Below are 110123 nucleotides of genomic sequence, written 5' to 3'. Positions count from 1 at the left end.
GGTCGCCCAGTCGTTGGCGATGCCGCGCGACAGGTCGCTGACGGTGAAGTTCATGCACGACATCATCAAGCGGGCGGACGCCGACAAGGCCTGCTACCTCGCGATGATGGAGCTGCGGCTCGAGGCCACCAGGAGGCCGGAGATCCGGCAGGCGCTCACGCGGACGATCGCCGAGAACATCGAGGCCAACGTCGCGTTCAACGAGGAGTCGAAGCTGCCGGGCGACCGGATGACCGTCGTCTCGCTGTACTTCGCGATGACGGGGCTGATCTACGAACGGCTGACGCTGCCGGACGTGGTGGCCACCATGGACCTCGACGAGCTGGTCGAGGTCATGGTGGACCGAGCTATCGGCTGAGCGGGCCGCCGGTGATCGTCAGGGCGACGGCGATCACCACGATGCCCAGCGTCGAGTACAGGAACGCGTCCATGCCACGGCCGCGGATCTTGATCAGACCCGCCTGCTCGTCGGTCACGAGGATCCGCAGCACGGCCGCGACCAGCAACGACACGCCGAGCAACACGGCGCCCTGCCGCCAGTGGTACTGGAAGATCCGCACCAGCCCGAGCGCACCGACCCCGAGCACCAGCGCGAACGGCAGGTGCTTCGCGGGGCCCGAGCGCCAGCGCTGTTCCGGCATGAGCGCTTCCGCGTCAGACCGCTGCATGGGCGCGCTCGGCGGCTTCGACGGTGTTGGTGAGCAGCATCGCGACGGTCATCGGGCCGGAGCCACCGGGGATCGGGGCGAGCCAGCCGGCGACCTCGCGGACCTCGGGGGCCACGTCGCCGACGAGACCGGCCTCGGTGCGGGTGATGCCGACGTCGACCACGGCCGCGCCGGGCTTGACCATGTCCGCGGTGATCAGGCCAGGGCTGCCGGCACCGGCGATCACGATGTCCGCGCGACGCACCTCGGCCGCCAGGTCCTTGGTGCCGGTGTGGCACAGCGTCACGGTGGCGTTCTCGGAACGGCGGGTCAGCAGCAGGCCGATCGGGCGGCCCACGGTGACGCCACGGCCGACGACGGTGACGTTCGCGCCTGCGATCGGCACGTCGTAGCGGCGCAGCAGCTCCACGATGCCGCGCGGCGTCGCGGGCAGCGCCGCGTCCTCGCCGAGCACGAGCTTGCCGAGGTTGACCGGGTGCAGGCCGTCGCCGTCCTTGGCCGGGTCGACGCGCTCCAGGATCGCGTTGGCGTTGAGGTGCTTCGGCAGCGGTAGCTGGACGATGTACGCGGTGACCTCGGGGTTCGCGTTCAGCTCGTCGATGACGGCTTCCAGCTCCTCCTGCGTGATCGACTCGGGCAGGTCGCGCCGGATCGACTTGATGCCGACCTTCTCGCACGCCCGGTGCTTGCCCTTGACGTACGAGTGCGAGCCGGGGTCGTCGCCGACCAGCACGGTGGCGAGACCGACCGGGCCGGGCAGCGCGGCGACCCGCGCCTTGAGGTCCTCGAACAGCGCGTTCCGGGTTTCGTTGCCGTTGAGCAGCGTCGCAGTCACGTCCTCATCCTCCCATTGGGCAGGGCCGCGACGCCCACCGACACCAGCGTCAGCGCCACGCCGACGACCGTCGGCAACGCCAGGCGCCCGCTCACCGCGTCGAGCAGCACGGCCCCGATGAGCTGCCCGCACACGCCGCACAACCCGACCATCAGCACGCCGATGAACCGCACCGACGTGATCGCGCCGCCCACGCCCACGATGCCCAGCAACCCGCCGAGGTACAGCCACCACTGCGAGGGGAACGCGCCGGGCACGCCACTCCACGTCACGGCGTTGACCAGCGCCAACGCCGCCGTGCCCACGCTGAAGTTCACCAGGATCGTCGCCACCGAGCTGACCGCGGCCTCGCGCACCAGCCCGTTCACCGCCTGCTGCCAGCCCATCAGCAGTCCCGCGACCAGCGGCAGCACCGCGAGCCACAGCCCGCCGGGCGACGTGAACCGGTCCGACACCGCGATCGTGACGGCGATAACACCGACGGCCGCTCCGACGACACGTGTCTTTGTAATCGGCTTCGACTCGCCGGGACCGACCCCGAGGTTGTCCATGACCATGCTGCTCACGACCTGCCCGATCACCACCGCGACCGTGAACACCGCCACACCGATGGTCGCGACCGCGAGGCCCTGCGAGCCGACGAGCACGGCGCCGCTGATGCCGCCGACGCACTCCCACCACCGGATGCGCCGGTGCCGCAGCGCGTCCCGCAGCCGCAGCAGCCCGTCCCGTCCGGACTGCCGGGACAGCACCACCGCGAGCAGCACGAACCACCCGCCGCCGAAGGAGATCAACGCCGCCAGCAGACCGTTGCCCAGCGACTGCGCGAGCGACCCGTTGACCCGCGCCTGGACCGCGATGGCCACTCCGCCCGCCGCCGCCAGCAGACCACCGGTCACCTGCGAGGACCGCGTCACATGCCCTCCAGACCGGACGAAAGTGTTCTTGATCAGCTTTAACCACGCACGTCCACCGCGTTATGGTCGGGTCTCCACCGTTCGGCGCATTGGCGGGGGACGTGTGCGATCCGGCGAGTTGCGGGGGAAGATGTTGGCGTGTCCGAGCCGAAGCCGTTGAACCCTACCGAGCAGGACGCTCTGGTTAAGCAGATCGGCCTGACTCTGATGCGGGCCGCACCAGAGGACTGGCGCAGTGTCACCGCGCAGTACCGCGCCACCGGCCGGTACTTCGAACTGGAGGCCGAACTCAAGCTGCAGGACGGCTCGAAGCGCGCCTGGGCGGTGCCGCAGGACGCGGCCTCGCTGTTCGCGCGCCTGCGGGCCGGAATGCACCGCGAGGGCCGGGGCAGCTGGACCAATGCCCGATACCAGCTCGACCACCCCTCCAGCTACAACCTCGACTTCGACCGCGCGGAGCCGAGCTGGCAGACGCCGCCTCCGCAGCAGGCGTACTTCGACGAGATGCGGTTCTTCCCGCGTACCGAGGAGAACGTCCCGGAGTGGCTGCGCCGCAGGCTGAACCCGCCGACGCCGGTGTTCCGGACCGTCCGCGTGTTCGACGGCGCCGGACCGAACGGTCGTCCGTCGGTCAACCGGCCGCCGGTGCCGGAGCCCGAGGTCGCGCCGCTGCTCGCGTACCTGTCGAACGCGCCGGTCGCCGTGGCCGGTCGCGGCTTCGACAACGACGTGCTGCACCCCGACGCGCCGCCGGTCGTGCCGTCGGGGTTCCAGACGGACGGTGCGTGGATCTGGCCCGCCGGAGTCGCGTACTACCTGCGCAAGTACGGCGTGCCGCCCGAGCCCGAGCTGGTCGAACGCGCGCGTGCCGCCGGTTTCAGCCTGCCTGAGGTGAGTGAGGAGTCCAGGCTCGCCGCCGCGGCGAACCTGGGCGCTCCCGCCGCGCCTCCCGGCACCGTGGTGCCGACACCGGTCGAGCCCGAACCGGAGCCCGAACCCGCGGTGGACGCGACGCAGTTCGTCACGCCCCCCAAGTTCGAGGCCACGAAGTTCGAGGCCCCCGAGGCGGAGGCAGCGGACGACGCGGAGGAGGAGTACGACTTCGAGCCGTTCTACCCCGAACCGCCCGTCGTCGAGGAGCCGCAGCGCAAGCCCGAGCCCGTCGACGACCTCGGCGAGACCCTCGCGGTGGCCGTACCGCCGCTGCCCGGCGACGGCCCTCCCTACCGGGTCGTCTTCGACTCGGACGGCATGCCCGGCACCGTGGACGACCGGACCCTGCGCGACACGTACGGCGCGGGCATGGACCTGTTCGCCCCGCACCCGAGCGAGGTCGCGGAGGTCGCGGCGCCGGAGCCCGTCCGGGAACCCGCTCCGGAACCGGTCGCGGATTTCGTCGCCGAGAAGCCGAACGAAACCGACCTCCGGGACGAACACGTAGACGTGGACGTCCCCGAGGAACCCGAGATCCCCACCGCAGGGCCGGACGAGCCCGAGCTCCTCACGCATCACCGCGAAGAGGAGCTCACGGACCACCTGGTTGCGGAGACCGAGGAACGTCCGCGCGACGTCATGCAGGACACGATGGCGTGGAGCCCGGTCCTCGACGAGCCGCTGGAGAGCCCGGCCGAGGTCACCGAGGAGCACCCGGTCGTAGCGGTGACCGAGGACGAGCCCGACCTCGCCGAGGAGGAGATCGAGTCCACGACCTCCTTCGAGGCGACCGCGTTCGAGCCGGAGTTCGAGGACCGCTTCGAGGCGCAGCTCGACTCGCACTTCGAACCGGAACCGGAGCCCGTCGCCGAGGTTCTGCCGGTCGTGCCCGTGGTTCCCGTGTCCCCGCCGGCGCCGACGCGCTCCGAGGAGACCACCCAGTTCGACGCGGCGCTGTTCAACGAGCCGGAGCCCGAACCGGAGCCGGAGCCGGTCAAGCCGCCGCGGCAGGTCACGCAGGAGGAGGACCGCGAGCTGGCGGGCACCCGCCGCGCGCTCGACGACCTCAACGTGCCGCACGGCGTGTTCCGGATCGGCGGCGAGCCCGCCGACCGCACCTGGACGCTGCGCCTCGACGGTGACAGCTGGGAGGTGTGCTGGTTCGACCACGGCCCGAAGAACCCCGTGCGGTTCGACAAGGTCGAGGACGCGTCGGCGTACCTGGTCGGCAGGCTGGTGCTGGGCAACTTCCGCACGATTCCGCGGACGCCCCCGCCCCCTCAGCCGAGGCCGATCACCAACGGCTTCCGCGAGGAGCCGCGCCGGCCCGTGCCGCCGCAGCGCCCGCCGATGCCTCAGGCACAGCCCCAGGCACAGGCGCCGACGCAGGTGCAGCAGGCGCCGCTGCCCCCGGCCGCGGCCCCGACGAAGGTGCAGCCGGTTCCGCCACCCGCACCGCAGCAGGCCCCGGCACCCTCGCCGGTCGCCGCCGCCGTGGCGCAGGAGGAACCGTCGAAGCGGAAGTTCCCGATCTCACCGCTGGCAGGTGAGCCGCCGCTGACGTTGTTCCGCCACAAGCAGATGTTCGAACTGCCGGCGGGCACCGAGATCGACCGCTACGGCGACCAGAGCGGCAACCTCGTCTACGTGGCGGGCACGCCGTTCCCGGAACGCAGCCTCGTGCCGTCGTGGATCAACCGCCCGTACCGCGTGTACCGGTTGCGCCGCCCGCTCGAGGTGCTGACGGGCGTGGCCGTGCCGTGGTTCGAGCAGCCCGGCGGCGGCACCGCCTACCTGCTGCCGAAGGCGGTCGAGGAGATGGTCGCGGACGGCGTTCTCGTGGAGATCACGGGATCAGCCGACCACTGACCGCTTGGCTTCGAGTGGCCGGGATTCGCACGGATCCCGGCCACAGCCATGTCAGCGGCGGTTCGTTTTGGAGACGATGATGCAGGTGCCGTCCGACGCCGAGATCCTCGACGCGTTCGGGGTCACCCCCGAAACCGAGGACGAGCCGTGGATCAAGGTCGTCCGGGTCGAGGACGTGGTGCTCTCGTTCGACGAGCACGCCGCTTCCGTTCGGTTGCGGTGGTTCCAGGGCGGCGAACCCGTGGTCGACCTCTATCGCGAGGGCGCGAGCCGGTTGCTCGTGCGTTCGGGCCGGGGTGAGTCGTACGCCGTCGTGGAGTTCACGGACGGGGAACTGGCCGTGCGCATCCACCCGTCCGTGCGCATCACTTCACGACACGACTAGGCCGTAGGCGGCCGCGAACGCGATCGCCTGGTCGATGTCGATCAGGGCGCCGGCGAGCTTGGCCTGCCGGAGCCCGTTCGCGTCCACCATGGCCCCGCGCAGGTCGGCGCCCTCCAGCCTGGTGTCGAGCAGCCGCGCGCCCATCAGATCCGCCTTGCTCAGGTCGGTGTTGCGCAGGTCCGCCTCGACGAGGTTCGTCTCGCGGAACCGCTGACCGCCGAGCTTCAGGTCGTACAGCGGCGCCTTCACGAGCGACGCCAGCGTGAAGTCCACCTCGGTGAAGGTGACGGGCCGCAGCACGCAGTCGACGAAGTTCGAGCCCATGAGGCTGCACGAGTCGAACGACGACCGGGTCAGCACGGTGCGGTCGAAGGTGCACTGACGGAACGCCGTCGCCTGGTGCTTCGACTCGCCGAGATCCGTCCGGGTGAAGTCGCACCGGGTGAACGTGCACCCCGTCGTGACGAGCTCGCGGAGGTCGGCCTCGGTGAAGTCGCAGTCGGTGAAAGACCGCTTCTCCCAGTGCTGACCGGGCATGACGGCGTCGGCGTAGTCCTCGCCGATCTCTTCGTCGGGGATGTCCACTCTCACACTCTGCCATCGGCCACGTGTTGGTAACGTGCGGGTCGCCGGGCGACCTGCCCGACGTCAACGAGGACCGTCATTCGGGAAGGCTCATGACCCGCACGCCCGTGAACGTCACTGTCACCGGTGCAGCCGGCCAGATCGGCTACGCACTGCTCTTCCGCATCGCTTCCGGCCACCTGCTCGGCCCGGACACCCCGGTCAACCTGCGGCTGCTGGAGATCACCCCCGCGCTGAAGGCCGCCGAGGGCACCGCGATGGAGCTGGACGACTGCGCCTTCCCGCTGCTCAAGGGCATCACGATCACCGACGACGCGAAGACCGCGTTCGACGGCGTGAACGTGGCCCTGCTCGTCGGCGCCCGCCCCCGCACCAAGGGCATGGAGCGCGGCGACCTCCTCGAGGCCAACGGTGGCATCTTCAAGCCGCAGGGCGAGGCGATCAACGCCGGTGCCGCTGACGACGTGAAGGTCCTCGTGGTTGGCAACCCGGCCAACACCAACGCCCTCATCGCCCAGCAGCACGCGCCGGACGTCCCGCGCGAGCGCTTCACCGCGATGACGCGTCTGGACCACAACCGCGCCCTGTCGCAGCTCGCCAAGAAGCTGGGCGTCGCGGTCACCGACATCCAGAACATGACGATCTGGGGCAACCACTCGGCCACCCAGTACCCGGACCTGTTCCACGCCAAGGTCGGCGACAAGACCGCCGCCGAGGCCGTGAACGACCAGGCGTGGCTGGAGAACGACTTCATCCCGACCGTCGCCAAGCGCGGCGCGGCGATCATCGAGGCCCGTGGCGCTTCGTCGGCTGCCTCTGCTGCCAACGCCGCCATCGACCACATCTACGACTGGGTCAACGGCACCGAGTGGACCTCGATGGCCATCCCGTCGGACGGTTCGTACGGCGTGCCCGAGGGCATCATCTCGTCGTTCCCGGTCCGCACCTCGGGTGGTTCCTACGAGATCATTCAGGGCCTGGAGATCGACGAGTTCTCCCGCGCCCGCATCGACGCCTCGGTCGCCGAGCTCGTCGAGGAGCGCGACGCGGTCAAGGGCCTCGGCCTGATCTGAGTTTTTCGTGGCAGTGTGGGGAACGTGCTGATCCCGTGGGACGTTCCCCAGCCACAGCTCTCCGATGACGTGCACCCTGCGCTCGCTGATGCCGCCCGCGCGGCGTCGGCGGCGTACGGGCGTGCCCGATCTCTGCACACGCGCCTCGAACTCCGCGAAGAAGTGGCGGACGGTGCCGACGGAACACCGACGATGCTCGTCGACCGCATCGTCGAGGACGCGATCCTGGAGTCCATCCACCGCAGTCGCGTGAACCTGCTCTCCGAGGAAGCCGGGTTCGTCGACAACGGTTCCTCGATCACTCTCGTCATCGACCCGGTCGACGGGTCCGCGAACGCCGCGTTCGGCGTCCCTCTCTCTTGCTTCGCCGGTGCGCTCGTCGAAGACGGCACGGCAAAAGAAGCTCTCACGACGTGGTTCGACACGGGCCGTGCGTGGCATGCGCGCGCAGGAGTGCCGACGTCGTTCCGCACCACCGGACGCACGACGCTGGACGGCGCGTCGCTGTGCATCATGCGTCCCAAGAAAGGCACTCAGGACGCGTGGCTGCGCATCGCGAACCGCGCTGACCGCATCCGTGTGCTGTGCACGACGTGCCTGGAGACCATGCTGGTTGCGGAGGGCACGGTCGACGCGTTCATCGATCCTGGCAGCGACACGCACCGGATCATGGACCTCGCGACGGCACTGGTCACCGTCCCCGCGGCGGGCGGGGTGCTGGTCGACCTGCGCGGGCGGCCGTTCACGTTCGAACCCGACCTGACCCACCGGTGGTCAGGCGTGGCGGCAGCGACTCCTCAGCTGGCCGAGGAGCTCATCGCGACCGTGCTGGGTCAGATCGTGCCCCGCGACTCGACGACGCAGTCGGGGCCGGGGAACACCAGGCCCTCGTGACCGTCGTTGAAGCGGACGAGGTACGGCGGATGCCCGTCGCTCCCGCGCACTTCGAGGATCTCGCCGAGGCGCTCCTCGAGGCCGATGGAGCGGCTGTGGACGTGGAGCCTGTCACCCACTGTTGCTTGCATGGTGCTGCAACACCTCCGGTGTGCGGCCGAGGCTTGGCGCGTCGAACGCGTTAAAGCCTAAGCCGACACCGGAGGCGCGCAACAGGGCTCAAGTGCTCATCCGCCGCAAGCCGAGGAGACCTTCGCGGCGAGGTCGGCCTTCTGGGCCACCCAGTCCGCCGCGGAGTTCACGTTCTGCATGCCGTTCGCGGCCTCTTCGAGAGCCTTCTTCACGTTCTCGTCCGGCGAGGAGTTCGCGAGGGTCTCGAGCTCCTTCGCCTTGGCCTGGGTGTCCTCCAGAGCCTTCTGCGGGTCGCTCATGTCCGGCGAGAAGCCCAGGAGCGAGATCGCGTCGGCGCACAACTTCACCTTGTCCGCGGTGTCGCTGACGCCCTGGATCGTGTCGCACGCCGTCAAGCTGCCCAACGCGATGACAGCAGCGGCAAGCGGTCCAACTAGGCGCATTCGCTCTCCTTGTGCCCGATGTGTCCGGATTCGTTGCTTATGACTCTACCGACGTACGTCTTGATCGAGTTGCCGTTGGTAGAGCTTGCGGATGACGTCGTCGATTTCCGGCTCCACGACGGCGAGGTCGTGGACCTCCACCTGCCGCACCACCTGGGTGATCAACTGCGCCGCCGTCGTCTCCGCTCTCCTGAACGTGAGGTGGTGTCGCAATCCGTTGGCCTCGCTGCGCACCGCCGTCACTCCAGGGACGTCCGGTGCCGGACCGGGTTCCCTGAGGTCGATGACGAGCTCGCGGTCAGGGGTGACCTCGGCGCGCAGCTCGTCCAGCGGTCCGTCGGCGAGCACCCGGCCGTGGTCGATCACCATCAGCCGCGGGCACAGCCGTTCGATGTCGTCGAGGTCGTGCGTGGTGAGCAGAAGCGTTGTGCCACGGCGGGTGTTGATGTCCGCGAGGAACTCCCTGAGGCGTTCCTTCGACTCCAGGTCCAGGCCGATCGTCGGCTCGTCCAGCACCAGGAGCTCCGGGGCGTGCAACAGGGCGGCGGTGATCTCGCCACGCATCCGTTGCCCCAGCGAGAGCTGCCTCACCGGCGTGATCAGAAGCTCTTGCAGGCCAAGGAGTTCGACGCACTCGTCGAGCCGCTTCCGGTAGTCCTCGGCTGACACGCGGTAGATGGACCGGAGCAGGTCGAAGCTGTCCTGGAGCGGCAGGTCCCACCAGAGCTGGCTGCGCTGGCCGAACACGACACCGATGCGCTTCGCGAGATCGCGCCGCTGCTTCGACGGGTCCACGCCGTTCACCCTGATGTGGCCACTGGTCGGCACCAGGATCCCGGTCAGCATCTTGATCGTCGTGGACTTGCCGGCGCCGTTCGGCCCGACGTACCCGACGGCCTCCCCGGCCTTCACGTCGAACGTGACGCCGTCCACCGCCGTGACGGTCTTGTAGTTGCGCCGCAGGCCTTTCGACGTGGCGACCTTGAACTCCCTGCGGAGCTCCCTGACCTCGATCATGATCCCGTTCCCCGGTAGTGCCTGACCGCGAACCGCCACACGAACCCGGCGACGACCGCCGCCAGCCCCGCGACGAGCGGTGATGTCCAGCCGACCCAGCCAGGAAGGCCGAGCGGATCCTGCTTCCCGAGCAGCGCGAGGCTCGGGTAGTACGCGACGAACGCCCCCGGCACGATGAACGCCATCAGCCAGCGCAGCGGGGCGGCGTAGACGTTGACCGGGTACGAGGTGAAGGCGTTGCTGCCGTAGGTGAAGGCGTTGGCGAACTCACGGCCCTCCACGATCCAGAAGCACACCGAGCACGTAACGACCCAGATCGCGCTGAAGATGACCGCGCCCGCCAGCGGCGTGGCGATCGTCAGCGCGACCTTCGCGGGTGTCCAGGCGATGCCGCTGTGCGTCAGCGCGTAGACCATCACGGCGATCGCGCCGATGATGCGCCCGACCCTGCGCAGGCGAACATCCGACACCATGATCTGCGGAAGCGTGCCGAGCGGTCGCATCAGCAGCACGTCGAAGGTGCCGCTGCGGATGTACGTCGGCAGGTTGTCGAGCTGTCCCGCGAAGAGGTCGGCGATGCCGAACGCGATACCCGCGAACGCGTACATCAGCAGCACTTCGTTCTTGGTGAACCCGCCGAGCGCGCTGACGTGACCGAACAGCACGAGGATGACGACCAGCTCGATCCACTGCGCCAGCACCTGCGTGACGAGGTCGAGCGCGAATGACGCGCGGTAGGACATCTGGCTTCTCAGCCGTGCGCCGATGAGCCTGGGATAGATGGTGTCAGCCACCCTGCACCACCACCTTGCGGACCGCGCGCTGGAGGAGCAGGTGACCTGCCACGAGCAGCGTCACGGCCCAGAACACCTGGACGAGCATGGTTCGCACCGGGTCGCCGTGCCCGAGGAACACGTCGATCGGCGCCTGCATCAACGCGGGGAACGGGGTCATCCACAGCACGTCTCGAGCCCACTCGGGGAAGAACGCGATCGGCACGGTGAGCCCGCACAGCAAGCCGGACGTGACGTTCCAGAATCCGTACAGCCCTCGGTTGTCGACCAGCCAGAACGAGCTGACGTCGATCAGGAACCGGCACGCGAAGCTGATGACCAGCGCGATGACCGCACTGACCAGGAACAGCGGCCATCGCACCGGACTGGCCGGAAACTGGAACGGGAACAGCAGCATGCCGAACGCCATCGGCGGCGCGAGCCTGGTCAGGAACGCGAACCCGCCGCGGCCGACGTCCTGCGCGAGCAGAGCGCTCTGCAGGTGCCACGGCCGGTACAGGTCTACGACGACGTCACCGGATCGCACGCGCTCGGCGAGCTCGTTGGTTCCCCACAACAGGATGAACCCGAGCAGCCCCTGCCCGATCCAGACGTACGTGTTGGTGGCAGCGACGCCGTAGTCGGCGATCTCGCCGTTCGCCGCCCTGAGAGCGGCGACGAGAACGGCGACTCGCAGCAGGCCGAAGACCACGTTCGCGGTCATTCCGGCCAGCATCGCTTGTCGGTAGGTCGAGTACCTTCGGAATCCAGCAATGATCAAATCGGCGTGAACACGCACGTCGGTCTACGTTACTGACCGTCGCAAGTGGATTTTCTAGTTGATCCGCACGGAGGACTCGCCGTCAGGTCCGGGGATGTTCCAGCGCGAGCCGCCCCTCGGCCGGTCACCGGGGTAGGTGTCGGTCTCCCCGAAACCGGCGGGGCAGTAGCCGAGCCCCGGCACCGGTTCCCAGTTCCCGCCCGCCGAGAAGCGGGTGGCACTGACCCAGCCCCAGTACCCGTTGTCTCCCAGGGTGTAGGCGAACCAGTCGTTCTTGATCGACCCGTATTCCAGCTTGACCACCGTCTTGCGCTGGCAGATGAACCAGCTGTTGCCCGCGTTGAGAACGCCGGTGATGTTGTCCAGGCCGTGGAAGTTCCCCGAGCCGTACATCGCCCAAAGGTGGTTGCTGCGCCAGATGCCGCACGTGTAGGTCGTTCCGTATCCGGCCTGCGGACCGGACTGGTAGCAACTTCCGGCGGCCTGCACCGCCGGTGCGGTCACGATCAGAGCGCCTGCGACGGCAAGGCACGCGACAAGAGCACGAATCTTCTTCATGATCCCCCCCAGGACGTTTGTCGGGGAATCATAGTCAGCTACCGAACGCGCTGGTCACGACTTCGCCGGCACCGTCTTCCGAGCCGAGGCACAGGAAGTAGTTGCGGGAGCCGTCCGCGTATCCGACCGCGGCCATGTTCCAACCGGTGGTGTCGACGCTCGGTCGTGTGTTCGCCTTCATCAAGGCGGGCGTGCAGACGTTCTTCACCTCGGCGGAGCCCAGAAGCTCCTCTGAGGAGACAGCTGGGATCTCACCGGAGAGCCAGCCTCCTCCAAAGGCCTCCCAGTAGTGCTCGTCCGCACAGCTGCCGACCTTTCGCGCCGTGGCCGGCTGGCCCCCGAAGTCGTTGATGCCGCGGAAGCAGGTCGACTTGTCGACGCAGAACCCGCCGCCGCATTTCTTGAGGAACGGCGGAACGTCCTCGGCGCCGCCCTGCTGCGTCGTCGCCGGTCCGGGCCCCTGGGCAGTCGCCTTGTCCTTGTCGAAGAGGTTCCACACGAGCACGCCCGCCACGATCGCGACGACCAGCCCGGCCGCGGCGGCGACCAACGGCCACGTCTTGCGCTTCGGCTGTGGCGGAACCGGCACGGTCGGCATCCGCATCGGGTCGACCAGCTCGTCCCGCAGCTGCGCGGCACCGGGCGTGCGCAGGTTCGCGTCCGGGTGCAACGCCCTAGCCAGAGCCTCGTGCAACGCGGCCGGCACCCCCGGCACCGCGGGCACGGGCCTGCGCAGGATCTCGCCGAGCTGGTCGAACGACGTGATCGGCCACGGCACCGGACGCGGCGGCTTGCCCGCGAGCAACGTGTAGAGCGTCGCGGCGAGGCTGTACACGTCGGCCTGCGGCGTCGGCTCGGCCATCGCGAACGCCTCGGGCGGCGCATAGCTGGGACTCAGGGCGTCACGCGTGACCGTGCTGCCGCCCTGCGCGTCGAGCAGCGCCGCGAGCCCGAAGTCGGCCAGCTTCGGCGTGCCGTAGCGGTCGACGAGGATGTTGCCGGGCTTGATGTCCCGGTGCAGCACGCCGGCCTGATGCGCGGCGGCCAGTGCGTCGGCGAGCTTGATGCCGAGATCCCGCACCTGGTCGGGGTGCAACCGCCCCTGCCGATCCAGCTGGTCGGCGAGCGACCCGCCCGTGCACAGCTCCATCACGATGTAGGGCGTGCCCTGGCCGGTGATGTTCGCGTCGTGCACCCCGACGACGTGCGGATGGCCAGACAACTTGGCCGCCGCCTGTGCCTCGCGCAGGAACCGCCTCCGGTCGCGCTCGTCGACGAGCACCCGGTTGTCGATCTTGACGGCGACGTCACGACCGAGCTGTGCCTGGTGGGCGGTGTAGACGGTGGCGAACCCGCCCGCGCCCAACGGTCTCAGGTCGGTCAGGCCGGGGATGTGGGGTGCGGTCACGCGCGGGAGCATAGTTCCGCACCCCGACAATCCTCTTCTAGACCGTGCAGTTCAGCGAACCGCTCCTGAGCGCGTGACTGCTCGTGTTGTCGTCGTCCGACCACAGCACGACCTTCTTGCCACTCACACAGTTCGGCGAGATCGCGAAGCCCTCGAGGTTCACGTTCGGCAGCTTCGACGGCCGGTCGTACGTCGCCGTCACCTTGAACTTGCCGTCACTGATCGCGAGCGTCGTCGCCCGCCCGCTGCAGTTGCTGTCGCAGGTGGCCCAGAGCCTGTTGTTCTCCCACTCCAGGTCCATCACCTGCGTCTGCCCGCTCGCGAACTTCGAGACCAGCTTCGCCCCGCCGTCCTGCAGCGCGTACAGGAAGATCCCGCCCGTGGCCTCCAGCCCGACCGCGAACAACCCGGTCCCGTGCGCGGGGTAGTCGGCGGGGTTGTAGAGCTTGCCGGTGTCGTCCTTGAACTGCTGCGCGGTCAGGAACGAGTCCGGAATCCACGAGATCGCCTCGGGCCCGTCGTTGGGGTCGACCGACGGCATCCCTGGCAGCTTCCACTCAGCGGCCGCGTTGCTACCACTGCCGAACTTCAACACCATCGGCGAACTGACGTCACCGTTGTCGTTGTCCCGCTCGATGACGACGAACAGCCCGTCCGGCGTGCTCACCACACCCTCGGCGTCCGGGTCGCCCTTCCCGTTCTTGAACTTCAGCGACCTCTTCGAGTCGACCTTCCACGTGCTGCCGCTCGGCACGAGCCGGTAGAGCGTGGAAGGCCCGTTCTTCACCGCCCACACAACGCCGGCACTCTCGAACGACAACCCGCTCAAGTTCTTGCCGAACACGTTCGTGCCGTCAGCCGTCCTGGTCGCCGAGTCGCCGGGCCACGTGGTGGCAGCGTCAGCCGCCGCAGTGCCCAGACCGAGCGCCACGACCGTGAAAACGCCAATCGCCTTGATGCGCAACGCAACCGCCCCTTCTCTCACGAGGCAGCAAGATCGCACCTCGTTCGGGCTGGCGGCGGACGTCCAGTGCACCAGACGATGAACAGTCCGTGCTACTTCTTGGCGGCGGCCTTGGCGGCCTTCTTGAAGTCGCGAACCTCGAGCAACGACTTCTGATCGCGCACGTCAGCGACGCTACGTCGGCTTCCTTCGTCCCCGTAGTGCCCGGCGGCCTCACGCCACCCCGCGGGCCTGACGTCGAACTGTTTGCCCAAAAGTGCCAGGAAGATCTTGGCCTTCTGATCCCCGAACCCGGGCAACGCCCTGAGCCGCTTGAACACCGCGGCCCCGTCCCCGTCGGCCCAGATCCGCGTCACGTCACCGTCGTAGGTCTCGACGACGAACTGCGACAGCGCCTGCACCCGCTTGGCCATGGAACCGGGGAACCGGTGCACGGCGGGCGGCGTGGCCATGACGGTGGCGAAGGCCTCCGGGTCGGCCTCGGCGATGCGGTGCACGTCCAGGCCGCCCATGCGGTCGGCGAGGACCTTGGGGCCGGAGAAGGCCTTCTCCATCGGAATCTGCTGGTCCAGCAACATTCCGGTTAGCAGGGCGAACATGTCCGACGCGAGGAGTGCGTCCGCGTCCGGGTTCTGCGCGAGGCACAACGTGCGGGTCATGGCGGCAATGCTCGCATGCAGTACGGCGTTGTGCCTCGTCGAGCTGTGAAAGCCGACGCCGCGGTCTATGTGTCGAGCTTGTGTTGGTCGGCGAGGCGCGGTCCGCTTGGTGCAGGGGTGGCGGGGGGAGCCGCAAGGCTGGCCATCGCAGCCTCATATTGTTTTGACGTCATGCTGTTCAAGCCGTCGTAGAGCTCGTCGAGCGGGATCTCATGATCTTCTGTGGTGACTGGCCAATAGCTGGTGTGCGTGTAGTAACCGGGGGTCAGATGACCGTCGTGCTGGTCGTTGTGGGACGGGTTGCTGGTGCGGAACTTGAACAGGCGTGAGAAGAGTGGCTGTTCTCCTCTCCGAGCTGAGCCGCCTGTCTCGCTCTGATCATCTCCGACCGACCCTGGCATTGTCGCTCCCAACCAAGCTGTCATCGCAACCTCCGCAGGTTATCAGGTAGGGCAATATCTTGACTTGATTCAGACTTTGCGAGCCATTAGCGTTGTGTATTCCCACGTCAGAGTGAAACATCTAAAGCTGATGAACGCGGCGTTGATTACGGACAGTGCGCCCACCATGGCCCAGCCTGGATCGGTGACGCCGAGGAAGACGAGCTGGTCCGGCAGAGTTCCCCAGTCATAGTTGGGTACAGTCTTGTGCGCCATGTACAAGCCGGCGCTTGTGACGGACAAGACTGCGGTCACCAATAGGCAGACCCGTGCGGACATTGTTCCCTCAAGAAGCCTCTGTGTCGGTGAGCCGAAACCGAGCCACGTGGCAGCTAGTGCCGGAAAAGTGAGCAGGAATGCCGGTGCATCTGTGCCAGGGTCAGGAAAACGTGAGTTGACAAAGCCTACGAGAAGGATGATGGCAGCCGATGCTGCGGCTGTGACAAGTGCGCGAAGCGTTGACCCAGGAGGTACTTCGAAGTACTTGAACCTCAGCGAAGGACGTTCGTGTGGTCTGGGCGTAGGCATGTAGCGGGAGTAGAAATGTGCGTGAGCTTGTCCAAGTCTGCGCCGGAATCGACAGTGCGGCTTGGTTGGTGCGTTAGCTGCTAGTCGCTGAAGCATTGTGCCCATGCCGTTTGCTTCCTGACGCGCCAGATAGAGGCCTTCTGGTCCGTGCACGTGCAGGTGGTAGCTCTGGCAGCTACTTGCGTTGGTGATGTCGATGTTGAGGTCCACCGGGCGGGCGCCCAGGCAGAGGCGCGCCGCTGAGGTCGCCGACCAGCGCCGTCGCGAGCCTTCCTTGGTCAACTTGAGTTCTGGGATCAGGATCTGTTCGTGTCGGTACTGCAAGCGTCGGTCGGGTCTCATCGGTGTGGCGATCACGATTGCGTAGTTCGCGATGAGCTTCCGCACCAGCTCAGCTGCAATCTTGAGGACATGCTTGTTCGGCACGTCCAACGCGGCGATCTTGTCTGCGGTGCTCGTGTCGACGGGGTCGGTCGGGTCGAGGCGCCGCTGCATCATCGCTTCCAGGGCCAGGAGTTCAAGATCGGCGACGTGCTCGGGGAGCCTGTCTACGCCGCACGCGGAGACCAGTAGAAGGCGCAACACGCTTGCGAGCAGCACGAGCTGTTGCCGGTACGAGTACGAGTTGATCGCTTCGCCGGACATGTCGAAGATCTTGAGGTCGTCGTGCAATTCGCCCTTTGAAGGCACGAGCGCCGGCAACAACAGGGTGGTTGTCTCCTCTGTGCCGTTCGGTGGGCGGAGCCGGTAGGGAATCTGCACGTCGACGGTGACGGACTGCTTGATGCACCGTCGTTCCGGGATGTAGTCCTCTACTACTCGCTGCCTGATCTGAGCCGGCTCAATCACGGCGAGAGCGAACACCTTGGCCTGAAACAGAGTTATTATTCGTCGTCGACCCGCCAGCATCTGCAGTTCGAGAGCACGGTCCGCAGGTACTAGATGCCGAGGGAACTTCGGTCTCTTTTGGTGAATTCGGCGCAGGTGGTAGAACCAGGAATACACGGACCAGCTGGCGGCGCAGGCGGCCAGAATCCATGCGTTCTCAGCCCAGTTCGCCAGCAGAAGTCGGGGCGAGCTCAGTTTGGTGCAGAAGAATAGGAACAGGGTGCAGTTGGTCAGGATCCAAGCGGTTCTGATGGACGCGTGCATAGTTCCTCACCCCTGTACTCCTGAATTCTCTGACTCGTGTGAGGCTCATCGGAGCTTGGACACAAGGAGTTACCTCGGGGTCAGGCGTTCACTCGAAGGTTGCAGTGGGCCATATCGCCTGGAATTCGATCAGGCTGATCGTCGATGCTGCTGTCGATCGCGACACGCCCGCTGCGAAAGTTGGTCGGCTAGTCGCCGAGTTCGAACTCGAGCTGCTGTAGGTCGAACTCGTCTCTGCGGGAAATTTATTGACCGCCCGAAAACGATCACGACGCTTCGAATCTTCGGAAGCGTCGTGATCCACTTGGGCCTGGCGCCTGTGACGAAGCCGGACGGCGAAGACTGCGGAGGCTGAGGGCGGGCAGCCCAGGCCCAAGCTTGAGCGGCAGGCAAACGCGACCTGCGAGGTTCAGGCCCTCGAAGTCGCTCGTCACACCCGGTCTGGCGGCTCGATGAGCTAGCCGTACATCAGACAGTGTGTTGGTCCAGCAACATTCCTGTGAGCAGGGCGAACATGTCCGACGCGAGGAGTGCGTCCGCGTCCGGGTTCTGCGCGAGGCACAACGTGCGGGTCATGGCGGCAATCCTGACACGAACTGCTCCGTTCGGCCTCACGCCGGTCGGTCGTCCGGGTGCGGTCAGGCGCCGGCCACGCGGACTTCGGAGATCACCTGGCGCACCAGGGCGCGCAGGGCCTCGCGGTCGACGGTGGCCGGGTCGTCGGCCAGCCAGTCGCCGATCTCGCTGACGAACTGCTCCGGGGTCATCGGCGGCACCTCGAAGTCGAGGTCGTCGTCGCAGGTGACCTCGCCGGCGCGGCTCGGGTAGACGATCAGGGCGCCGCGGATCTCCAGCCACGGCAGGAGTTCGGCGAAGCGCTCCACGCCGTCGAGCAGTTGGGAGCCGCCGCCGCGGAACGGGTGGCCGTTGCGCCAGAGTTCGCCGTCCTCGTCGCAGTAGTAGTGGCCGGGCAGCCACGACTTCGACTCGATCAGGACCAGGCGGCGGCCGCAGAGCAGGGCGTGGTCGATGTCGGTGAAGACCGAGCCCGGCCAGGCGAGGCCGTGGAAGATGCGCACGCCCGGTAGCTGCGTCATGTACTCCGTGAGCAGTCCGGCGGTCAGCCGTTCGCGTCTGTTTTCACCCGGACGGCCGAAAATGGTGTTGCCGTCGTACTCGCCGGCGAACGCCCGTTCGGCCCGCGCGACCGTCATGTAGCGGCGCACCAGTCGGAACGCCCCGTAACCGGCGCCTGCCACGAGCGGCAGCCAGACGGCCAGGAGCAGCGGGGACAGCGGCATCGCCAACGGGAGGAGCAGGACGAACCACCCACCGATCGCGGCCGCCGCGGGGGCGTGGCCGAGGCCGGTCGCGGGGACGTAGCGGACGCGCGCGCCGAGGTCGATGCGGTGCCACCACTCCATCGAGCCGAGGTCCACGCGGGGGCGTGGCGCCGCGTAGTTCGGGTCGTCGCCGAAGTCGCGCAGACGACCTGTGTGGCCTGTTCGGCGAGGTCGCGGGCGTGTCGGCGGGCGGACGACCGTGGGCGCCGGCCTGGCCGGTCGGTCGTAGTCGGCGCGCCGGACCGGGTCCTTCAGCGTCTCGTAGGCCTCCTGGAGCAGCCGGAAGCCGCCAGACGTCCCACCCGCGTCGGGGTGCATGACCTTGGCGAGAGAGCGGTAGGCCGACTTGATCTCCGAGGCACTGGCGCCCCGGTTGACACCGAGCAACTCGTAGTAGTCGATCCCGGGCACGACACCGTCCAGTTCGGGGTTGGTCCGTGAACCTTATTGGGTCCAACACTTTCGCAGGGCATACGGCCCGCCAATCGCCGACTAGTGTGAAGGGAGCGGTGGCGAAGGGGCCTGTAGCGCAGTGGTTGACGCGCCCTCCGGAACGGAGGGAGAACGCCGGTTCGAATCCGGCCGGTCCCGCTCGGAACGTTCACTGGCTCCCGCCTTTCCTCTTCCTCGTACGGCTCTGTCGTGTCGCCGGTTCAGCTGTTGACGGCAGTGGTCTAGTCCACCTAGCTTGAGAGCAGCGCCGCCGCGCAGTCACCCATCGAGGAGACCGCTATGTTCAGGCGCAGAATCATCGCGGCGGCGACAGCCCTCTTGACGGCAGCGAGCCTCGCGGCACCCCCGGCGCAAGCCGCGCCACAGCAGGAGATCGGCGCGCAGGCGATCGCGAAACGCGTCGTCGGCTACTTCGTGCAGTGGGGCGTCTACCAGCGCAATTACCACGTGAAGAACATCCGCTCGTCCGGCTCGGACAGCAAGCTCACGCACATCAACTACGCGTTCGGCAACGTGAGCGGCGGCCGTTGCGTGCTTGGCGACACCTACGCGGACTACGACAAGTTCTACGACGCGGCGTCCTCTGTGGACGGTAAGGCGGACACGTGGGACGCGGGTGCGTTGCGCGGCAACTTCAACCAGCTGCGCAAGCTCAAGAAGCTCAACCCCGGCCTCAAGGTCCTGTTCTCCTTCGGCGGCTGGACCTGGTCCGGCGGCTTCCCGGCGGCGGCGAGCAGCCCGAGCGCGGCGGCGGCGTTCGCGGACTCCTGCTACAAGCTCGTCGAGGACCCGCGGTGGGCGGACGTGTTCGACGGCATCGACATCGACTGGGAGTACCCCAACGCGTGCGGACTCACGTGTGACACCAGCGGTTTCAACTCGTTCAAGACGCTGATGCAGGCCGTCAGGAGCCGCTTCGGCAGCGGCAACCTCGTGACCGCCGCGATCACCGCGGACGCGTCGACCGGCGGCAAGATCGACAAGGCCGACTACGCCGGCGCCGCGCAGTACGTGGACTGGTACAACCCGATGACGTACGACTTCTTCGGTGCCTGGGCGGCACAGGGCCCGACGGCTCCGCACTCGCCGCTCACGTCGTACTCCGGCATCCCGACGGCGGGTTTCAACACCGACGCGGCGATCCAGAAGCTCAAGAGCAAGGGCGTTCCGGCGAGCAAGATGTTGCTGGGCCTCGGTTTCTACGGCCGCGGCTGGACCGGCGTCACCCAGGCGGCACCCGGCGGCACGGCGACCGGCGCCGCTCCAGGCACGTACGAGGCGGGCATCGAGGACTACAAGGTGCTCAAGACCCGTTGTCCCGCCAACGGAACCGTCGCCGGCACCGCGTACGCCAAGTGCGGTAGCCAGTGGTGGAGCTACGACACCCCGGCCACCGTCCGCAGCAAGATCTCGTGGGCGAGCGGCCAGAACATGGGCGGCGTGTTCTTCTGGGAACTCTCCGGTGACACGGCCAACGGTGAGCTGATCAGCGCGATTCGCTCCGGCACGGGCTGAGCCTGAACCCGTGGCCGGGCACCGTGCCCGGCCACGGGTTCTACGAGATCAGCATCCGCTCGACTTGATGATCACTTCCCACGCGACGTCGGCGTCCCAGTCCGCGTATCCGATCGAGCAGTTGCTCCCCGGCGAGTAGACCATGTTGCCGTAGTGACGGCCGGCGGTCGGCGCGGCGTCGTAGCGGACGATCTTGTTCCGCCCGCCGTCCCACACCGACAGTTCCAGGCTGGGCGGCCCACCCGCGTAGCTCGGCACCTCGATCCAGTTCGTCCTGCACGCGCTGGAGTAGTAGAGGATGAACGTGCCCCTGGCGGTCGCCTTCTCGCCCGCCTTGCTCCTGCTCGCCCCGCAGCCGTAGTCGTAGGGGTCCTTGTGGTCGCAGCCGGCTCCGCTGCACGTGGCCGCGGCCGAGATCGGCGCCTCGGCCGGTGCGGCGCTCGCCGCCGTGACACCGCCGAGCATCGCGATGGACAGGCCGACAACCGCGGCCGCGCCTGCCAGCAACTTCTTCGCCATTGAACAGCTCCCCCGTGAAGTGTTGACGTCCCCCGCGACGAGAGTTCCGTCGCCGTGAGAATGCTGGTGGCGCTGCCTTGCAGCGTTGTTGCCGAAAGCTTGAATCCCCGAACTGACCTGCGTGGACGGGTGAGATGACGCAGGATGCCCGGGTGGACGCGCTCGAACGCCTGCGCCGCCTCTGTCTCGCGTTGCCAGAGGTGACCGAACGCCTCAGTCACGGCGAACCCACCTGGTTCGTCCGCGGCAAGAAGACCTTCGTGACCTCGGCCGACCACCACCACGACGACCGCAGCGCGTTCTGGTGCGCGGCAGGCCCCGGCGTCCAGGAGACCCTCGTCGCCCAGGCCCCCGAGAACTACTTCCGCCCGCCCTACGTCGGCCACCGCGGCTGGCTCGGCGTGTACCTGGACGTGCCGGTCGACTGGGGCGTCGTCGCGGATCTCGTCGAGGACGCCTATCGGGTGATTGCCCCGAAGACGCTGGTCGCGCGGCTCGACGTTCGAGTTGCCGACCCGGCTGACCTGCCGCAGTCTTCCGCGCATGGCGACCTGTGACGTCTGTGGCAACGAGTACTGGATGGCCTTCGAGGTGCGCACCGTCGGCGGCGGCGTGCACACGTTCGACAGCTTCGAGTGCGCGATCCAACGGCTGGCGCCGCGCTGCGAGCACTGCGACTGCCGCGTGATCGGGCACGGTGTGGAGGTGGAGGGCAAGTTCTTCTGCTGCGCCCACTGCGCGCGGATGGGCTCCGCCGACCTCGGCGCGATGATCCGTGACACCGTCGGCGCCCACCCCGGCTAACGGAGCACGAGGTCCAGGCTGAGCGGCACGGGCGGCGGCAGCACGTCCGTGCCGCTCCGGAACGACTCCAGCAGGTGTCGTGGTCGTCATGGTGCTCCCGGTAGGTTGTGGTTCGTGCGAACGGCGTACAGGTGCCGGGCTTACCCGGCCCCTGAGCAGGCTGCGGTGTTGAACCGCACGTTCGGGTGTGTGCGTCTGGTGTGGAACAAGACCTTGAGCGAGCGGAACCACCGCTACCGCGCCGAGGGTGTGCGCACGTCGTACCGGCAGACCGATGCGGCGCTGACCGGGTGGAAACGCACCGGGGAACTGGCGTTTCTGTCGGAGGTGTCGTGTGTGCCGTTGCAGCAGACGCTGCGCCATCAGCACACCGCGTTCGGCAACTTCTTCGCCGGGCGGGCTCGCTTTCCCAGGTTCAAGTCCCGTGCCGGGCGGCAGAGCGCGCACTACACGCGCTCGGCGTTCCGGATGCGCGAGGGTGTGTTGATGCTGGCCAAGACCAGCGCACCGCTGCGGTTCGTCTGGTCCTTCGGCGACGTGGACCTGGCCGCGCTGGACCCGACGATGGTGGTGGTGTCGCGCGAGCCGGACGGCCGCTGGTACGTGACGTTCGCCGTGGACACTGCCGAGCCCGCCCAGGCCGAGCCCGCCGGGCACGCGATCGGCGTCGACCTCGGTCTCACAGACCTCGTGGTGACCAGTGACGGTGAGCGGATCGCGAACCCGCGGCACCTGGCCCGCAAGGCCCGCAACCTGGCTCGCTACCAACGACGGATGTCCCGCTGCCAGCGCGGCAGCGGCAACCGCCGCAAGGCCAGGGCCAAGGTCGCCCGCGCGCATCGCAAGGTCCGAACGGCCCGGCAGGACTTTCTGCACCGCACCACCACTGCTCTGGTGCGCTCGGCTGACGTGATCGCGATCGAGGACCTGTCGGTCAGGACCATGGTGCGTAACCGCCACCTCTCCCGCGCCATCTCCGACGCGGGCTGGGGTGAGTTGCGCAGGCAGCTGGAGTACAAGTGCGACCGGGCCGGCCGCACGCTGGTCGTGATCGACCGCTGGTTTCCCTCGAGCAAGACGTGTTCGGTCTGCGGGCACGTGCTCGCCGAGCTTGCTCTGTCCGCCCGGCACTGGACGTGTCCGGGCTGCCGCACCCGGCACGACCGGGACCTCAACGCAGCGAAGAACATCCTTGCGGCTGGTCGAGCCGTAACCCGAAACGATTCGGGTGATGCCTGCGGAGCTGATGTCAGCCGGCAAGGGTCCTCCCTTCCGCGATCGGCAGTGAAACAGGAACCCCGCGCCGCGAGGCACAGCGCGTAAGCGCTACCCGCCGCACAGCGGGTGGGAATCCCTGTCCTTCAGGGCAGGGAGAAGTCAATTCTTCTCACTTCGCCTCAAGTGGACGGGGGTCTCCACTTAGCAGGCTACGTTGGAAGACATGAGAGTTCAGGGACCGATGGTGCGCACGGTCAACAAGTGGATCGTCGGACTGCGGCACGCTCCGCTCGTCGGCAAGATCGTGCGCAAGGGGCTCACGGTCGTGACCTACACGGGCAGGCGATCCGGCCGGACGATCAGCACACCTGTTGGCTACCAACGCAAAGGCGATGTCGTCGAGATCCGCGTGATGATGCCGGACGCGAAGGTGTGGTGGCGCAACTTCGACGGCGATGGCGGTCCGTTGACGCTCGAACTCGATGGCACGGAGAAGACCGGACACGCGACATCGCACCGTGACGACAAAGGTCGTGTCACGGTGCGAGTGCAGCTGTAAAAGCCTTACGCGGCAAGGCGACGACGCTCCAGGAACGCCGCCAGCAGGTAGGCGCCGCCGCCCAGCACGGCCAGCGTGCCGAAGAAACCGGCTCCCGGGACGAACAGCGTCGCGGCGGCGACCAGCATGAGCCAGGTGCCCAGGTTGTAGTGCAGGGCGTTGCCGCGGAGGGCGCCTTCGGCGATGTAGATCAGGCCGACGACGATGGTCGAGCCGGCGGGCCAGAGCACGGTCTGCAGCTCTGGCTCGTCGAACACCGTGCTCAGGCCGGTGACCGCTAACGCCAGCGCCGTGAAACCGGTCATCCAGGCCATGCCGACCAGTTTCTCGGCTCGTCGCCGCGCTTCTGAAGCTGCTCGCTGAGCACGCAGCGACGCGGTCATGGCGAAGACCGAGCCGGCGAGCAGGCCCGTGGCGAGCAGCCCGATGGGCAGCCACGAGGGCATCAGGACCGCGCCGGACTTCGAGAGCATCGCGGCGCCGTGGCCGAAGACGTAGGCGAACGCGAAACCCAGGTAGGCGGCGCGGTTGTCGACCTCGGTGGACGCGACGGTGGTGACGCGAAGTGCGGTGGCGTTCATGGTGGGGACTCCCGGAAAGTCGGATCAGACGAGTGACCTGATCAGGCGCGGTGCGATGACGAGGAACTGAGGCGAGCGGCGGATCGAGGCGCGCTGGTCGGCGAGGCCGTGCAGGCCCAGCCAGAACGTCATGGCGCGGTCGGAGTCGGCGAGGACTCGGGTGAACAGCCGCAGCGCCGGCTCGGAGAGGTCGGCCGCACCGAACATCACGCGGTAGCGGCGGGGGTGCAGGACGGCGAAGTCCAGGTAGGCGAGGCCTGCCGCGTAGGCGTCGGGTGCGGCGAGAACGACGGCTTCCAGCTCGCGGAAGGCCTCGTGACACACGGCCAGCAAGATCGTCGGCACATCGGGGAACTGCTGGTAGATCGCGGAGGTGGGGACGTCCGCCTGACGGGACACCGCCCGCAGCGTCACGGCGTCGTCCCGGTCGACCAGGGCGGTCGCCGCCGCCACGATCGACTGGCGGCGGCCCTGCCCGCTCACGGCTCCGGGACGATGACGACCTTGCCCAGCACCGTGCGCGACTCGGCCAGCGCCAGCGCGGCGGCCGCCTCCGACAACGGGATGCGCGCGGCGACCTGCGGCGTCAGCACCCCCGCCTCGACCAGGCTGAGCACCTGCGTGAGGTCCTCGCGGAGGCGGGCGCGGAACGCGGCGAGGCGGAAGCGCTTGCCCGCCCAGAAGTTGTAGAAGCCCGCGCGCTTGCCGTTGGGGAGCACGTTCCACACCATCAGCTGTCCGAAGAGCTTGAGCACCGCCGCCGTCCCGCTGCCCGGCTCGTCCTTCGTCGCGGCCGAGCCGTAGTTGACCAGAGCGCCACCGCGGCGCAGCAGCCGCCAGGAGTCGTGCAGCGCGGGACCGCCGACGTGGTCGAACACCGCGTCGACACCGTCCGGCGCGATCTCGCGGATCCGGTCGTACATGTTCGGGTCGCGGTAGTCGACGGGGATCGCGCCGAGCTCGCGGACCGCGTCGTGGTGGCGGGCGGAAGCCGTGCCGATCACCCTGATGCCGGCGTGGCGGGCGAGCTGCACCAACGTCGAGCCGACGCCGCCGTTCGCGCCCAGCACGACGATCGTGTCACCCCGCTTGACCTTCGCGGTGCGGTACATCATCTGCCAGGCCGTGACGCCGTTGACCACGACGGTCTCGGCGTCGGCCGCGTCCACGCCGTCGGGCACCGGCACCAGGTCGGCGGCCTCGACGATCAGGTGACTTGCCCACCCGCCGACCTTGGTGACCACGGCGAACCTGTGCCCCCGCAGGTCGCGGTCGACGTCGGGACCTGCGGCGACGACCGTGCCGACCACGTCGTAACCGGGCACGAACGGGAACGCGGGCTGGTCGTAGTACTTGCCCAGGCGCATCTGCTGCTCGGCGAACGAGACGCCGGTCGCGTCCATCCGCAGGACGACCTGGCCCTGACCCGGCGCGGGCAGGTCGCGGACCCGGACGTGCAGGCCGTCAGGCTCGACCACGCCGGGCAGAACGATCTCGGTGGCGCGGGTGGTGGCGGTCGTGGCGTTCATCGTGGCTCCTCGGTCTCGGCTGTGCTTACGGACATAAACTAACGCCCGTAAGTCTAGAAGCGCAAGGCCTAACACCCATAAACTTTCAGGTGTATGGTTACGGCCGTGACGAACACGGAACCGCGCAGGCGCAACCGCAGGGGCGAGGGCGGGAAGCTGCGCGAAGAGATCATCGCCGCGGCCCTCGCGCTGCTGGACGAAGGCGGCGACGAGCGCGCGGTCACGTTGCGCTCGGTCGCCCGCAAGGCGGGGATCGCGGCACCGTCGATCTACCCGCACTTCGCGGACCAGCCGTCGATCATGCTGGCCGTGGTGCAGCAGGAGATGGACGCGCTCGCCGCCACCCTGCGCGAGGCCGACGACCAGGCGGACCGGGACGGGCGCTCGCGGCTCTTCGCGGTGTGCAACGCCTACCTGGACTTCGCGCAGGTGCACCCGCAGCGCTACCGGATCATGTTCGGCGGCCTGTGGACGCCGTCGGTCGAGGACACCTCGATCACCGACGCCGACCTCGACTCACTCGGCGTGAAGGCGTTCACGCTGCTCGTCGAAGTGCTCGGCGCGTGCGTCGAGGAGGGGATCGCGCACGGCAGCGACGATCTCTACGGCGACGCGGTGGCGTTGTGGCTGGGACTGCACGGCCTCGCGCACCAACGGGCCGTGGTGCGCAAGATGCCCGGACCGGCCGACGTCGGGGACCGGCTGATCAGGGCACTCGCGCACCTCAAGTAGGTCAGGGAGCCTCGAACAGCGTCGACACCGACTCGCCGACGTTGATCCGCCGCATCGCCTCGGCCATCGCCGGCGCGATCGACAACACCTTCAACTTCGGCACGGACTTCTCCGCCGGGATCGGCACGGTGTTCGTGGCGACGATCTCCAGCACGTCCTCGAACGCCTGCAGCCGGTCCAACGCACCCGCGGAGAACAGCCCGTGCGTGCAGGCCACCCGGATCGGCCCGGCGCCGCGCTCCCGCAGCTTGTCGATCAGCTCGACCACGGTCGAGCCCTTGGCGATCTCGTCGTCGAGCACGATCACGTCGCGTCCGGCGACCTCGCCGATCACGGTCTGGATCTGCACCTTGTCGTCGGCGAAGCGCTGCTTGGCGCCTGCGGCGACCGGCAGGCCCAGGATCCGGGCGAAGTGCGCGGCCTCCTTGGCGTTGCCGAGGTCCGGCGACACCACGACGGTGTTCGACAGGTCGTACTGGGAGAAGTGCGCGGCCAGTTCGCGCAGCGCGTGCAGGTGGTCGACGGGCACCGAGAAGAACCCGTGCACCTGCGGTGAGTGCAACGTCATTGCCAGCACCCTGGACGCGCCCGCGGCGACCATCAGATCGGCGACCAGACGGCCGCCGATCGAGATCCGGGGCGCGTCCTTCTTGTCCGAACGTGCGTAGGCGTAGTGCGGCAGAACGACGGTCGTGCGCGCGGCGGAGGCGCCACGGGCAGCGTCCAGCATCAGCAGGAGTTCGACGAGGTGTTCCTGCACCGGAGGCACCAGCGGCTGGATCAGGAACACGTCCCGCTCCCGGCAGTTCGCCTGCAACTGCACTTCCAGGCAGTCGTTGGCGAACCGCGTCAGGCGGCTGGGGGAGAGCTCGACACCGAGTTGGCCACAGATCTCCGCGGCGAGTGAGGGATGGGCAGAACCACTGAAGACAGCGATGTCACGCACACCCCGAAACCTAGTCGATGACCAGCACCAACTTGCCGTCCTGGAAGAACGGCGTCAGGTTCCCGCGCGTGTCGACGGTGTGGGTACCGCGCGGTAAAACGACCTCTATGGCCGTGAACGCGAGGATGTCCGACACACCATGACGGCCGCGCAACGACCGTTGGCCTTGGTAGCGCAGAGCGCGCCCCTCGCGGCGGTACTGGTGGGCCTCAGCAGCAGCGGAGGCGCCTACTCGAAGCGCCTCCGGGCCTACCTGACGTGCTGATGACGAACCACGTACAGAGACGCCGAAACCCTGCGCGACCAGTGAGTTCACCACTGCGTCGGACGGGGGCACCGGCAGGAGGAAGGACATCGCGTAGTGGCTGTCGACCTCGTGCACCACAACCGTTCGGGCCGTGGTCAGCACTGTGTCGTGCAGCTCCAATGCGATCTTCTCCGCTTCCCAGCGGTTTTCATAGCCGGCGTCGATGCCGACGAAGGTGCTGGTCACCTGACCTCCACGAAGATCGGGTTGGTGTAGCACCACAGGTCCTCCCACGGGTTCGCGGCTCCCGGTGTGTCCGCCTGCGGTTCGAACGCGCCGCGGTTGCCGTCGGTTCCGCGCAATCGGAGGTAAAAAGGCTCTCTGACGTTGCGGAACGTGTGCGTGAAGACCGCATAGTGCCAGCGCGGCTCGTAGGATCGCTCGACCTTCACATGTGGCGTGGCCAACGTTTCAGATGATGATCGTCCGGTTACCGCGCCCTTGATGAGGTCCAAACGGTTCAATCGTGGCACGAAACCGGCGCTGTTGGGGCGAGTTGCCAGACGTGCCTTGACCAGCACGCTCACGTCAGAGCCGCGGCGCACCCGCAGGCGGCCGCCCATCGTCTCGGTTCCGCCGGATGCGCAAACGTGGAATTGAAGATCATCGACCAGCCCGCCGTGCGACACCCACGCTCGACCGGCTCTCAAGCCCTCCATCACGGCGCCGCGCGTCCGCCGGGTGGCGCCGACGACGGTCCGGGAGAACTCGCCGGGAAAGAAGTCGACGTAGGGCGGCAGCACCTGGGGCACCCCGCCCTCGATCGCGTCGAGGTGCTTGCCGGTCAGGTCGAACTGGTCGCCGGGTTCCGGCACCCGGACGATCGTGTCGCGCGAGTTGAAGTGCGAGTCGGAGTTCGACGTGATCCACCAGCCGAGGCCCTCGGCGAGCAGCGAGTCCCAGACACCGCCGACCTTCGCCGTCATCCAGTCGAAGCCGCCGTAGGTCTTGTAGGCCTCGGGCGGGTAGGGCGCGTAGGAGTTCGAGCCGGGGCTGTTCGAGTAGCCGCCGCGATGGCCACCGGGACCGCGCAACGGGTCGCCGTCGCCCTGCGCTCCGGGCGCGCCCTCCATGCCGACAACGATGTCGGGGGCCAGGTCACGCATCGCGCGGAGTTCGTGAGGCGCCACGCGGCCGTTGCGCATCGGGTGGTTCACGAACACCAGCGCGGACTTCATCGTGCCGTTGCGGATCTTGGTCTGGAGCCACCGGACCGCGTCGAGCGCCTTCTTCTCGTTCGCCGGGGTCGAGGCTTCCTGACCGTTCAGCCGCCAGTCGAACTGCCGCTCGAAGTCGCGCAGCACCCCGGCCTCGTCCCGGCAGTCCTCGAAGAACAGCGTCGCGTGCTCGGCACCGGGGACGTTCCACTCCATCCCGTGCCACAGCAGCAGTTGCGGGAACTTCCGCCTGGCGCGCTGAAGATCCGCCGCCGTCGCCTCGACGGAGTGCGCCTCGTGCGACGCGTGGCCGTGGTCGGTGATCACGAGCCAGTCCGTGCCGTGCCGCAACGCACTGCGGATCTGCTGCTCGACGCTGTACATGCCGTCGTACGAGTACTGCGTGTGCGTGTGGTGATCGCCGGAAAGCCACTGGTAGCGCGACGTCGCCGAAGCGCTCCCGGTGCCCAGCGCACCTGCCACACCGAGCACGCCGGCTCCCTGCAGGAAGCGTCTGCGGGCTACTTCGGACATGGCTGAACCTCCACGCGACGGGCCGGGGTGCGTGGAGGCTAGAGCGAATGGGTGAGCCGCAGGTGGACGCTGGATGAACTCCAAGCGGGAGTGTCACAGCGGAAGCAGGTCCACCCAGTCCAGGAACGGCAGCGCGCCCGTCCCCTGCAACGCCGCGAGCCCCAGCCAGATCGACAGGATCGTCACGATCGGCCCGACGATCGCCATCTCGACGACGCCACCGGTCTTCATCCGCATGATCTTCGGCGGCGCGACCGGGAACCACGTCTTGCCCATGATCGGGATCGGCCACAGGATCGGGCAGCCCTGTTCGGTGATCGCGTCGCCGATGTAGTGCGCGAAGCACCCGATGCCGACCGCGATCCCGCACGCCGCAGCCGACGCGTCCGTCTGCGAGGTCCAGGCGATCATCGCCCACGTGATCCCCGCCGACACCACGGTGATCAGCAACGCGTCCTGCTTGGGGCACCAGTCGTTCATGATGCCGCGCACCGCCAGTCCGGCGAACACGAACATCAGCACGGGCAGCGCCCACTTCTGGCTGTTCTGGATGACCGCGGCGGTGAAGACGGCGGCGAACAACGCGAAGACGAGCGTGTGCGTGAGACCGCGATGTCCGCCGTCGCGCTTGGAATCTCTCTTCAGCCGCGTCGTCCGGTACACGAAGCTGCTCAACGCGTTGATGCCCGCGGACAACCCGCTGCTCAACGCTCCGAACGTGCGCGAGATGGTCGATCCGGGGTGGTCCAGGTCGGGCAGAAGTGCCGCGCCAGTGGCGAGAACCGCGCCCACGGCCCAGCTCTGCGGCGAAAGCTGGCCGATCGGGTGCGTCGACGCGATCGCGGTGACGGCGCTCCAGGCGAGCAGCCCGCTCATCGCATGTGTTGGCCCAGTTGACACTTACGCCCCTTCTAGTGATCACCCGACCGTGCTGACAGTAGTCGTGGCTTGAACGCTGCCGGGGCCAAACTCGTTCAACGGCGAAGAAGATCGACTCCTGCCTGGTGGGGCCCTCTCTCGTGGTGACCAGTGCGCGAGAGGACTACGGTTCACACCAATGGCGCAGTGCTGGGCGCCAGTTGAATCGATGTAACCAGGGTCGCAGGCACAGGACGGCGGTTTACCAGTACGCTTGTCCTGCTTGCATCGTCGCGAGAGGAGCGCCCAGGATTATGGGCAAGATCAAGGTTCAGGGCACCGTCGTCGAACTCGACGGCGACGAGATGACCCGGATCATCTGGCAGTTCATCAAGGACAAGCTGATCCACCCGTACCTGGACGTCACTCTGGAGTACTACGACCTGGGCATCGAGCACCGGGACGCCACCGACGACCAGGTCACGATCGACGCCGCGAACGCCATCAAGAAGCACGGCGTCGGCGTCAAGTGCGCCACGATCACGCCGGACGAGGCGCGCGTCGAGGAGTTCGGCCTCAAGAAGATGTGGGTCTCGCCCAACGGCACGATCCGCAACATCCTCGGCGGTGTCGTCTTCCGCGAGCCGATCATCATCTCGAACGTCCCGCGGCTGGTCCCCGGCTGGACGAAGCCGATCATCATCGGCCGTCACGCCCACGGTGACCAGTACAAGGCCACCAACTTCAAGGTGCCCGGCGCCGGCAAGCTCACGATCAAGTTCCAGCCGGAGGACGGCTCGGACCCGATCGAGCACGTCGTCACCGAGTTCCCGGCGGAGGGCGGTGTGGCGATGGGCATGTACAACTACAACAAGTCCATCGAGGACTTCGCCCGCGCCTCGTTCTCCTACGGCCTGCAGCGGGGCTACCCCGTCTACATGTCGACGAAGAACACGATCCTGAAGGCCTACGACGGCGCCTTCAAGGACATCTTCGAGCGCGTGTTCAACGAGGAGTTCAAGGCGGAGTTCGACGCCAAGGGCCTCACCTACGAGCACCGCCTCATCGACGACATGGTCGCAGCGGCCATGAAGTGGGAGGGCGGCTACGTCTGGGCGTGCAAGAACTACGACGGTGACGTCCAGTCCGACACGGTCGCGCAGGGCTTCGGCTCGCTCGGCCTCATGACGTCGGTCCTGATGACGCCGGACGGCAAGACGGTCGAGGCCGAGGCCGCGCACGGCACCGTGACGCGTCACTTCCGCCAGCACCAGGCCGGCAAGCCGACCTCCACGAACCCCATCGCGTCGATCTACGCGTGGACCCGTGGCCTCATGCACCGCGGCAAGCTGGACAACACCCCCGAGGTGATCCGCTTCGCCGAGGCGCTCGAGGAGGTCGTGATCGAGACCGTCGAGGCCGGTCAGATGACCAAGGACCTGGCCCTGCTGATCAGCAAGGACCAGGCGTGGCTGACGACCGAGGACTTCCTCGGCGCGCTCGACGAGAACCTCAAGAAGAAGATGGCGTCGTTCTGACGGTCGCCTGATTCGAGCACGTGAGAAGGCCACCCCGGTCACACCGGGGTGGCCTTTCGCTTTGTGCGTCACCCGGTCGGTTCCTCTTGCGGGTGGTTGCCGCGCCGCGCCGTCCACACAGGTCCTCCAGCCGCTATATCTGCTGTTCCAGGGCTTGTGTTGGGCGGAGGCGTCGCGATGCTGGGTGTTCCGGTTCGGGGAATGATCGTCATTGGTGTGCTGGGGGTCGCCGGCGTCATGTACGCGGTGAACGGCGGCAAACCGATGGGCAGTGACAAGGGGTCGGAGATCTGCAAGATCACGGTGACCGCGGACATCCTCAACGTCCGGTCGGGGCCCGGTGACATGCAGCCGATCGTCTCGACCATGCCGCGCGACGCGGTGACCGACGCGCAGGGCCGTGTCGAGAACGGCTACCGGATGCTGAGCGACCGGCGCTGGGTGAGCCAGTCGTTCGTCGCGCTGACCAGCGACTCGACCTGCAGGTGACTCCGGCCGGGCGGTCGTTTCCCGCTGCTCTGGCAAACTTGCGGGCATGTTGCGGAACATGTTTCGGTGGGGCAGGGCCAAGGGCGTCACGCAGTGCTCCTGCGACCCCGAGTGGCAGGGCCTGTACACCGAGATCGACGGCCAGCGCCAGCTCGCCCTGCCCCGCGACGAGATGGCCACCCTCGTCGGCTACCTCGACCTGACCGCGCACTGCGCCGGCTGCGGTGCCGAGTACCCGAAGCCCTGGGGCCTGGCCTCCCAGTAGGCTCCTCCGTCGTGCTCACGGTCTCCACGGTCAACGTCAACGGTCTGCGCGCCGCCGCGAAGAAGGGCTACCTCTCGTGGCTCGCTTCGAGTTCCGCGGATGTGGTGTGCCTGCAGGAAGTCCGCGCCGAACCCGCCGAGTTGGCTGCCGACGTCCACTCACCTGAGGGCTGGTTCGGCGTGTACGCGCCGTCCTCCTTGAAGGGCCGCGCAGGCGTGGCCATCCTCTCGCGCGTAGAGCCCACCTCAGTCCGTGTCGGCTTCGGCACCGCCGAGTTCGAGGCGAGCGGCCGCTACGTGGAGATCGAACTGCCCGGAGTCGTCGTCGCGTCGCTCTACCTGCCGTCCGGCGACGTCGGCACCGAGAAGCAGGACGAGAAGGACCGCTTCATGGCGGCCTTCCTGCCGTACCTGGTGTCGCTGCGGGAGAAGGCGGCCGTATCGGGCCGTGAGGTGCTCGTGTGCGGTGACTGGAACATCGCGCACCAGCAGGCAGATCTGAAGAACTGGAAGACGAACCAGAAGGAGTCCGGCTTCCTGCCGTACGAGCGGGAGTGGCTGACGTCCGTGTTCGCGTCTGGGTACAACGACGTGATGCGCGCGCTGCACCCTGATGTCGTTGGGCCGTACTCGTGGTGGTCGTACCGCGGCAAGGCCTTCGACAACGACTCCGGGTGGAGGATCGACTACGTGGTGGCGACCGACGGGATCGCCAGTTCGGCGACAAGTGCGGTCGTTGAGCGGGCGGCCACGTACCAGGAACGCTGGTCTGATCATGCTCCCGTGACGTGCACGTTCGACTGGCCCAAGTCCTAGCCTGCTGACATGGCTCCTGTGTGGTCGGCCCTCATCGGTGCTTCAGCCGCTCTGATCAGCGTGTGGGTGACTCAGTGGCTCACCAACCGGCGCGAGTTCCGTCGTGATCAGCTCAAGTGGGCGCAGGAGCGTCAGCAGCGACAGTTCGATCTACAGAAGGCGGCGTTCATCGAGGCGCTGACGGTGTTGAACGAGTGGCACCGCACCTTGCGCGGTGTCGTGATGTGGGTGACGTTCCCTGAGGAACCAAGGCCAAGCGTGATTGCGTACTCGGAACACATGGCGCACGCAAACAGTGCCCTGACAACCGTTGAGTTGGTGTGCTCAGATGCTGCTGACGATGTGACCAAAAAGGCCTTGGTCACTCTGACTCACTTCCACTATCGGGCGTGGGAGGCAGCCCGCGAAACCGAGATGACCCGAGCGATAGAGCCCGGTTGGTGTCCCGATCCTCCTGTCGACGTCACTCAAGTTCAAACCGCAATGGCTCAACTTCGCGATGTCTACCGCACCGAACTAGCTGGGCTCGCGGCTGAACCTGTTGCGCTGCCTATGAAATCTCGTGAGCGGCTCCGCCTGCCTTGGCGGAAGTCCGCTTAGGCCTGCTGGTCAACGATCCGCCTGGGTTGTGCAAACCCTAGACATCGGGTGGAGGATCGACTACCAGGTCGCCACCGACGGGCTGGCGGCTCGGGCTCGGACCGCGGTGGTGGAGCGGGCGGCGACGTACGCCGAGCGCTGGTCGGACCACGCCCCGGTCACCGTCGTCTACTCGGACTGACCGCGTCGCTTCCACATCGTCCACAGGGCCGCCCACACGTGCTGGAGCCCCAGCCCGGCCCCGAGCAGGCCTGCCAGCCCCGCGATGATCGGCAACGCGGACGGGTAACCGTTCTGCCCCTCGTTCGAGAACACCTCGTTCGGGGTGCCGATGTCGAACGCACGGATGGTGTCGCCCTGCTTCAGCCCGCGTGGCATGCCGTTGCGGACGTGCACGCCGGACCGCGTGATCTTGCCGTCGTCGCTGGTGAACGTTCCAGCGCGGGAGTAGCAGCGGAACGAGCACTCAGGCACGTCGCCGACCACGTACACGCCCGGTGCGCCGAGGTCGAAGGCGATCTTGAAGGCCTTCGGGACCGTGGGCGCGCTTAGGGCCAGCAGAATCACGCCGACCACCAGGGCAACGGCCGCGATCGCGTTGTTGCGCTCGGACTCAGTCATCGCACTCCCCCTGTGCTGGGCAACCACGCTTCAACGCCGGGCGCCGGTCATCTGTTGCGCTGCTCCGACTGACCCAGCCCGAACAGCCTTTATCGCTCTTGTCGCCCACCTGACGGCTCGATTCCACCCACCCGTTCCCCGAATATGAACACGATTCACCAACGATGAATCGGGGGCGGCTCATGACAGGCTTCAACCGGCGTTCGTTCCTCCTGGCGATGGGCGTGGGTGCCGCAGGCGTCCCGCTTCTGGACCGCCAAGCGTTTGCGTCCACGGCGGGCACCACGCTCGACGTCACGGCCGCGCCGATCGGCACCAGCGGCTACCGCAGGCTCCAAGCGGGTCCGGGCTGGCCGACGGTCGTGCGCAGCGACCTCGTCGCCGCGAAACCCAACCGGGAAGCCAGGCGCCAGGCGCTGGCCAGCTTCGTGCAGTTCAGCGACATGCACATCTGCGACGCCCAGAGCCCGCTCCGGTTCGAGTACCTGCACCCGATCATGGGCTCCAGCGCGCACCGGCCGCAGGAAGCGCTCACCACGCAGGGCTCCACGTCGCTCGTGAAGCGCGTCAACGCCGTCAAGCACGGTCCGTTGACCGGCAGGCCGTTCGACTTCCTCATGACGACCGGCGACAACACCGACAACCACGAGAACGTCGAACTCGACTGGTTCCTCACGATCCTCAACGGCGGCCGCATCACCCCGAACACCGGTGACACCCGCTACGAAGGCGTGCAGAACGCGGGCATCAGCACGTTCTGGCAGCCGGACCTCAGCGGCGGCGACGACTACAAGGCAGCAGGTTTCCCGCAGCTCAACGGGTTGCTTGACGCGGCGGTCCGCGAGTTCACCAGCCCCGGCCTGACCATCCCCTGGTACTCCACGATCGGCAACCACGACGACAGCGTGGTCGGCGCGCTGCCGGACGGGCTGCTCGACAGCTGGTACACCGGCCGCAAGAAGATCGTCGGGTTCGGCGACCCCGTGCAGAACGCCAAGGTCGCGCAGGCGTTCAACGACCCCAAGGCGATTCCGGAAGCCATGGCCATCCTCGCGAGTGGCGGCGTCGTCCGGACCGTGACGCCGGACAGTCGGCGCAGGCTGTTCAGCACTGGTGAGTTCGTGCGCAAGCATCTGCCGTCGGGCGGGCACGGCTACACGGACGCCAATGCGGACGGTGTGGACGTCTTCTACACGTTCCGGATGGCGCCCGGTGTCACGGGCATCAGCATGGACACCACGAACCTCGCAGGGTTCTCCACGGGCTCTATCGGGCTGCATCAGCTGAACTGGATCGAGAAGACCCTCAGGCGCAACAGCTCGCTCTACTACGACTGGCTGGGCTTGCCGCAACGGCAGAACGTCACCGACGAGCTGTTCGTGCTCTTCAGTCACCACACGAGCACGACGATGGGCAACGTTCTGCCGGACAAGCGCCGGCCGCTCGACCCGCGGATGAACGGCGACGCGCTCGTGAACCTCCTGCACCGCTTTCCGAACGTGCTGGCGTGGGTCAACGGCCACACGCACCGCAACGTGATCACCCCGCATCGGCACGCCACGCCGGGCAGGAGCTTCTGGGAGATCAACACCGCGGCGCACGTCGACTACCCGCAGCACGCCCGCGTGATCGAGGTCGCGGACAACGGTGACGGCACGTTGTCGCTGTTCACGACGTTGCTCGAAGCGGACGCGCCCTACCAGGTCGACTACGACGACCGCAGCGACAGCGGGCTCGCCAGCCTGTGCCGGGAGTTCACCTACAACGACATCCACTCGCGGACGAACCCGCTGGGCACGCCGCTCGACCGCAACACGGAACTGCTCGTCGCCGTCCGCTGAGTGGGATGTCCCACAGCCAGTCACACCTGATCAGGAATTTCGGCGGCCTAAGGTCGTTGACGTGGCAGTGGACATCTCGCTAACCCCACCGCAGTCCCGTCCGAGCGCTGCGGCCATGCGGCGTGCTCTGCGCCGGGCCGCCGACGGTGCGGTGCTCGACGCGACAGAAGCCTCCGTGTTGCTCCACGCGCGTGAGGACGACCTGGACGCGTTGCTGACAGCGGCGGGCAAGGTGCGGGACGCGCACCTGCTCGCCGAGGGGCGGGCCGGGATCGTCACGTACAGCCGGTCGGTGTTCATCCCGCTGACCAGGCTGTGCCGCGACCGGTGCCACTACTGCACGTTCGCGACCGTGCCGCACAAGGTGCCCGCGGCGTTCCTCGAACGCGACGAGGTGCTGGCGATCGCGCGGGCCGGGGCCGCCCAGGGCTGCAAGGAAGCCCTCTTCACGCTCGGCGACCGGCCGGAGGACCGCTGGCCCGCCGCGAAGGAGTGGCTGGAGGCGCGCGGGTTCGAGTCCACTTTGGACTACGTGCGGGCCAGTGCCATCGCGGTGCTGGAGGAGACCGGGCTGCTGCCCCACCTCAACCCCGGCGTGCTGAGCTGGGAGGAACTGACGCGGCTGCGGCCCGTCGCGTCCAGCATGGGCATGATGCTGGAGACCACGGCCGAGCGCCTGTGGAGCGAGAAGGGCGGCCCGCACTACGGCAGCCCCGACAAGGATCCCGCCGTTCGGCTGCGCGTCCTCACCGACGCCGGCCGCGTGAACGTCCCGTTCACCACCGGAATCCTGATCGGCATCGGCGAGACCATCGCCGAGCGCGCCGAGTCGCTACTCGCGATGCGCCAGATCGCCAAGCAGTACGGGCACATCCAGGAAGTCATCATCCAGAACTTCCGCGCCAAGCCGGACACGGCGATGCGCGGCATGCCCGACGCCGACCTCACCGAGCTCGCGGCCACGATCGCCGTCGCACGCCTGGTGATGCCGTCGACCGTGAGCGTGCAGGCGCCGCCGAACCTGGTCGGTGGCGAGTTCGGCCTGATGCTCCGCGCGGGCGTCGACGACTGGGGCGGCGTCTCGCCGATCACACCGGACCACGTGAACCCCGAGAAGCCGTGGCCCCAGGTCGACCAGCTCGCGGAGATCACCGAGCATGCCGGTTTCTCCTTGCGGGAACGGCTGAACGTCTACCCGCGCTTCGTCCGCGCGACGGTCGGGCAGTGGATCGACACCCGGCTCACCGCGCACGTTTCCGCGCTGGCACTGGAGAACGGCCTCGCGAACCCGGACGCCGAGGTCGTCGGGCGTGAGTGGCAGGAACCCGACGGCGGGATCGACACCTACGGACGCGCGGACCTCAACACCGCGATCGACACCGAAGGCCGCACGAACGACCGCCGCGGCGACTTCGACGAGGTCTACGGTGACTGGGACGAGCTGAAGATTCCCGTTGCCCCGCAACGGCTTCCCGACGACGTCCAACGTGGACTGAAGATCGCCGAGAACGATCCGGCCGCGTTGCTCGACGACACCGAGGCCGCCATGGCGCTGCTGACGGCCGACGGCGAAGCGCTCGAAGTGATGACCCGCCTCGCCGACGACCTGAGGCGACATGTGGTCGGCGACGACGTCACGTACGTCGTCAACCGGAACATCAACTTCTCCAACGTCTGCTACGTCGGATGCCGCTTCTGCGCCTTCGCCCAGCGCGAGCGCGACGCCGACGCGTTCCGGCTGTCCGCGGAGGAGGTCGCCGACCGCGCGCAGGAGGCGTGGGACGACGGCGCCACCGAGGTGTGCATGCAGGGCGGCATCGACCCCAAGCTGCCGGTGACCTACTACGCCGACGTCGTGCGCGCGATCAAGAAGCGTCTGCCCGGGATGCACGTCCACGCGTTCAGCCCCATGGAGATCGTGTCCGCCGCGGCGAAGGCCGGCGTGAGCGTGCGCGAGTGGCTGACCGAGCTCAAGGAAGCCGGTCTCGACACGATCCCCGGCACGGCGGCCGAGATCCTCGACGACGACGTGCGGTGGGTGCTCACCAAGGGCAAGTTGCCGACCGCGACCTGGCTCGACGTTGTCGGAACGGCCCATGAGCTGGGCATTCGTTCGTCCAGCACGATGATGTACGGCCACGTGGACCACCCCGGCCACTGGCTCACGCACTTCCGCGTGCTCGCGAAGCTCCAGGACCGCACCGGCGGCCTCACCGAGTTCGTCGCGCTGCCGTTCGTGCACCGCAACGCCCCGATCTACCTGGCGGGAGTCGCCCGCCCCGGTCCCACTCGCCGCGACAACCGCGCCGTGCACGCGTTCGCACGGTTGGCGCTGCACGGGCGCGTCGACAACATCCAGTGCTCGTGGGTGAAGCTCGGCGACGAGGGCACCGCGGAGATCCTCAACGGCGGCGCGAACGACATCGGCGGCACGTTGATGGAGGAGACCATCAGCCGCATGGCCGGATCCGAACACGGCTCGGCGCGTACTGTGCGTGAGCTTGAATCCCTGGCTTCGCTCGCAGGGCGTAACGCGCGTCAGCGGACTACGACATATGGGCGAGTGCTATCTGATCACGAGTGACCGATAGTCTGATTCGGCGCATCGACGCTACCGGCGTTCGGTAGCTTGGCGGCCAATCAGTCAGCAAGGTTCACCCGTTCCGGGGTGGATCTGTGCCTTGGGGAGGCTCGGCAAGTGCACGGCATGAGTCTGGTTCTGAGCGCTGCGGTCGAAAGCAGCATGACCGGCACCGCTGCCGGTCCCGTGGGTCTGATCGCGGTGACGGCGGGCGTCGGTGGCCTGGTGTACGGCCTGGTGAAGCGGCGCAAGCCTGCCCCGGTCGTCGCCGCGAACCAGCGGATCGACCTGGTCCAGCAGGACTCCGCGCAGAGCTGATCGCGCTGGTCTGAGAAGATTTCGTTCGTGTCCACGGAGAACGCGCCTGTAGAGGCTGTCAAGCGCCCCCGCGTCCTGTCCGGCATCCAGCCGACGGCCGGGTCGTTCCACCTCGGCAACTACCTGGGTGCGGTGCGGCAGTGGGTGGCGTTGCAGGAAGCGCACGACGCGTTCTACTGCGTCGTCGACCTGCACGCGATCACCGTGGAGCAGAACCCGAAGGAACTGCGCCAGAACACGCGCGTCTCGGCCGCGCAGCTGCTCGCGCTGGGCATCGACCCGGATCGGGCGACCCTGTTCGTGCAGTCGCACGTCCCCGAGCACGCCCAGCTCGGCTGGGTCATGCAGTGCATGACCGGCTTCGGCGAGGCGTCGCGGATGACGCAGTTCAAGGACAAGTCCGCACGCCAGGAGCAGTCCGTCGGCGTGGGCCTGTTCACGTACCCGATCCTGCAGGCCGCGGACATCCTGCTGTACCAGGCGCACTACGTGCCGGTCGGCGAGGACCAGCGCCAGCATCTGGAACTGACCCGCGACCTCGCGACGCGCTTCAACTCGCGTTACGGCAAGACGTTCCGCCTGCCTGAGGCCTACATCGTCAAGGACACGGCCAAGATCTTCGACCTGCAGGACCCGACGGCGAAGATGAGCAAGTCGGTGCCCGGCGGTGTCGTCGAGCTGCTGGAAGACCCGAAGCGCTCGGCCAAGAAGATCCGGTCCGCCGTGACCGACACGGGCCGCGAGGTCCTCTTCGACGTCGAGAACAAGCCGGGCGTCTCGAACCTGCTGACGATCTACTCGGCCCTGACCGGCCGGACGGTCGAGTCCCTGGTCACCGACTACGACGGCAAGGGCTACGGCGATCTGAAGAAGGACCTGGGCGAGGTCTTCACCGAGTGGGTCACGCCGGTGCAGGAACGCGTGAAGATGTACCTCGACGACGTGGCGTCGCTGGACAAGATTCTGGCCGCCGGTGCCGAACGCGCCCGTGAGGTCGCCTCCGGCACGTTGCGCCGCACGTACGAGAAGATCGGCTTTGTTCTGCCTGAGTAGTGCAAGTGCACTAGCGTCTTGCGCGTGGACAAGTGGCGGCGGAAGTACGCGTGGCTCGACCACATCATGCTGGCCTATGAGCGCTTCACCGAGAGATATGGCACGCACTACGCCGCCGCGGTGACGTACTTCAGCGTGCTGTCGCTGGTGCCCATTCTGATGATCGGCTTCGCCATCGCCGGTTTCGTGCTGCAGTCGCAGCCGGACCTGCTCGCTGAGCTGCGCGGAGCCATCACCGAAGCGGTGCCGGACCCGAACCTGAGCAAGCAGATCAACGACGCCGTCACCACCGCCCTGGACTCCAAGGGCACGGTCGGCATCATCGGTCTGCTCGGCGCCGCCTACTCCGGTCTCGGCTGGATGGGCAACCTCCGCGACGCCCTGACCGCGCAGTGGGGCCACGCGAAGGAGAACCTGCCGTTCCTCGGCACGTTGTGGCGCGACCTGCTGGCGTTGCTCGGTCTGGGGCTCGCGATCGTGCTGTCGTTCGGCATCACGGCGGTGGGAACCGGGTTCGCGGAGCTGATCCTGAGGTGGATGGGCCTGGAGAACGCCGGCTGGGCGCACGTCCTGCTGCGGATCGGCACGATCATCCTGTCGCTGCTCGCGAACTGGCTCGTGTTCCTGTGGGTGCTCTCGCGGCTGCCGCGCAAGCCCGTCGGGTGGCGCAGCGCGATCCGCGGGGCCTTCGCCGGAGCGGTTGGGTTCGAGATCCTGAAGCAGACGGCGACGATCTTCCTGTCGTTCACGACCAAGTCGCCGACCTCGGCCGCGTTCGGGTCCGTCATCGGTGTGCTGGTGTTCGCGAACCTGGTGGCGCAGTTCGTCCTGTTCATCACGGCCTGGACGGCCACCGCGAAGGAGAACCGCGAGCCCGAGGTCGTGAAGGCGCCGCCGCCCGCTGTGATTCAGCCCGTGGTCTCCGTGCGGTCCGGGCCTTCGCCGTCGTTGATGCTCGGCGCTGGCGCGGTGGCAGGCGCGCTGCTCGGCCTCCGGTGGCGCCGCAAATAGCGTGCAGAACGAGAACGGCCCCAGCGCGAGTGCGCTGGGGCCGTCTTCTTTGCTGTCTCAGACGCCCTGTGCCGCCTGCGCGGCCTGGCGGCGTGCCCTGGCCGCCTTGGCGCGCTTGCTGCGGATGAAGAGCACCAGACCGGCCAGCAGGCCGAGGACCGCGACGGCCGTGATGGGCAGGCCGACGGTGCCGAACGCGGTCGGCGTCGGGCGGCCGGTGCGCGGGTCGGTGACCGCCACGTCCTGGGCGTCCGCGCTGTCCTGGGTCGGGACGACGTTCGCCTTCGGCTGCGGGGCTCCGTCGACGAGCTTGCCGACGCCGCCGGGGCCCATCGCGAAGCCGTAGTCGAGCAGCTTCGAGGCCTGGGCGTCGATGCGCGTGGGCGTCTGCTGGCCGCGCAGCAGGACGACGACGAGACGGCGGCCGTTGCGTTCGGCTGCGCCCACGTACGTGTGCTGGGAGTCGTCGGTGAAGCCGGTCTTGCCGCCGAGCGCGCCCTCGTAGTTCGTGAGCAGGCGGTTGTCGTTCTGCAGCATGATCGTGCCGCCGTTGCGGCCGGGGAACTGCGACTGCTGCAGCTTGATGGCCGAGGAGAACTCCTCGTACTTCATCGCGCCGCGGAAGATCAGGCCGACGTCGTACGCCGAGGTGCTGGTGCCGGGGGCGTCGAGGCCTGACGGCGTCACGGCGCGGGTGTCGAGGGCGCCGAGCTCCTTGGCCATGGCGTTCATCTTGCGCAGGGCGTTCGGCACGCCGCCGAGCTGACGGGCCAGCGTGTGCGCCACGTCGTTGCCCGAGGTGAGCAGCAGGCCGTGCAGCAGCTGGCGGACCGTGTACTGGCCGCCGTCCTTCAGACCCACGCAGGTGCATTCCTGCTGCGTGTCCTCAGCGCTGGCGGTGACGACGAGGTCGCCCCGCAGTTCCTTGGCGACGACCATCGCGAGCAGCACCTTGATGACGCTGGCGGGACGCTGACGGCCGTGCGGGTCGTACGCGGCGATGACGGCGCCGCTGTCCATGTCCGCGATCAGCCACGACGCCGCGGTGATGCCGCTGGGCGGCTGGCCGGAGTTCGGCGGCAGGATCAGGCCGCACTCGCCAAGCCGGTCGCCGCCGATGGGCTTTTCCGGCACCTCGAGCGCGGCCGGGGCCTTCTGACCGGGCGCCGGCTGCTCCGACGTGTCCACCGGTGGAGGTGGGGTCTCGCGGTTCTCACACTGAGCCGAGCCGGCGGCCTGCTGTGCGGTGCTCGTCGGTGCGGCGAACGCGGCTGTGGCCGTTGCTAGGACCAGGGCGACGATGAGCCGTTTTGGGAAGGGCACACGTTCAGGCTATCCACCCCCGTTTAGCCGCTTGCACGCACCACGTCTGATACTGGTCGGCGTGAAGCTCTCGCGCCCGATGTCACTCTTCCTGGTGGCTTTCGGACTGTGGTCGTGGGTGATCTGGCCCACTTTCCTGAAGAACATCTGGAACGACCCCCGTTCGTTCAGCGACGGACCTACCGCGTTCTTCACGGTCCACCTGGTGCTCGTGATCGCCTCGCTCGTGTTCGGCACCGTCATCGGTGTGCTGGGCGTGCGGGGATTCCTGGCCACTCGACGTCGATAAGGAAAACGCTGTGGAGTTCGTACGTCTGCTGCTGGTGTTCCTGCACCTGCTCGGCATGGGCATGCTCGTCGCGATGATCATGTTGCAGGCCAGGGCCGGCAAGGACGCGCCGGTCAACAAGGGCTGGCTGCACGGCGCGGCGTTGCAGCTGCTGACCGGTGTCGCGCTGGTGGCCATCGACCCGCTGGTCGACACGGTGAAGTACGACCACGTCAAGATCGGCGTGAAGCTGCTGGTCGTCGTGGCCATCGCCGCCGTCGTCGCCGTCAACGTCAGCAAGCCGAAGGCCCCGTCCTGGCTGCTGCCGACCGCGGCGTCGCTGGTCGTGCTGAACGTGGGCATCGCGGTCTTCTGGACCTGATCGGGGGATGTCACCGGCTCTGGCGGGTGACGTGTGCGTACTTTTCGCCCGACCCGCTGTACCCGCGCGCAACCATCCGAGGCATGTCACGTATCGCCTATATCGGTGTGCTCACCGCCGGGGCAGTGTTGACGCTCGTCTCACTGCACGGTGCCGCCCCGGAAGCTTCGGCCTCCGGGGATGGCCAGGTGTGCGCCGCTGCGTGGTGCCCGAAAGTACGCCCAGGCTGGCGCGCGCCGTCGCCGAGAGGTGAAGAGCCTCCGACGTCGACCACGACCACCGCGACGACAACGACCACCATCCCTTGCACGACGACCACGACCACCGAGAAGCCGCCGGGTTCGACGCCGCCGACCACGACGACCACCGACTCGACGACCACGACGACGGATTCCACGACCACGACGACGACCACGGGTTCGACGACTTCGTCGACCACGACGCCGCCGGGTTCGACGACCTCCACCACGTGGACGCCGCCGGACTCGACCACGTCGACGACGACCACACCGCAGACCACCACGCCCCACACGACGAAGCCGCTGGTCGCGACTCCGCCGGTGGCGAAGCCCCCGGTCCACCAGGACAACCGCCTGGCCAACACCGGCGCCTCGACCACGTGGCTGCTCCTGCTCGGTGTTCTGCTCCTCGTGGGCGGCACGGCTCTGATGCTGATCGACCGCGCCAGGCGACCTTCCCGGCGCTGACCCCCGAAAACTGTCGGTGTCCCTCGTCACACTGGTGACGTGCGAATCGAACACCTGCGCGAGCGCAGCGATCTCGGCGTGATCAGTGCCGGCGCCCTGAAGTCACTGGGCGTCACCAACCCGTGGCGACGATGCACCGCGGGCGGGCCGTGGCAGCGCATGTACCCAGGCGTCGTGCTGCTGCACAACGGCCCGCCCACCCCGGACCAACAGTTGACCGCGGCCCTCCTGCGCGCAGGCCCAGGAGTCGTGGTCACCGGAGCAGAAGCCTGCCGCCGCCACGGCCTCCCGGCCCGCGCCCCGGAAATCCACGTCCTGACCCCAGGCACGGCCCGCGGCAGCGGCACCCTGATCCTCGAACGAGCCTCACCCATGCCCGCGTCCTCAGACGTGGGCGGCTACCCGGTGGTGTCCGCGGCCCGAGCCGTGGTCGACGCCTGCCGCTTCCTGCGCTCCGAGGACGAGGCCACCGCCCTGATCGCGGCAGCCGTCCAACGAGGCCGCTGCACCCCGCAGGACCTCCAGGCGGAGGCCCGCACCAACCGCTTCGGCACGAAACTGGTCCGCACCGTCCTCCGCGAACTGGGCCGAGCCGAATCCGTCGCAGAACGGGACGCCCGCCGCCTCTCCCGGAAGATCCGCCTGACCACACCCCACTGGAACGCCCCGATCGCCGGCGCCGACGGAGTGCTCATCGGCAGACCCGACGCCTGGTACGACGACGTGGGCCTGGCCTGGGAGATCGACTCGAAGGCATTCCACTTAGGACCGCGCGACTACGAACGCACCCTCGCCCGCAACAGTCGTTACGCGGCAGCAGGAATCCTCGTAGTGCAGACACTCCCAACCCGCCTGCGAAACGAACCGGACGCGGTGGCACGCGAACTGAAGGCCTCACACAAGGCGGCAGCGGCAAGACCCCGCCCACCGGTGCACGTAGTGGAGGTGCAGGGCGCCTGAACGTCCAAACGCGACCAACGCACGCAAGGCGACGGCTCGCACGGCAGGCGACCACCCCGCCGGAACGCGACTGGCAACGCAGGCTGACCCGCACGCCCGCACCCGCAACGCAAGCCGACCCGCGCGGTGCCACCAGGCGCGGCCCCTCGCAAAGCAACCACGGACGAAGCCTGGCGTGGCGATGCGAAGCGAGCCGTCTTAACCTCTGCCGCCTGGGTAGCGGTAAGGCCCCGCTCAAGGCGATTGGGGCTTGACCTTGAGTGGGCGGGATGCTCCCCTCTCGGGCACGGCCGGGCGCTTTTCAGCCCGGCCTTTTCCGGCCGTCAAGCATCCCGCCAGAGGCTCAAGGTCGAGCTCCAATCGCAACCCCGCTCAGTTCCGTCACGACCCGCAGGACCACCCTCGCAAGGCGACCACCCGCACGGAACGCGACCAACCCCGCTGGAACGCAACGAACGCCCGCAACGGAACCCGCACGCCCCCACCCGCCACCACAAGCCAACCCGCGCCCGCCCACGACACCACCCACCAAACGGCGAAGCGCCGCGCCCCCAACGGGAACGCGGCGCCTCAAACCAGCCCCAAAACCATCAAACGCGCTTGAACAACAAAGCCCGCTTAACTTCCTGAATGGCCTTGGTCACCTGAATCCCACGCGGACAAGCGTCGGTGCAGTTGAACGTGGTCCGGCACCGCCACACGCCGTCGATGTCGTTGAGGATGTCCAACCGCTCCTCGGCACCCTCATCACGAGAGTCGAAGATGAACCGGTGCGCGTTGACGATCGCCGCCGGCCCGAAGTAGGAGCCCTCAGACCAGTAGACCGGGCAAGACGTGGTGCAGCAGGCGCACAGGATGCACTTAGTCGTGTCGTCGAACCGCTCACGGTCGGCGGCGGACTGGATGCGTTCGCGCGTCGGCTCGTTGCCGTAGGTCACGAGGTACGGCTTGACGGCGCGGAACGCCTCGAAGAACGGCTCCATGTTGACGAGCAGGTCCTTGTTCACCGGCAGGCCCTTGATGGGCTCGATGGTGATCGTGGTGTGCTTGTCGCCCTTTTCGAGCAGGTCCTTCAACAGCACCTTGCACGCCAGGCGGTTCACGCCGTTGATGCGCATCGCGTCCGAGCCGCAGATGCCGTGCGCGCACGAGCGGCGGAACGTCAAAGTCCCGTCCACGTACCACTTGATGTGGTGCAGCAGGTTCAGCACGCGGTCCGACGGCAGGGCCGGGATGTCGAACGAGTCCCAGCGCGGCTCGTCGTCGATCTCCGGGTTGAACCGGCGGATCTTGACGGTGACCGTGACAGCGCCGTCCGGAACCGGCGGCTGCGAGCCGCGCGAGCCAGCAGTAGTTTCAGCGGTGGCGGTCATCAGTACTTGCGCTCCATCGGCTTGTACCGGGTAAAGGTCACGGGCTTGTAGTCCATGCGGATGTCCGCGGTCAGACCGTCGCCCTGCTTGTAGAACATGCTGTGGCGCATGAAGTTCGTGTCGTCGCGGTTCGGGTAGTCCTCGCGGGCGTGACCGCCGCGGGACTCCTTGCGCTCGAGTGCGCCGTGCACGAGGACCTCGGCCAGCTCCAGCAGGAAGCCGAGCTCGACGGCCTCCAACAGGTCGGTGTTGAAGCGCTTGCCCTTGTCCTGCACCTGGATGTGCGCGTAGCGCTCCTTCAGGGCCTGGACGTCGTGCAGTGCCTTCTTCAACGTGTCCTCGGTGCGGTACACGGACGCGTTGGCGTCCATGGTGGCCTGCAGCTCGGTGCGGATGTCCGCCACGCGCTCCTGGCCGTGCTCCGACAGCGCCAGGGCGACCTGGGCCTCGACCGACGCGGCCGGGTTCTCCGGCAGGTCGACGTGGGACTCACGCGACAGCGCGTACTCCGCGGCGGCGATGCCCGCGCGGCGGCCGAAGACGTTGATGTCCAGCAGCGAGTTCGTGCCGAGGCGGTTCGCGCCGTGCACGGACACGCAGGCGCACTCACCCGCGGCGTACAGGCCCGGAACGACGTTGTCGTTGTCCCGCAGCACTTCGCCGTGGATGTTCGTCGGGATGCCACCCATCGCGTAGTGCGCGGTCGGGTACACCGGGACGGGCTCGACGACCGGGTCGACCGCGAGGTACGTGCGGGCGAACTCGGTGATGTCCGGCAGCTTCGTCTCCAGGACCTCGGCACCGAGGTGCGTGCAGTCCAGCAGCACGTAGTCCTTGTTCGGGCCGGCGCCACGGCCCTCCAGCACCTCGAGGGCCATCGAGCGGGCCACGATGTCGCGCGGCGCCAGGTCCTTGATGGTCGGGGCGTAGCGCTCCATGAACCGCTCACCCGAGGCGTTGCGCAGGATCGCGCCCTCACCGCGGGCACCCTCGGTCAGCAGGATGCCGAGACCGGCGAGGCCGGTCGGGTGGAACTGGTAGAACTCCATGTCCTCCAGGGGCAGGCCCTTGCGGAAGACGATGCCCATGCCGTCGCCGGTCAGCGTGTGGGCGTTCGACGTGGTCTTGAAGACCTTGCCGAAACCACCGGTCGCGAACACGACGGACTTGGCCTGGAAGACGTGGATCTCGCCGGTCGCGAGCTCGTAGGCGACGGCGCCGGTGCAGACCGGGCCGTTCTCCGTCTCGGTCAGGCAGATGTCGAGCACGTAGAACTCGTTGAAGAACTCGATGCCGTGCTTGACGCAGTTCTGGTAGAGCGTCTGCAGGATCATGTGGCCGGTGCGGTCCGCGGCGTAGCAGGCGCGGCGCACGGCGGCTTCACCGTGGTTGCGCGTGTGGCCGCCGAACCGGCGCTGGTCGATCTTGCCCTCGGGCGTCCGGTTGAACGGCAGGCCCATCTTCTCGAGGTCGAGAACGGCGTCGATCGCCTCCTTCGCCATGATCTCGGCGGCGTCCTGGTCGACCAGGTAGTCGCCGCCCTTGATCGTGTCGAAGGTGTGCCACTCCCAGTTGTCCTCCTCGACGTTGGCGAGGGCGGCGCACATGCCGCCCTGGGCCGCGCCGGTGTGCGAACGCGTGGGGTAGAGCTTGGTGAGCACCGCGGTGCGGGCGCGCTGGCCGGACTCGATCGCCGCGCGCATTCCGGCACCACCAGCGCCGATGATGATCACGTCGTACTTGTGGAACTGCATTGTGGTGGGCTCCCCGCGCGGGTCAGTTCGAGATGTTCGGGTCGAAGGTGAAGATCACGAACGTGCCGAGCGAGATGATCAGCACCATCGAGACGTAGAGCAGCATCTTCAACCAGAACCGGGTGGAGTCCTTGCGGGCGTAGTCGTTGATGACCGTCCGCACGCCGTTGCCGCCGTGGATCTGCGCGAGCCAGAGCATCGCGAGGTCCCAGAACTGCCAGAACGGGGACGCCCAGCGGCCGGCGACGAAGCCGAAGTTGATCTTGTGCACGCCGCCGTCGAGGATGTTCATGATGAACAGGTGGCCCAGGACCAGGACCACGAGCAGCAGGCCGGAGAGGCGCATGAACAGCCAGCTGTAGAGCTCGCCGTTGCTGCGGCGGGCCGCAGGACGGCGCGGCTGGCGGGGCTTGTCGAGTGCGAGTGACATGGTCAGTGACCCCCAACCAGGTCGGAGATCGTGCGCTCCATCATGAAGTAGAAGCCGGGGATCATCACGACGACCCAGACGGCCAGCACGGTCCAGAGCATGACCCGCTGGTACTTGGCGCCCTTCTCCCAGAAGTCGACCAGCATGACCCGGATGCCGTTCAGCGCGTGGTAGAGCACCGCGCCGACGAGGCCGACCTCGAAGAGGTTGACGATCGGGTTCTTGTAGGTCTCGATCACCGCGTCGTACGCGTTCGGGGACACCCGCACGAGTGCGGTGTCGAGCACGTGGGTGAAGAGGAAGAAGAACGTGAGGACACCGGTGATCCGGTGGGCGACCCAGGACCACATGCCCAGATCACCGCGGTAGAGCGTCCCACCCCCTCGGGTGGTGCCCGACCGCTCGGGTGCGCCTGCGCTGGTCATGCGCCGCGACCTCCAACGTCAGTGGTGGTGGGTCGGCAACAGTTCTTCCCGACCATGACCGGAAAATCCTAGTCCCGCACGTCGGAACCGACCCAGCAGGCGCACCCGCTCTGTGATCGATGAGACACGCTGTCGATCCACCAAGCGGTCTTGATCGATTCCGAAATGCGTCCCACGCCACAATCGGATCGCACGCGGGGAGCTTTCGTGCGGCACGACCGCACGCGGGGGCCCCGCGTGCGGTCCGGAAAAGAGGACGGCGGCCAGGACCTCCGCCTTGGTCCGGGCCGCCGTCGTCGGCAAGGGCACTTGCCACCCCGTACACGTCGGAAGGCCCGCGACCGGTTCAACGCGAAATGACATTCCGGAGTCAGCGGCACGGCAGCGCGCCGGCCCATCCTGGGCGCCATGGGGAGGGGCAAATCATCGGGCTGGCCTGCGGGCGGCCCGGTTTCCGGCATGTCGGGGGCGTTGGAGCGGTGGGTCTGGCGCGCGGAACTGGTCCGTTCGGACGAAGATCGGACCGAGGAAGCGGTCGAAGAGGAGTTTTCGCCACGCGCCGAACACGAGTGATCACCACTCGTACGGCCAAAGCGTCGAATGCGTAACCGATAGGGGTCTTTGTAGGTGCTGACGGCAACGGGGTTGGTTACTAAGAGGTACGGTGCCGCGTCTAGGACCCAACAACGTCGTTGGGGAGGAACCTCAGGGAGGAGACGAGCCGTGCGTCGTCGTATGCGGGGTGTCGCGGTCGCCGCGATCGCGTTGACCAGCGTGATGACTATGGCCGCCTGCGCGAAGGACTCGGGTGGCGGCAACACCAGCTCGGGCACGGGCACTGGAGCCGCTTGCGAGTTCGCCGAGGCCCCGACCGCGCCTGCCACCTCGAACACCAGCGCCGCCAACGGTGACAAGGTGGACGCGAGCACGCTGAAGGTCGGTCTGGCCTACGACATCGGTGGCCGTGGCGATGCGTCGTTCAACGACTCCGCCGCCGCCGGTCTCGACAAGGCGCTCACCGACTTCGGTGTGAAGAAGGAGAACACGCGCGAGCTGTCCGCCGCCCCGAGCGAGGACGAGTCGGCCAAGCAGACCCGTCTGCGCCAGCTGGCCTCCGAGGGCTTCAGCCCGATCATCGGTGTCGGCTTCGCCTACGCCGAGTCGATGAAGCTCGTCGCCGCGGAGTTCCCGAACGTCAAGTTCGGCCTGGTCGACTCGGCCGTCGACGGCGCCGCGAACGTGACGCCGCTGGTGTTCGCCGAGCAGGAGGGCTCCTTCCTGGCGGGCGTCATCGCCGCGTACCAGAGCAAGAAGTGCCACGTGGGCTTCGTCGGCGGCGTCGAGATCCCGCTGATCCAGAAGTTCGAGGCCGGCTACATCCAGGGTGCCAAGGCCGCCGCGCCGAAGATCCAGGTCGAGAAGAAGTACATCACGCCGGCCGGCGACTTCACCGGTTTCCAGGACGCCCCGAAGGGTCAGGAAGCCGCGAAGGGTCAGATCGACAAGGGCGCCGACGTCATCTACCAGGCCGCGGGCGCGTCCGGTAAGGGCATCTTCTCGGCTGCCAAGCAGGGTGGCGTGCTGGCCATCGGCGTCGACTCCGACCAGTACAACCAGGCGACCGTCGCCGACACGAAGGATGTCATCGTCTCCTCGATGCTCAAGCGCGTCGACGTCGCGGTCTACGACTTCATCAAGGCCGTCGCGAAGAACGACCTCGGCTCGCTGCCGAAGGTCTTCGACCTGAAGGTGGACGGTGTCGGTTACGCCACGTCGGGTGGCAAGATCGACGCGAAGCTGCAGGGCATCCTCGAGGGTTACAAGGCCCAGATCATCGAGGGCAAGATCAAGGTCGCGGACAAGCCGTAGTCCGTCTGCCGTTCAAGTCGTTTGCACGTTGCCGGGCCCTGTGAGGATCTGCCCTCACAGGGCCTGGTGCGTGGTAGGAGGAGCACTCGACGATGAGCAGTTCCACGTCCGCACGGACGGATGATCCCCCCGCGGTGGTGCTCACCGGCATCACGAAGCGATTCCCCGGTGTGGTCGCCAACAGCGACGTGCACCTGACCGTCCGCCGTGGCGAGGTACATGCCCTGTGCGGTGAGAACGGCGCGGGCAAGTCCACCCTGATGAAGATCCTCTACGGCATGCAGCCGCCGGACGAGGGCACCATCGAGGTGAACGGCGAGCAGGTGCGGTTCCGCACCCCGTCCGACGCCATCAAGGCCGGCATCGGCATGGTGCACCAGCACTTCATGCTGGCCGACAACCTCACCGTCCAGGAGAACGTGGTCCTGGGTGCCGAGGCTCTGCACGGCATCGGCAAGAAGGCCCGCGCGCGCATCATCGAGCTCTCCGGCAAGACCGGGCTCAACGTCGACCCCGGCGTCCTGGTCGAGCAGCTCGGCGTCGCGGACCGCCAGCGCGTCGAGATCCTCAAGGTGCTCTACCGCGGCGCCAAGGTGATCATCCTGGACGAGCCCACCGCCGTGCTCGTGCCGCAGGAGGTCAACGAGCTCTTCGACACCGTCCGCGGCATGCAGGAGCAGGGCTACACGTTCCTGTTCATCTCGCACAAGCTCGACGAGGTCCGCGCGATCGCGGACTCCGTCACGGTGATCCGCCGCGGCACGACCGTGGGCAGCGCGGATCCGAAGACCGTCAGCTCCCGGCAGCTCGCCGAGATGATGGTCGGCAGCGAGCTCCCCAGCCCGGAGACTCGCGAGTCCACCGTCACCGACACGGTCGTGCTGGACGTCAAGGGCCTCAGGCTGATGACCCCGGACGGCTCGCGGCCGATCCTCGACGACGTCGACATGGTGGTCCGCTCCGGCGAGGTCGTCGGCATCGCCGGCGTCGAGGGCAACGGCCAGACCGAGCTCGTCGAGACGATCATGGGCATGCGCAAGGCCGGCAGCGGCACGATCACGTTGCAGGACAAGGACCTCACCAAGCTCGGGACGCTGGCCCGGCGCGAGGCGGGCATCGGCTACGTGCCGGAGGACCGCCACCGCCACGGCCTGCTGCTCACGCAACCCCTTTGGTACAACCGGATTCTCGGCTACCAGACCCGTCAGCCCACGGCCAGGGGCATCTGGCTCGACACCGACGGCGCGAAGAAGGACACCGAGCGGATCGTCGCGGACTTCGACGTCCGCACGCCAGGCATCGACGTGCCCGCCGCCGCGCTTTCCGGTGGCAACCAGCAGAAACTCGTCGTCGGCCGCGAACTGTCCGGCAACCCCGTGCTGCTGATCGCCTCGCACCCGACCCGCGGTGTGGACGTCGGCGCGCAGGCGTTGATCTGGGACGAGATCAAGCGCGCCCGTGCCGCTGGTCTCGCCGTGCTGCTGATCTCCGCCGACCTGGACGAGCTGATCGGCCTGTCGGACACGATCAAGGTCATGCTGCGCGGCCGCCTGGTGGCCGACGCCGACCCGAACACCGTCACGCCCGAAGACCTCGGTAGCGCGATGACCGGTGCTGGTAGCACGAGCAGCTCCGTACAGGAGACCGGCACCGGCCAGGAGACCGCTGTCGTCGAGGAAGGCGAGAACTGATGGGACACCTGCGCGGCAAACTCCTGCCGCCCGCGTTGGCGATCGTCTTCTCACTGCTGTTGTGCGGCGTGGCGCTCGTCATCTCCGGCGCGAACCCGCTCAGCGCGTTCGGTGCGATGGTGACGCAGGTCGGCAAGGGCACGACGTCGGTCGACATCATCAACTCGACGGGCATCTACTACATCGCGGCGCTCTCGGTGGCGATCGGGTTCCAGATGAACCTGTTCAACATCGGCGTCGAGGGCCAGTACCGCGTCGCGGCCGTGGTCGCCGCGGTCGTCGGCGGCTCGATCGCGCTGCCCACCGGCATCCACACGCTGGTGATCATCATCGTGGCCGCGATCGCCGGCGCCGCCTGGGCCGCGATCCCCGCGATCCTCAAGGTGACGCGCGGCGTCAACGAGGTCATCTCGACGATCATGATGAACGGCCTGGCGATCGGCCTGTCCGCGTATCTGATCCGCCGGGACGTCTTCGGTGAGCTGCGGGGCAACAACATCCGCACCGCCGAGATCCCGGAGAGCGGCTGGATGCCCGGCATCTCGTTCGGTGGCGGCGGCACGATGTTCGGCTTCATCTTCGTGGCCATCGCGCTGGGCATCGGCTACTGGGTCATGATGAACAAGACCCGGTTCGGCTTCGAGCTGCGCGCCTCCGGCGAGTCCTCGACCGCCGCGTCGGCCGGTGGCGTCAACGCCAAGAAGATGATCCTGGTGTCGATGCTGCTCTCGGGCGCCATCGCGGGCCTGATCTCGCTGCCGGAACTGCTCGGCCGCGACCACACGTTCAGCCTGAACTTCTCCGCGGGCATCGGCTTCTCGGGCATCGCGATCGCGCTGCTCGGCCGCAACCACCCCGGTGGCATCGCGTTCGGCGCGCTGCTCTGGGCGTTCCTCGACAAGTCGGGCCTCGCGCTCGACAACGTCGGGGTGCCCAGGGAGATCGTCACCATCATGCAGGGCTCGATCGTCCTGTCGGTCGTCGTCGCCTACGAGGTGGTGCGGCGCTTCGAGCTCGCCTCGGAGCAGCGTCGCGTCGGCCGTGAGCTCGGAACTGTCGGAGGTGCCGCGTGATCTCGACGTTGGAAGAGAAGCCGCACGTCCCGGCGGCGCCGCGCAAGCGCAAGATGCCCGGCTGGGCCGTGGCCATGCTCGGTGTCGCGGGCGCGATCGCGTTGCTGTCGATCACCTCGATGCAGACCGGGTTCCCGCAGCTCACGTCGTCGGGCACGACCCAGACGGCGGTCCGGCTCGCGCTGCCCATCCTGCTCGCCGGTCTCGGCGGCCTGTGGGCGGAACGCGCCGGCGTGGTCAACATCGGCCTCGAGGGCATGATGATCATGGGCACCTGGGGTGCGGCGTGGGCCGGCTACCAGTGGGGCCCGTGGGTCGCTCTCGTCGCGGCCGTCGTGTTCGGTTCGCTGGGCGGTCTGCTGCACGCGGTCGCCACGGTGACGTTCGGCGTCAACCACATCGTCTCCGGTGTGGCGATCAACCTGCTCGGCGCCGGTCTCACGAAGTACCTGTCGACGCTCATCTTCCTGCCGGTGTCGCACAACCCGCGGCAGTCGCCGCCGGTGCAGCCGTTCGACACGTTCTCGGCGGCGGGCCTGGGTGACTGGCTCGGCGAGCTCGAAGCAGGCCAGCGCCTGTTCATCTCCGACGTCGCCGGCATCCTGCGCGGCCTCGTCACCGGCGTCTCGCCGCTGACGATGATCGCGATCCTGCTGCTGCCGCTGTCGTACTACCTGCTCTGGCGCACCCGCTTCGGCCTGCGCCTGCGCTCGGTCGGCGAGAACCCGCACGCGGCGGACTCGCTGGGCGTGAAGGTGTACTTCCACAAGTACGTCGCCGTGATCGTCTCCGGTGGTCTCGCCGGTCTGGGTGGCGCCGCGCTGGTGCTGAACCCCGGTCAGCTGTCCTACCTGGAGGGGCAGACCGGCGGCCGCGGCTACATCGGCCTCGCCGCGATGATCTTCGGCAACTGGCGGCCGGGCGGCCTGCTGGGTGGTGCGGCGCTGTTCGGTTACGCCGACGGCCTGCAGTTGCGTTCGGGCGGCGAGACGGTGCTGGCGCTGGTCTACGGCGTGGTGATCCTGCTCGCCGTGATCGTGGTGTGGCAGCTGATCCGCCAGCGGTGGTTCTCCGCCGCGTCGGCGATCGTCGTGGCCGTGCTGATGTACCTGCTGTACATCAGCCTCGACGAGATCCCCGGCGAGTTCGTGTCGTACGCGCCGCACATGGTGACGCTGGCCGTGCTGGCCGTGGCGTCGCAGCGGTTGCGAATGCCGGCCGCCGACGGTCTGGTCTACCGCCGTGGCTGAGGTCGACTGGACAGTGTCAATTGACTGGGATGGGCTGCGGGCACGGGCGGTGGAGGCGGCGTCGTTCGCCCACTGCCCGTACTCGGGGCTGCAGGTCGGATCCGCGGCGTTGTGCGACGACGGCCGCATCGTCGTGGGCTGCAACGTGGAGAACGCTTCGTACGGCGTGGGTTTGTGCGCCGAGTGCGCGATGGCCGGTCAGTTGCAGCTCACGGGCGGCGGCCGGTTCGTCGCGGTGGCCTGCCGGTCCGGTGCCGGTGACCTGCTGATGCCGTGCGGCCGCTGCCGTCAGGTTCTCTACGAACTGGGCGGCCGGGACTGCCTGGTGGACACGCCGTCCGGTGTGCTGCCGATGTCGTCGGTGCTGCCGGACGCGTTCGGACCGGAGGATCTGCCATGAGCTTCTCTGCCGTGGACGTCATTCGCGCCAAGCGCGACGGTTCGGTGTTGTCGGACGCGCAGATCGACTGGGTCATCGACGCCTACACGCGCGGCGCCGTCGCGGACGAGCAGATGTCCGCGCTGGCCATGGCGATCTTCCTCAACGGCATGACGTCGTCCGAGACCGCGCGCTGGACGCAGGCGATGATCTCGTCCGGCGAACGGCTCTCGCTGCACGTCGACCGCCCGACCGTGGACAAGCACTCGACGGGCGGTGTCGGCGACAAGATCACGCTGCCGCTGGCGCCTCTCGTCGCCGCCTGTGGCGCCGCCGTGCCGCAGCTCTCGGGCCGCGGTCTCGGCCACACCGGCGGGACCCTGGACAAGCTGGAGTCGATCCCCGGCTGGCGGGCCGCACTGTCCACTTCGGAGATTCTTTCGCAGTTGTCCTCGGTCGGCGCTGTGGTTTGTGCTGCTACCGAAGGACTTGCTCCAGCCGACCGCAAGCTCTACGCGTTGCGGGACGTCACCGGAACCGTCGAGGCGATTCCGCTGATCGCGTCCTCGATCATGTCGAAGAAGATCGCCGAAGGTGCCGAGTCGCTGGTGCTGGACGTGAAGGTCGGCTCTGGCGCGTTCATGAAGGACCTGGCGTCCGCACGGGCGTTGGCCGAGGCGTTGGTGGCCATCGGTGTCCAGCACGGAGTGCGGATCTCGGCTCTGCTGACCGACATGTCGGTGCCGCTGGGCCGGGCTGTCGGCAACGCGGTCGAGGTGGCCGAGTCCGTCGATGTGCTGCGCGGCGGCGGACCTGCCGACGTGGTCGAGCTGACGGTGGCCTTGGCTGCGGAAATGCTGTCGCTGGCAGGGATCTCCGTCGATCCGGCCAAGGTGCTCGCCTCCGGTGAGGCGTACGAGGTGTGGGCGCGGATGATCCGTGCCCAGGGCGGCGATCCCGATGCCGCCCTGCCCGTCGCCTCGCACAAGCACGTGGTGGAGGCGCCTGCCTCCGGCGTGCTGTCCACTTTGGACGCTTACGGCGTCGGTGTGGCGGCGTGGCGGCTCGGTGCCGGTCGCGCGCGCAAGGAGGACCCGGTGCAGTTCGGCGCCGGCGTGCTCTGCCTGGCCAAGCCGGGGGATTCCGTCGAGGCGGGCCAGCCGTTGCTGGAGCTGTACACCGACACCCCGGACGCGGTCGACGGTGCTCTGCAGGCGCTGGAAGGCGCCTACTCGGTCACCGACTCCGCGCCGGAGCGTTCACCGCTGGTGATCGACACCATCCGCGGTTAGCCGACGAGCGAGCCCGCCAGGGGCGACCTGTCCTGCTTCCACAGCACGCACAGGACCTCCTGGCGGCCCGGCGACGCGGCGTCGTTGTAGGCCTCCCACTCCTTCTGCGTGGGCACGAGGCCGGTGAAGCCGAGGACCTCCTTGGAGTTCGGCTCGATGGCCTTGAACTGCTCGGTGCAGTAGTTCTTGGTGAAGTCGGCGAGCCACTGCGTGCCGGGGTAGGCGATGTCCTTCGGCTTGTCCCAGAGCGGCGTCGCGGCGGAGAAGAGCTGAATCCCGTGCGGCCCGCTGCACGGCACGTCGGTCCGGACCGGCGACCCCTGCGTGAGGAAGTCCTTGGCGCACTGCGTGCCGGAGAGGTTCCACTCGGGCACGTCGCCCCCGCGCCCGAACGTGGCGATGCGGCGAGACGGCAGCGGAGCACCCACCGGCAGCGCCGCGGCGTCGGTCCACTCGGTGGAGTTCTCGCTGGTCTGGCTGGTGCTCGGACCCGCGTTGTTCGTCGTCGAGTTCTTCGGCTTGAAGACCTGGTAGCCGGCGAACGCGACACCCGCGAGCACGGCGATGCCCACGACCACAGCGGCGATCTTGACCGCTGTGCTCTTCTTCTTGCCGCTGTTGTCGTGCGGCAACGAGACCTGCGTGGCGCCCTGGCTGATCGCGGCCAGCATCTGCCGAGCCTGGGGCGCGGTCAGCCGGCGCGCCACGTCGACGGTCAGGAACCCGCGGATCACCTGGGCCAGCGCGGGCGAGGCCCGCCGCAGCACGGGCGGCTCGTTCATGACCGCGTGCAGCGTCGACGCCGTGGAGGTGCGTTCGAACGGGCTGATGCCCTCGACCGCGTGCGCCATCGTGACGCCGAGCGCCCACAGGTCCGACGCGGGCGAGGCCTCCCAGCCGCTGAGCCGGTCCGGCGACATGTACGCGGGCGAGCCGACGATGCCCCCGTTGTGCGTGAGCCGAGGGTCGTCCATGGCCTGCGCGATGCCGAAGTCGGTCAGCTTCACGGCCCCGTCCGGCCGCACCATGATGTTGCTGGGTTTGACGTCCCGATGCACGATGCCGGCCTGGTGCGCGGTCTCCAGCGCGCCCAGCACCTGCAGCGCCACGTTCGCCATCCAGGTCGAGTCGCGCGGCCCGTGCCGTTGCACGATGGTGGAGAGGTCGAGCGCGTCGACCAGTTCCATCGCGAGGTAGGTGCGGTCGTTCTCGCGGACGATGTCGTAGACCGTCACCACGGCGGGGTGGTTCAGCCGACCGGCGGTCCGCGCCTCGCGGAGCATGCGCTCCTCCAGCACGGTGCGCTCCGCGGCTGCCATGCCCTGCGGCGGGTGCAGCTCCTTCAGAGCCACCGCGCGGCCGAGCACCTGGTCCTGGGCGCGCCACACGATGCCCATCGCACCGCGGCCGAGCTCCGCGAGCAGTGCGTAGCGGTTGGCGACAAGTCGCTGTTGCACGGACTTCCCTTCCGGACGCCACTGGCTGCCCTTTGGTCGCCCCCAGATGGCGGCGAGCATAGCCACGGCATGTGTGAGCGCTCTCTTCATGGTCACGTGTGTCACCTGACAGAGGTTCACCGCAAACGCAGAACGGCCCCGGAGCAGCAGCTCCGAGGCCGTTCGTCACACAAGGCGGTTCAGGCGGTCAGGCGCCCTCGGCCGCCAGGTCGTCGTCGTCCATGTCCTTGCCGCCGTTCGCCGGCTTCGGGCCGCCGTTCTTGCGGGTGCGGCGCTGCGGGCGCGGCAGGGCGGTGGGCGGCGGGGGAGGCGTGGGCGAGCCGCCGCCGAGGATGAGCTCGGCGAAGGTGGCCATGGCCTCGTCCAGCTGGCCGCCGATGCGCAGTTCGGACTCCTGGTTCGACTTGCGGACCAGGGACTGCAGCGCGTCGGCGTCCGGGCGGGCGCCCACGGTCTCGGCGACCTTGGTGAGGCTCGCGTCGACCGTGCCGCCGAGCTCGGAGATGCGGCTGGCGAAGCCGTCCTCGACCTTGTCGAGGCGGTTGGTCATGTTGTCGAGCTGCGAGGTGACGAGCTCCAGGCGGCGGGCCAGGGACTCGAGGCGGTCGGCGGAGTCGACCTGGTCGCGGGACTGCTCGATCGCCGCGTACAGGGCGGTGCGGGCCTCGTCCAGCTTGCCGTTGACGACCTCGCGGGTGTCGGCGACGGCCGCCGACAGCTCGGTGCGGGTCTCGGCGAGCGAGCCGACGAGCGCGTCGCGGGTCTCGGCCAGCGTTCCGGCGAGGGAGTCGCGGGTCTCCGCCACGACGCCTGCCAGTTCGCCGCGGGTCTCCGCCACGGCGCCGGACAGTTCGGTGCGGGTCTCGGTGAGCGACGCGGCCAGCTGGTTGTGGCGGTCGGTGACCGTGGAGGTCAGCTTCTCGCGGCTGTCCGCGATCGCCCCGGCCAGCTCCCCGCGGCTCTCGGCGATGGCGGTGACCAGCTCGCTGCGGGCAGCGGCGAGGGCGTCACGCTGCTCGTCGGCGCGGCCGTGCACGCTGGAGAAGGACTCGGCGAGGATCTTCTGCAGGGCCTCGCGGGTGCCGTCGAGGTGCTCGTGCACGCCCTCGTCCACCTCGTCGAGACGGCCACGCAGCGCGGCCTCCAGCGCTTCGACGCGCTCGCGCAGCGGGTTCGTGACGGCGGCCGGGATCGCGTCGACCTTGCCGTCCTGCTTGTCCAGGTGGCCGTCGAGGTCGTCGATGCGCTTGTGGATGCTCGAGAGCTTGTCCTCGAGACCGTCCATGCGGCCCGCGACACCCTCGAAGCGGCCGGCGACGCCGTCGAGGCGACCGTCCAGCTGGGCGAAGGGCTTGGCGAGCTTGTCCACCAGGGCGTCGACCGCGCGACCGATGTCGGCGACGGCGTTGTCCTGGGCCTCCAGCTTGGCGAGGGCCTCGTCCAGGCGCTCAGCGAGAACGCTGACCTCGGTGCGGTCCGGCAGCTCCGACAGCCGCTTGCGAACCGAACCCAGCGACTCCAGAGGCGACATCCGGGCGTGGATCTCGTCCAGCGCGTCGAAGATCTGCTGCTGCTCGCTCTCACGGATCTCCGCGGCGCGCGTGAGCATGTTGCGCATCCGATCGAAGGACATCGTGGAGTTGTTGTTCTCTGTCACGGCTGAGTGCCTTCGTCCAGGGGAGGGGGAGACCACGGGAGCCTATCCGCGTCACGGGACGTCGCTGTACCACCCCCGCCAGAAAATGGCCGGGTGCGGACGGGCAACTAACCCGATCAGGTTACCCGACTACTCTGAACGCCAAGTGACCAGCCGAAAGCACGCAGTAGCCACCGATGATGTTCCTACCTTGGGGTGACTCAAGCCTCGCGTTGGTTGCAGAAAGTTGCTGATCACGGATCTGCAACGACGTTGACGCAGCAAATGATCATATCGGCGGCAAGATCATTTTGGCCAGCGCTGAAGCGGCGTGTCGCTGGTTGTGGGCCCGAACGGGTGGGTCGGGTGCTGGTGGTGAGCGGGTCGAGGTGCACCGCAACCCGGCTGCTCGGGATCGGGCGGCTCGCATCGCACGCCAGGCCTCGTAGTGGTTGCTTTGCGAGGACGGGCGCCTGGTGGCGCCGGACGCTCGGCTGTGCGGGTAGCCGCCTTGCGTTGGTGGCCTCCGGCCGGCGCCGCGCACCCCGCTCGCGTTGCGCCCCAGCCGGCTGTGATGCCTGGAGTAACGTGTAGCAATGTCCACGCCGCTTACCTTGGAGTCCATCCGCAGCGCGCCGAAGGTGCTGCTGCACGACCACCTCGACGGTGGCCTCCGCCCGCAGACGGTGATCGAACTCGCCGATGCCACCGGCTACCAGGGCCTGCCCACCACCGACGCGGGCGTCCTCGGCGGCTGGTTCCGCGACAACGCGAACTCCGGTTCCCTCGTGCGTTACCTCGAAGGCTTCGCCCACACCTGCGGCGTCATGCAGGACGAGGCGTCGCTGGTGCGAGTCGCCGCCGAGGCCGTGGAGGACCTGGCCGCGGACGGCGTCGTCTACGCCGAGATCCGCTACGCGCCCGAGCTCAACACCGACAAGGGCCTCTCGCTGGAACAGGTCGTCGAGGCCGTCCAGGAGGGCTTCCGCGTCGGCGAGCAGCGCGTCGCCGCGACCGGCCGCAAGATCCGCATCGGCACCCTGCTGTGCGCGATGCGCCAGAACGAGGGCTGGCTGCGCATCGCCGAGCTCGCCGTCCGCTACCGCGACCTGGGCGTCGTCGGCTTCGACATCGCGGGCCCCGAGGCCGGCTTCCCTCCCACCAGGGGCCTCGACACGTTCGAGTACCTGCGCCAGCAGAACGCGCACTTCACCATCCACGCCGGTGAGGCGTTCGGCCTGCCGTCCATCTGGGAGGCGATCCAGCACTGCGGCGCCGAACGCCTCGGCCACGGCGTGCGAATCGTCGACGACATCAAGGTCTCCGGCGACGGCGACGTCCAGCTGGGCCGCCTGGCCGCGTACGTCCGCGACCGCCGCATCCCGCTGGAGATGTGCCCGACCTCGAACCTGCAGACCGGCGCCGCCCCGACGCTCGCCGACCACCCGATCGGCCTGCTCGCCAAGCTGCGGTTCCGCGTCACCGTCAACACCGACAACCGCCTGATGAGCGACTGCACGTTGTCGAGCGAGTTCGCCGCGCTGGCCGAGACGTTCGGCTACGGGTGGGCGGACCTGCAGTGGTTCACGATCAACGCGATGAAGTCGGCGTTCCTCGGGTTCGACGAGCGGCTCGCGATCATCAACGAACTGGTCAAGCCGGGTTACGCGGCCCTCACCGCCCAGTCGTAGCGGCCCACGCGCTCTCGTCGATCGCGCTGAGCTTCAGCAACGGCTCCCACCACGCGCGGTTGGCGGCGTACCAGCGGATGGTGTCCCGGACTCCGGCCTCGAAGCCGATCTCCGGGCGCCATCCGAGCTCGCGGCCGATCCTGCTGGAGTCCAGCAGGTAGCGGCGGTCGTGGCCGGGGCGGTCGGCGACGACCGACTTCCGCGACTGCGGCAGGCCGAGCTCGTCCAGCACGAGGTCGGCGATCTGGTCCACGCTCGCCTCGACACCCGTGCCCACGTGGTAGGTCCGGCCGATCTCGCCGTCCCGCAGCACCGCGTCGATCGCGCGGCAGTGGTCCAGCACGTGGATCCACTCGCGCCGGTTGTCGCTCGACGCGTAGACCGGCAGCTGCTCACCGTCCAAAGCACGCGTCGTGAACAGCGGCAGGACGTTCTCGGGGAACTGGTTGGGGCCGTAGTTGTTCGCGCAGTTGGTGATCGTCACCGGCAGGTCGAACGTCTCGAAGTACGAGCGGACCGCGTGGTCCGCACCGGCCTTCGACGCGTTGTACGGCGTGCGCGGCTGGTAGGGCGAGCCCTCGTGGAACGCCTCGGTGGCGTCGAGCGCAAGGTCGCCGTACACCTCGCACGTCGACACGTGGTGAAACCGCTGGACGCCCGCGCGACGGCAGGACTCCAGCAACGCCTGTGTGCTCAGGACGTTCGTGCGGAAGAAGAGACCGGGATCCAGCACGGCGAGGCTGTTGTGCGACTCGGCGGCGAAGTTCACGACGACGTCGATGCCCTCGACGTCCGCTTCGGCGATGTCCGCGTGCACGAACGGCACGTCGGCGGGCAGGTTCGCGCGGGTGCCGCGGTAGGTCAGCGCGTCGAGGGCGATGACCTGATCCGCAGGGTGTTCGCGCAGCCAGTAGCGGGTGAAGTGCGAGCCGATGAACCCGGCCGCACCGGTGACGAGCACGCGCATGGTCAGTCCTCCGAGGGGATGGCTGCGACGCCGGGAGGTTCCGCGCCGGGCCAGCCGCGGAACTCGACCTCCAGCTGGAACCGGTGGCCCAGGTAGTGGTGCTCGGACAGGGCGATCGGGTGCTCCGCGGCGTCCAGCGCGATGCGGCGCACCAGCAGCACCGGTGTGGCGGCCGTGACGCCGAGCAGGGGACCGACGTCGCCCGCGGCGACGGCCGCGATGCTCTGCCGCACGACGGCGATCTGGTTTCCGTTGCGGCGCAACGTTTCCCAGGTTCCAGGCGACTCGGCATCGGCACGGCTCACCGGTGCGGCCAAAGCCAGGGGCACCCACTCGGTCACGACGTCGAGCGGCGTGTCTCCGGTGCGGCGCAACGACCGCACGCGCAGCATCTCGCCAGCGCCCAGCGTCGAAGCGACACCGGCAGAAGCCTCGCGGTAGCCGTACTCGAGGACGGACCGCACCAGCGCGACACCGGCCTCGGCGACGGCCGACTGCGCGTGCTGGAACGTGCCGAGCGCCAACGGTTGTGCGAACGACACGACGTACCAGCCGGCGCCCTTTCGCGACGCGAGCAGGCCTTCGTCGCGAAGTTGCTCCAGTGCGCGGCGCACGGTCACGCGGCTGACCTCGTAGCGGCGGCCGAGTTCGGCCTCGCTCTCGATCGACCCGGCCGGACCGTAGTCGCCGAGCGTGATGCGCTCCCGCAGCTCAGCGGCGAGACGCTGTGACCGAGAACCTGTCATAAACCTGTATCATACAGGTGTCTCGACCGGATGTGGTTCCGGTCGTGGGTGACAGCTGATCGACAGCTCCCGCTGGGAGAGTCGGTCCCATGCGCCCTGCACTGATCGCCGGAGGACTCGCGGTCCTCGCCTCGACGGCCCTCGCCCTGCCCGCCAGCGCCGACTCCTGGGAGAACGCCGCCTTCTACGCCGGAACGGACCTGACCGGCACCAAGCACTCGGTCGACCTCGCGAACAAGCAGTGCGTGAACACCACGCCCGCGAAGTCCGCGGTCAACATCTCGGCCGCCGACATCGAGGTCTTCTTCAACGCGGACTGCCAGAAGGGGAGCCCTGGCAAGCCCAGCGACCTCTACTACGTCCTCGGGAGCCTGCACCAGGGCAACTTCCCGTTCCCCGCGGTGAGCTACCGAGTCCGTTAGACGCCAACGGGAAGGGGCCGCTCACCAGATGTGAGCGGCCCCTTCCCGAGCAAGAAATCAGTTGGTGTTGAGCCGGTCCTCGAACGTCGCCTGCAGCGTGCGGAACGCGGCCACCTCGGCGTCGTACGGGGCGGACGGCGCGAGACGCGTCGGGTCCGGCGACACGACGAACGACACGAGCCAGCCCAGCGACTCGGACGAGGCGAGCGCGTCCTTCACGGACTCGTCCTCCGCCCACTCGGCCGCGTCCTCGAACAGTTCGACGGCGAGGTCGAGCTGCTGCGGGTCGAGGGAGTCGGGGCCCTCCTCCATGTCCTCGGCGATGCCGGTGAGCACGTAGACGTTGTCGTCGTCCACGTCGACGTCGAGCTCGCCCGCGGTGGCCTTGACCTTGATGTCGTTCCAGGTCTCGACCTCGGCCAGGTCGTGCTCGTCGTTCTCGGCGACGAAACGGCTCAGGCCGCGGTGCGAGGTGAAGACCTCGATCTTGCCGCGGCGGCCCAGGAACACCGGGTCGTCGCCGAGGTAGCAGCGCAGCGTGTAGAACTCGCCGGCCGACGTGATGATCTTGATGGGGTCGACGCCGACCTCGGCCCAGAAGCCCGTGGGCTCGGCCTTGTCCTCGTCGGAGTCCTCGTCCGAGGGGGAGTCGACGGCGGCCGCGGCCGTGGCGGCCTCCAGCACGGCGAGCTCCTCCTGCGCGACGGAGAGCTCCTTCTCGGGGACCTCCGGCGTGTTCACCACGCTGTCGATCGCGTCGAGGACCTCGTCCCACTTCTCGGAGACGACCTCGGACAGCTCGCCCCACAGCTTGCCGCCGTCACGGCCGCTGAACGGCAGCGTGCCCTGCGGCAGCAGCGAGAAGCCCTCGGCGCTGTCGAGCACCTCGTGGACCTTCTCCAGGTCGCAGACGTCCGCGAGGGCGCGCACGATCGCGATGACGTCGGCGAGCTCACCGATCGTCCAGGTGTCCGGGTCCTCCGCGACGAGTTCCGGGACGCCGACGAGGTCGAACTGGTGGTTGTCGTCCGGCGAGAGGTCCGCGACGCCCAGCGACGGCACGACCGGCCACGCAGGGTGATCGGTCAGGTCGTGCTCCTCGGCGGTGCGCACGAAGGCGGCGAGATGCGCGGCGTCGGGGAAGACGAACAGGTCTTCCTCGTCGCCGAGGAACGCCTCCCACTCCTCGCCCTTCTCGCGCCAGCGGGGTGCCCACAGAGTGACTACGTCACCCTGCGTCAGCCCCAGCTCGATGGGGACGATGTCCTGCGCCATCCTGACCTCCCGGTCACGCCTGCCTGATGCCGTCGACGAGCCTAACGGTGCTGATCACCGGAGCCACGAGGGGTTCTCGAAGAAAGCGTCGTCGTCGGTGTCCTCGACGCGCGGCGCCCGCTGCCTGCGCTCCGGTGGTGCCTGCTCAGCAGGCGGTTTGGGTGGCACGACGGGGTTCCACGTCGACCGGAAGGGTGAGTCGCCGGCGATGGACTCGACGTCGATCGCCATTCCGTCACCCAGTGCCAGCGCCATCTTGTTGAAGCTGACCTGCACGGCGGCGTTCGTCGCGAGCTGGACGGTCTCGGTGACGACCTGCCCGACGGCCTGCGCGCCCTGCTTCAGCAGCGCGGGGTGCAGGTGCAGCGCCTTGATCTCGCCCTTCGGCGACGCCGTGACCATGCACTGGCCGTTCGGGTGCTCGACCGTGGCGGTGAGGGCCGCGAGCTCGTGCTGAAGCCGCTCGGTGGCCTGCAGGCGTTCCTCGTTCACCGCCGCCACCCGAGTTCGTCCTCGTCGGGGCCGCGTTCGAGGCCCATGGCCGTCAGTTCACGCGGGTCGACCACGCGGTCCAGGGTCTGGTGCAGGCGGGTGTTCGCGTTGCGCTGGGCCTTGTCGGCGATGCGCATGATCTCGGCGGCCAGCCCGTGCGGGCCCATCCGCAACGCCGCCGGGCTCACCGCGATCTGCTGCGGCGGACCACCGGGCGTGGCGACCACCGTCACCGCACCGTCCGGAGAGGACGCTCGTCCCGTGATGGGACCACTGCGCGTGACGTGCTCCGACACGGCCTGCTCGACCTCGCGCACCTTCCGCGCGGCGCGCTGGACGTCGTCGTCCACTCCGATCACCCCCTGGTGGGGACAGTGTGCCGCATTCCAGGATCTTCGGTGGCGGCATGTAGCAACGCGGTGAGTTCGGCGGCCACGTCGTCGAGGGGGTCGATGCTGCGCTCGGCCCGGCACATCGCGACGGCCCCTTCCGCCGCCGAGACGCAGAGGTGGGCGAGGCTGCGCGCACGGGCCGGCGAGACGCCGTGCTCCTCCAGGGACGCGGCCAGCTGGGCCGACCACGTCCGGAACCCGTCCGCCGCGGCCATCAGCGCCTGCGGGCTCGCGTTCTCCTCGATGGACACCGCGAGCACGGGACAACCGGCCTGAAAACCGGTCTCGGTGACGATCTGCCGCCACAGCGCGAAGAACGCCTTCAGTCCGTCGACCGGTCCTTTGCGGAGCTTCGCCGTGAGCACCTTCGAGACGGTCTCCGCCGCCCACTGGACCGCCTCGGTCGCGAGCTGCGTCTTGCCGCCGGGGAAGTAGTGGTACGTCGAGCCGAGCGGCGTGCCCGCGTGCTTGGCGACCTCGCGGATGCTCGTCGCGTTGAGGCCGCGCCGTCGGATCATGTCGGCCGCGCCGGTGACGATCTGCTCTCGGGACATCTCAGGCCTCTCTGGCTATAACGCTCGTCATAGGTTAGCGTCCGCCCGGGGCTATAACAGTCGTCATAGATCGGGGAGAGCCATGCCGATGATCGAACTGACCGCGCCGGCCGGATCGCTGACCGACGCGGGCCGCAAGAGCGTGCAGCGCGACCTGGCCGCGTTGCTGCTGAAGTGGGAGGGCGCGCCGGACAACGAGTTCTTCCGCTCGGTGGCCTGGACCTACCTGCACGAACTGCCCGCGGGCGCGCAGACCACGGCGCAGGACGACGCGCCGCGGTTCCGGGTGGACGTCCGGGTGCCTGTGGGCGCGCTGTCCGACCGGCGCAAGGCCGGTCTCGTGCAGGAGGCGACCGCGCTGGTGCTGGAGGCCGCCGGACTGGGCGAGGCCGACGCGTTGCGGGTGTGGGTGCTGATCCACGAGCAGCCGGAGGGGACCTGGGGCGCGGGCGGTCAGATCGTGAAGTTCGCCGACCTGAAGGCCGCGGCCCAGGCCGCGAAGTAGCTCACCCGGTGGGGCGGTAGAAGCCGTAGAACGACATCCCGCTGTTCGTCGTCCGGATCGGCTGCACCTGCACCGGGTCGCCGGCCTCGACCATCTGGCCGTTGCCGATGATCATCGCCACGTGCCCGTCCCACACGACGAGGTCGCCGGGCAGCACCTGGTCCGCCGGCACCGAGGCGCCCATCGCCTGGGACGAGGCCGGGCGCGGGATGTCGAAGCCCGCGCCCCCGTACGCCCACTGCGTGAGGCCCGAGCAGTCGGTGCCCTGGGGCGGGTTCGCGCCGCCCCACACGTACGGGGTGCCCAGGGCGGACAACGCGTTGCGCACGGCCTTGGCCGCGGTCTCGTTCGGTGCCTCGGCGCTGCTGCCGTCGGGCAGGTTCACGCCGACGCCCTCGCCGGGCTGCGGCGGGATCGCGACGGGCAGGCGCGGGCCGGAGCCGCCGCCACCTCCACCGCCGCCCGAACCTCCGCCACCGCCGCCTCCTGAACCGCTGCCGCCACCGCCGCCCGAGCCGGAGCCGCCGCCGTTGTCGGAGCCGGGACCGGACTCCTGCTGCTTCGGGGTGTCGGAGGCGCCGGAGGCCGAGGTGGTGCCCTCGTCGCCGCCGAGCGGGTCGCCGAGCTTCGCCAGCGCGCCCGCGTCCGGCTTCTGCAGGCCGTTGAGCTGCCCGACGAGCTGCGTGAGCTGGTCGCGCACCTTCTGAAGTTCGGCGGAGGTCTTGCTCTGGTACCCGGACGCCATTCCGGCGAGATCGGCCACGGCCGCCAGCACGACACCGGGTCCTGCCACGAGGGACAGGGCGAGGGCCGCGGCGAGCTTCGGGGTCGCCTTGGACGTGAACTCGTCGATGAGGCCCTGGATCGCGGTCCGGCCGCCGGTCACCGCGGACACCCCGGTCGAGGCCGCGGTCTTGAGCGCGGAAGCGTTGGAGGACAACAGGGTCGCGGCCGAGGCGAAGGTCGAGACGCGGGCGGTGAAGGCGTTGGCCTTGTCGCCGGACCACGTGTTCAGCACGGCGGTCGAAGCCGAACCGTGCCGCGTGCCCAGGTCGGTCATCGCGGTCTGGGCGCGGCCGAAGGCGTCCCCGGCACGCGTGGCGCCGCCGGTGTCACCGTCCAGCTTGGCCAGATCCTCCTTCATGGGCGCGATGAACTGGCTCAGCAGCCCCTCGACGCTCATGCCCGTCCCGCCTTGGTGATCGCCGCCTTGTGCGCTTCGTCCTGGGCGATGTACGACTCGCGGGCCTTCGAGACCGCGGTGCCGAGACCGGCCAGGCCCGTCGACGCGGCCTTGAGCGCGTCGAGCTGCGCCTGCGCGGCCGTTTGGAAGGCGGCGTTGAGGCCGACCTCGTTGCCCAGCTTGCCGAAGCAGTCGCCAGGAAGGCTGGTGGTGCCGTTCAACGTGCCGGTGCCGACGGTCCCGACCTCGCTCGCCAGACCGCTCACCGCGGACGCGTATCCGGTCAAGGCGTCGAAGTCGACCTTGAGGCCTTGTTCCGCCATCTGAAAGCTCTTCCCCCAGTAGTGACCTGTTCGCCTTGATCCTGCCCCGATGGGCGGTACCTCGCCCGACGTTCCGCCAAGATCATGGAACCGTGGGTGTGATCGAGCACTGGAACCGGATCCTGGCATGGCTGGCGGAGCACGCTCCGGCCACCCGTGCCGTGCTGCGGCCGAGGTATGACGCGCTGCCGGAGCTTCGGGTTCCGATCGATCTCCAGCTGTGGTGGAGCGTCTACGGCGGCACCGAGGAGGGGCTCTTCGCCGAGATCCTGCCGCCCTTCTACACGCCGCTGGGCGCCGACCGCGCGTTCGTGCTCAGGGACACCCACGTGAGCAAGCCCGTCGACGCCTCCGAGGCAGGCGCGCCGACGAGCGGTTTCCACCCCGAATGGCTGCCCATAGCGTTCGACGGCACCGGCGACGTGCTCGCGGTGGACCTCCGGCCCGGCGTGCTGCGCGGCTGCGTGGTCGAGTGGGACCAGGAGCGCAACGAGATGGTCAAGCCGGAGTGGACGTCGATCGTGGAGATGTTCGACCAGGTCGCGACGGCCCTGGAGACGCGCAGCGTGGTCGGGCACTGCTTCCCCGAGGTCAACTCCGCGGGCGAACTGGGCTGGCGGACCAGCTAGACGCGTTCGAGGATGCCGAGCGTGATCAGGCCCTCGACGATCTGGTCGACGCCCAGCGCCGCGAGCAGGACGCCCAGCACCCGCACGAGCACCCAGGCGTAGGTCATCTTCACCCAGCGCATCGCGATGCCGAGCACGGCGATCGCCGCCAGGTCGAGCGCGATCACCGCCGCGAACCCGCCGGCCAGCACGAACGTCGTCTCGACCGACTTCGTGTCCGAGAGCAGGAACAGGTAGGCCAGCGCCACGGGGTTCGCGTAGTAGGCGGTGGCCAACTCGTGCGTGCCCCGCGTCTCGTCGTGCGTCGGTTCCTGCTTGCGTCCGAGTACGAGATCAAGCGCGTGCACGAACAGGATGACGCCGCTCGCCAGGTACAGCGCCCCCTCGCTGATGTGGAAGACCGAGAGCAACGCCCGTCCGGCCACCACCACGAACAGGCCGACGCCCAGCGCGATCGCGGTGGAGGTGAACGCCACCCGCCAGCGCGTCCGGGAGTCGGCGCCCTCGGTGTCCATCAGGAACGCCAGCAGGATCTTCGGCGGGCCGACCACGGCGACCAGGATGCTGAACGCCTCCACGAACTTCATGGCGGCCATGATCAGGGGAAGGGCCCGGCGGCGCGCGTCACCTCACGCCGCCGGGTGAACGTGGGGGTCAGACGAGTCCCGAGGTGCCGAGGTACACGTCGTGGGCCGAGCCCCAGGAGTTCGCCGGGTCGGTGGAGGGCACGGACTGGGCTCGGCCGAAGCACACCGACCACGAGTTCGCTCCGACACCGGACGACGGGCACTCCCAGATGCCGAGCTGGCCCCTGCCCTGGGTCCACAGGTCCACCATCGCCGTCGTGGAGAAGAGGCCGGACCGGTTGTTGCGCACGATCACCGCGCCCTGCGCCGAGCCTCCGCTGGACGACCTGATCGCGCACACCTGCGCGACGACGTCGGTCGCGATCGACTTGCTGCTGGCGCAGACCCACGTGTGGGGGCTGGAGGTGATCGGATTCGTGTTGCCGTACGCCTTCCAGCTGCCCGCCGCGGCCGACGCGGGGCCCGCGGTCACCAGGAGCAGTCCGAGGAGTGCGGTGATGACGGCGATCGTTCGTCTGGCTCTCATGGGAGGAAGGATCCACACGGGCCTTGCAGGATTTCTGGAATCCGCAGGTCAGCGTGCGCTGACGAGCTCGCGCTGCGGCACAACGGTCGTCACGCGGGTGTAGACCTTCACGGCGGCCAGCGCGCCGAGCCAGCCGAGCGCGGTGCCGGTGGTGTTGGTGATGAGGTCGTCGACGTCGAAGATCCGGTTGGCCCACAGCAGTTGCGAGCCCTCGATCAGCAGCGAGACGCCGTAGCCGATCAACGCGGTCTGGCCGATCGTGCGCCTGCCCCAGAACATCAGCATCGCGCCGAGCGGCACGAACAGCAGCACGTTCAACGTCATCTGGTCGAACGCGATCTGCCCGTCGCGGAAGGTGTCGGCGATCCACTGGAACGGGACGAGCTGCACGGACTGGCGCGGCGGCGCGGTCTGCACCGGCAGGAACGTCGCCGAGAACAGCATGCTCGCGTAGACGGTGATGGTGGCGCCGCGGAAGGTGAGCTGACGGAACAGCAGCTGCGGGAGCAGGAAGACGATCGAGAGGAAAACGCCCCATTGGATGCTCGCGAGCTGTGCATTCGTCATGAATCAAAGTTATGAAAAAGGCCCTCCGCGCACATCGCGCTGAGGGCCGGTTCCATCCTCGTACTTCCGGCCGAGTGCTACTCCGCCGCGTAATCCCGAGGGCTGATGCCGCGTAGTACCGGGCCGCACGCCAGGGCCGCTACCAGCGCGACCACGACGCCGACGCCCACCGGGGCGACGACCCAGGGCGTGATCGGCATTTCGCCGTGGCCCACCATTCCGCGCGCCAGAGTGAGCAGTCCGAGGCCCACGACAATTCCCGCGCCGCACGCCGCGATTGTGACGGCGAACACCGGCAGCATCACTTCTCGGCGCAATGCGTGAGCCAGCACACGAATCGGGGTTCCCGCCGCGATCAACGCGCCGAAAGTGCGCCTGCGGTCGATCACCGACCCGGCCGCGGCCACCGCCGCGCCGATGCCGCCGAGCACCGCCGCGATGGACAGACCGATGATCGTGGCCCGTTGCAGGTCCGCCATCAGCGTGTCGCCGAGGAGACCCCGCTGCTCGCCGTCCACCAGCCGCACGCCCGGCAGCGTGCCGATCAGCGCGGTGTGCACGGCGTCGCGGTTCTCCGGCGTCGTCGGCACGCCGACCATCGACACCTGGCCCGCGACCGACGGCAGCAGGTCGCGGTCGATCACCGCGCTCACCCGGCCGCTGCCCTCGAACGGCCGCGTCTCGTACTGCGCCGGCAGCTGGACGGTCACCGCGTCCGTGCCGCTGCTCGGCTTGAACTCGTTGCCCTGCAACGGTCCTGGCGAGTAGACGGCGGGTCCCGGTCGGCAGTTCAGGCCCGTCAGCACCTTCGCGACCTCGGCGCAGTCACCGACGACGACGTACGTGCCGTAGTTGCCACTCCTGATCGTGCCGTCGAGCATCGTGACGATCGGTCCCGAGGTCGCCAGTCGCAACGGCGTGATGTCGTGTGTCACCTCCTCCGCCACGATCGCGTTCTCCATCCACGTCGAGTCGCGGTACGGGACCTGGCTCTCCAGCCCCGGCAGCATCGTGAGCGCCATCGAGCCGGTGAACACGGCGATCACCACGCCCGCCGAGCCGCGGAACGCCGCCACCGGGTCACCGGCGAGCCTGCGCCCGGCCAGCAACGTCGACGGCCTGCGCCACCGCCCGACGAAGAACCTGCCGACCCACGCGGTCAGCACGGGACCTGCCAGCACCAGCGCGAGCGCCACCGCGCCGAGGCCGAGGAGCACGACGGTGAACTGGCCGTCGCCGCTGGCCTCCTGCGCGTACAGGATGCCGAGGAAGAACACCCCCAACGCGCCGGCGATGCTCAGCAGCCGCCACGACCTGACCCTGCGCTTCGCCTCCGCCGCGAGCGGCTGGTTGACCACGCGCCGCAGCCCCATGATCGCGGCCCCGACGACCAGCAACGGCGCGAGCACGGCCACCGCCGCCACGACCGCGGGTTCCGGCACGAAGTCGCCGGGGTACCAGGTGCCGCCCTCCCACGGGACCTTGGCGGTGACGTGGCTGAACGGCTGCGCCAGCACCACACCCAGCACGCTGCCGACGACCGCGCCGATCGCGGTCTCGACGGCGGTCATCACCACGACCTGCCGCGGACTGGCGCCGGCCAGCCTGAGCGCGGCGAGGCGCCGTTCCCGTTTCGCCGCGGTCAGCCTGGCGGCCGAGGCGACCAGCACCAGGCACGGCACGACCAGCACCACGAGCCCGACGCGCGTGAGCAGGTAGAGCATGCCGTGGTAGTCGTCGCGGTACGAGCCCGCGCCGCCCCGCAGATCGACCGCGGGATAACCGTTTCCGACCTTCTCGTGACCGATGATCGCGACGAGTTCGCCGGGGAACTTGAGCGCCTCCGGCCCCAGTTCCGCGATACGCGTGCCGGGGAAGCGGTTGCCGAGCTTCTCCGCGGGGGTGGCGCGCACGAGGTCCGCGAGCGCGGGCGACAGCAGCACCTCGCCCGCTTCGGGGAACCTGGCGATGCCGGCCGCGACCGGGATCGCACCCTGCTCGGTGCGGGCGACGTCGAACCGTTCGATGAGCTTGCCGTCGTACGAGTCCTGGGTCGCGGCAATGGAGACGGCGCCCTTGTCGCTCTGGCCGATTCCGTCGCGCCACGCCGTGCGGTCGGCACGCGCCTGCAGACCGTTCGGTGCGGCGAGCAGCCACAGCACCAGGGACACCGCGATCATCACGCCGAGCGCGACCAGCACCGTCGCGACCTGGCTGCGGCGGTCCCTGCGCAGCACCGCGAGAGCGATCCTCACGCGGGCACCCCCGCGGCGATCTTGCCGTCCTGGATCTCGACGACGCGCAGCGCCCGGTCCGCGATCGCCTTGTCGTGCGTGACGATCACGATGGCCGCGCCGGTCTCCTCCGCAGCCTGCAGGAGCACGGTCATCATCTCCTGGCCCGTGCGCGTGTCGAGGGCGCCGGTCGGTTCGTCCGCGAAGATCACCCGCGGGCTGTGCGCGAGGGCACGCGCGATCGCGACGCGCTGCGCCTGGCCGCCCGACAGCTCGCCAGGCAACCGCTTCTCCATGCCCTGCAGGCCGAGCCGCGAAAGCCACAGCCTGGCCGCGCCGAGCGACTCCGCGCGCGACCCGCCGGCGAGCAGCATCGGCAGCGCCGCGTTCTCCTCGGCGGTCAGTTCGGCCACGAGCATCCCCGACTGGAACACGAACCCGAACGCCGTGCGCCGCAGCGCGCTGCGCCCCGTCTCGTTCAGCTCGCCGATCGCCCGCCCGTCCAGGAACACCTCGCCGCCGTCGGCGCGCAGGATGCCGGACAGCACGTGCAGGAGCGTCGTCTTGCCGGATCCGGACGGACCGACGACCGCCAGCACGTCCCCGGCCTTGATGTCGATGTCCACCCCGGCGAGCGCGTGCACGTCGCCGTAGGTCTTGACCAGGCCACGAGCGGCCAGAACCGAATTCATGTTCCTCAAGGTGCCGTGCGCGGAGCCGGAAAACCTCAGCCTTGACGACACACCGGATCAGCCGGATGACCGAGGCCGTAGAGGTGTGGTGGTCCTACCGTTGTCTCCCGTGGACAGTCATCGGGGCCAATGGCCGATCGCCGCCGTTCTCGCCTTGCTGATGCTCGGCGAGCTCCTTCTGATGAGCGGGGGCGGCAGCCCCGAGGCGCTGGTGTGGCTGATGACCGTGCCGGTGTGCATCGCGGCCGTCATGTCGTTCAAGTCGCGTGCCTTCACCATCCCGGTGGCGGTCGTGTCGATCTTCCTGTCGTCGTTCGTGATCCGGCTCTTCCACGTGAACCTGCCGACGCTGCTGAGCCCGCTCACCGTCGCCGAGACCGCCGCGTGCCTGGTCATCACGGCCGTCGTCGTGCGAGAAGAGCCCCGCCGCGCCGCCACGTGGTCGGTCGGCTGGCTGGTCGCCGTGAGCTTCTTCGCCGCCATCGTCCGCGACAACTGGATCTCGGGCAGCAACTACAACGAGATGCTCGGCTCGCTCGTCCTGGGCTTCACCGCCATCGGCACCGGCCTCTACTTCCGCGCCCGCGACACCGAGGGCGGCCGCCTGATCGCCGCCGCCGTCACCGACGCGCAGAAGGAAGAACGCATCGCCCTGGCCCGCGAACTGCACGACGTCGTCGCCCACCACGTGACGGGCATGCTCGTGCAGGCCCAGGCGGCGCTGGAGGTCTCCGACGACGACCCGCACGCCGCCCACCGCCTGCTGCCCGGCATCGTCCGATCGGGCACCGAAGCCCTGGGCGCGATGCGCCGCCTCGTCGGCACGCTGCGCCAGGGCGAGAACGATGCCGCCACCACCGACCTGGCCGCTGACGTCATCTCGGCCGTCGAACGCACCCGCGAGCTCGGCTTCGAGACCCGCCTGCGCATCGACCTGCCCGACGAGGTGCCGCCGGAGCTCGGCCGGTCGGTGCTGCGGCTGGTCCAGGAGTCGCTCACCAACGTGCACAAACACGCCGTGTCGCCCACGATGATCGACGTGGAGGTCTCCCGGACGCCCGGCGGGGCGTTGCGCGTGATCGTCGCCGACGACGGGCAGCTGCACGAGCTGAACCAGGGTGGCTACGGTCTCGTAGGTATGCGTGAGAGGGTCGACCTGTTGGGCGGCCTGTTCTCCGCGGGTCCGCGTGAGCACGGCTGGCAGGTGCTCGCCGAGCTACCCCTGGAAGGGAAGAAGTGATCTCGGTCCTCATCGCCGACGACCAGGAGATGGTCCGCGTCGGGTTTCGGATGATCCTGGAGAAGCAGCCGGACATCACCGTCGTCGCCGACGTTCCCGACGGGATCTCGGCCGTCACCGCCGCTCGTGAGCACAACCCCGACGTGGCTCTGCTGGACATCCGCATGCCGGGGATGGACGGGCTCGAGGTGACCAAGAAGCTGTCGCCCACGACGAAGGTCGTCGTCGTGACGACGTTCGACCTGGACGAGTACGTGCACACGGCGCTGGAGAACGGGGCTTCCGGGTTCCTGACCAAGGACGCCGGGCCGGCTCTGCTGGTGGAGGCCGTTCGCGCCGCCGCCGCGGGGAACGCGCTGATCTCGCCTCAGGTCACCGTGCGGATGCTGGAGCACTTCGCCCGACCCGCTCAGCGGCCTGATCTGTCGCTGCTCACGGCTCGCGAGCAGGACGTGGTCCGGGAGGTGGCGCGAGGGCTCAGCAACCAGGAGATCGCGTCGTCGCTGTTCCTGTCGCTGTCCACGGTGAAGACGCATCTGGCTTCGGTGCAGACCAAGCTGAACGTGCGCAATCGCGTCGGGATCGCTTCCTGGGCGTGGCGCGCGGGTCTGGTGAACTCGTGACCGCCGAGTTCCCGGGCATGATCGGCAAGGTCGCGACCCGTGAGCTGACCGCCCGCGGGTACACGACGTTCGACTCGTTGACGAAGGTGTCCGCGAAGACGTTGCTGAAGATCCACGGCGTCGGTCCGAAGGCCATCAGGATCCTCGGCGAGGAGTTGGCGGCGCAGGGCAAGGCCTACGCCGCCGACTGAGATCTAGACACCCATCGGGTGCCAGACCGTCTTCGTCTCCAGGAACGCGCGCAGGCGGGACATGTCCGGCGTGACGGCGAAGTCCTCGCTGGACTTGTTGCGCAGCACGCGCTTCACGGTGCCGGCCGCCGACCGCTCCAGGTCCGCGCGGATCGACTCCGGCGCACCGGTGAGGTCCAGCGCGTTCACGTCGCCGTGCGAGGCCAGCCACGGGGCGATCTCCGCGGTGCGGCCGGTGATGATGTTGACGACGCCGCCGGGGACGTCGCTGGTGGCCAGCACCTCGGACAGCGTGATCGCGGGGAGCGGGCGGTCCTGCGAGGTGATGACCACGCAGGTGTTGCCGGACGCGATGACCGGTGCGATCACCGAGATCAGGCCCAGCAACGACGACTGCTGCGGGGCCAGGACGGCGACCACGCCCGTCGGTTCCGGGGTGGAGAACGAGAAGTACGGGCCCGCCACCGGGTTCGAGGAACCCAGGACGGCCGCGATCTTGTCGGTCCAGCCCGCGTACCAGACCCAGCGGTCGATGGCGGTGTCCACGAGGGACTGCGCCTTCTTCGCCGGGACGCCCTCGGAGGTGGCGACCTCAGCGATGAACTGCTCGCGGCGGCCTTCGAGGACCTCGGCCACGCGGTACAGGACCTGGCCCCGGTTGTAGGCCGTGGTGCCCGACCAGCCCGCGAAAGCCTTGCGGGCGGCGGAAACCGCGTCGCGGGCGTCCTTGCGGGAGCCCTGTGCGGCGTTCGCGAGGAACGTGCCCTTGGCGTCGGTCACCGGGTAGCTGCGGCCCGACTCGGAGCGCGGGAACTTGCCACCGATGTAGAGCTTGTAGGTCTTCGCGACCGTGAGTCGATCAGACATCGAGGTAGGCCTCCAGCCCGGTGCGGCCGCCCTCACGGCCGAAGCCCGACTCCTGGTAACCGCCGAACGGGGCGGTCGGGTCGAAGCGGTTGAACGTGTTGGACCAGACGACGCCGGCGCGCATGCGTTGTGCCATCCAGAGAATGCGCGAGCCCTTCTCCGTCCAGATACCGGCGGACAGGCCGTACGGCGTGTTGTTCGCCTTGGCCACGGCTTCTTCCGGCGTGCGGAACGTCAGCACCGACAGCACCGGGCCGAAGATCTCCTCACGGGCGATGCGCATCGCCTGCGACACACCGGAGAACACGGTCGGGGCGAAGAAGAAACCCTTGTCCGGCAACGGGCAGGAGGACGTCCAGCGGGTGGCGCCCTCGGCCTCGCCCGACTCGGTCAGCTCCTTGATCTTGGTGAGCTGCTCGCGGGAGTTGATCGCGCCGACGTCGGTGTTCTTGTCGAGCGGGTCGCCCACGCGCAGGGTGGAGACGCGCGCGTGCAGCTTCTCCAGGAGCTCGTCGGCGATGGACTCCTGCACGAGCAGGCGGGATCCGGCGCAGCAGACGTGGCCCTGGTTGAAGAAGATGCCGTTGACGATGCCCTCGACGGCCTGGTCGAGCGGGGCGTCGTCGAACACGATGTTCGCCGCCTTGCCGCCCAGTTCCAGCGTGAGCTTCTTCGACGTGCCCGCCAGCTGACCCTGGATGATCTTGCCGACGTCGGTCGAGCCGGTGAAGGCGACCTTGTTGACGTCCTCGTGCCCGACGAGCGCGGCGCCGACGTCACCGGCGCCCGGGATGATGTTCACGACGCCCGGCGGCAGGTCGCACTGCTGGATGATGTCCGCCAGCACCAGCGCCGTGAGCGGGGTGGTCTCGGCGGGCTTGAGCACGACGGTGTTGCCGCACGCCAGCGCCGGCGCGATCTTCCACGCGGCCATCAGCAGCGGGAAGTTCCACGGAATCACCTGACCGGCGACGCCCAGCGGCTTCGGGTCGGGGCCGTAACCCGCGTAACCGAGCTTGTCCGCCCAGCCTGCGTGGTAGAAGAAGTGCGAGGCCGCCGTCGGGACGTCGGTGTCGCGCGACTCCTTGATCGGCTTGCCGTTGTCGAGCGACTCCAGCACCGCGAGCTCACGGCCGCGTTCCTGGATCTGCCGCGCGATCCGGTAGATGTACTTGGCCCGCTCGGATCCCGGCATCTTCGACCACACGCGGTCGTAGGCCTTGCGCGCGGCCTTGACCGCGGTGTCCACATCGGACTGCGACGCCGTCGAGACCTCCGCGAGCACCTCCTCGGTGGCCGGGTTGATGGTCTTGAGCGGCTCGCCGGTGCCCTCGACGAACTTGCCGTCGACGAACATCTTGTAGCTCGGCTTGAGGTTCGCGATGTCCCGCGACTCGGGCGCGGGGGCGTATTCCCACATGTCTTCAGTCCACCGTCACGTAGTCCGGGCCGCTGTAGTGGCCGTCCAACTGGGTCCGACGCTGCATGAGCAGGTCGTTGAGCAACGTCGACGCGCCGAACCGGAAGAGGTGCGGGTCGAGCCACTCCGGACCGGCCACCTCGTGCACGGCCACCAGGTACTTGATCGCGTCCTTGGTCGTGCGGATGCCACCGGCGGGCTTCACCCCGCGCAGCTCACCCGTCTGGTCCTTCCAGTCCCGCACTGCCTGCAGCATCACGTGCGTCACCGGCAACGTCGCGGCGGGCTGCACCTTGCCGGTCGACGTCTTGATGAAGTCACCGCCGGCCAGCAGCGCGAGCCACGACGCGCGGCGCACGTTGTCGTACGTCACGAGCTCGCCGGTCTCCAGGATGACCTTGAGGTGCGCGTCCCCGCAGGCTTCCTTGATCTTGACGATCTCCTCGAACACCTGCCCGTACCGGCCGGAGAGGAACGCGCCGCGGTCGATCACCATGTCGACCTCGGCCGCGCCCTGCTCGACGGCGAACCGGGTGTCGGCCAGCTTGATGTCCATCGTGCTGCGGCCACTGGGGAACGCGGTCGCGACGCTGGCGACGTTGATGCCGGTGCCCACGAGGTCGTCGGCCGCCGTCTTCACCATGTCCGGGTAGACGCAGACCGCCGCGACCTTCGGCACGTCGGGCCGCTCGGGGTCGGGCCTGCGGGCTTTCGCGGCGAGGCCGCGCACCTTGCCGGGAGTGTCAGCGCCTTCCAGCGTGGTCAGGTCCACCATGCTGATCGCCAGGTCGATGGCGTGCAGTTTGGACGCCTTCTTGATGCTCCGCGTGCCGAGGCCCGCGGCTCGTTGCTCGACGCCGACCTGGTCGACGCCGGGGAGCCCGTGCAGGAAACGCCGCAGCGACGATTCGTCGCGCGTGGCGTCAGCCAGGGCCGACGGCAGTGTCGTTGGAGCAGCCATGTCCTGGAGTCTAAGCGGAATGGGACGCCCGTCCTAAGTGAGGCGATTTCTGCAGGTCAACACGGCTTAGTGGCACGGTTCGCTCGTCGATTTCCGGCGCGTCCTGGGCGGCGCTGCCGGTGCGCTTGAGCTTCTGCCACGGCAGCACCGCACCGGCCAGCGCGGTGATCACGGACTGGATCACGACGAGGTACATGAGCTGCCGGTAGACGATCGGCTGGAGCGCGACGGCCCACAGCGGCCGCAGCCGTTCGCCGTCGAGCCGGAACGCGATCACCGCCGGGATCAGTTGCAGCACCAGGAACCCGAGCCACGCGAGCGCGCCGGCCGCCGGATCGGTCCACAGGCTCAGCACCGCGAACACGTCGATCGCGGGCGCGAGCATCGGCAAAGCCACCTGGTAGAGGAAGAGGTACGGCAGCGCCCGGCGACCGAGCTTACCGCCCAGACCGCGTTCGAAGATCGCGCCGCGGTGCTTCCACATCGCCTGCAACGTGCCGTAGCACCAGCGATAACGCTGCCGCCAGAGCTGCCCGAGGCTGGCCGGAGCCTCCGTCCAGGCCCGCGCCGACTCCTCGTAGACCGCCGACCACCCGGCTCGTTCCAGGGCCATCGTCAGGTCGGTGTCCTCGGCCAGCGTGTCCTCCGGGACACCGCCGACCTCGCGCAACGCCTCCACCCGGAAACCGCCGACCGCGCCAGGCACCGTCGGCATGCACTGCATGACGTCGTACATCCGCCGGTCGAGGTTGAAGCCGATCACGTACTCGATGTGCTGCCAGCGTCCGAGCAGACCGGACCTGTTGCCCACCTTGGCGTTGCCCGACACCGCGCCCACCTCGTGGTCGGCGAAGGGCTGCACGAGGTTCCCGACGGTCTCCGGCTCCAGCACGGTGTCGCCGTCGACCATCACGACGAGTTCGGTGCGGGTGTGCCGCAGCCCGGTGTTGAGCGCCGCCGCCTTGCCCGCGTTCTTCTGGTGCACCAGCGAGACGTTGGGCAGACGCAGGCTCTTGACCACCTCGGACGTGCGGTCGGTCGAGCCGTCGTCGATCACGATCACGTGCACGGGCCAGGTGCTGGACAGGATCGTGCGGACGGTCGCCTCGACTCCTGCTTCCTCGTTGTACGCGGGGACCAGGACCGTCACCATCTGCGGCCGCAACCGCGGCGCGTGCTTGCCGGGCTTGCGCCGCGCGTGGATCGCGGTCGTCACCAGCAGCACCGCGGCGCGGGCGAGCGCCAGCACGCTGGAGATCACGACGAGCCACGTCAGCAGCTCCGTGACGAACCGCGAGAACCGCACCGCGAGAGACACGGCGGTGCCCTCGGCGCGTTCGGTCGCCGTCGCCGGACGGGAGGCCTGCGGCACGCCGAACGCGTCACGGGCGGCCTGGAACGCGAACCCGCGCTCCTTCAGGCTCGGGATCAGCTTCTCCAGCGCCGCAACGGTCTGCGACCGGTCGCCACCGCCGTCGTGCATCAGCACCACGGCGCCCTTGTCGTCCTTCGGCGTGGCGTTCGCGACGACGGCGTCCGTGCCGGGCCTGCGCCAGTCCTCGCTGTCGAGGTCGGAGAGCAGCACGAGGTTGCCGGCCGCGGTGATCCGCTCGATGCCGACCAGGTCCTCGTCGTCCACCGCGTCCGGCCGGTTCGAGTACGGCGGCCGCACGAGCCGGCTGGACTCGCCGGTGCCGCTCGCCACGACGAGCCCGGTCTGCCCCAGTTCGAGGCGGGCGCGGGTCTCACCGACCTTGCCCAGGTCGACGTGGGTGAAGGTGTGCAGTCCCACCTCGTGACCGTCGGCGTCGATGCGCTCCAGCACGTCCTGGTGCTGCGCCGCGTTCGCGCCGGTCACGAAGAAGGTGGCCTTGACCTCGTTGCGCCGCAGCACGTCGAGGATCTTCGGCGTCCACTCGGGATCGGGCCCGTCGTCGAACGTCAGCACCACCGTGCGGTCCGGCGTCGCGCGCGAGCTGAGTCCGGAGCCCGTGTCGCCGACCAGCGGACCGCCCTGGTGCAGGGTCTCCGGCACGGTGCCGGAAGGCCCCGCCGTCGGCTGGGCGCCCTGACCGACGCGGCCGACCACGAACGTGTCCAGCAACAACGCGCCGAGCAGCACCACCACGCTCAACGCCAGCAGCACCCAGTGGGCGCGCGGCTGAGGCCTCACGGCTTGCCCTGACCGGGCTCGCTCGGCCGGTTCGACGCGCCGGGCGGATCGGTCCGCTTGTTGCCGTTCTCGGCCGTGGTGGTCGTCGTGGTGGTGTTCGCCACGGGACGCGTCGTGGTGGTCGCCGGTGGCGTGGTGGTGGTTTCGTTGCGTGGCAACGATGTTGCTTCGGGTGACGACGTGGGGGTGTCCGTCGTGGTGGTGACGGCGGGTTCGGCGGCCTTGGGGATCGGCAGCAGCGTCGTCGGGTTCACCGGCCCACCGGCCAGCGCGACGACGAGTAGTACCAGGTAGGCCAGCACACCGGCGGCGACTGCGCCCATGGCGATGCGCATCACCTTGCGGCGGCGGCCACTCGGATCAACGAACACGGGTCTGTCAGAGGGAGTCGTCATGACCTTCGCGGGGGAGAGGCGAGCGGACGCCGGAGGTTAACCGGCTGCGCCGCTCAGCGGAAGGCCCCCTCAACGCAGCAGTTCGGGCCCGTCGATGATGACGATCTTCTCGGCCCTGCCACGCACCTCGTAGAGCTCCGCGACCCGGAGAACACGCAGGCGCTCGGCGCTCGCTCGGGCAACGCTCTGCCTGTGCTCGACCGGTTCCCCTCGGCACAGGCCTAGTCGAGCAGTTCCCTCAGAATGCTCGACTTCTTCCGCTTCGGGCCCTTCACCTCGACACCACCCATGATCGCCAGGCCGGTGATCCGCACGGTCGGAGCGCCCGGGATGTAGCGCCGTCCGGGGGCGTGGTCCTCGAACGCGCCCATGAACCCGAACCCGTCCACCTTGATGTTGATGTCGTCGGGCACGCGGATCTCGACGCCGCCCCAGAACGCGAAGCAGCTGATCGTGACCTCGGCCTCTTCGAAGCTCGCGTGGGTCAGGTCGATCTCGATGCCGCCCATGACCGCGACGGCGTTGTGCAGCCGCGGGACGACCCACTGGCCCTTGCGGTTGACGCCCGACCAGAAGGCCACGGACACCGCACTGCCGGGCGGGCCACCGATGCGGTCGCCCACCGCCGGCTGGTACTGCGGCACGGCAGGGGTCTGCGGCAGGCCGCTCAGGACCAGGTCGGCCGTGATGGGCACGAGTTCGCCGTACGTCTTCGCGGCGTAGACGGCCACCAGGCGCTCGTCCAACTCGTGGATGTCGAGGCGGCCCTCGGCGGTGGCCTTGTGCAGCACCTGCGCGATCCGTTCCCGGTCCGCGTCGGAGGCCCGCATGTGACTCTGGTCGGCGGGTACCAGCTCGTCGCTCACCCGATCGAGTCTAGTGCGGCGCCTGCAGTCTTCGCCGCGTCTTTCACCACTCGGCAGGGCACCGCGATGCACCCGTCCGAGGGCGAAAGACGCGGCGAAGTTCAGTGATCACCGCACTGGCCACCGTCACGGCTGTGAAGCCACACCCGGCGACCAGCAGAACCGATCAATATCCCTGAACCCAGGGCGTGCAGGCGACGAACCGGTCGCCGAACTGGTTGTAGAACCACGAGCACCCGCGCCAGCGCAGCGGCGAGCCCGAGTAGCGGTACTCGGCGTAACCGCGACCGGCGGCAAGGTGGTTGGTCCTGTCGCTGTCGATCCACACGTCGACGTTGCGGCTGTTGTTCAGCCCGGCCTTGATGATCCCGGGGTAGGCGGTGACGCTGACGAAATCGCCGTTGTAGTCGTAGCGGCAGTTCCGGTACCCGCTGCCCTGGCTGCAACCGGTGGCCGACGCGGCCGGTGCGGCGACAACGGCGGCCCCCAGCAACAACCCGGCGGCGGTCAGTGCGGTGGCGAGACGGTTGAACATCTTCATGCCGAAAACGCTATCCAGTCGATGTTGGAACAATCTTGCACAGCAGGTCAGGAGGCCTGAACGTCGTCAAGGTCGAGCACTGGGCCCAGACGGGCGGCAACACCTGGCGAAGCACGTCTGGAACGCTCACTTGCGGTTCGGTGCGTACTTGACGGTGATCGCGAAAGCGATCACGAGGAGCGAGGCGAGCGCCGCCGCGAGGGCCGGGCTGTAGCCCCACGTCAGCGGCAACACGCCGATCAACACGGCGAGTGACGCCGAAACACCCAGGATGACCAGCGGGGATTCACACAATTGCTGGACAGGCTTCTGTTCGATCGTCACCGTTCGCACCTCCACGTCTCAACTGGCTACGAGACTCTTCGGAGCTGTTTTGCCGGTTCTTTACTCCCGGAACGGGTTGTGCGGCCCCCTGATCAGGTGGTCATCGGAATCGGTTCGTGACTTCGTCACGGAGTCGGCTGGCGCAGCGGCAGTCCGGCCGCCCGGTAGATCGAGTCGATCACCGTCATGTTCTTCACGGCGTCGTCCGCGGTCGTCGGGAACGGCTTGCCGTGCAGCACGGCGTCGGTGAACGCGTCGAGCTGGTAGGCGTACGTCGCGCGCTTGCCGAAGGTCTCCGACGACTTCTTGTCCTTGAGCTTCAACGACAAGCGGTGCAACGCCTGGGGGCCCAGCGGGTTGAAGACGCTCAGCGTGCCGTTCTCGCCGATCGCCTTCATCGACAACTTGAACACCGTCGACGACCACAGCGACGCGTGCACTGTTCCCGTGTGGCCAGAGGGAAAACGCAGTGAGGCACGCATCGCCCGGTCGATGGAGGGCCCGCGCAGCAACGCTTTCGCCGACTTCACCTCGGGTTCCTCGCCGCCCAGCAACCGTGCCATGTGGACGGCGTAGCAGCCGGCGTCCATCATCGCGCCGCCCGCGAGCGAGTAGTCGTAGCGGATGTTGGAGAACACCGGCAGCGGGAAGCAGACGGACGCCTCGACGTGCCGCAACGGGCCGAGCACGCCGGAGGAGATGATCTCGGCGCCGCGCATCGCCAGCGGGTGGTAGCGGTAGTGGAACGCCTCCATCACCACCAGGCCGGACGCGTCGGCGGCCTTGGCGACGGAAGCGGCTTCGGCGGCGTTCGCGGTGAACGGCTTCTCGCACAGCACGTGCTTTCCGGCTTCCAGCGCGGCCAGCGTCCACTTGCCGTGCAGGCCGTTGGGCAGCGGGTTGTAGACGGCGTCGACCGCCGAGTCCGCCAGCAGGTCCTCGTACGAACCGTGCACGCGCGCAATGCCGTGCTTGTCGGCAAAGGCCTTGGCCTTGTCGGCCGATCGCGCGGCCACGGCCACGACTTCGGCGACCGTCGAAGAGCGGGCCGGACGGATGACAGCGGATGGCGCGATCATGGCCGCGCCGAGCACTCCGATGCGCACGTGGTCTGTCACGCGGCCGACCCTACACCTCTTCAGTTAACGGTGTTTACTCCACCAGGTCGGTCTCTCGCGCGGGAAAGAACGGGATCTTCTCGATCGGCGACCGGTCCGACCAGTTCCACGCCTCCATCTGGGCGCGCGAGCGCCTGCCGAAGAACGCGCGCCACAGCTCGTAGCCGTCGACCTCCAGCGTGATCGGGCCGTCGCCGACGTCGCCGAACTCGGTCTTCACCGTCACGTCCGTCAGCCTGCGCGGCGCCATCCACACCAGAGTCGGCTGCCACACGGCGTCCGGCAGGCGTTCCCGGCCGAGTGCCGCGCGCAGGTCGGCCTCGTGCGTGATCGCGTCCAGCGCCAGTTGGAACGGGATGCGCGGCATCTCGCCGATCTTGTCGCCGAAGACGTTCCACTGCTCCAGCAGGTCCTCCACCGCAACGTCCGCGCGCTCGGCGACGTGCCGCGCCGTCCACTCCTCCGACGGCGCGCCCGCCATGCGTCCGCTGACCAGATCGGACGACTCGCCGGACAGGTGCGCGATCACCTGGTGCACGGTCCACTCAGGACAGGCGGGCACCGTTCGTGCGAGCTCGTCGGCGGTCAGGCCCATCGTCAGGCCGACGATGCGCTGACGTGCCTCGCGGTAGATCTCTTCGAACACCCTCAGTTCCTCCCAGCGGGTTACGGTGTCGAGCATGGACGTCCTGGTCGTCGATCATCCACTCGCCAAGGCGAGACTCACAACGATGCGTGATGCGCGCACGGACAACGCCGCGTTCCGCGCCGCGTTGCAGGAACTCACCGTGATGCTGGTCTACGAAGCGATGCGCGAGGCGCCGCTGAAGGAGGACCGCACGCACACACCGGTAGCCCGTACCACCGGCTACAAGCTCGCAAACCCGCCGCTGCTGGTGCCGGTGCTGCGGGCCGGGCTCGGCATGGCCGACCAGGCGCACAAGCTGATCCCGGACGCCCAGATGGGGTTCGTCGGCCTTGCCCGCGACGAGGAGACGTTGCAGCCGACGCCGTACATGGAGTCGCTGCCGGAGGACCTCGCCGGACGCCCCGTGTTCGTGCTCGACCCGATGCTCGCGACCGGCGGTTCGATGGCGTACACGATCCGCCTGCTGACCCAGCGCGGCGCGACCGACGTGACCGCCGTGTGCGTGCTCGCGGCGCCCGAGGGAATCAATCACCTGGAGGACTCGAAGCTGCCGTGCCGTCTTATCACGGCGTCGGTCGACGAGAGGCTGAACGACTCCGGGTTCATCGTGCCCGGCCTGGGCGACGCCGGTGACCGGCTGTACGGGGCGGTTTAGGACATACCTCCGATCGGACGTAGCAGTGGTCTAGACCTCCGGGCTAACGTGCTCTGGACCACACATCGCCGCTGCCGCGAACGAACTAGGAGACTCATGTCCAGACGGAGATGGGGTGTCGCCGCTCTCGCGGCCGGCGCCCTGTCCGCGTCGCTGGCCGTTGCGCCCGCGAACGCCGACGTCGAGACCAATGGGCACCACGGTTACTCGAAGACCCGCACCGTGGGGTACTTCATCCAGTGGGGCGTGTACGACCGGAACTTCCGCGTCAAGAACCTCGTGGACAGCGGCGCCGCCGCGCGGCTCACGCACCTGAACTACGCCTTCGGTTTCCTCGACGAGTCGGGCAAGTGCGTCAGCGCCGACCCGTGGGCCGACTGGCAGATGCCCCACACCGCGGAGCAGTCCGTCAGCGGCAAGGCGGATGAGGCCGGTCAGGCGCTGATGGGCAACCTGAACCAGCTCAAGCAGCTCAAGGCCAAGTACCCCAAGCTGAGGATCAACATCTCGCTGGGCGGCTGGACCGGCTCGCGCTACTTCTCCAACGCCGCGCTGACGCCCGAGTCGCGTGCCGCGCACGTCAAGTCGTGCACCGACATGTGGATCAAGGGTGACCTGCCCGGTCTGCCCGCCGGCGCCGCGAAGGGCGTCTTCGACGGCGTCGACCTCGACTGGGAGTGGCCGTCGAGCGCGGGCAACCCGACCCCGCCGAACGTCATTCGGCCCGAGGACAAGCAGAACTTCACCAAGCTGCTCGCCGAGTACCGCAGGCAGATGGGCTGGAACCGCGACCTGACGGCGTTCCTGCCTGCCGACCCGAAGCAGGTCGACGCGGGCTTCGAGGTCTCGAAGGTGTTCTGCTACCTCACTTTCGGCACGCTGCAGGGCTACGACTACCACGGTGCCTGGGACGCCCCGGCGAACCAGCAGTCCGCGCTGAAGGTGCCCAAGGGTGACCCGTCGGAGTTCGAGTTCAGCTCCGAGGTGACGGTCGACGCCTGGCTCCGTCGCGGCGCTCCGCGGTCGAAGGCCGTGCTCGGCGTTCCGTTCTACGGCCGCGGCTGGGACGGCGTCGCCCCCGGCAAGCGCAACGGCCTGTTCGGCACCGGTGTGCCGGCGCCCGCCAAGTACGAGGCCGGTTACGAGGACTTCCACCGCATCAAGGCGAAGCTCTCCGAGCCCGGCAACGCGTACAAGATCTACCGCGACGAGCGGGCCGGCTTCGCGTGGATCTACGACGGCAAGACGTGGTGGACCTACGACGACGCGACCGAGATGAAGCGCAAGGCCCGTTACATCAACGACCGCAAGCTCGGCGGCGCGATGATCTGGTCGCTCGACGGCGACACCGCCGACGGCGAACTGATCAAGGCGCTCGACGGAGCTCTCAAGTGAGGCCGCACCACCGAGACGGACTGTCCTAACCGGACAGTTCAGCGGGTCCGGGGAGGTTTCGCGGCGGCCGCCTCCCCGGATTCCGTGGTGTTCACAGGGTTTTCCCGGTCTCCGCCCGCCAGCCCCTGCCGTGCGCGCGCAACGCCAGTTCGTACGTGGCGGCCGCGTCGATGCCGGACGGCAGGTTCCCGTTGAGCTCCAGGCTCACCAGTCCGTGCGCGACGCCCCACATCGACATCGCGATCTGCTCCGGGTCCTCCGCGAGGTAGACGCCCTGCTCCACCGCGCGCCGCACCGCGTTGATCACCGGCGCGAACGTCCTGCCCGCCGCGCGGCTCATCTCCTTCGTCGGTTCGACGACCTTCGAGTAGAGCACCGAGTAGAACTGCGGGTCCTCCAGAGCGCTGCGCCGGTACGCGAGCCCGATCTGCAGCAGGTCCTCCGCGGGATCGCCGGTGACGGGCACCGCCGCGAGGTTCTTGCCGAACCTGGTGAACGCCTCGTCGTAGAGCGCCTCGAGCAGCGCTGGTTTTCCGCCGAAGAGGGAATAGACCGCGGTCGTCGAGGTGTTGACGTCGGTGGCGATCTTGCGCAGGCTCACCGCGGCGGGGCCCTCGGTGCTGAGCAACTCGCCCGCTCGTTCGAGCAGGCGCCGTCGCAGAGCGTCGTCGTGGGTCTTGGGCCTGGGCATCACGCAATCCTATCGGCCGCTGGCCTGTGTGGTATCAGGTTGATACCGTCACTCCATGGCGATGACCTTGCGGTTGACCGAGGAGGAGAACCTGCGGCTCGCTGAACTGGCGCAGTCCGAGGGGCGCTCCAAGCAGGAGGTCGTGCGGCTGGCGATCGCGGATCGCTACCAGCGCATGCAGCAGGAGGAGAAGCTCGGCGAGGTGCTCGGGCGAGTCCTGCCGAAGTACCGAAGTCTTTTGGATAGGCTCGGTTCTTCCTGAATCTGTCAGACCTCTGTGATCAACTGGGTGCCGTGATCTCCTACCTCGACGCCGGGGACCTCTTAGTGCTGGCCACGGCCGTGACCGGTGGCGATCTCCTCGTCAGGGACATCGGCCTGCTGGACACGGCGGCTTACCGTCCCCGCGCCACCGTGCTCGGCGTGGAGGCCTACGACACGCTGTGGCTGAAGTCCTCCGCTCTGCTCGATTCGATCGTCCGAACCCGCCCTCTGGTCGAGGGCAACTGGCGGCTCGCCTGGGTCGCCGCCGTCACGATGTGCGACATCAACGGCTACTGGATCGACGCCGACGAGGACGACGCGCTCGGCCTCGTCCGCTCCCTGGGCCGCGACAAGATCGACGTCCCGGAGATGGCCGGTCATCTCGAAGCGTGGGGACTCCCGAAGGATTCCGCTTGACCTAGAGTGCACTCCAGGTCTTAGCGTCGAACCCGTGAGTTACTCGATAGCCCAAGCCGCGCAGCGCAGTGGGTTGTCCATCGACACCTTGCGCTACTACGAACGAATCGGGCTCGTCGACCCGCCGGCGCGTGACTCGGGCGGCCGTCGCAGCTACTCGGAGGAGGACCTCGGCTGGCTGGCCTTCGTGACGCGCCTGCGCACGACCGGCATGCCGATCCGCATGATGCGCGAGTTCGCGCAGCTCAGGCACCACGGCGACCTGACGGCAGGCCGCCGCAAGCAAATCCTCGTCGAGCACCGAGGGGACGTCCGCGCCCGCATCGCGGAGCTGCAGACGTGCCTGGAGGTGCTCGACTACAAGATCGACCACTACGCGGTGGTCGAGCAGGACTTGGAGGCGACGGCGTGAGCCGTTTGTTGGGATCGCTGGAGGTCGGGCCGCAGGGGCTCGGCTGCATGGGAATGTCGGAGTTCTACGGCGCCGGTGACGAGTCGGAGTCGATCGCGGTGATCCACCGGGCCCTGGAGCTCGGCGTGACGCTGATCGACACGGCCGACATGTACGGGCCGCACGTGAACGAGGAGCTGGTGGGCCGCGCGCTCGCAGGCCGTTCGAACTACGTGCTGGCCACGAAGTTCGGCATCGTCCGCGAAGAGGGCGGTGGCCGTGCCGTGCGTGGCGACCGAGCGTATGTGCGGTCGTCGGTCGAGGGTTCGTTGAAGCGCCTCGGCGTGGACGCGATCGACCTGTACTACCTGCACCGGGTGCCGACGGACACCCCGATCGAGGAGACCGTCGGCGCGATGGCCGAGCTGGTCACCGAGGGCAAGGTGCGGTTCCTCGGCCTGTCCGAGGCGGGCGCAGACACGCTGCGCCGTGCCCATGCCGTGCACCCGATCACCGCTCTGCAGAGCGAGTGGTCGCTGTGGTCGCGCGACATCGAGGCCGAGATCGTGCCCACGGCCCGTGAGCTGGGCGTCGGCATCGTGCCGTACTCGCCTCTCGGCCGTGGCGTGCTGACCGGCCGTTTCACCTCGGCCGCGGACTTCGGCGCCGGTGACTTCCGCGGCGTGGCGCAGCCTCGGTTCACGGGCTCGAACCTCGACGTGAACCTCAAGATGGTGGAGGCGCTGCGCGCTCTGGCGGCGGACCGCGGCGTCACCGCCGGTCAGCTGGCGCTGGCGTGGGTGCAGCACCGCGGGCAGGACGTCGTGCCGATCCCGGGGACGAAGCGGATCAAGTACCTGGAGGAGAACGTGGCGGCGGCGTCGCTGGAGCTGTCCGCCGACGATCTCGCCGCGATCGAGGCCGCCGTACCCGCTTCGGCCGTGGCCGGAGACCGGTATCCGGACATGAGCTCGATCGGCCGATAGAACATACGTTCGAACATATCCCCAGGGTTGTCCACAGGTTGGGGACAAGAGGCTGTGGACAACCCTGGGTTCATGTGGACAACTGGGCCGCGACGGTGGCGCCGAGCTCCCAGCACGCCTCCAGGTCGGCCTTCGCGGGTTCGCCCGTGACGACCACGTGCTGCGCCGCCTTCTCCCAGCCCAACCCGGTCGTGGCCGTCTCCACACTGCGCACCGCACCGGTCGTGTCGTTGTTGCCGTGCACGTAGAGCCCGAACGGCCTGCCCCGCGTGGAGTCGAGACACGGGTAGTAGACGGTGTCGAAGAAGTGCTTCAACGCACCGCTCATGTAGCCGAGGTTCGCGGGCGTGCCCAGCAGGTAGCCGTCGGCTTCCAGTACATCCACAGCGGTTGTGGACAACGCGGCTCGTCTGACCACTTCCACGCCCTCGATCTCGGGTGTGGACGCGCCGGCGAGCACGGCCTCGAACATCGCCTGGACGGCGGGCGACGGCGTGTGGTGGACGAGCAGCAGCCGTGCCATCAGTAGTCCGTCTCGTAGTCGTCGCTGTTCAGCGGCGTGCGAGCCATGCGGTGGAGGCCGAACGCCTTCTGCGAGCCGTCGCGCAGGCGGACTTGAAATGCCTTCATGTCGTCGCTGAACCTGCCACGGAACAGGTCGAGTCCGCGATGGCTGTCCGGGTGTGCGTCGAGCACCGCCTGCGCGAGATCACGCCGCGTGTAGTCCATGAGCGGCAAGATAGATGACCATGACCCGCGCCTCCTACGACATCGTTGCCGCGAGCTACGCCCAGCTCATCCCGGACGCGCACGACGGCCGCCCGCTCGACGCCGCGATCATGCGCGCCTTCGCCGAACTCACCGGCAACCCGGTCGCGGACCTCGGCTGCGGAACTGGCCGCATCACGCAGCACCTGCACGAACTCGGCCTCGACGCGTTCGGCGTCGACCTGTCCGACGGCATGCTCGACCAGGCACGAAAGCTGTACCCGCACCTCACTTTCACCCAGGGCGACATCACGAAGCTGGACCTGGAGGACGACAGCCTCGGTGGCGCCGTCGTCTGGTACTCCACGGTCCACATGCCGGCGGAAGAGGTTCCGTGGCAGGAGTTCCACCGCGTCGTCAAGCCTGGCGGGTACCTGCTGCACGGGTTCAAACTGGGTAATCGGAAGGGACACCTCACGCACGCGTACGGCCACGACGTGGACCTCTACGTCCACTGGCACGACATCGACGAGACCGTGAGCAACGCGACCGAAGCCGGGTTCAACGAAGTGGCACGCCTGCAACGTCAGAAGGGTGTGGACGAAGGCGGGCCGCAGGCGTTCTTGTTGTTCCAGAAACGGAACCCCGCGGCCGGAAGCACGTCTTAACGGGTGTACACAGGAGGGACCATGAAGACCACCGCCCTTATGCACACCAGCCCCCGTCAGCGCCGCATCACCTGGGGTTTCGGCCTTGCGATCAGCATCGGGATGATCGGCATCGGGCCCCTTTTCGCGTCGCTGTGGCCGGGGTTCGACCACAGCCCGTGGGACGTCAACACGATGTTGCTCGGACTCGGTGTGGGGCTCTGCGCGATCGCGTACATCTTCGGGCGGATCGCCGTCGCGGCGGTCACCGAGGGACGCCGCAACGCCGTGTCCCCGCCGACCAGAAGGGCCTACTTCGTGGCCGGCGGGGGTTTCGCACTCGCCGTGCTCGCACTGACGATCGCGCTGATGTCTAACTGACGAGCGCCGTCACCCGTTCCCGCAGTTCAGCCAACCGGGCCCTACCTGACGCACGGGCGGACTCCAATCCGTCCGTGACCGGTTCCACGACCTCCAGGTAGGCCTTGAGCTTCGGCTCGGTGCCGGACGGGCGCACGATCACGCGCACACCTTCCGCTGTCCACCGCAGCACGTCCGCGCCGGGCAGCAGGTCCTCGGACGCGAAGTCCGCGGGCGGGTTCGCGCGCAGCCGGGCCATCGTGGCGCCGATCAGGCTCAAGTCGGTGTACCGCAAGGAGACCTGGTCGGTCAGGTGCAGGCCGTGGTCCGTCGCGAGCTGGTCCAGCGCGTCCAGCAACGTGCGGCCGGAGGCCTTCAGACCGGCGGCCAGGTCAGCGGCGACGACGGCGGCCGAGATGCCGTCCTTGTCCGCGACGTGCACGGGATCGACGCAGTTGCCGAGCGCTTCCTCGTAGGCGAACACGAGGCCTTCGCCCGCGCGCGCCAGCCACTTGAAGCCCGTCAACGTCTCCACGTACCGGGCGCCGTGCGCGGCCGCGATCGACTTCAACAGCGAAGACGACACGATCGTCGTCGCCACCAACGGATCCGTGGACTCGGTGGTCGACAACACGAGCGAGCCGAGCAGCACGCCCGTCTCGTCGCCGCGCAGCATCCGCCACGTCTCGCCGTCCCTGACGCCGAGCGCGCACCGGTCCGCGTCCGGGTCCAGCGCGATGGCCAGGTCGGCATCCACTGACGCCGCAAGGGAAAGCAGCTCGTCGGACGCGCCGGGCTCCTCCGGGTTCGGGAACACCACGGTCGGGAAGTCCGGGTCCGGCACCGCCTGCGACCGCACCACGTGCACGTCGGTGAAACCAGCGCGCCGCAACGCTTCCACGGCGAACGCGCCACCCACGCCGTGCATCGGCGTGAGCGCGATCTTCAGCGAACGGGAGTTGCCGCGAGGCAGTGACGCCACCTGTTCCAGGTACGCGTCCACGTCGGCATCGGAAACCGTGGTGTAGGTGACGTTCCGAGGCACGGACACCGCGGCCGGAACGGCTTCGATCGCCTTCTCGATCTCACCGTCCGCGGGCGGCACGATCTGCGAACCACCGGTCAGGTACAGCTTGTATCCGTTGTCCGCGGGCGGGTTGTGCGACGCGGTGATCTGAATCCCCGCCACCGCACCATGTGCGCGCACCAGGTACGCCAGCACAGGCGTCGGCAACGGCCCCGGCAGCACGCGCACGTCGAAGCCCGCGGCCGCCATCACCTCGGCGGCGGCCACGGCGAAGTCCTCCGAGCCGTGCCGGGCGTCCCTGCCCACGAACACCAGGCCGGACGTGCCGAGCCACGACGCCAGCCCGGCGGTCGTGCGGACCACCGTGGCGACGTTCATGCCGTTCGTGCCCGCCCGCACCGGCCCGCGCAGCCCGGCGGTGCCGAACGTCAGCGGACCGGCCATGCGGTCCTGGAGGTCCTCCAACGCAGCGGCGTCGCCGCCCATCGCCCGTGCCAACACGCCCTGCAGCTCGGTTCGAGTCGCGTCCGACGGGTCGTCCGCGATCCACCGGAACGTCGCGTCACGCAGTGCCGGCGCCAGGCTCATGCGCGGTCCACCAGCTCACGCAGCAGCGTGCCCATGCGCTGGGCGGCGGCGGCACCGGCCTCCAGCACCTCCTGGTGGTTCAGCGGCTCGCCGGTGATGCCCGCCGCGAGGTTCGTGACCAGCGACAGACCGAACACCTCGACGCCCTCGGCACGCGCGGCGATCGCCTCGTGCACGGTCGACATGCCGACCAGGTCCGCGCCCATCGTGCGGAGCATCCGGATCTCGGCGGGCGTCTCGAAGTGCGGGCCCGGGAGCCCGGCGTACACGCCCTCCTCCAGCGACGGGTCGATCTCCTGCGCGACCTTGCGCAGCCGCGGCGAGTACAGGTCCGTGAGGTCCACGAACCGTGCGCCGACCAGCGGCGACACCGCGGTCAGGTTCAGGTGGTCGGAGATCAGCACGGGCTGCCCGACGGACATGCCCTGCCGCAGGCCACCGGCAGCGTTGGTCAGCACGACCGTGGACACACCCGCGGCCGCGATGGTGCGCACGCCGTGCACGACCTTCTGGACGCCCTTGCCCTCGTAGCCGTGGGTGCGGCCGAGAACGATGAGGACCTTCTTGTCACCGACCTCGACGGAACGGATGGTGCCGCCGTGGCCGAGCGCGGTCGGCGCCTCGAAGCCCGTCAGCTCGCCCACCGGGATCTCCGTGACCGGTTCGCCGATCACGTCGGCGGCGGGCCGCCAGCCCGATCCGAGCACGATGGCGATGTCGTGCTTCGCGTTGCCGGTGCGGCTCTGGATCTCTTCCGCGGCCTTGCCGGCCAGCTCTTCTGGAGTCACCGCGAGAGCTTAAACCGGTGCGAACGTCGAGGCGATCGCGTCGAACAGGCGCACGCGCGCCTCGTCCTCCTGCTCGGTCGGCACGACGACCTCGACCACCCACAGGTCGTTGCCGTAGGGGAGCAGACGGGAGAAGTGCGACCGGCGCAGCGCGTTGGGTTCGTCACCCTCGACCGTCTTGTAGACGAACTGGACGCTGTTCTCGCTGCGCGGTCCCGCGAGGTCCGCCGTCGAGGTGGTCTCGCCGCCGAAGAACCTGCCGGGCCAGCGTCCCTGCACCCCGGCCACGTAGGTGTCGATGTCGCGCTTCGGGTAGTACTCGGGGAACCGCTGCACGGTCACCTCGTACGCGCCGCTGCCCGACACGAAGTGCACCATCGCCGAGACCGGGAACCGCTGGTCGGCGGCACGCTGCTCGGTGTAGACCGACCAGCTCTGCTCGACGTTCAGCGTGAACCTGCCGCCCTGGTCGCCGTTCGCCAGCACGGCCGAGACGGTGCGGGGCTGCAGGGTCGCCGACGTGGGCAGGGTCGGCAGGGTGGGCAGCGTCTGCTCGGCAGGCGGCAGCAGTGGCGCGCCCGCGGCCAGCCTGGTCAGCGCGAACCCGCCGCCGGAGCCCGCCACGAACAGCAGCAGCGCCGCCGCCAGGACGAACGTCGTGGCCACGCGCCCGCGCCGCTTCTCCGGCGCGATCGGCTTCGTGATCATGAACGGCAACGGGCCGGGGTCGTCGGCCAGCGGCGCGTCCGGCTCGATCTTCGGCTTGGGCCGCACGATGATCGGCACCTGCACGGACTCGCGGACCTCGAACGCGTCCGTGCCCGGCTCCGGCAGCAGCGGGTAGACCTGCTTGCGCACGTCGACCAGCGAAAGCCGCTCGGCCGGATCCTTCCGCATCAACCCGCTGATCACCGGCGCGAGGCGTCCGGCACCCGCCGGCACAGGCACGTCGCCGTGGATCACCGCGTTGATCGTCTGCATGACGTTGCGGCCCACGTACGGCGGCTCACCGGCCATCGCGGCCCACATCGTCGCGCCCAGCGACCACCTGTCCGCGGCCGCCGACACGTCACCGCCCTGAGCCACCTCGGGCGCGATGTAGGCGGGAGTGCCGAGCGTGATGCCACGCGCGGTCATGGTGGCCTCGGCGACGTTGCGCGCGATGCCGAAGTCCGTGAGCTTGACCCGCCCGTCGTCGGCGATGAGCACGTTGCCGGGCTTCACGTCCCGGTGCGTGATGCCGGCCCGATGAGCCGACGCCAGCGCCGCCGCGACCGCGTCCAGCACCGCCGCGCCCTGCTTCTCGGTGAGACAACCCTGTTCCTGAAGCACCTCGCCGAGGCTGCGGGACGGCACCAGCTCCATCACCACGTACGGGTCGCCGTCCTGCTGCAGGACGTCGTAGAGCGTGACGAGGTTCGGGTGGGACAACGCGGCGACGGCACGCGCCTCGCGCATGGTCCGTTCGCGCAGCTGAGCGGCCTCGACCTCGGGCATGCCGGGGGACTGCAGGATGCCCTTCACCGCGACCTGCCTGCCCAGCACCTCGTCGTGAGCGGCCCACACGGTGCCCATCGAGCCCTGACCGAGCACGTGCAGCAGCCGATATCGATCCGCGATCAGGCGCTTCAGGTCACCTTTGTCCACGCCTCAATTGTTCCTGACACACTGACTGCATCGTTAACGGCGGTGAACCTCACATAGCCGTGTCGGTACTGGTCGGTAACACTGCAACGCATGATGGAGTTGGCATTGACCGCCGAATTCCGCCCGAACGAGTTCCCCTCAGCGTCGAGGGAACAATGGCGTGAGCTGGTCGACGCCGTGCTCCGCAAGACCGGCGCAAGCTTCGACTCCCTGGTCACGAAGACGTACGACGGCATCGAACTCCAGCCGCTCTACACCCTCGACGACGCACTGGAGCCCTATGCGCTCGCTCCGGTGAAGCAGGGCTGGGACATCCGGCAGCGCCACGCCGTGCCCGATCCGGTCGCTCTGATGAACGACCTGGAAGGCGGCGTCACCTCGCTGTGGCTCGCCGTGCCGGCCTCGTCGCTGGAAGGCCTTCTCGACGGCGTGTACCTCGACCTCGCGCCGATCGTGCTCGACGGGTCCGTGGACGCCGCCCGCGCGATGCTGCGGATCTACGACCAGGCGCCGATCCTGGCCGACGAGGTGCGCGGCAACCTGGCCCTGACTCCAACGGGTGAAGCTCTCGACGTCATCAAGCAGGCCCGGTCGCAGTTCCCGGGGCTGCGGACCGTTGTGGTGGACGCGCTGCCGTTCCACGACGCCGGTGGCTCCGACTCCGAAGAGCTGGGCGCCTCTCTCGCGCTGGCGGTTTCGCACCTGCGCGCTTTGACCGCAGCCGGGTTCGACGCGCCTGACGCGTTCGCGCAGCTGGAGTTCCGCTACGCCGCGACGGCCGACCAGTTCATGACCATCGCCAAGCTGCGCGCCGCCCGTCGGTTGTGGACGCGAGTGGCCGAGGTGTCCGGTGTTTCCGAGGCCGTGCAGGTGCAGCACGCGGTGACGTCGTCGGCGATGATGACCCGCCGCGACCCGTGGGTGAACATGCTGCGCACCACCGTGGCCTGCCTGTCCGCGGGACTCGGCGGCGCCGACTCCGTGACCGTGCAGCCGTTCGACGCGGCGATCGGGCTGCCGGACGAGTTCGCCAGGCGGATCGCGCGCAACACGCAGAACCTGCTGCTGGAGGAGTCGCACCTCGGCGAGGTGATCGACCCCGCGGCCGGGTCCTGGTACGTGGAGAAGCTGACCGACTCGCTGGCCGTCGAGGCCTGGGCGTGGTTCCAGGAGATCGAACGGGCGGGTGGGCTGGACGAGGCGCGCTCGCTGGTGGCCTCGCGGATCGCCGACACGTGGGCTCGGCGGTCGGCTCGGCTCGCGGACCGCAGCGACCCGATCACAGGGGTGAGCGAGTTCCCGAACCTGACCGAGAAGCCGGTCGTCCGCGAGCCCGCGCTGGCGACACCCGAGGGCGAGCTGCCGCGGGTTCGTTATGCACAGGCCTTCGAGGAGTTGCGCGACCTCGCCGACGCCCAGCCCGAACGGCCGCAGGTCTTCCTGGCCACCCTCGGCCCGGTCGCCGCCCACACCGCCAGGGCCACCTTCGCCGCCAACCTCTTCAACGCCGGCGGTTTCGCCACCCCGAACGCGGGCGCGACCAGGACCCCCGAGGACGTCGCCCAGAGGTTCAAGGAGTCCGGCGCCAGGGTCGCCGTCCTGTGCGGCAGCGACACCAGCTACGCCGAACAGGCCGTCCCCACCGTCGAGGCGCTGCGTCAGGCCGGAGCCGAGCGGGTACTCCTGGCGGGCAAGAAGACAGACGCGACGGTCGACGGCTTCGTCCACATGGGATGCCCTGCGCTGGAAATCCTCAACGACACCTACAGCTTTCTTGCCGTGAAAGAGAACAAGGGAGTGGAGCGATGATCCCCAACTTCGCGGACATCGACCTCGGCCCGCTCCCGCAGGCGAAGTACGAGACCGACCTGGCGCCGTGGGAGACGCCGGAGGGCATCGCGGTCAAGCCGGTCTACGGGCCGTCCGATGTGGACGGTCTCGACTTCCTGCGGACCTACCCCGGCGTGGCGCCGTTCCTCCGCGGCCCGTACCCCACGATGTACGTCAACCAGCCGTGGACCGTCCGCCAGTACGCGGGTTTCTCCACCGCCGAGGAGTCGAACGCCTTCTACCGCCGCAACCTCGCGGCCGGTCAGAAGGGCCTCTCGGTGGCGTTCGACCTCGCCACCCACCGCGGCTACGACTCGGACCACCCGCGCGTGGCCGGTGACGTCGGCATGGCCGGTGTCGCGATCGACTCGATCTACGACATGCGCACGCTGTTCGACGGCATCCCGCTGGACAAGATGTCCGTGTCGATGACGATGAACGGCGCGGTGCTGCCGATCCTCGCGCTGTTCGTGGTGGCGGCGGAGGAGCAGGGGGTGAAGCCGGAGCAGCTCATGGGGACGATCCAGAACGACATCCTCAAGGAGTTCATGGTCCGCAACACCTACATCTACCCACCCGCGGCGTCGATGCGGATCATCTCCGACATCTTCAGCTACACCAGCCGGCACATGCCGAAGTACAACTCCATCTCGATCTCCGGCTACCACATGCAGGAGGCAGGGGCGACGGCCGACCTGGAGCTCGCGTACACGCTCGCGGACGGCGTCGAGTACATCCGCGCCGGCAAGGAAGCGGGGCTGGACGTCGACGCGTTCGCGCCGCGGCTGAGCTTCTTCTGGGCGATCGGCATGAACTACTTCATGGAGATCGCCAAGATGCGGGCCGCGCGGCTGCTCTGGGCCAAGCTCGTGAACGACTTCCAGCCGAAGAGCCAGAAGTCCCTGAGCCTGCGCACGCACTGCCAGACGTCCGGCTGGAGCCTCACCGCGCAGGACGTGTTCAACAACGTCGCCCGCACGTGCGTCGAGGCGATGGCGGCGACGCAGGGCCACACGCAGTCGTTGCACACCAACGCACTGGACGAGGCGCTGGCGCTGCCGACTGACTTCTCCGCGCGCATCGCCCGCAACACGCAGCTGCTGCTCCAGCAGGAGTCCGGCACGACGCGCGTGATCGACCCGTGGGGCGGCAGCGCGTACGTCGAGCGGCTGACGAACGAGCTCGCAGCCAAGGCGTGGGAGCACATCACCGAGGTCGAGAAGGCCGGTGGCATGGCCCGCGCGATCGACGAGGGCATCCCGAAGCTGCGCATCGAGGAGGCGGCAGCCCGCACCCAGGCGCGCATCGACTCCGGACGGCAACCCGTCATCGGCGTCAACAAGTACCTGGTGGGCACCGACGAGCAGATCGAGGTCCTCAAGGTCGACAACGCGGGCGTGCGCACGCAGCAGCTCGAAAAGCTGCGCAGGCTCAGGGAAGAGCGCGACCAGTCCGCGGTGGACAGTGCGCTCGACGCGCTCACCAACGCGGCCAACGGCCACGGCAACCTGCTGGAGCTGGCGATCAACGCCGCCCGCGCGAAGGCGACCGTCGGTGAGATCTCCGAGTCGCTCGGCAAGGTGTGGGGGCGGCACACCGCCCAGATCCGCACCATTTCCGGTGTCTACCGGCAGGAGGTCGGATCGGTGTCCAACGTGGACGCCTGCCGCGAGGTCGTCGAGGCCTTCGCGGTGGAGGAAGGCCGCCGGCCGCGCATTCTGGTCGCCAAGATGGGCCAGGACGGGCACGACCGCGGCCAGAAGGTCATCGCCACGGCGTTCGCGGACCTCGGCTTCGACGTCGACGTCGGCCCGCTGTTCCAGACGCCGGACGAGGTCGCGCGCCAGGCCGTCGAGGCTGACGTGCACATCGTCGGCGTGTCCTCGCTCGCCGCCGGCCACCTCACGCTGGTGCCGGCGCTCAAGGAGGAGCTGACGAAGCTCGGCCGCGAGGACATCATGATCGTCGTCGGTGGCGTGATCCCGCCGCAGGACTTCGACGAGCTGTACGCGGCGGGGGCGGCGGCGATCTTCCCGCCTGGCACCGTGATCGCGGACGCGGCCAAGGATCTACTGGTGAAACTCGCGGACCAGCTCGGGCACCATGGCTAGGGTGATCGATGTCGCCGAGTACACCAAGGGCGTCCTCGACGGCGATCGCGGCGTGCTGGCCAGGGCCATCACGCTGGTCGAGTCGACGCGCGCCGACCACCGGGCCAAGGCCCAGGAACTGCTGATCGAGCTGCTGCCGAAGTCGGGCGGTGCGATCAGGGTCGGCATCACCGGTGTGCCCGGCGTGGGCAAGTCGACGTTCATCGACGCCCTGGGCACCACGCTGACCGAGCAGGGGCACCGGGTCGCGGTGCTCGCCGTCGACCCGTCCTCCACGCGCACCGGCGGCAGCATTCTGGGCGACAAGACGCGGATGCAGCGGCTCTCGGTGAACCAGGACGCGTTCATCAGGCCCTCGCCGACGTCCGGCACGCTCGGCGGCGTCGCGCAGGCCACCCGCGAGACGATCGTGCTGGTCGAGGCCGCCGGCTTCGACGTGGTGCTGGTCGAGACCGTGGGCGTCGGCCAGTCCGAGGTGGCCGTCGCGAACATGACGGACTGTTCGCTGTTCCTCACCCTCGCGCGCACCGGCGACCAGTTGCAGGGCATCAAGAAGGGCATCCTGGAGCTCGCGGACGTCATCGCGGTCAACAAGGCCGACGGCGACCACGAGCTGGACGCCCGCAAGGCCGCCCGCGAACTGGCCGGGGCGCTGAAGCTGCTGCGCCCGCCGGACGCGTTGTGGCACCCGCCGGTCCTCACCTGCTCGGGTCTCACCGGGGCGGGCCTCGACGAACTGTGGTCCCGAGTGCTGGAACACCGGCGGACCCTGGAAGAAGCCGGGGAACTGGACGAACGCCGTCGCCGTCAGCAGGTCGAATGGACCTGGATGATGGTCCACGACGAACTGTGGCGGCAGGTGCGCGAGAGCACCGCCGTGCGTTCCCTCGCCCCCTCTCTCGAAGAGAAGGTCCGCCTCGGAGAGCTCACCGCCACCCTGGCGGCCGAGCAGCTTTTGAAGGCGTTCCAATCGGACTCACGGTAGGCGCTTAACTAGTTTGGGTGACCTTCGATCGTGGTATTCGAGGTAGAGTTCAGGCCATGTCGAGGTTGCTGCTGGCCTGCGTGTTCTCGCTGATGAGCGTTCTCGGGATCGCCGGAGTGGCGTCCGCGCAAGAGGCGGCGAACGCGCCTGTGGCGGCTGCGCAGCAGACGACCGTGAACCCGGCTCCCGACGTGAACGCGCCGCAGGCGCCGTCGCCTGAGACCCGTGAAGAGACCAAGCGCAAGCTGTGGATCGGCGGCATCGCCGTGCTGCTGTTCGTGCTGGTCTACTACCGCAACAAGAAGCGGTGGGCGAAGTGGCGCAAGGAACGGGCTGCCAAGAAGGGCTAGCCGGACGGTCGGTGGGCTGAGACGGCACGTCTCACATGCTGGGACGTAATAGTCAAAATTAAGCGTGTCTCGCGACCATCTGCGTCATCGTTGATCGGTCAGACCGAAACTCGCTCGCCGCTTGGCGCAGCGCCGCGACCGGCCGTCCGGTTGATCATCATCAGCGCGCTGCGTCTTACGAGTGGTGATGCAGGATGGTGGCAAATGGGTACCGACTTGAAGATCAGCACACGCTCGACCGTCGAGCGGTACTCGGACGCGCTGCTGGACCTGTCGCACTCGATCCACGCCGAGCCTGAGCTGGCCTTCGAGGAGCACCGCAGCGTCGAGAAGATCACCTCTCTGCTGGCCCGCGAGGGCTTCAAGGTCGACCGCGGGGTCGCAGATCTCGACACCGCGTTCGTCGCGACGTACGGCGACGGCGAGCTGGTGCTGGGGCTTTGTGCCGAATACGACGCTTTGCCCGAAGTCGGGCACGCGTGCGGTCACAACGTCATCGCCGCCGCTTCTGTCGGCTCCGCGCTCGCTCTGCGTGACATCGCCGACCAGCTGGGTATCACCATCAAGGTGATCGGAACTCCAGCGGAAGAGGTCGGCGGCGGCAAGGTGCTCATGCTGGAACGGGGCGTGTTCGACGACGTCTCGCTCTCGATGATGGTGCACCCGGCGCCTTACGAGTCGTGCGCCGCCAAATCGCTCGCCATCACCGATCTCGAGGTGCGCTACACGGGCAAGCCGTCACACGCGGCCGCCGCCCCGCACCTGGGCATCAACGCCGCGGACGCGGTGACCGTCGCGCAGATCTCGATCAGTCTGCTGCGGCAGCACTTCGAGCCCGGCCAGATGGTCAGCGGCATCGTCACCAACGGCGGCACCGTGCCGAACGTAATACCCGCCCGCGCATCGGCGATGTTCGATGTGAGGGCGGAGAACCTGGAATCGTTGCAGCGTCTGGAGAACCGGATCCGCGACTGCTTCTCGGCCGGTGCGCTCGCGACCGGTTGCACCCATGAGGTCGTGCAGGTCTCACCGATCTACGCCGAGTTGACTCCTGATCCGTGGCTCGCGGACGCCTACCGGCGTGCGGCCACTGAGCTGGGAAGACGACCGCTCTCGCCCGAACAGGAACAACGAGAGAAGATCGGGAGCACCGACATGGGCAACGTCACCAGAGTGTTGCCCGCAATCCACCCGACCATCGCAATCGACTGCGGAGACGCGGTGAACCACCAACTAGAGTTCGCGACCGCCTGTGCCTCGGCGTCGGCCGACCGTGCGCTCCTCGATGGAGCACTAGCCATGGCTTGGACGACGATCGCGACAGCCACCGATTCCCAGCAGCGAGCACGGCTGCTGGCCCGCGGAGGTGCGGCATGACGGTTCTGGACTCCCGGCCCTCGGGCTCCTCAACTGTGAAGACGTCCCCTGAGATGCTCGTGGACCCCACCGGGGTGAGCATGTCTCCTGTGGATGATCTCGGAGAAGGCCGCGGCCCCGCGTGGCTCGACGACTGGCTGAAGGCGAACGCCGCCGACGTAGTCGCCTGGCGACGCCACATCCACGCGCACCCCGAGCTCTCCCGGCGCGAGTACAACACCACCGAACTCGTCGCGAAGCTGCTGCGCGAGGTCGGCCTCAAGCCGCGCATCCTCCCCGGCGGTACGGGCCTGATCTGCGACATCGGCCACGGCCCCCGCTGCGTGGCACTCCGCGCGGACATGGACGCCCTGCCGCTGCACGAGAACACCGGCCTGCCGTTCGGATCCACTGTGGACGGTGTGTCGCACGCGTGCGGTCACGACGCCCACACGACGGTCCTGCTCGGCACCGCGCTGGCCCTCGCCTCGGCGACGGAGCTGCCCGGCCGCGTCCGGCTGGTGTTCCAGCCGGCCGAGGAGGTCATGCCGGGCGGCGCGCTCGACGTGCTGGCCGCGGGCGGACTCGACGGCGTGGAGCGGATCTTCGGTCTGCACTGCGACCCGCGCCTGCAGGTCGGCCGCATCGGCACGCGCATCGGCGCCATCACGTCGGCCTCCGACCTGCTGGAGCTGCGGCTGTCGTCGCCGGGCGGCCACACCTCGCGTCCGCACCTCACCGCGGACCTGGTGCACGCGCTCGGCACCGTCATCACCGGCCTGCCGACGATGCTGTCGCGCCGCGTCGACCCCCGCTCCGGCACCGTCCTGGTGTGGGGCGCGGTGCACGCGGGCGAGGCGCCGAACGCAGTGCCGCAGGAAGGTCTGGTGCGCGGCACGCTGCGCACCGGCGACCGTGACATCTGGGCCGAGCTGGAGCCGTTGGTCAAGGACCTGGTGACGGGCCTGCTGGCGCCCACCGGCGTCGGCTTCGACCTGCACCACCGCCGCGGCGTGCCGCCCGTGGTGAACGAACGCGAGTCGACCCAGATCCTGCGCGCCGGCATCGAGGCCGCACTGGGCGACGACGCGCTCGCGGGCACCGAGCAGTCGTCCGGTGGTGAGGACTTCGGCTGGTACCTGGAGCACGTGCCCGGCTCGTTCGCGCGCCTCGGCGTGTGGAACGGCCAGGAGAAGCAGCGCGATCTGCACCAGCCGACGTTCGACCTCGACGAGCGTGCGCTCCTCGTGGGCGTCCGCGTGATGGTGCACACCGCGCTGGCTGCACTCGCCTAGAGAACGACCCTTTCAGTCCGAGCTGTGTTGTGGCGCGTGCGGAACGAATGCGCACGCGCCACAACGCTGTCCGGGTTCTTCTTGTCCACCGCGTAGTGCCAGTCGAACCGCACCTCGTCCGCCGTCACCCGCAGCGTCGAGACGCCGTGCGAGTCCAGTTCCACGAACCGCACGTGCGGGTTGAGCGCCAGGAACTGCGCCTCGACCTGCAACGCGACCGTGCGCGGCGGCACCTTCAGCAGGTCGTCGAAGTTGTCCGACGTCAGCGACGTGACGACGTACTCGGTGGCCACCGACTGATCGCCGAGCGGCACGTCGCTGGCCCACGAGCTGTGGATGTCGCCGGTCAGGAACACCGTGTTCTTCCGCTCGCCCAACGATCTGAGCACGAGCTCCCGGTCGGCCGGAAAGCCGTCCCACTGGTCGGGGTTCGTCTGCGGGAGCCCCGGCAGCGGCGGAACCTTCAGCGGGCTGAGCATCACCGAGTTGCCGACGAGCTGCCAGCGGGCGCGGTCGGTGGTGAGGGTGTCGATCAGCCAGTCCCGTTGGGCGGCACCGAGAATCGTGGTGTCGGTGCGGTAGGAGCGCAGGTCGAGCATGGTCAGCGTCGCCAGTTCGCCGAAGCGGAACGTCCGGTCGAGCCTGCCCTCGCGGACGGGCATCCACTCGTAGTAGGCCTGCGTCGCGGCGGCCAGCCGTGCGCCCCACGGGCCTTCGGTGGCCGGATCGTGCTGCGGCGAACCGATGCTGGACGAGTTGTCGGCTGATTCGTGATCGTCCCAGGTCGCGATCATGGCGTGCGCGGCGTGCAGTGCCTGGACGTGCTGGTCGGTCTTGTACTTCGCGTGCCGGCGCCGGTAGTCGTCGAGCGTGAGGCACTCGTGCGGAGGGTCCTGCTCGCGGACCGTGCCCACGACGTTCTCGTAGATGTAGTCGCCGAGGTGGATCACGGCGTCGAGGTCCTGGCGGGCGAGGTACCCGTAGCCGGCGAAGTAACCGGCCGACCAGTTCGCGCACGAGGCGACGCCGAAGTTCAGCTCGGACCCGCAGCCACCGGTCTTGGTCCTGCCGACCGGAGACACGACATCGCCGACGCGGAACCGGTACCAGTAGCGGGTGTTGTCCCGCAGGCCGTGGACCTCGACCTTCACCGTGTGGTCGCGCGCGGCGGAAGTGCGGGTGACACCGCGCCTCACGATCCGGTGGAAGTCCTCGTCACGAGCTACCTCCCACCGGATCGGCGACGACGTCACCACGCGCGTCCACAAGAGGACACCATCGGGCAACGGGTCGCCGGACGCGACACCGTGCTCGAACACAGGAGGAGCAGCGTGGGCGGTACCGGTCGAAGCGGCACCGGCCACGGCTGCGCCGATCAGGAAAGTTCGTCTGCCAACCCCAGTCATGCCCTACAGCATGCCGAAGATCAGCTCACGGGTTCGGTCAACTGAGGACGCGCTTCCGGCGCCGAGGCACGAATCGCGTCCGCCGCCTGGTCGTCCGGCTTGGTCTGGGACGTGCGCTCGGCCTCGACGCGCGCGTTGTAGATCTCGACCTCGCGCTTGATCGCGTCCTCGTCCCACCCGAGGATCGGCGCGACCAGCCTGGCCACCGCGTCCGCCGAGTCGACGCCGCGGTGGGCGTACTCGATGGAGATGCGGGTGCGCCGCGTCAGCACGTCCTCCAGGTGCATCGCGCCCTCGTGCGAGACCGCGTACACCGCCTCGACCTGCAGGTAGTCGGGGGAGGCCGGGATCGGCTTGAGCAACTCGGGGTTGTCCGCGGCCAGCGACAGCACCTCGTGGATCAGTGAGCCGTAGCGGTCCAGCAGGTGCCGCACGCGGTACGGGTGCAGGCCGTGCTTGGCCGCCAGTTGATCTGCCTGGTTCACCAGCGCGTGGTAGCCGTCTGCGCCGACCAGCGGCACCTTGTCCGTGATCGACGGCTGGATGCGACCCGGCAGGTCGACGTGCGCCGCGTCGACGGCGTCCGCGCCCATCACCCGGTACGTCGTGTACTTGCCGCCGGCGATCGCCACCAGACCGGGAGAGACGCGCGCGACCGCGTGCTCACGGGAGAGCTTCGACGTCGAGTCGGATTCGCCCGCCAGCAACGGCCGCAGGCCCGCGTAGACGCCCTCGATGTCGTCGTGCGTCAACGGGGTCGCGAGCACCGAGTTGACGTGTTCGAGGATGTAGTCGATGTCGTGCTTGGTGGCGGCGGGGTGCGCCAGGTCGAGGTTCCAGTCGGTGTCCGTGGTGCCGACGATCCAGTGGTTGCGCCACGGGATGACGAACAGCACGGACTTCTCGGTGCGCAGGATCATCCCGGCCTCGGCGACGATCCGGTCGCGCGGAACGACGATGTGCACGCCCTTCGACGCCCGCACCCGGAACCGTCCACGCGAGCCGGAAAGCCGCTGCAGCTCGTCGGTCCAGACACCGGTCGCGTTGATCACGGCGTGCGCCCGCACGTCGACCTCGCGCCCGTCCTCGACGTCGCGCACCCGCACGCCGGACACGCGGTCCGCCTCCCGCAGGAACTCGACCACCTGGGTCGACGTGCGCACCACGGCGCCGTAGTGGGCGGCGGTGCGGCCGACCATCATCGTGTGCCGGGCGTCGTCGGCCTGGGCGTCGTAGTAGCGGATGCCGCCGATCAACGCGTCGCGCTTCAACGCGGGAACCAGCCGGAGCGCGCCCGCTCGGGTGAGATGTTTCTGCCCCGGCACGGACCGGGCGCCGCCCATCGTGTCGTACAGGAACAGGCCGGCCGCCGAGTACGGGCGTTCCCAGATGCGGTTGGTCAGCGGGTAGAGGAACGCGACGGGCTTCACCAGGTGCGGCGCGATGCGCGTCAGCATCAGCTCGCGCTCGCGCAGTGCCTCGCGCACCAGGCCGAACTCCAGCTGTTCCAGGTAGCGCAGGCCGCCGTGGAAGAGCTTGGAGGACCGGCTGGACGTGCCAGACGCCAGGTCACGGGCCTCGACGAGCGCCACCCGCAGTCCGCGCGTGGCGGCGTCCAGTGCCGCGCCGACACCGACGACACCGCCGCCGACGACCACGACGTCGAACGTCTCGGCGCCCAGCCGCTGCCAGGCCTCCTCGCGTTCGGCCGGACCGAGCCTGCCGGTGATCGGCGGTTCGGCATGGGTTCGCGGTGGTGCAGCTGCGTTCTTGCGCGTGGCCACGACAGACGCCTCCCTGCTACGACTTCGCCTCACGCTACCTTCAGCGACCGCCGTCCGCCCACGGGCGCGCTGGCCAGAACCTTCTGGCCTGCAAATGGCCTGACTGCACGCACTTGGCGTGGACAACTGATCAGGTCGGTAATAGCGTCCGAGCACGTTGTAGGCGGGCGGCGCGGCCCTGACCTCGGGTTTGCGCGTCCTGCCTGGCCGCAAACGAGTGGAGGTCGACGATGAGCGCAGGCTCGATCTTCGTCTGGGAGCTGCTGGGGACGGCGGTTCTCATTCTCCTGGGCACCGGTGTCGTCGCGAACCAGGTGCTCAAGAACACCCTCGGAAACAGCACGGGATTCCTGTTCGTCAACGTCGGCTGGGCCTTCGCGGTCTTCACCGGCGCGAGCATCGCCGCTCCGAGCGGCGCGCACCTCAACCCGGCCGTCACGCTGGGACTCGCGATCGCGGACAAGACTCCGTGGGGCGACGTGCCCGTCTACGTCCTCGGGCAGATGGTCGGCGCGATCATCGGTGCGATGCTCTGCTGGGCCACCTACAAGCTGCAGTTCGACACGCACGACGAACCGCAGAACACGCTCGGCATCTTCTCCACCGGCCCGACCGTGCCGAACAAGCCGTGGAACCTCGTCTCCGAGATCATCGGCACGTTCGTGCTCGTCGCGTGGATCCTGCTGTCGCCGGCCGCGAAGGTGTCGGTGGACGGCGTGCCGACGTTCGGCAACTCGGCGCTCGGCTACGCGGGTGTCGCGTTCGTCGTGCTGGTGATCGGCACGTCGCTCGGTGGCCCGACCGGCTACGCGATCAACCCGGCGCGCGACCTCGGTCCGCGCATCGCCTACGCGTTCCTCATGCCGATCCGCAACAAGGGCAACGCCAACTGGGGCTATTCGTGGGTCCCCGTCGTCGGCCCGCTCGTGGGTGGCGCGCTCGCCGCGCTGCTCTTCCTGGTTCTCCCGGTCTGAAAGGACTTCTCGCATGACGCAGTACGTGGCCGCGATCGACCAGGGCACGACGTCGACCCGGTGCATGATCTTCGACCACTCCGGGCGGGTGGTCTCGGTCGACCAGAAGGAGCACGAGCAGATCTTCCCCAAAGCGGGGTGGGTCGAGCACGACCCGAAGGAGGTCTGGCAGAACACCCGCCAGGTCGCCGCGGGCGCGCTCGCGAAAGCCGATCTGTCCACTTCGGACATCGCTGCCGTCGGCATCACCAACCAGCGCGAGACCGCGTTGGTGTGGGACAGGAACACCGGTGAGCCCGTCTACAACGCCATCGTCTGGCAGGACACGCGCACCGACAAGATCGTGCAGGAACTGGGTGCGCTCGGCGGCGGCCAGGAGCGCTACCGCCAGAAGGTCGGCCTGCCGCTCGCGACCTACTTCTCCGGGCCCAAGGTCCGCTGGATCCTCGACAACGTCGAAGGCGCGCGGGAGAAGGCCGAGGCCGGCGACCTGCTGTTCGGCAACATGGACACCTGGGTGCTGTGGAACATGACGGGCGGGGTGGACGGCGGCGTGCACGTCACCGACCCGACGAACGCGTCGCGCACCATGCTGATGGACCTCGACACGTTGCAGTGGGACGAGTCGATCGCCTCCGACATGGGCATCCCGATGTCGATGCTGCCGGAGATCCGTTCCTCGTCGGAGGTCTACGGCCAGGTGCGCGAACGCGGCGCGCTGGCCGGCGTGCCGATCGCGGGCATCCTCGGCGACCAGCAGGCGGCGACGTTCGGCCAGGCCTGCCTGTCGCCCGGTGAAGCCAAGAACACCTACGGCACCGGCAACTTCATGCTGCTCAACACCGGTACCGAGAAGGTGATGAGCGAGAACGGGTTGCTCACCACCGTCTGCTACAAGATCGGTGAGGCTCCCGCCGTCTACGCCCTGGAGGGCTCGATCGCGGTCACCGGTTCGCTGGTGCAGTGGCTGCGCGACAACCTCGGCATGATCTCCAGCGCGGCCGAGATCGAGGAGTTCGCCCGGTCGGTGGACGACAACGGCGGCGCGTACTTCGTGCCCGCGTTCTCCGGCCTGTTCGCACCGTACTGGCGTTCCGACGCCCGCGGCGCGATCGTGGGTCTCACGAGGTTCGTCAACAAGGGCCACCTCGCGCGGGCCGTGCTGGAGGCGACGGCCTTCCAGACGCGGGAGGTGCTCGACGCGATGAACGCCGACTCGGGCGTCGACCTGACCGCGTTGAAGGTCGACGGCGGCATGGTCGTGAACGAACTGCTGATGCAGTTCCAGGCGGACATCCTCGGCGTGCCGGTGATCAGGCCGGTCGTCGCGGAGACGACCGCGCTCGGCGCCGCCTACGCCGCCGGTCTCGCGGTCGGGTTCTGGAAGTCGGAGGACGAGATCCGCGAGAACTGGGCGCAGGACAAGCAGTGGGAGCCGCAGATGGACGAGTCCCGGCGCGCGTCCGAGTACGCCAACTGGAAGAAGGCCGTGAGCAAGACCTTCGACTGGGTCTGAGTTTTTGGTCGCTGCTTCGCAGACTCCGGCTCGTTCGCCGGGAAGCGCGAACCTCGCGAACCTCGCGAACCTCGCGGACCGCGGACCTCGCGGACGGTTATTGAGCTGGGGCTGCGTGCACGATCACGTTGTCGCGGGTGCCACACGTGATCAGCCGCAGCCCCTGCTCGTCCTTGTCCCGCGCGACGGCCTCCGCGAAGAAGTCTTCGCGGATGATCCTCTCCGTGCGGGTCACGGCGAAGCGGGCGACCGAACCGTCCTTCTTGGACACTTCGACGACGTCGCCCTGCAACAGGTCGTTCAGCCGGAAGTAGACGCCTCTGGCCTTGTTGCTCTCGATCCGGCCGACGATGATCCACTGCTGCGGTTGCGTTTGGTGCCAACCGGCCTGCATGCCCTCGTTGGCCGGCGGCATCTGGACGACGCCCTGCGGATCGAGGCCGAGTGCAACCAGTGACGACCGCACGCCGATCCGCTCGATCCGCAGCTCCATCGGGTCGGAGGTACCGAGCGGTGACACCACCGGCGGCGGCGCGCTGTCGCTCGTCGCCGCCGACGGCTTCGGTGCGGGCCCCTGCGAACAGGCGGTGGCCAGCGCCACACACAGCACCGCGATCAAGACACGAGTCCCCACGAACCCATTGACGCACATCTCGTGGGTCAGTTGCTCGTCCGATCGGGACAGGATCGAAATGTGATCAACTTCTGATCACGCGGTCGCGCCACCACCGGTCTGCGGGGCACCCTTCGGCTTCACGATCGGGGACTTGGCCGCCGTCTTGGGCTTGTCCGCGACGGTCTGCGCGGGAGCCTTCGCGGTGACCACGAACTCCACCTGCACCTGCTTGCCGCCACAGGTCATCTCGGCCTGGTAGGTGCCGGCCTGGTCGACGACCTTGCCGTTGCCGATGCGGAGGTTCACCGACTCGTACTCCAGCTTGATCGGGGCGGTGAAGCCCGGCGAGGTCGCGACCTCGCCGCAGTCCGACTGCTTGGTCTTCATCACGCTGATGTCGCCGCCCGCCTCGACCTCGGTCTTGTCGAGCGTGAACTTGTCGCGCGGAGCCGCGACCGTGAACGCCCTGGTGACCTTCTCGCCCTTGCAGGTCAGTTCGGCGGTGTACGAGCCGGGAACCCAGCTGGCGTTGGCCTCGGCGGCCATGGTTCGCGGTCCGTCGACCAGGAACTCCGAGGAGTACCGGTTGATGAAGCCGTTCGAGCTCGCCCTGCCCTCGCATCCGGCGGCGACGTCGTAGGAAATGGTGATGTTGTCACCGGGGACGTACTCGGCCTTGTCGAGCGTGAAGCCCTCGGCCGACTGGGCGCTGG

At 68.5% G+C, this 110123-nt stretch carries 120 protein-coding genes, 1 tRNA gene and 1 pseudogene (2 of these 122 cut by a window edge); 56 read left to right on the top strand and 66 right to left on the bottom strand.

From position 1 onward, the window contains the following. Positions 1 to 358, top strand: the 3' portion of a protein-coding gene (locus ACIRG5_RS36820) for a TetR/AcrR family transcriptional regulator (RefSeq protein ID WP_402913727.1). It extends 212 nt beyond the left edge of the window; the window shows 358 of its 570 coding nt (coding positions 213-570); its start codon lies beyond the left edge, outside the window; the stop codon is at positions 356 to 358. Here ACIRG5_RS36820 and ACIRG5_RS36815 read toward each other — a convergent pair. Genes ACIRG5_RS36815 through ACIRG5_RS36805 form a run of 3 tightly spaced genes read right to left on the bottom strand, consistent with a single transcriptional unit; the run spans position 348 to position 2420 of the window. Further along, positions 348 to 641, bottom strand: coding sequence for a DUF3017 domain-containing protein (locus ACIRG5_RS36815; RefSeq protein ID WP_330278306.1), 294 nt, complete (start codon positions 639 to 641; stop codon positions 348 to 350). The two genes, ACIRG5_RS36820 and ACIRG5_RS36815, sit on opposite strands and share 11 nt — an antisense overlap. A 13-nt stretch (positions 642 to 654) precedes the next feature. Then, complete coding sequence (locus ACIRG5_RS36810; RefSeq protein ID WP_402913724.1) at positions 655 to 1503, bottom strand: bifunctional methylenetetrahydrofolate dehydrogenase/methenyltetrahydrofolate cyclohydrolase; 849 nt, start codon at positions 1501 to 1503, stop codon at positions 655 to 657. Next, complete coding sequence (locus ACIRG5_RS36805; RefSeq protein ID WP_402913722.1) at positions 1500 to 2420, bottom strand: DMT family transporter; 921 nt, start codon at positions 2418 to 2420, stop codon at positions 1500 to 1502. The genes ACIRG5_RS36810 and ACIRG5_RS36805 overlap by 4 nt, the downstream gene beginning before the upstream one ends. A gap of 138 nt (positions 2421 to 2558) precedes the next feature. On the opposite strand from ACIRG5_RS36805, the gene ACIRG5_RS36800 reads away from it, so the two are divergent. Further along, a complete protein-coding gene (locus ACIRG5_RS36800) occupies positions 2559 to 5222 on the top strand; it encodes a glycohydrolase toxin TNT-related protein (protein WP_402913719.1) in 2664 nt (887 codons plus the stop codon). Between the two features lie 79 nt (positions 5223 to 5301). Continuing rightward, entirely contained in the window at positions 5302 to 5607 is a 306-nt protein-coding gene (locus ACIRG5_RS36795) for a hypothetical protein (RefSeq protein ID WP_402913716.1), read from the top strand. On the opposite strand, the gene ACIRG5_RS36790 is transcribed toward ACIRG5_RS36795, so the two are convergent. Beyond that, entirely contained in the window at positions 5593 to 6144 is a 552-nt protein-coding gene (locus ACIRG5_RS36790; protein WP_402913982.1) for a pentapeptide repeat-containing protein, read from the bottom strand. The two genes, ACIRG5_RS36795 and ACIRG5_RS36790, sit on opposite strands and share 15 nt — an antisense overlap. 140 nt (positions 6145 to 6284) lie before the next feature. Between ACIRG5_RS36790 and ACIRG5_RS36785 the strand changes: the two genes are divergently transcribed. Both ACIRG5_RS36785 and ACIRG5_RS36780 read left to right on the top strand, forming a co-directional pair. Continuing rightward, a complete protein-coding gene (locus tag ACIRG5_RS36785; protein WP_089914997.1) occupies positions 6285 to 7265 on the top strand; it encodes a malate dehydrogenase in 981 nt (326 codons plus the stop codon). Positions 7266 to 7280: 15 nt separating this feature from the next. After that, on the top strand, positions 7281 to 8159 hold the full coding sequence (locus ACIRG5_RS36780) for an inositol monophosphatase family protein (protein ID WP_402913714.1): 879 nt from the start codon (positions 7281 to 7283) through the stop codon (positions 8157 to 8159). On the opposite strand, the gene ACIRG5_RS36775 is transcribed toward ACIRG5_RS36780, so the two are convergent. The 12 genes from ACIRG5_RS36775 to ACIRG5_RS36720 form a co-directional block, all read right to left on the bottom strand. Further along, complete coding sequence (locus tag ACIRG5_RS36775; RefSeq protein WP_319975014.1) at positions 8099 to 8290, bottom strand: DUF1918 domain-containing protein; 192 nt, start codon at positions 8288 to 8290, stop codon at positions 8099 to 8101. The genes ACIRG5_RS36780 and ACIRG5_RS36775 overlap by 61 nt on opposite strands. Before the next feature lie 96 nt (positions 8291 to 8386). Continuing rightward, positions 8387 to 8734, bottom strand: a complete 348-nt coding sequence (locus tag ACIRG5_RS36770; protein ID WP_402913711.1) for a hypothetical protein — start codon at positions 8732 to 8734, stop codon at positions 8387 to 8389. Positions 8735 to 8779: 45 nt separating this feature from the next. After that, positions 8780 to 9751, bottom strand: coding sequence for an ATP-binding cassette domain-containing protein (locus tag ACIRG5_RS36765; RefSeq protein ID WP_402913709.1), 972 nt, complete (start codon positions 9749 to 9751; stop codon positions 8780 to 8782). Beyond that, a complete protein-coding gene (locus ACIRG5_RS36760; protein WP_402913706.1) occupies positions 9748 to 10545 on the bottom strand; it encodes an ABC transporter permease in 798 nt (265 codons plus the stop codon). The genes ACIRG5_RS36765 and ACIRG5_RS36760 overlap by 4 nt, the downstream gene beginning before the upstream one ends. Further along, the gene (locus tag ACIRG5_RS36755) at positions 10538 to 11248 is read right to left on the bottom strand and encodes an ABC transporter permease (RefSeq protein ID WP_402913703.1); all 711 of its coding nucleotides are present in this window, start codon (positions 11246 to 11248) and stop codon (positions 10538 to 10540) included. The genes ACIRG5_RS36760 and ACIRG5_RS36755 overlap by 8 nt, the downstream gene beginning before the upstream one ends. Before the next feature lie 111 nt (positions 11249 to 11359). Beyond that, positions 11360 to 11863: a hypothetical protein gene (locus tag ACIRG5_RS36750; RefSeq protein WP_402913700.1), complete on the bottom strand. Its 504-nt coding sequence runs from the start codon at positions 11861 to 11863 to the stop codon at positions 11360 to 11362. A 34-nt stretch (positions 11864 to 11897) separates the two neighbouring features. Beyond that, positions 11898 to 13271 (bottom strand): serine/threonine-protein kinase, encoded by a 1374-nt coding sequence (locus tag ACIRG5_RS36745; RefSeq protein ID WP_402913697.1) that lies wholly within the window; start codon positions 13269 to 13271, stop codon positions 11898 to 11900. A gap of 37 nt (positions 13272 to 13308) precedes the next feature. Further along, positions 13309 to 14256 carry an esterase-like activity of phytase family protein gene (locus ACIRG5_RS36740; protein WP_402913694.1) on the bottom strand — a complete coding sequence of 316 codons (948 nt, stop codon included), beginning with the start codon at positions 14254 to 14256 and terminating at the stop codon, positions 13309 to 13311. A 71-nt stretch (positions 14257 to 14327) separates the two neighbouring features. After that, the gene (locus ACIRG5_RS36735; protein ID WP_402913692.1) at positions 14328 to 14894 is read right to left on the bottom strand and encodes an HhH-GPD-type base excision DNA repair protein; all 567 of its coding nucleotides are present in this window, start codon (positions 14892 to 14894) and stop codon (positions 14328 to 14330) included. Positions 14895 to 14959: 65 nt separating this feature from the next. Continuing rightward, complete coding sequence (locus ACIRG5_RS36730) at positions 14960 to 15319, bottom strand: hypothetical protein (RefSeq protein ID WP_402913689.1); 360 nt, start codon at positions 15317 to 15319, stop codon at positions 14960 to 14962. Between the two features lie 45 nt (positions 15320 to 15364). Further along, positions 15365 to 17014 (bottom strand): hypothetical protein, encoded by a 1650-nt coding sequence (locus ACIRG5_RS36725; RefSeq protein WP_402913686.1) that lies wholly within the window; start codon positions 17012 to 17014, stop codon positions 15365 to 15367. A 638-nt stretch (positions 17015 to 17652) separates the two neighbouring features. Beyond that, positions 17653 to 18768, bottom strand: a complete 1116-nt coding sequence (locus tag ACIRG5_RS36720; protein ID WP_402913684.1) for a DnaJ domain-containing protein — start codon at positions 18766 to 18768, stop codon at positions 17653 to 17655. A gap of 106 nt (positions 18769 to 18874) precedes the next feature. Here ACIRG5_RS36720 and ACIRG5_RS36715 point away from each other — a divergent pair. Continuing rightward, positions 18875 to 18948 (top strand) — tRNA-Ser (locus tag ACIRG5_RS36715). 141 nt (positions 18949 to 19089) lie between these two features. Beyond that, complete coding sequence (locus ACIRG5_RS36710) at positions 19090 to 20325, top strand: glycoside hydrolase family 18 protein (protein ID WP_402913682.1); 1236 nt, start codon at positions 19090 to 19092, stop codon at positions 20323 to 20325. Positions 20326 to 20373: 48 nt separating this feature from the next. Here the strand turns inward: ACIRG5_RS36710 and ACIRG5_RS36705 are convergent, their stop codons facing one another. Beyond that, entirely contained in the window at positions 20374 to 20844 is a 471-nt protein-coding gene (locus ACIRG5_RS36705; RefSeq protein WP_402913679.1) for a DUF2690 domain-containing protein, read from the bottom strand. 134 nt (positions 20845 to 20978) lie between these two features. On the opposite strand from ACIRG5_RS36705, the gene ACIRG5_RS36700 reads away from it, so the two are divergent. The 4 genes from ACIRG5_RS36700 to ACIRG5_RS36685 all read left to right on the top strand — a co-directional run bounded on the left by ACIRG5_RS36700 (position 20979) and on the right by ACIRG5_RS36685 (position 23425). Further along, positions 20979 to 21401, top strand: coding sequence for an MmcQ/YjbR family DNA-binding protein (locus tag ACIRG5_RS36700; protein WP_402913676.1), 423 nt, complete (start codon positions 20979 to 20981; stop codon positions 21399 to 21401). Beyond that, a complete protein-coding gene (locus ACIRG5_RS36695) occupies positions 21388 to 21648 on the top strand; it encodes a hypothetical protein (protein WP_030478439.1) in 261 nt (86 codons plus the stop codon). The genes ACIRG5_RS36700 and ACIRG5_RS36695 overlap by 14 nt, the downstream gene beginning before the upstream one ends. 114 nt (positions 21649 to 21762) lie before the next feature. Continuing rightward, on the top strand, positions 21763 to 22971 hold the full coding sequence (locus tag ACIRG5_RS36690) for an RNA-guided endonuclease InsQ/TnpB family protein (RefSeq protein WP_402913673.1): 1209 nt from the start codon (positions 21763 to 21765) through the stop codon (positions 22969 to 22971). A gap of 136 nt (positions 22972 to 23107) precedes the next feature. Continuing rightward, on the top strand, positions 23108 to 23425 hold the full coding sequence (locus tag ACIRG5_RS36685) for a hypothetical protein (RefSeq protein ID WP_402913980.1): 318 nt from the start codon (positions 23108 to 23110) through the stop codon (positions 23423 to 23425). 5 nt (positions 23426 to 23430) lie between these two features. Here ACIRG5_RS36685 and ACIRG5_RS36680 read toward each other — a convergent pair whose 3' ends face one another. From ACIRG5_RS36680 to ACIRG5_RS36670, 3 genes are read right to left on the bottom strand one after another with little or no spacing between them, the layout of a single operon-like run. Beyond that, positions 23431 to 24006 (bottom strand): ABC transporter permease, encoded by a 576-nt coding sequence (locus ACIRG5_RS36680; protein WP_402913670.1) that lies wholly within the window; start codon positions 24004 to 24006, stop codon positions 23431 to 23433. 24 nt (positions 24007 to 24030) lie between these two features. Then, a complete protein-coding gene (locus ACIRG5_RS36675; RefSeq protein WP_402913667.1) occupies positions 24031 to 24489 on the bottom strand; it encodes a TetR/AcrR family transcriptional regulator in 459 nt (152 codons plus the stop codon). After that, positions 24486 to 25535: a medium chain dehydrogenase/reductase family protein gene (locus ACIRG5_RS36670; RefSeq protein ID WP_402913664.1), complete on the bottom strand. Its 1050-nt coding sequence runs from the start codon at positions 25533 to 25535 to the stop codon at positions 24486 to 24488. The genes ACIRG5_RS36675 and ACIRG5_RS36670 overlap by 4 nt, the downstream gene beginning before the upstream one ends. 105 nt (positions 25536 to 25640) lie before the next feature. Between ACIRG5_RS36670 and ACIRG5_RS36665 the strand changes: the two genes are divergently transcribed. After that, on the top strand, positions 25641 to 26267 hold the full coding sequence (locus ACIRG5_RS36665) for a TetR/AcrR family transcriptional regulator (RefSeq protein WP_402913662.1): 627 nt from the start codon (positions 25641 to 25643) through the stop codon (positions 26265 to 26267). Position 26268: 1 nt separating this feature from the next. Here ACIRG5_RS36665 and ACIRG5_RS36660 read toward each other — a convergent pair whose 3' ends face one another. The 4 genes from ACIRG5_RS36660 to ACIRG5_RS36645 all read right to left on the bottom strand — a co-directional run bounded on the left by ACIRG5_RS36660 (position 26269) and on the right by ACIRG5_RS36645 (position 30111). After that, positions 26269 to 27213, bottom strand: coding sequence for a ribose-phosphate diphosphokinase (locus ACIRG5_RS36660; RefSeq protein ID WP_402913660.1), 945 nt, complete (start codon positions 27211 to 27213; stop codon positions 26269 to 26271). A gap of 10 nt (positions 27214 to 27223) precedes the next feature. After that, positions 27224 to 27706, bottom strand: coding sequence for a hypothetical protein (locus ACIRG5_RS36655; RefSeq protein ID WP_402913657.1), 483 nt, complete (start codon positions 27704 to 27706; stop codon positions 27224 to 27226). Next, on the bottom strand, positions 27703 to 29211 hold the full coding sequence (locus tag ACIRG5_RS36650; protein ID WP_402913654.1) for a PHP domain-containing protein: 1509 nt from the start codon (positions 29209 to 29211) through the stop codon (positions 27703 to 27705). The genes ACIRG5_RS36655 and ACIRG5_RS36650 overlap by 4 nt, the downstream gene beginning before the upstream one ends. A gap of 93 nt (positions 29212 to 29304) precedes the next feature. After that, entirely contained in the window at positions 29305 to 30111 is an 807-nt protein-coding gene (locus ACIRG5_RS36645; protein WP_402913652.1) for a metal-dependent hydrolase, read from the bottom strand. A gap of 272 nt (positions 30112 to 30383) precedes the next feature. Here ACIRG5_RS36645 and ACIRG5_RS36640 point away from each other — a divergent pair, with 272 nt between their 5' ends. The 6 genes and pseudogenes from ACIRG5_RS36640 to ACIRG5_RS36615 all read left to right on the top strand — a co-directional run. Next, on the top strand, positions 30384 to 31607 hold the full coding sequence (locus ACIRG5_RS36640) for an NADP-dependent isocitrate dehydrogenase (protein ID WP_402913649.1): 1224 nt from the start codon (positions 30384 to 30386) through the stop codon (positions 31605 to 31607). A 201-nt stretch (positions 31608 to 31808) separates the two neighbouring features. Continuing rightward, entirely contained in the window at positions 31809 to 32096 is a 288-nt protein-coding gene (locus ACIRG5_RS36635) for an SH3 domain-containing protein (RefSeq protein ID WP_402913647.1), read from the top strand. A gap of 46 nt (positions 32097 to 32142) precedes the next feature. Then, the gene (locus tag ACIRG5_RS36630) at positions 32143 to 32361 is read left to right on the top strand and encodes a hypothetical protein (RefSeq protein WP_319975036.1); all 219 of its coding nucleotides are present in this window, start codon (positions 32143 to 32145) and stop codon (positions 32359 to 32361) included. An 11-nt stretch (positions 32362 to 32372) separates the two neighbouring features. Then, positions 32373 to 33176 (top strand): exodeoxyribonuclease III, encoded by an 804-nt coding sequence (locus ACIRG5_RS36625; RefSeq protein ID WP_402913644.1) that lies wholly within the window; start codon positions 32373 to 32375, stop codon positions 33174 to 33176. A gap of 9 nt (positions 33177 to 33185) precedes the next feature. Next, positions 33186 to 33776 carry a hypothetical protein gene (locus ACIRG5_RS36620; RefSeq protein ID WP_402913641.1) on the top strand — a complete coding sequence of 197 codons (591 nt, stop codon included), beginning with the start codon at positions 33186 to 33188 and terminating at the stop codon, positions 33774 to 33776. A 40-nt stretch (positions 33777 to 33816) separates the two neighbouring features. Beyond that, positions 33817 to 33957 (top strand): annotated as a pseudogene (locus ACIRG5_RS36615) (exodeoxyribonuclease III); the annotation flags it as partial. Here ACIRG5_RS36615 and ACIRG5_RS36610 read toward each other — a convergent pair. Next, a complete protein-coding gene (locus ACIRG5_RS36610) occupies positions 33945 to 34397 on the bottom strand; it encodes a hypothetical protein (protein WP_402913639.1) in 453 nt (150 codons plus the stop codon). The pseudogene ACIRG5_RS36615 and the gene ACIRG5_RS36610 sit on opposite strands and share 13 nt — an antisense overlap. A 182-nt stretch (positions 34398 to 34579) precedes the next feature. Between ACIRG5_RS36610 and ACIRG5_RS36605 the strand changes: the two genes are divergently transcribed. The 5 genes from ACIRG5_RS36605 to yhjD all read left to right on the top strand — a co-directional run bounded on the left by ACIRG5_RS36605 (position 34580) and on the right by yhjD (position 41201). Continuing rightward, positions 34580 to 36238: a TIGR03767 family metallophosphoesterase gene (locus tag ACIRG5_RS36605; protein WP_402913636.1), complete on the top strand. Its 1659-nt coding sequence runs from the start codon at positions 34580 to 34582 to the stop codon at positions 36236 to 36238. Between the two features lie 61 nt (positions 36239 to 36299). Further along, positions 36300 to 38822, top strand: coding sequence for a bifunctional FO biosynthesis protein CofGH (locus ACIRG5_RS36600; RefSeq protein WP_402913633.1), 2523 nt, complete (start codon positions 36300 to 36302; stop codon positions 38820 to 38822). A gap of 123 nt (positions 38823 to 38945) precedes the next feature. After that, positions 38946 to 39137, top strand: a complete 192-nt coding sequence (locus ACIRG5_RS36595) for a hypothetical protein (RefSeq protein WP_402913631.1) — start codon at positions 38946 to 38948, stop codon at positions 39135 to 39137. Positions 39138 to 39164: 27 nt separating this feature from the next. Continuing rightward, entirely contained in the window at positions 39165 to 40190 is a 1026-nt protein-coding gene (gene trpS / locus ACIRG5_RS36590) for a tryptophan--tRNA ligase (protein ID WP_093591528.1), read from the top strand. A 24-nt stretch (positions 40191 to 40214) separates the two neighbouring features. Next, positions 40215 to 41201 (top strand): inner membrane protein YhjD, encoded by a 987-nt coding sequence (gene yhjD, locus ACIRG5_RS36585; protein ID WP_402913627.1) that lies wholly within the window; start codon positions 40215 to 40217, stop codon positions 41199 to 41201. Positions 41202 to 41258: 57 nt separating this feature from the next. Here yhjD and ACIRG5_RS36580 read toward each other — a convergent pair whose 3' ends face one another. Continuing rightward, complete coding sequence (locus ACIRG5_RS36580) at positions 41259 to 42524, bottom strand: D-alanyl-D-alanine carboxypeptidase family protein (RefSeq protein ID WP_402913624.1); 1266 nt, start codon at positions 42522 to 42524, stop codon at positions 41259 to 41261. 61 nt (positions 42525 to 42585) lie between these two features. Between ACIRG5_RS36580 and ACIRG5_RS36575 the strand changes: the two genes are divergently transcribed. Continuing rightward, positions 42586 to 42813: an SCO4848 family membrane protein gene (locus tag ACIRG5_RS36575; protein ID WP_319975045.1), complete on the top strand. Its 228-nt coding sequence runs from the start codon at positions 42586 to 42588 to the stop codon at positions 42811 to 42813. Between the two features lie 10 nt (positions 42814 to 42823). After that, positions 42824 to 43174 (top strand): hypothetical protein, encoded by a 351-nt coding sequence (locus tag ACIRG5_RS36570; RefSeq protein ID WP_402913621.1) that lies wholly within the window; start codon positions 42824 to 42826, stop codon positions 43172 to 43174. 97 nt (positions 43175 to 43271) lie between these two features. Here the strand turns inward: ACIRG5_RS36570 and ACIRG5_RS36565 are convergent, their stop codons facing one another. After that, positions 43272 to 43835, bottom strand: coding sequence for a hypothetical protein (locus ACIRG5_RS36565; RefSeq protein WP_402913991.1), 564 nt, complete (start codon positions 43833 to 43835; stop codon positions 43272 to 43274). Between ACIRG5_RS36565 and ACIRG5_RS36560 the strand changes: the two genes are divergently transcribed. Together ACIRG5_RS36560 and ACIRG5_RS36555 are read left to right on the top strand one after the other, a co-directional pair. Continuing rightward, entirely contained in the window at positions 43798 to 43881 is an 84-nt protein-coding gene (locus ACIRG5_RS36560; protein WP_402913978.1) for a hypothetical protein, read from the top strand. The genes ACIRG5_RS36565 and ACIRG5_RS36560 overlap by 38 nt on opposite strands. Positions 43882 to 43920: 39 nt before the next feature. Further along, positions 43921 to 44841 (top strand): hypothetical protein, encoded by a 921-nt coding sequence (locus tag ACIRG5_RS36555; RefSeq protein WP_402913619.1) that lies wholly within the window; start codon positions 43921 to 43923, stop codon positions 44839 to 44841. Between the two features lie 590 nt (positions 44842 to 45431). Here the strand turns inward: ACIRG5_RS36555 and ACIRG5_RS36550 are convergent. Genes ACIRG5_RS36550 through sdhC form a run of 4 tightly spaced genes read right to left on the bottom strand, consistent with a single transcriptional unit; the run spans position 45432 to position 48823 of the window. After that, the gene (locus tag ACIRG5_RS36550; RefSeq protein WP_402913616.1) at positions 45432 to 46214 is read right to left on the bottom strand and encodes a succinate dehydrogenase iron-sulfur subunit; all 783 of its coding nucleotides are present in this window, start codon (positions 46212 to 46214) and stop codon (positions 45432 to 45434) included. Continuing rightward, positions 46214 to 47968, bottom strand: a complete 1755-nt coding sequence (sdhA, locus tag ACIRG5_RS36545) for a succinate dehydrogenase flavoprotein subunit (RefSeq protein ID WP_319975050.1) — start codon at positions 47966 to 47968, stop codon at positions 46214 to 46216. The genes ACIRG5_RS36550 and sdhA overlap by 1 nt, the downstream gene beginning before the upstream one ends. A 22-nt stretch (positions 47969 to 47990) precedes the next feature. Continuing rightward, positions 47991 to 48398 carry a succinate dehydrogenase hydrophobic membrane anchor subunit gene (locus tag ACIRG5_RS36540; protein WP_086660969.1) on the bottom strand — a complete coding sequence of 136 codons (408 nt, stop codon included), beginning with the start codon at positions 48396 to 48398 and terminating at the stop codon, positions 47991 to 47993. A gap of 2 nt (positions 48399 to 48400) precedes the next feature. Beyond that, positions 48401 to 48823: a succinate dehydrogenase, cytochrome b556 subunit gene (sdhC, locus tag ACIRG5_RS36535; protein ID WP_093591546.1), complete on the bottom strand. Its 423-nt coding sequence runs from the start codon at positions 48821 to 48823 to the stop codon at positions 48401 to 48403. A gap of 735 nt (positions 48824 to 49558) precedes the next feature. Between sdhC and ACIRG5_RS36530 the strand changes: the two genes are divergently transcribed. The 6 genes from ACIRG5_RS36530 to ACIRG5_RS36505 all read left to right on the top strand — a co-directional run bounded on the left by ACIRG5_RS36530 (position 49559) and on the right by ACIRG5_RS36505 (position 56377). After that, a complete protein-coding gene (locus tag ACIRG5_RS36530; RefSeq protein WP_402913976.1) occupies positions 49559 to 50692 on the top strand; it encodes a BMP family protein in 1134 nt (377 codons plus the stop codon). A 92-nt stretch (positions 50693 to 50784) separates the two neighbouring features. Beyond that, entirely contained in the window at positions 50785 to 52383 is a 1599-nt protein-coding gene (locus ACIRG5_RS36525) for an ABC transporter ATP-binding protein (RefSeq protein WP_402913612.1), read from the top strand. Next, positions 52383 to 53456, top strand: a complete 1074-nt coding sequence (locus ACIRG5_RS36520) for an ABC transporter permease (RefSeq protein ID WP_402913609.1) — start codon at positions 52383 to 52385, stop codon at positions 53454 to 53456. The genes ACIRG5_RS36525 and ACIRG5_RS36520 overlap by 1 nt, the downstream gene beginning before the upstream one ends. Positions 53457 to 53509: 53 nt before the next feature. Further along, positions 53510 to 54706 carry an ABC transporter permease gene (locus ACIRG5_RS36515; RefSeq protein ID WP_402913974.1) on the top strand — a complete coding sequence of 399 codons (1197 nt, stop codon included), beginning with the start codon at positions 53510 to 53512 and terminating at the stop codon, positions 54704 to 54706. Positions 54707 to 54725: 19 nt separating this feature from the next. Continuing rightward, positions 54726 to 55106, top strand: a complete 381-nt coding sequence (locus tag ACIRG5_RS36510) for a cytidine deaminase (RefSeq protein ID WP_402913972.1) — start codon at positions 54726 to 54728, stop codon at positions 55104 to 55106. Beyond that, positions 55103 to 56377 carry a thymidine phosphorylase gene (locus ACIRG5_RS36505; protein WP_402913607.1) on the top strand — a complete coding sequence of 425 codons (1275 nt, stop codon included), beginning with the start codon at positions 55103 to 55105 and terminating at the stop codon, positions 56375 to 56377. Before ACIRG5_RS36510 ends, ACIRG5_RS36505 begins: the two co-directional genes overlap by 4 nt. On the opposite strand, the gene ACIRG5_RS36500 is transcribed toward ACIRG5_RS36505, so the two are convergent. Continuing rightward, entirely contained in the window at positions 56374 to 57834 is a 1461-nt protein-coding gene (locus ACIRG5_RS36500) for a serine/threonine-protein kinase (RefSeq protein ID WP_402913604.1), read from the bottom strand. The genes ACIRG5_RS36505 and ACIRG5_RS36500 overlap by 4 nt on opposite strands. A gap of 187 nt (positions 57835 to 58021) precedes the next feature. Continuing rightward, positions 58022 to 59467: a hypothetical protein gene (locus tag ACIRG5_RS36495; RefSeq protein WP_402913602.1), complete on the bottom strand. Its 1446-nt coding sequence runs from the start codon at positions 59465 to 59467 to the stop codon at positions 58022 to 58024. 599 nt (positions 59468 to 60066) lie between these two features. Between ACIRG5_RS36495 and ACIRG5_RS36490 the strand changes: the two genes are divergently transcribed. Continuing rightward, positions 60067 to 61161, top strand: a complete 1095-nt coding sequence (locus tag ACIRG5_RS36490; protein WP_319975059.1) for an adenosine deaminase — start codon at positions 60067 to 60069, stop codon at positions 61159 to 61161. Here ACIRG5_RS36490 and ACIRG5_RS36485 read toward each other — a convergent pair. Then, positions 61145 to 62128 (bottom strand): dTDP-glucose 4,6-dehydratase, encoded by a 984-nt coding sequence (locus ACIRG5_RS36485; protein ID WP_402913599.1) that lies wholly within the window; start codon positions 62126 to 62128, stop codon positions 61145 to 61147. The two genes, ACIRG5_RS36490 and ACIRG5_RS36485, sit on opposite strands and share 17 nt — an antisense overlap. Before the next feature lie 2 nt (positions 62129 to 62130). Beyond that, positions 62131 to 62874, bottom strand: coding sequence for a GntR family transcriptional regulator (locus ACIRG5_RS36480; RefSeq protein WP_402913597.1), 744 nt, complete (start codon positions 62872 to 62874; stop codon positions 62131 to 62133). Between the two features lie 89 nt (positions 62875 to 62963). On the opposite strand from ACIRG5_RS36480, the gene ACIRG5_RS36475 reads away from it, so the two are divergent. After that, complete coding sequence (locus ACIRG5_RS36475; protein WP_402913594.1) at positions 62964 to 63296, top strand: hypothetical protein; 333 nt, start codon at positions 62964 to 62966, stop codon at positions 63294 to 63296. 57 nt (positions 63297 to 63353) lie between these two features. Here the strand turns inward: ACIRG5_RS36475 and ACIRG5_RS36470 are convergent, their stop codons facing one another. Genes ACIRG5_RS36470 through ACIRG5_RS36455 form a run of 4 tightly spaced genes read right to left on the bottom strand, consistent with a single transcriptional unit; the run spans position 63354 to position 66009 of the window. Then, positions 63354 to 64571 carry a primosomal protein gene (locus ACIRG5_RS36470; RefSeq protein ID WP_402913592.1) on the bottom strand — a complete coding sequence of 406 codons (1218 nt, stop codon included), beginning with the start codon at positions 64569 to 64571 and terminating at the stop codon, positions 63354 to 63356. Positions 64572 to 64625: 54 nt separating this feature from the next. Continuing rightward, complete coding sequence (locus ACIRG5_RS36465; protein ID WP_402913590.1) at positions 64626 to 65063, bottom strand: YbaB/EbfC family nucleoid-associated protein; 438 nt, start codon at positions 65061 to 65063, stop codon at positions 64626 to 64628. After that, positions 65060 to 65413, bottom strand: a complete 354-nt coding sequence (locus tag ACIRG5_RS36460) for a hypothetical protein (RefSeq protein ID WP_402913587.1) — start codon at positions 65411 to 65413, stop codon at positions 65060 to 65062. The genes ACIRG5_RS36465 and ACIRG5_RS36460 overlap by 4 nt, the downstream gene beginning before the upstream one ends. 5 nt (positions 65414 to 65418) lie before the next feature. After that, positions 65419 to 66009, bottom strand: a complete 591-nt coding sequence (locus ACIRG5_RS36455) for a TetR/AcrR family transcriptional regulator (RefSeq protein ID WP_402913584.1) — start codon at positions 66007 to 66009, stop codon at positions 65419 to 65421. 82 nt (positions 66010 to 66091) lie between these two features. Between ACIRG5_RS36455 and ACIRG5_RS36450 the strand changes: the two genes are divergently transcribed. Continuing rightward, positions 66092 to 66514: a tautomerase family protein gene (locus tag ACIRG5_RS36450; RefSeq protein ID WP_319975067.1), complete on the top strand. Its 423-nt coding sequence runs from the start codon at positions 66092 to 66094 to the stop codon at positions 66512 to 66514. Between the two features lies 1 nt (position 66515). Here ACIRG5_RS36450 and ACIRG5_RS36445 read toward each other — a convergent pair whose 3' ends face one another. Continuing rightward, on the bottom strand, positions 66516 to 67697 hold the full coding sequence (locus tag ACIRG5_RS36445) for a C40 family peptidase (protein ID WP_402913581.1): 1182 nt from the start codon (positions 67695 to 67697) through the stop codon (positions 66516 to 66518). After that, positions 67694 to 68020: a hypothetical protein gene (locus ACIRG5_RS36440; protein ID WP_402913578.1), complete on the bottom strand. Its 327-nt coding sequence runs from the start codon at positions 68018 to 68020 to the stop codon at positions 67694 to 67696. The genes ACIRG5_RS36445 and ACIRG5_RS36440 overlap by 4 nt, the downstream gene beginning before the upstream one ends. Before the next feature lie 92 nt (positions 68021 to 68112). Between ACIRG5_RS36440 and ACIRG5_RS36435 the strand changes: the two genes are divergently transcribed. Next, entirely contained in the window at positions 68113 to 68649 is a 537-nt protein-coding gene (locus ACIRG5_RS36435) for an SMI1/KNR4 family protein (RefSeq protein ID WP_402913575.1), read from the top strand. Here the strand turns inward: ACIRG5_RS36435 and ACIRG5_RS36430 are convergent. The 5 genes from ACIRG5_RS36430 to ACIRG5_RS36410 all read right to left on the bottom strand — a co-directional run bounded on the left by ACIRG5_RS36430 (position 68646) and on the right by ACIRG5_RS36410 (position 73255). After that, entirely contained in the window at positions 68646 to 69236 is a 591-nt protein-coding gene (locus ACIRG5_RS36430) for a MarC family protein (protein WP_402913573.1), read from the bottom strand. The genes ACIRG5_RS36435 and ACIRG5_RS36430 overlap by 4 nt on opposite strands. A gap of 67 nt (positions 69237 to 69303) precedes the next feature. Next, on the bottom strand, positions 69304 to 69762 hold the full coding sequence (locus tag ACIRG5_RS36425) for a hypothetical protein (protein ID WP_402913571.1): 459 nt from the start codon (positions 69760 to 69762) through the stop codon (positions 69304 to 69306). 48 nt (positions 69763 to 69810) lie between these two features. Next, entirely contained in the window at positions 69811 to 70329 is a 519-nt protein-coding gene (locus tag ACIRG5_RS36420; RefSeq protein ID WP_402913569.1) for a VanZ family protein, read from the bottom strand. 77 nt (positions 70330 to 70406) lie between these two features. Next, positions 70407 to 72584: an FtsX-like permease family protein gene (locus tag ACIRG5_RS36415; RefSeq protein ID WP_402913567.1), complete on the bottom strand. Its 2178-nt coding sequence runs from the start codon at positions 72582 to 72584 to the stop codon at positions 70407 to 70409. Then, a complete protein-coding gene (locus tag ACIRG5_RS36410) occupies positions 72581 to 73255 on the bottom strand; it encodes an ABC transporter ATP-binding protein (RefSeq protein WP_402913564.1) in 675 nt (224 codons plus the stop codon). Before ACIRG5_RS36410 ends, ACIRG5_RS36415 begins: the two co-directional genes overlap by 4 nt. A gap of 109 nt (positions 73256 to 73364) precedes the next feature. Here ACIRG5_RS36410 and ACIRG5_RS36405 point away from each other — a divergent pair, with 109 nt between their 5' ends. Genes ACIRG5_RS36405 through ACIRG5_RS36395 form a run of 3 tightly spaced genes read left to right on the top strand, consistent with a single transcriptional unit; the run spans position 73365 to position 75309 of the window. Next, entirely contained in the window at positions 73365 to 74495 is a 1131-nt protein-coding gene (locus ACIRG5_RS36405) for a sensor histidine kinase (protein WP_402913561.1), read from the top strand. After that, on the top strand, positions 74492 to 75118 hold the full coding sequence (locus tag ACIRG5_RS36400; protein WP_319975078.1) for a response regulator transcription factor: 627 nt from the start codon (positions 74492 to 74494) through the stop codon (positions 75116 to 75118). Before ACIRG5_RS36405 ends, ACIRG5_RS36400 begins: the two co-directional genes overlap by 4 nt. Continuing rightward, the gene (locus tag ACIRG5_RS36395) at positions 75115 to 75309 is read left to right on the top strand and encodes a DNA-binding protein (protein ID WP_402913558.1); all 195 of its coding nucleotides are present in this window, start codon (positions 75115 to 75117) and stop codon (positions 75307 to 75309) included. Before ACIRG5_RS36400 ends, ACIRG5_RS36395 begins: the two co-directional genes overlap by 4 nt. Before the next feature lie 3 nt (positions 75310 to 75312). Here the strand turns inward: ACIRG5_RS36395 and ACIRG5_RS36390 are convergent, their stop codons facing one another. The 10 genes from ACIRG5_RS36390 to ACIRG5_RS36345 all read right to left on the bottom strand — a co-directional run bounded on the left by ACIRG5_RS36390 (position 75313) and on the right by ACIRG5_RS36345 (position 84656). Next, positions 75313 to 76176 carry an aldehyde dehydrogenase family protein gene (locus ACIRG5_RS36390; protein ID WP_402913555.1) on the bottom strand — a complete coding sequence of 288 codons (864 nt, stop codon included), beginning with the start codon at positions 76174 to 76176 and terminating at the stop codon, positions 75313 to 75315. Continuing rightward, positions 76169 to 77596 (bottom strand): aldehyde dehydrogenase family protein, encoded by a 1428-nt coding sequence (locus ACIRG5_RS36385; protein ID WP_402913552.1) that lies wholly within the window; start codon positions 77594 to 77596, stop codon positions 76169 to 76171. Before ACIRG5_RS36385 ends, ACIRG5_RS36390 begins: the two co-directional genes overlap by 8 nt. A gap of 4 nt (positions 77597 to 77600) precedes the next feature. Beyond that, complete coding sequence (gene deoC, locus ACIRG5_RS36380) at positions 77601 to 78557, bottom strand: deoxyribose-phosphate aldolase (protein WP_402913549.1); 957 nt, start codon at positions 78555 to 78557, stop codon at positions 77601 to 77603. A gap of 10 nt (positions 78558 to 78567) precedes the next feature. Further along, the gene (locus tag ACIRG5_RS36375) at positions 78568 to 80730 is read right to left on the bottom strand and encodes a bifunctional polysaccharide deacetylase/glycosyltransferase family 2 protein (RefSeq protein ID WP_402913547.1); all 2163 of its coding nucleotides are present in this window, start codon (positions 80728 to 80730) and stop codon (positions 78568 to 78570) included. Then, a complete protein-coding gene (locus ACIRG5_RS36370) occupies positions 80727 to 81065 on the bottom strand; it encodes a hypothetical protein (RefSeq protein ID WP_402913545.1) in 339 nt (112 codons plus the stop codon). The genes ACIRG5_RS36375 and ACIRG5_RS36370 overlap by 4 nt, the downstream gene beginning before the upstream one ends. 281 nt (positions 81066 to 81346) lie before the next feature. Then, entirely contained in the window at positions 81347 to 81991 is a 645-nt protein-coding gene (locus ACIRG5_RS36365) for a DUF1707 domain-containing protein (protein ID WP_402913542.1), read from the bottom strand. A gap of 166 nt (positions 81992 to 82157) precedes the next feature. Further along, positions 82158 to 82532: a hypothetical protein gene (locus ACIRG5_RS36360; protein ID WP_402913539.1), complete on the bottom strand. Its 375-nt coding sequence runs from the start codon at positions 82530 to 82532 to the stop codon at positions 82158 to 82160. A 126-nt stretch (positions 82533 to 82658) separates the two neighbouring features. Beyond that, the gene (locus ACIRG5_RS36355; RefSeq protein WP_402913536.1) at positions 82659 to 82856 is read right to left on the bottom strand and encodes a hypothetical protein; all 198 of its coding nucleotides are present in this window, start codon (positions 82854 to 82856) and stop codon (positions 82659 to 82661) included. A 125-nt stretch (positions 82857 to 82981) separates the two neighbouring features. Further along, positions 82982 to 83974 (bottom strand): Gfo/Idh/MocA family protein, encoded by a 993-nt coding sequence (locus ACIRG5_RS36350; protein ID WP_402913533.1) that lies wholly within the window; start codon positions 83972 to 83974, stop codon positions 82982 to 82984. A gap of 34 nt (positions 83975 to 84008) precedes the next feature. Then, the gene (locus ACIRG5_RS36345; RefSeq protein WP_402913530.1) at positions 84009 to 84656 is read right to left on the bottom strand and encodes a maleylpyruvate isomerase N-terminal domain-containing protein; all 648 of its coding nucleotides are present in this window, start codon (positions 84654 to 84656) and stop codon (positions 84009 to 84011) included. On the opposite strand from ACIRG5_RS36345, the gene upp reads away from it, so the two are divergent. Continuing rightward, positions 84655 to 85278, top strand: a complete 624-nt coding sequence (gene upp, locus ACIRG5_RS36340; RefSeq protein WP_093591645.1) for a uracil phosphoribosyltransferase — start codon at positions 84655 to 84657, stop codon at positions 85276 to 85278. The genes ACIRG5_RS36345 and upp overlap by 2 nt on opposite strands. Positions 85279 to 85374: 96 nt before the next feature. Beyond that, the gene (locus ACIRG5_RS36335; RefSeq protein ID WP_402913527.1) at positions 85375 to 86673 is read left to right on the top strand and encodes a glycoside hydrolase family 18 protein; all 1299 of its coding nucleotides are present in this window, start codon (positions 85375 to 85377) and stop codon (positions 86671 to 86673) included. 91 nt (positions 86674 to 86764) lie between these two features. On the opposite strand, the gene ACIRG5_RS36330 is transcribed toward ACIRG5_RS36335, so the two are convergent. Continuing rightward, a complete protein-coding gene (locus tag ACIRG5_RS36330; RefSeq protein WP_319975092.1) occupies positions 86765 to 87364 on the bottom strand; it encodes a TetR/AcrR family transcriptional regulator in 600 nt (199 codons plus the stop codon). 55 nt (positions 87365 to 87419) lie between these two features. On the opposite strand from ACIRG5_RS36330, the gene ACIRG5_RS36325 reads away from it, so the two are divergent. The 4 genes from ACIRG5_RS36325 to ACIRG5_RS36310 are packed head-to-tail and all read left to right on the top strand — an operon-like array spanning position 87420 to position 89422. Continuing rightward, on the top strand, positions 87420 to 87626 hold the full coding sequence (locus tag ACIRG5_RS36325; RefSeq protein ID WP_093591654.1) for a ribbon-helix-helix protein, CopG family: 207 nt from the start codon (positions 87420 to 87422) through the stop codon (positions 87624 to 87626). Between the two features lie 32 nt (positions 87627 to 87658). Next, complete coding sequence (locus tag ACIRG5_RS36320) at positions 87659 to 88045, top strand: Fic family protein (RefSeq protein ID WP_330272502.1); 387 nt, start codon at positions 87659 to 87661, stop codon at positions 88043 to 88045. Between the two features lie 34 nt (positions 88046 to 88079). Continuing rightward, positions 88080 to 88457 (top strand): MerR family transcriptional regulator, encoded by a 378-nt coding sequence (locus ACIRG5_RS36315; RefSeq protein WP_093591660.1) that lies wholly within the window; start codon positions 88080 to 88082, stop codon positions 88455 to 88457. A 47-nt stretch (positions 88458 to 88504) separates the two neighbouring features. After that, positions 88505 to 89422, top strand: a complete 918-nt coding sequence (locus tag ACIRG5_RS36310; protein ID WP_402913970.1) for an aldo/keto reductase — start codon at positions 88505 to 88507, stop codon at positions 89420 to 89422. 70 nt (positions 89423 to 89492) lie between these two features. Here the strand turns inward: ACIRG5_RS36310 and ACIRG5_RS36305 are convergent, their stop codons facing one another. Together ACIRG5_RS36305 and ACIRG5_RS36300 are read right to left on the bottom strand one after the other, a co-directional pair. Next, complete coding sequence (locus tag ACIRG5_RS36305; protein WP_402913523.1) at positions 89493 to 89945, bottom strand: flavodoxin family protein; 453 nt, start codon at positions 89943 to 89945, stop codon at positions 89493 to 89495. Next, positions 89945 to 90151 (bottom strand): hypothetical protein, encoded by a 207-nt coding sequence (locus ACIRG5_RS36300; protein WP_402913520.1) that lies wholly within the window; start codon positions 90149 to 90151, stop codon positions 89945 to 89947. The genes ACIRG5_RS36305 and ACIRG5_RS36300 overlap by 1 nt, the downstream gene beginning before the upstream one ends. A 20-nt stretch (positions 90152 to 90171) precedes the next feature. Here ACIRG5_RS36300 and ACIRG5_RS36295 point away from each other — a divergent pair, with 20 nt between their 5' ends. Both ACIRG5_RS36295 and ACIRG5_RS36290 read left to right on the top strand, forming a co-directional pair. Next, the gene (locus ACIRG5_RS36295) at positions 90172 to 90798 is read left to right on the top strand and encodes a class I SAM-dependent methyltransferase (RefSeq protein ID WP_402913518.1); all 627 of its coding nucleotides are present in this window, start codon (positions 90172 to 90174) and stop codon (positions 90796 to 90798) included. A gap of 21 nt (positions 90799 to 90819) precedes the next feature. Then, positions 90820 to 91158: a hypothetical protein gene (locus tag ACIRG5_RS36290; RefSeq protein ID WP_402913515.1), complete on the top strand. Its 339-nt coding sequence runs from the start codon at positions 90820 to 90822 to the stop codon at positions 91156 to 91158. Here ACIRG5_RS36290 and ACIRG5_RS36285 read toward each other — a convergent pair. From ACIRG5_RS36285 to ACIRG5_RS36275, 3 genes are read right to left on the bottom strand one after another with little or no spacing between them, the layout of a single operon-like run. Next, positions 91151 to 92752: a phospho-sugar mutase gene (locus tag ACIRG5_RS36285; protein ID WP_402913512.1), complete on the bottom strand. Its 1602-nt coding sequence runs from the start codon at positions 92750 to 92752 to the stop codon at positions 91151 to 91153. The two genes, ACIRG5_RS36290 and ACIRG5_RS36285, sit on opposite strands and share 8 nt — an antisense overlap. Continuing rightward, a complete protein-coding gene (locus ACIRG5_RS36280) occupies positions 92749 to 93540 on the bottom strand; it encodes a purine-nucleoside phosphorylase (RefSeq protein WP_402913509.1) in 792 nt (263 codons plus the stop codon). The genes ACIRG5_RS36285 and ACIRG5_RS36280 overlap by 4 nt, the downstream gene beginning before the upstream one ends. A gap of 9 nt (positions 93541 to 93549) precedes the next feature. After that, positions 93550 to 95187: a serine/threonine-protein kinase gene (locus ACIRG5_RS36275; protein WP_402913507.1), complete on the bottom strand. Its 1638-nt coding sequence runs from the start codon at positions 95185 to 95187 to the stop codon at positions 93550 to 93552. Between the two features lie 90 nt (positions 95188 to 95277). Between ACIRG5_RS36275 and ACIRG5_RS36270 the strand changes: the two genes are divergently transcribed. The 6 genes from ACIRG5_RS36270 (at position 95278) to ACIRG5_RS36245 (ending at position 103114) form a co-directional block, all read left to right on the top strand. Then, the gene (locus ACIRG5_RS36270) at positions 95278 to 96996 is read left to right on the top strand and encodes a methylmalonyl-CoA mutase family protein (RefSeq protein WP_402913505.1); all 1719 of its coding nucleotides are present in this window, start codon (positions 95278 to 95280) and stop codon (positions 96994 to 96996) included. Further along, entirely contained in the window at positions 96993 to 99128 is a 2136-nt protein-coding gene (gene scpA / locus ACIRG5_RS36265) for a methylmalonyl-CoA mutase (protein ID WP_402913502.1), read from the top strand. Before ACIRG5_RS36270 ends, scpA begins: the two co-directional genes overlap by 4 nt. After that, positions 99121 to 100113 (top strand): methylmalonyl Co-A mutase-associated GTPase MeaB, encoded by a 993-nt coding sequence (meaB, locus tag ACIRG5_RS36260; RefSeq protein ID WP_402913499.1) that lies wholly within the window; start codon positions 99121 to 99123, stop codon positions 100111 to 100113. The genes scpA and meaB overlap by 8 nt, the downstream gene beginning before the upstream one ends. 56 nt (positions 100114 to 100169) lie before the next feature. Then, on the top strand, positions 100170 to 100463 hold the full coding sequence (locus ACIRG5_RS36255; RefSeq protein ID WP_402913497.1) for a hypothetical protein: 294 nt from the start codon (positions 100170 to 100172) through the stop codon (positions 100461 to 100463). A gap of 204 nt (positions 100464 to 100667) precedes the next feature. Beyond that, a complete protein-coding gene (locus ACIRG5_RS36250) occupies positions 100668 to 101840 on the top strand; it encodes a M20 family metallopeptidase (RefSeq protein WP_319975105.1) in 1173 nt (390 codons plus the stop codon). After that, positions 101837 to 103114 (top strand): M20 family metallopeptidase, encoded by a 1278-nt coding sequence (locus ACIRG5_RS36245; protein ID WP_402913495.1) that lies wholly within the window; start codon positions 101837 to 101839, stop codon positions 103112 to 103114. The genes ACIRG5_RS36250 and ACIRG5_RS36245 overlap by 4 nt, the downstream gene beginning before the upstream one ends. Here the strand turns inward: ACIRG5_RS36245 and ACIRG5_RS36240 are convergent. Together ACIRG5_RS36240 and ACIRG5_RS36235 are read right to left on the bottom strand one after the other, a co-directional pair. Beyond that, entirely contained in the window at positions 103111 to 104520 is a 1410-nt protein-coding gene (locus ACIRG5_RS36240) for an alkaline phosphatase D family protein (RefSeq protein WP_402913492.1), read from the bottom strand. The two genes, ACIRG5_RS36245 and ACIRG5_RS36240, sit on opposite strands and share 4 nt — an antisense overlap. A gap of 20 nt (positions 104521 to 104540) precedes the next feature. Further along, complete coding sequence (locus ACIRG5_RS36235) at positions 104541 to 106250, bottom strand: glycerol-3-phosphate dehydrogenase/oxidase (protein WP_402913968.1); 1710 nt, start codon at positions 106248 to 106250, stop codon at positions 104541 to 104543. A gap of 284 nt (positions 106251 to 106534) precedes the next feature. On the opposite strand from ACIRG5_RS36235, the gene ACIRG5_RS36230 reads away from it, so the two are divergent. Then, positions 106535 to 107278 (top strand): MIP/aquaporin family protein, encoded by a 744-nt coding sequence (locus ACIRG5_RS36230; protein WP_402913490.1) that lies wholly within the window; start codon positions 106535 to 106537, stop codon positions 107276 to 107278. 13 nt (positions 107279 to 107291) lie between these two features. Beyond that, the gene (glpK, locus tag ACIRG5_RS36225) at positions 107292 to 108794 is read left to right on the top strand and encodes a glycerol kinase GlpK (protein ID WP_402913488.1); all 1503 of its coding nucleotides are present in this window, start codon (positions 107292 to 107294) and stop codon (positions 108792 to 108794) included. 97 nt (positions 108795 to 108891) lie between these two features. On the opposite strand, the gene ACIRG5_RS36220 is transcribed toward glpK, so the two are convergent. Both ACIRG5_RS36220 and ACIRG5_RS36215 read right to left on the bottom strand, forming a co-directional pair. Then, the gene (locus ACIRG5_RS36220) at positions 108892 to 109428 is read right to left on the bottom strand and encodes a sortase domain-bontaining protein (RefSeq protein ID WP_402913486.1); all 537 of its coding nucleotides are present in this window, start codon (positions 109426 to 109428) and stop codon (positions 108892 to 108894) included. Between the two features lie 75 nt (positions 109429 to 109503). Beyond that, positions 109504 to 110123 carry the 3' portion of a hypothetical protein gene (locus ACIRG5_RS36215; RefSeq protein ID WP_402913483.1) on the bottom strand. 67 nt of this gene lie beyond the right edge of the window, so the window shows 620 of its 687 coding nt (coding positions 68-687); its start codon lies beyond the right edge, outside the window — the gene reads right to left on this strand; its stop codon occupies positions 109504 to 109506.

It is taken from the genome of Lentzea sp. NPDC102401 (genome assembly GCF_044765805.1).
Classification (GTDB): Bacteria; Actinomycetota; Actinomycetes; order Mycobacteriales; family Pseudonocardiaceae; genus Lentzea; species Lentzea sokolovensis.
The sequence above is the reverse complement of the archived record's forward strand: the minus strand, read 5'-3'. Positions and strand labels throughout refer to the sequence as shown.

What these genes read in the sequence shown, in the direction of transcription:
- ACIRG5_RS36815 (WP_330278306.1), bottom strand. Translation starts at nt 641, where the DNA reads ATGCCGGAACAGCGCTGGCGCTCGGGCCCCGCGAAGCACCTGCCGTTC.
- ACIRG5_RS36795 (WP_402913716.1), top strand. Translation starts at nt 5,302, where the DNA reads ATGCAGGTGCCGTCCGACGCCGAGATCCTCGACGCGTTCGGGGTCACC.
- ACIRG5_RS36790 (WP_402913982.1), bottom strand. Translation starts at nt 6,144, where the DNA reads ATGCCCGGTCAGCACTGGGAGAAGCGGTCTTTCACCGACTGCGACTTC.
- ACIRG5_RS36785 (WP_089914997.1), top strand. Translation starts at nt 6,285, where the DNA reads ATGACCCGCACGCCCGTGAACGTCACTGTCACCGGTGCAGCCGGCCAG.
- ACIRG5_RS36775 (WP_319975014.1), bottom strand. Translation starts at nt 8,290, where the DNA reads ATGCAAGCAACAGTGGGTGACAGGCTCCACGTCCACAGCCGCTCCATC.
- ACIRG5_RS36770 (WP_402913711.1), bottom strand. Translation starts at nt 8,734, where the DNA reads ATGCGCCTAGTTGGACCGCTTGCCGCTGCTGTCATCGCGTTGGGCAGC.
- ACIRG5_RS36765 (WP_402913709.1), bottom strand. Translation starts at nt 9,751, where the DNA reads ATGATCGAGGTCAGGGAGCTCCGCAGGGAGTTCAAGGTCGCCACGTCG.
- ACIRG5_RS36755 (WP_402913703.1), bottom strand. Translation starts at nt 11,248, where the DNA reads ATGACCGCGAACGTGGTCTTCGGCCTGCTGCGAGTCGCCGTTCTCGTC.
- ACIRG5_RS36750 (WP_402913700.1), bottom strand. Translation starts at nt 11,863, where the DNA reads ATGAAGAAGATTCGTGCTCTTGTCGCGTGCCTTGCCGTCGCAGGCGCT.
- ACIRG5_RS36735 (WP_402913692.1), bottom strand. Translation starts at nt 14,894, where the DNA reads ATGACCCGCACGTTGTGCCTCGCGCAGAACCCGGACGCGGACGCACTC.
- ACIRG5_RS36730 (WP_402913689.1), bottom strand. Translation starts at nt 15,319, where the DNA reads ATGACAGCTTGGTTGGGAGCGACAATGCCAGGGTCGGTCGGAGATGAT.
- ACIRG5_RS36725 (WP_402913686.1), bottom strand. Translation starts at nt 17,014, where the DNA reads ATGCACGCGTCCATCAGAACCGCTTGGATCCTGACCAACTGCACCCTG.
- ACIRG5_RS36710 (WP_402913682.1), top strand. Translation starts at nt 19,090, where the DNA reads ATGTTCAGGCGCAGAATCATCGCGGCGGCGACAGCCCTCTTGACGGCA.
- ACIRG5_RS36705 (WP_402913679.1), bottom strand. Translation starts at nt 20,844, where the DNA reads ATGGCGAAGAAGTTGCTGGCAGGCGCGGCCGCGGTTGTCGGCCTGTCC.
- ACIRG5_RS36700 (WP_402913676.1), top strand. Translation starts at nt 20,979, where the DNA reads ATGACGCAGGATGCCCGGGTGGACGCGCTCGAACGCCTGCGCCGCCTC.
- ACIRG5_RS36695 (WP_030478439.1), top strand. Translation starts at nt 21,388, where the DNA reads ATGGCGACCTGTGACGTCTGTGGCAACGAGTACTGGATGGCCTTCGAG.
- ACIRG5_RS36685 (WP_402913980.1), top strand. Translation starts at nt 23,108, where the DNA reads ATGGTGCGCACGGTCAACAAGTGGATCGTCGGACTGCGGCACGCTCCG.
- ACIRG5_RS36680 (WP_402913670.1), bottom strand. Translation starts at nt 24,006, where the DNA reads ATGAACGCCACCGCACTTCGCGTCACCACCGTCGCGTCCACCGAGGTC.
- ACIRG5_RS36670 (WP_402913664.1), bottom strand. Translation starts at nt 25,535, where the DNA reads ATGAACGCCACGACCGCCACCACCCGCGCCACCGAGATCGTTCTGCCC.
- ACIRG5_RS36650 (WP_402913654.1), bottom strand. Translation starts at nt 29,211, where the DNA reads ATGTCCGAAGTAGCCCGCAGACGCTTCCTGCAGGGAGCCGGCGTGCTC.
- ACIRG5_RS36640 (WP_402913649.1), top strand. Translation starts at nt 30,384, where the DNA reads ATGGGCAAGATCAAGGTTCAGGGCACCGTCGTCGAACTCGACGGCGAC.
- ACIRG5_RS36635 (WP_402913647.1), top strand. Translation starts at nt 31,809, where the DNA reads ATGATCGTCATTGGTGTGCTGGGGGTCGCCGGCGTCATGTACGCGGTG.
- ACIRG5_RS36630 (WP_319975036.1), top strand. Translation starts at nt 32,143, where the DNA reads ATGTTGCGGAACATGTTTCGGTGGGGCAGGGCCAAGGGCGTCACGCAG.
- ACIRG5_RS36620 (WP_402913641.1), top strand. Translation starts at nt 33,186, where the DNA reads ATGGCTCCTGTGTGGTCGGCCCTCATCGGTGCTTCAGCCGCTCTGATC.
- ACIRG5_RS36610 (WP_402913639.1), bottom strand. Translation starts at nt 34,397, where the DNA reads ATGACTGAGTCCGAGCGCAACAACGCGATCGCGGCCGTTGCCCTGGTG.
- ACIRG5_RS36605 (WP_402913636.1), top strand. Translation starts at nt 34,580, where the DNA reads ATGACAGGCTTCAACCGGCGTTCGTTCCTCCTGGCGATGGGCGTGGGT.
- ACIRG5_RS36595 (WP_402913631.1), top strand. Translation starts at nt 38,946, where the DNA reads ATGAGTCTGGTTCTGAGCGCTGCGGTCGAAAGCAGCATGACCGGCACC.
- ACIRG5_RS36550 (WP_402913616.1), bottom strand. Translation starts at nt 46,214, where the DNA reads ATGACCGCCACCGCTGAAACTACTGCTGGCTCGCGCGGCTCGCAGCCG.
- sdhA (WP_319975050.1), bottom strand. Translation starts at nt 47,968, where the DNA reads ATGCAGTTCCACAAGTACGACGTGATCATCATCGGCGCTGGTGGTGCC.
- ACIRG5_RS36540 (WP_086660969.1), bottom strand. Translation starts at nt 48,398, where the DNA reads ATGTCACTCGCACTCGACAAGCCCCGCCAGCCGCGCCGTCCTGCGGCC.
- sdhC (WP_093591546.1), bottom strand. Translation starts at nt 48,823, where the DNA reads ATGACCAGCGCAGGCGCACCCGAGCGGTCGGGCACCACCCGAGGGGGT.
- ACIRG5_RS36530 (WP_402913976.1), top strand. Translation starts at nt 49,559, where the DNA reads ATGCGGGGTGTCGCGGTCGCCGCGATCGCGTTGACCAGCGTGATGACT.
- ACIRG5_RS36525 (WP_402913612.1), top strand. Translation starts at nt 50,785, where the DNA reads ATGAGCAGTTCCACGTCCGCACGGACGGATGATCCCCCCGCGGTGGTG.
- ACIRG5_RS36520 (WP_402913609.1), top strand. Translation starts at nt 52,383, where the DNA reads ATGGGACACCTGCGCGGCAAACTCCTGCCGCCCGCGTTGGCGATCGTC.
- ACIRG5_RS36515 (WP_402913974.1), top strand. Translation starts at nt 53,510, where the DNA reads ATGCCCGGCTGGGCCGTGGCCATGCTCGGTGTCGCGGGCGCGATCGCG.
- ACIRG5_RS36505 (WP_402913607.1), top strand. Translation starts at nt 55,103, where the DNA reads ATGAGCTTCTCTGCCGTGGACGTCATTCGCGCCAAGCGCGACGGTTCG.
- ACIRG5_RS36495 (WP_402913602.1), bottom strand. Translation starts at nt 59,467, where the DNA reads ATGTCCTTCGATCGGATGCGCAACATGCTCACGCGCGCCGCGGAGATC.
- ACIRG5_RS36490 (WP_319975059.1), top strand. Translation starts at nt 60,067, where the DNA reads ATGTCCACGCCGCTTACCTTGGAGTCCATCCGCAGCGCGCCGAAGGTG.
- ACIRG5_RS36485 (WP_402913599.1), bottom strand. Translation starts at nt 62,128, where the DNA reads ATGCGCGTGCTCGTCACCGGTGCGGCCGGGTTCATCGGCTCGCACTTC.
- ACIRG5_RS36480 (WP_402913597.1), bottom strand. Translation starts at nt 62,874, where the DNA reads ATGACAGGTTCTCGGTCACAGCGTCTCGCCGCTGAGCTGCGGGAGCGC.
- ACIRG5_RS36475 (WP_402913594.1), top strand. Translation starts at nt 62,964, where the DNA reads ATGCGCCCTGCACTGATCGCCGGAGGACTCGCGGTCCTCGCCTCGACG.
- ACIRG5_RS36470 (WP_402913592.1), bottom strand. Translation starts at nt 64,571, where the DNA reads ATGGCGCAGGACATCGTCCCCATCGAGCTGGGGCTGACGCAGGGTGAC.
- ACIRG5_RS36455 (WP_402913584.1), bottom strand. Translation starts at nt 66,009, where the DNA reads ATGTCCCGAGAGCAGATCGTCACCGGCGCGGCCGACATGATCCGACGG.
- ACIRG5_RS36450 (WP_319975067.1), top strand. Translation starts at nt 66,092, where the DNA reads ATGCCGATGATCGAACTGACCGCGCCGGCCGGATCGCTGACCGACGCG.
- ACIRG5_RS36445 (WP_402913581.1), bottom strand. Translation starts at nt 67,697, where the DNA reads ATGAGCGTCGAGGGGCTGCTGAGCCAGTTCATCGCGCCCATGAAGGAG.
- ACIRG5_RS36440 (WP_402913578.1), bottom strand. Translation starts at nt 68,020, where the DNA reads ATGGCGGAACAAGGCCTCAAGGTCGACTTCGACGCCTTGACCGGATAC.
- ACIRG5_RS36430 (WP_402913573.1), bottom strand. Translation starts at nt 69,236, where the DNA reads ATGAAGTTCGTGGAGGCGTTCAGCATCCTGGTCGCCGTGGTCGGCCCG.
- ACIRG5_RS36425 (WP_402913571.1), bottom strand. Translation starts at nt 69,762, where the DNA reads ATGAGAGCCAGACGAACGATCGCCGTCATCACCGCACTCCTCGGACTG.
- ACIRG5_RS36420 (WP_402913569.1), bottom strand. Translation starts at nt 70,329, where the DNA reads ATGACGAATGCACAGCTCGCGAGCATCCAATGGGGCGTTTTCCTCTCG.
- ACIRG5_RS36410 (WP_402913564.1), bottom strand. Translation starts at nt 73,255, where the DNA reads ATGAATTCGGTTCTGGCCGCTCGTGGCCTGGTCAAGACCTACGGCGAC.
- ACIRG5_RS36390 (WP_402913555.1), bottom strand. Translation starts at nt 76,176, where the DNA reads ATGTCTGATCGACTCACGGTCGCGAAGACCTACAAGCTCTACATCGGT.
- ACIRG5_RS36385 (WP_402913552.1), bottom strand. Translation starts at nt 77,596, where the DNA reads ATGTGGGAATACGCCCCCGCGCCCGAGTCGCGGGACATCGCGAACCTC.
- deoC (WP_402913549.1), bottom strand. Translation starts at nt 78,557, where the DNA reads ATGGCTGCTCCAACGACACTGCCGTCGGCCCTGGCTGACGCCACGCGC.
- ACIRG5_RS36370 (WP_402913545.1), bottom strand. Translation starts at nt 81,065, where the DNA reads ATGCGCATCGCCATGGGCGCAGTCGCCGCCGGTGTGCTGGCCTACCTG.
- ACIRG5_RS36360 (WP_402913539.1), bottom strand. Translation starts at nt 82,532, where the DNA reads ATGAAGATGTTCAACCGTCTCGCCACCGCACTGACCGCCGCCGGGTTG.
- upp (WP_093591645.1), top strand. Translation starts at nt 84,655, where the DNA reads ATGGACGTCCTGGTCGTCGATCATCCACTCGCCAAGGCGAGACTCACA.
- ACIRG5_RS36345 (WP_402913530.1), bottom strand. Translation starts at nt 84,656, where the DNA reads ATGCTCGACACCGTAACCCGCTGGGAGGAACTGAGGGTGTTCGAAGAG.
- ACIRG5_RS36335 (WP_402913527.1), top strand. Translation starts at nt 85,375, where the DNA reads ATGTCCAGACGGAGATGGGGTGTCGCCGCTCTCGCGGCCGGCGCCCTG.
- ACIRG5_RS36330 (WP_319975092.1), bottom strand. Translation starts at nt 87,364, where the DNA reads ATGCCCAGGCCCAAGACCCACGACGACGCTCTGCGACGGCGCCTGCTC.
- ACIRG5_RS36325 (WP_093591654.1), top strand. Translation starts at nt 87,420, where the DNA reads ATGGCGATGACCTTGCGGTTGACCGAGGAGGAGAACCTGCGGCTCGCT.
- ACIRG5_RS36310 (WP_402913970.1), top strand. Translation starts at nt 88,505, where the DNA reads ATGGGAATGTCGGAGTTCTACGGCGCCGGTGACGAGTCGGAGTCGATC.
- ACIRG5_RS36305 (WP_402913523.1), bottom strand. Translation starts at nt 89,945, where the DNA reads ATGGCACGGCTGCTGCTCGTCCACCACACGCCGTCGCCCGCCGTCCAG.
- ACIRG5_RS36300 (WP_402913520.1), bottom strand. Translation starts at nt 90,151, where the DNA reads ATGGACTACACGCGGCGTGATCTCGCGCAGGCGGTGCTCGACGCACAC.
- ACIRG5_RS36295 (WP_402913518.1), top strand. Translation starts at nt 90,172, where the DNA reads ATGACCCGCGCCTCCTACGACATCGTTGCCGCGAGCTACGCCCAGCTC.
- ACIRG5_RS36290 (WP_402913515.1), top strand. Translation starts at nt 90,820, where the DNA reads ATGAAGACCACCGCCCTTATGCACACCAGCCCCCGTCAGCGCCGCATC.
- ACIRG5_RS36285 (WP_402913512.1), bottom strand. Translation starts at nt 92,752, where the DNA reads ATGAGCCTGGCGCCGGCACTGCGTGACGCGACGTTCCGGTGGATCGCG.
- ACIRG5_RS36270 (WP_402913505.1), top strand. Translation starts at nt 95,278, where the DNA reads ATGATGGAGTTGGCATTGACCGCCGAATTCCGCCCGAACGAGTTCCCC.
- scpA (WP_402913502.1), top strand. Translation starts at nt 96,993, where the DNA reads ATGATCCCCAACTTCGCGGACATCGACCTCGGCCCGCTCCCGCAGGCG.
- meaB (WP_402913499.1), top strand. Translation starts at nt 99,121, where the DNA reads ATGGCTAGGGTGATCGATGTCGCCGAGTACACCAAGGGCGTCCTCGAC.
- ACIRG5_RS36255 (WP_402913497.1), top strand. Translation starts at nt 100,170, where the DNA reads ATGTCGAGGTTGCTGCTGGCCTGCGTGTTCTCGCTGATGAGCGTTCTC.
- ACIRG5_RS36250 (WP_319975105.1), top strand. Translation starts at nt 100,668, where the DNA reads ATGGGTACCGACTTGAAGATCAGCACACGCTCGACCGTCGAGCGGTAC.
- ACIRG5_RS36245 (WP_402913495.1), top strand. Translation starts at nt 101,837, where the DNA reads ATGACGGTTCTGGACTCCCGGCCCTCGGGCTCCTCAACTGTGAAGACG.
- ACIRG5_RS36240 (WP_402913492.1), bottom strand. Translation starts at nt 104,520, where the DNA reads ATGACTGGGGTTGGCAGACGAACTTTCCTGATCGGCGCAGCCGTGGCC.
- ACIRG5_RS36230 (WP_402913490.1), top strand. Translation starts at nt 106,535, where the DNA reads ATGAGCGCAGGCTCGATCTTCGTCTGGGAGCTGCTGGGGACGGCGGTT.
- glpK (WP_402913488.1), top strand. Translation starts at nt 107,292, where the DNA reads ATGACGCAGTACGTGGCCGCGATCGACCAGGGCACGACGTCGACCCGG.